The 115,343-nt window shown below is 56.1% G+C and carries 101 protein-coding genes, 4 tRNA genes and 1 pseudogene (2 of these 106 cut by a window edge); 50 read left to right on the forward strand and 56 right to left on the reverse strand.

Translation table 11 applies throughout. The features are described from left to right. A protein-coding gene (locus tag JEM67_RS18505) for a YagU family protein (RefSeq protein WP_199636348.1) crosses the window boundary here: on the reverse strand, positions 1 to 500 show its 5' portion. 64 nt of this gene lie to the left of the window's left edge; the window shows 500 of its 564 coding nt (coding positions 1–500); its start codon is at positions 498 to 500; its stop codon lies beyond the left edge, outside the window. Between the two features lie 404 nt (positions 501 to 904). Between JEM67_RS18505 and katG the strand changes: the two genes are divergently transcribed. Beyond that, positions 905 to 3,103 (forward strand): catalase/peroxidase HPI, encoded by a 2,199-nt coding sequence (gene katG / locus JEM67_RS18510; RefSeq protein WP_199636286.1) that lies wholly within the window; start codon positions 905 to 907, stop codon positions 3,101 to 3,103. 71 nt (positions 3,104 to 3,174) lie between these two features. Here the strand turns inward: katG and JEM67_RS18515 are convergent, their stop codons facing one another. Further along, positions 3,175 to 4,074, reverse strand: a complete 900-nt coding sequence (locus tag JEM67_RS18515) for an AraC family transcriptional regulator (RefSeq protein ID WP_199636285.1) — start codon at positions 4,072 to 4,074, stop codon at positions 3,175 to 3,177. A gap of 197 nt (positions 4,075 to 4,271) precedes the next feature. Here JEM67_RS18515 and JEM67_RS18520 point away from each other — a divergent pair, with 197 nt between their 5' ends. Then, positions 4,272 to 4,865, forward strand: coding sequence for an NAD(P)H-dependent oxidoreductase (locus tag JEM67_RS18520; protein WP_126483967.1), 594 nt, complete (start codon positions 4,272 to 4,274; stop codon positions 4,863 to 4,865). A gap of 91 nt (positions 4,866 to 4,956) precedes the next feature. Here the strand turns inward: JEM67_RS18520 and JEM67_RS18525 are convergent, their stop codons facing one another. After that, complete coding sequence (locus tag JEM67_RS18525; RefSeq protein WP_199636284.1) at positions 4,957 to 5,871, reverse strand: LysR family transcriptional regulator; 915 nt, start codon at positions 5,869 to 5,871, stop codon at positions 4,957 to 4,959. A gap of 155 nt (positions 5,872 to 6,026) precedes the next feature. Here JEM67_RS18525 and JEM67_RS18530 point away from each other — a divergent pair, with 155 nt between their 5' ends. Further along, entirely contained in the window at positions 6,027 to 7,562 is a 1,536-nt protein-coding gene (locus JEM67_RS18530; protein ID WP_233527704.1) for an MFS transporter, read from the forward strand. Positions 7,563 to 7,572: 10 nt separating this feature from the next. Here the strand turns inward: JEM67_RS18530 and JEM67_RS18535 are convergent, their stop codons facing one another. Further along, the gene (locus JEM67_RS18535) at positions 7,573 to 8,760 is read right to left on the reverse strand and encodes a sugar transporter (protein WP_199636282.1); all 1,188 of its coding nucleotides are present in this window, start codon (positions 8,758 to 8,760) and stop codon (positions 7,573 to 7,575) included. 315 nt (positions 8,761 to 9,075) lie between these two features. Here JEM67_RS18535 and JEM67_RS18540 point away from each other — a divergent pair, with 315 nt between their 5' ends. Further along, complete coding sequence (locus tag JEM67_RS18540; protein ID WP_199636281.1) at positions 9,076 to 9,762, forward strand: aspartyl/asparaginyl beta-hydroxylase domain-containing protein; 687 nt, start codon at positions 9,076 to 9,078, stop codon at positions 9,760 to 9,762. A gap of 39 nt (positions 9,763 to 9,801) precedes the next feature. Here the strand turns inward: JEM67_RS18540 and JEM67_RS18545 are convergent, their stop codons facing one another. From JEM67_RS18545 to JEM67_RS18565, 5 genes are all read right to left on the reverse strand, one after another. Continuing rightward, entirely contained in the window at positions 9,802 to 10,518 is a 717-nt protein-coding gene (locus JEM67_RS18545) for an ABC transporter ATP-binding protein (protein WP_197912482.1), read from the reverse strand. Then, positions 10,515 to 11,390 (reverse strand): ABC transporter ATP-binding protein, encoded by an 876-nt coding sequence (locus JEM67_RS18550; RefSeq protein ID WP_006319836.1) that lies wholly within the window; start codon positions 11,388 to 11,390, stop codon positions 10,515 to 10,517. Before JEM67_RS18550 ends, JEM67_RS18545 begins: the two co-directional genes overlap by 4 nt. Beyond that, positions 11,387 to 12,673, reverse strand: a complete 1,287-nt coding sequence (livM, locus tag JEM67_RS18555; RefSeq protein ID WP_199636280.1) for a high-affinity branched-chain amino acid ABC transporter permease LivM — start codon at positions 12,671 to 12,673, stop codon at positions 11,387 to 11,389. The genes JEM67_RS18550 and livM overlap by 4 nt, the downstream gene beginning before the upstream one ends. A 10-nt stretch (positions 12,674 to 12,683) precedes the next feature. Further along, entirely contained in the window at positions 12,684 to 13,598 is a 915-nt protein-coding gene (locus tag JEM67_RS18560) for an ABC transporter permease subunit (RefSeq protein ID WP_004946913.1), read from the reverse strand. A 227-nt stretch (positions 13,599 to 13,825) separates the two neighbouring features. Continuing rightward, on the reverse strand, positions 13,826 to 14,944 hold the full coding sequence (locus JEM67_RS18565; protein ID WP_199636279.1) for a branched-chain amino acid ABC transporter substrate-binding protein: 1,119 nt from the start codon (positions 14,942 to 14,944) through the stop codon (positions 13,826 to 13,828). A gap of 611 nt (positions 14,945 to 15,555) precedes the next feature. Between JEM67_RS18565 and JEM67_RS18570 the strand changes: the two genes are divergently transcribed. After that, positions 15,556 to 15,631 (forward strand) — tRNA-Asn (locus JEM67_RS18570). A 65-nt stretch (positions 15,632 to 15,696) separates the two neighbouring features. Here JEM67_RS18570 and JEM67_RS18575 read toward each other — a convergent pair. From JEM67_RS18575 to JEM67_RS18590, 4 genes and pseudogenes are all read right to left on the reverse strand, one after another. Continuing rightward, positions 15,697 to 15,946, reverse strand: a pseudogene (locus JEM67_RS18575) (zincin-like metallopeptidase domain-containing protein); the annotation flags it as partial. Between the two features lie 235 nt (positions 15,947 to 16,181). Further along, positions 16,182 to 16,493: a hypothetical protein gene (locus JEM67_RS18580; protein ID WP_199636277.1), complete on the reverse strand. Its 312-nt coding sequence runs from the start codon at positions 16,491 to 16,493 to the stop codon at positions 16,182 to 16,184. Positions 16,494 to 16,698: 205 nt separating this feature from the next. Next, entirely contained in the window at positions 16,699 to 17,025 is a 327-nt protein-coding gene (locus JEM67_RS18585) for a hypothetical protein (RefSeq protein ID WP_013813735.1), read from the reverse strand. Positions 17,026 to 17,656: 631 nt separating this feature from the next. After that, positions 17,657 to 18,565 carry a LysR family transcriptional regulator gene (locus tag JEM67_RS18590; protein WP_199636276.1) on the reverse strand — a complete coding sequence of 303 codons (909 nt, stop codon included), beginning with the start codon at positions 18,563 to 18,565 and terminating at the stop codon, positions 17,657 to 17,659. 99 nt (positions 18,566 to 18,664) lie between these two features. Here JEM67_RS18590 and JEM67_RS18595 point away from each other — a divergent pair, with 99 nt between their 5' ends. Next, on the forward strand, positions 18,665 to 19,072 hold the full coding sequence (locus JEM67_RS18595) for a carboxymuconolactone decarboxylase family protein (RefSeq protein WP_199636275.1): 408 nt from the start codon (positions 18,665 to 18,667) through the stop codon (positions 19,070 to 19,072). A 99-nt stretch (positions 19,073 to 19,171) separates the two neighbouring features. On the opposite strand, the gene JEM67_RS18600 is transcribed toward JEM67_RS18595, so the two are convergent. Both JEM67_RS18600 and JEM67_RS18605 read right to left on the reverse strand, forming a co-directional pair. After that, positions 19,172 to 20,362 carry an MFS transporter gene (locus JEM67_RS18600; protein ID WP_199636274.1) on the reverse strand — a complete coding sequence of 397 codons (1,191 nt, stop codon included), beginning with the start codon at positions 20,360 to 20,362 and terminating at the stop codon, positions 19,172 to 19,174. Next, positions 20,359 to 20,640 carry a hypothetical protein gene (locus JEM67_RS18605; RefSeq protein WP_199636273.1) on the reverse strand — a complete coding sequence of 94 codons (282 nt, stop codon included), beginning with the start codon at positions 20,638 to 20,640 and terminating at the stop codon, positions 20,359 to 20,361. The genes JEM67_RS18600 and JEM67_RS18605 overlap by 4 nt, the downstream gene beginning before the upstream one ends. Between JEM67_RS18605 and JEM67_RS18610 the strand changes: the two genes are divergently transcribed. Then, positions 20,608 to 21,510, forward strand: a complete 903-nt coding sequence (locus tag JEM67_RS18610) for a LysR family transcriptional regulator (protein ID WP_199636272.1) — start codon at positions 20,608 to 20,610, stop codon at positions 21,508 to 21,510. The genes JEM67_RS18605 and JEM67_RS18610 overlap by 33 nt on opposite strands. Before the next feature lie 351 nt (positions 21,511 to 21,861). Here the strand turns inward: JEM67_RS18610 and JEM67_RS18615 are convergent, their stop codons facing one another. The 9 genes from JEM67_RS18615 to JEM67_RS18655 all read right to left on the reverse strand — a co-directional run bounded on the left by JEM67_RS18615 (position 21,862) and on the right by JEM67_RS18655 (position 33,366). Next, positions 21,862 to 23,406 carry an HAL/PAL/TAL family ammonia-lyase gene (locus JEM67_RS18615; RefSeq protein ID WP_199636271.1) on the reverse strand — a complete coding sequence of 515 codons (1,545 nt, stop codon included), beginning with the start codon at positions 23,404 to 23,406 and terminating at the stop codon, positions 21,862 to 21,864. After that, positions 23,403 to 24,287, reverse strand: coding sequence for an ABC transporter substrate-binding protein (locus JEM67_RS18620; protein ID WP_199636270.1), 885 nt, complete (start codon positions 24,285 to 24,287; stop codon positions 23,403 to 23,405). The genes JEM67_RS18615 and JEM67_RS18620 overlap by 4 nt, the downstream gene beginning before the upstream one ends. Before the next feature lie 34 nt (positions 24,288 to 24,321). Continuing rightward, entirely contained in the window at positions 24,322 to 25,029 is a 708-nt protein-coding gene (locus JEM67_RS18625; RefSeq protein ID WP_013813742.1) for an ABC transporter permease, read from the reverse strand. Further along, positions 25,026 to 25,676, reverse strand: a complete 651-nt coding sequence (locus tag JEM67_RS18630) for an ABC transporter permease (protein WP_013813743.1) — start codon at positions 25,674 to 25,676, stop codon at positions 25,026 to 25,028. The genes JEM67_RS18625 and JEM67_RS18630 overlap by 4 nt, the downstream gene beginning before the upstream one ends. 4 nt (positions 25,677 to 25,680) lie before the next feature. Further along, on the reverse strand, positions 25,681 to 26,775 hold the full coding sequence (locus tag JEM67_RS18635) for an ABC transporter ATP-binding protein (RefSeq protein WP_199636269.1): 1,095 nt from the start codon (positions 26,773 to 26,775) through the stop codon (positions 25,681 to 25,683). 309 nt (positions 26,776 to 27,084) lie between these two features. Further along, positions 27,085 to 28,323 carry a multidrug effflux MFS transporter gene (locus JEM67_RS18640; RefSeq protein ID WP_199636268.1) on the reverse strand — a complete coding sequence of 413 codons (1,239 nt, stop codon included), beginning with the start codon at positions 28,321 to 28,323 and terminating at the stop codon, positions 27,085 to 27,087. Positions 28,324 to 28,479: 156 nt separating this feature from the next. Next, entirely contained in the window at positions 28,480 to 31,569 is a 3,090-nt protein-coding gene (locus JEM67_RS18645; protein WP_199636267.1) for an efflux RND transporter permease subunit, read from the reverse strand. Further along, entirely contained in the window at positions 31,566 to 32,675 is a 1,110-nt protein-coding gene (locus JEM67_RS18650; protein WP_199636266.1) for an efflux RND transporter periplasmic adaptor subunit, read from the reverse strand. Before JEM67_RS18650 ends, JEM67_RS18645 begins: the two co-directional genes overlap by 4 nt. Positions 32,676 to 32,751: 76 nt before the next feature. Continuing rightward, positions 32,752 to 33,366 (reverse strand): TetR/AcrR family transcriptional regulator, encoded by a 615-nt coding sequence (locus tag JEM67_RS18655; RefSeq protein ID WP_004946948.1) that lies wholly within the window; start codon positions 33,364 to 33,366, stop codon positions 32,752 to 32,754. Positions 33,367 to 33,455: 89 nt separating this feature from the next. Here JEM67_RS18655 and JEM67_RS18660 point away from each other — a divergent pair, with 89 nt between their 5' ends. Both JEM67_RS18660 and JEM67_RS18665 read left to right on the forward strand, forming a co-directional pair. After that, complete coding sequence (locus JEM67_RS18660; protein WP_199636265.1) at positions 33,456 to 34,913, forward strand: efflux transporter outer membrane subunit; 1,458 nt, start codon at positions 33,456 to 33,458, stop codon at positions 34,911 to 34,913. A 106-nt stretch (positions 34,914 to 35,019) separates the two neighbouring features. Further along, positions 35,020 to 35,796 (forward strand): NAD(P)-binding domain-containing protein, encoded by a 777-nt coding sequence (locus JEM67_RS18665; RefSeq protein ID WP_199636264.1) that lies wholly within the window; start codon positions 35,020 to 35,022, stop codon positions 35,794 to 35,796. A 60-nt stretch (positions 35,797 to 35,856) separates the two neighbouring features. On the opposite strand, the gene JEM67_RS18670 is transcribed toward JEM67_RS18665, so the two are convergent. Continuing rightward, the gene (locus tag JEM67_RS18670) at positions 35,857 to 36,237 is read right to left on the reverse strand and encodes a winged helix-turn-helix transcriptional regulator (protein WP_199636263.1); all 381 of its coding nucleotides are present in this window, start codon (positions 36,235 to 36,237) and stop codon (positions 35,857 to 35,859) included. A gap of 109 nt (positions 36,238 to 36,346) precedes the next feature. Here JEM67_RS18670 and JEM67_RS18675 point away from each other — a divergent pair, with 109 nt between their 5' ends. Next, entirely contained in the window at positions 36,347 to 37,093 is a 747-nt protein-coding gene (locus JEM67_RS18675) for an NAD(P)-binding domain-containing protein (RefSeq protein WP_233527703.1), read from the forward strand. Positions 37,094 to 37,270: 177 nt separating this feature from the next. On the opposite strand, the gene JEM67_RS18680 is transcribed toward JEM67_RS18675, so the two are convergent. From JEM67_RS18680 to JEM67_RS18690, 3 genes are all read right to left on the reverse strand, one after another. After that, entirely contained in the window at positions 37,271 to 37,759 is a 489-nt protein-coding gene (locus JEM67_RS18680) for a DUF2269 family protein (RefSeq protein WP_199636261.1), read from the reverse strand. Between the two features lie 115 nt (positions 37,760 to 37,874). After that, the gene (locus JEM67_RS18685; protein ID WP_199636260.1) at positions 37,875 to 38,657 is read right to left on the reverse strand and encodes an AraC family transcriptional regulator; all 783 of its coding nucleotides are present in this window, start codon (positions 38,655 to 38,657) and stop codon (positions 37,875 to 37,877) included. A gap of 16 nt (positions 38,658 to 38,673) precedes the next feature. Beyond that, positions 38,674 to 40,044: an MFS transporter gene (locus JEM67_RS18690; RefSeq protein ID WP_199636259.1), complete on the reverse strand. Its 1,371-nt coding sequence runs from the start codon at positions 40,042 to 40,044 to the stop codon at positions 38,674 to 38,676. Positions 40,045 to 40,397: 353 nt separating this feature from the next. On the opposite strand from JEM67_RS18690, the gene JEM67_RS18695 reads away from it, so the two are divergent. Further along, entirely contained in the window at positions 40,398 to 40,949 is a 552-nt protein-coding gene (locus JEM67_RS18695) for an NADPH-dependent FMN reductase (RefSeq protein WP_199636258.1), read from the forward strand. 50 nt (positions 40,950 to 40,999) lie between these two features. Here JEM67_RS18695 and JEM67_RS18700 read toward each other — a convergent pair whose 3' ends face one another. Further along, positions 41,000 to 41,953 carry a LysR family transcriptional regulator gene (locus JEM67_RS18700; protein WP_199636257.1) on the reverse strand — a complete coding sequence of 318 codons (954 nt, stop codon included), beginning with the start codon at positions 41,951 to 41,953 and terminating at the stop codon, positions 41,000 to 41,002. 138 nt (positions 41,954 to 42,091) lie between these two features. On the opposite strand from JEM67_RS18700, the gene JEM67_RS18705 reads away from it, so the two are divergent. Next, entirely contained in the window at positions 42,092 to 43,261 is a 1,170-nt protein-coding gene (locus JEM67_RS18705; RefSeq protein WP_199636256.1) for a M20 aminoacylase family protein, read from the forward strand. A 38-nt stretch (positions 43,262 to 43,299) separates the two neighbouring features. Continuing rightward, positions 43,300 to 44,088 (forward strand): ABC transporter substrate-binding protein, encoded by a 789-nt coding sequence (locus JEM67_RS18710; protein ID WP_199636255.1) that lies wholly within the window; start codon positions 43,300 to 43,302, stop codon positions 44,086 to 44,088. Positions 44,089 to 44,185: 97 nt separating this feature from the next. Here the strand turns inward: JEM67_RS18710 and tmaR are convergent, their stop codons facing one another. The 3 genes from tmaR to JEM67_RS18725 all read right to left on the reverse strand — a co-directional run bounded on the left by tmaR (position 44,186) and on the right by JEM67_RS18725 (position 46,599). Continuing rightward, the gene (tmaR, locus tag JEM67_RS18715) at positions 44,186 to 44,503 is read right to left on the reverse strand and encodes a PTS system regulator TmaR (protein ID WP_006318052.1); all 318 of its coding nucleotides are present in this window, start codon (positions 44,501 to 44,503) and stop codon (positions 44,186 to 44,188) included. A gap of 161 nt (positions 44,504 to 44,664) precedes the next feature. Then, positions 44,665 to 45,732 carry an FUSC family protein gene (locus JEM67_RS18720; protein WP_004946966.1) on the reverse strand — a complete coding sequence of 356 codons (1,068 nt, stop codon included), beginning with the start codon at positions 45,730 to 45,732 and terminating at the stop codon, positions 44,665 to 44,667. Positions 45,733 to 45,831: 99 nt separating this feature from the next. Further along, on the reverse strand, positions 45,832 to 46,599 hold the full coding sequence (locus JEM67_RS18725; RefSeq protein ID WP_199636254.1) for an N-acetylmuramoyl-L-alanine amidase: 768 nt from the start codon (positions 46,597 to 46,599) through the stop codon (positions 45,832 to 45,834). A 182-nt stretch (positions 46,600 to 46,781) separates the two neighbouring features. Between JEM67_RS18725 and JEM67_RS18730 the strand changes: the two genes are divergently transcribed. After that, the gene (locus tag JEM67_RS18730) at positions 46,782 to 47,528 is read left to right on the forward strand and encodes a S24 family peptidase (protein ID WP_006326620.1); all 747 of its coding nucleotides are present in this window, start codon (positions 46,782 to 46,784) and stop codon (positions 47,526 to 47,528) included. A gap of 58 nt (positions 47,529 to 47,586) precedes the next feature. Here the strand turns inward: JEM67_RS18730 and JEM67_RS18735 are convergent, their stop codons facing one another. Then, positions 47,587 to 48,696 (reverse strand): SDR family oxidoreductase, encoded by a 1,110-nt coding sequence (locus JEM67_RS18735; RefSeq protein WP_006326621.1) that lies wholly within the window; start codon positions 48,694 to 48,696, stop codon positions 47,587 to 47,589. A 258-nt stretch (positions 48,697 to 48,954) separates the two neighbouring features. On the opposite strand from JEM67_RS18735, the gene JEM67_RS18740 reads away from it, so the two are divergent. From JEM67_RS18740 to sbcB, 3 genes are all read left to right on the forward strand, one after another. Then, on the forward strand, positions 48,955 to 49,164 hold the full coding sequence (locus JEM67_RS18740; protein WP_197912466.1) for a hypothetical protein: 210 nt from the start codon (positions 48,955 to 48,957) through the stop codon (positions 49,162 to 49,164). Positions 49,165 to 49,240: 76 nt separating this feature from the next. Beyond that, positions 49,241 to 49,429, forward strand: coding sequence for a DNA polymerase III subunit theta (locus JEM67_RS18745; protein ID WP_013813758.1), 189 nt, complete (start codon positions 49,241 to 49,243; stop codon positions 49,427 to 49,429). 100 nt (positions 49,430 to 49,529) lie between these two features. Beyond that, positions 49,530 to 50,957, forward strand: a complete 1,428-nt coding sequence (gene sbcB / locus JEM67_RS18750) for an exodeoxyribonuclease I (RefSeq protein ID WP_013813759.1) — start codon at positions 49,530 to 49,532, stop codon at positions 50,955 to 50,957. Positions 50,958 to 51,009: 52 nt separating this feature from the next. Here sbcB and JEM67_RS18755 read toward each other — a convergent pair whose 3' ends face one another. Both JEM67_RS18755 and JEM67_RS18760 read right to left on the reverse strand, forming a co-directional pair. After that, positions 51,010 to 52,377: an APC family permease gene (locus tag JEM67_RS18755; protein ID WP_013813761.1), complete on the reverse strand. Its 1,368-nt coding sequence runs from the start codon at positions 52,375 to 52,377 to the stop codon at positions 51,010 to 51,012. Between the two features lie 533 nt (positions 52,378 to 52,910). Beyond that, positions 52,911 to 54,329: a glutamine synthetase family protein gene (locus JEM67_RS18760; RefSeq protein WP_006326689.1), complete on the reverse strand. Its 1,419-nt coding sequence runs from the start codon at positions 54,327 to 54,329 to the stop codon at positions 52,911 to 52,913. Between the two features lie 394 nt (positions 54,330 to 54,723). On the opposite strand from JEM67_RS18760, the gene puuR reads away from it, so the two are divergent. From puuR to JEM67_RS18785, 5 genes are all read left to right on the forward strand, one after another. Beyond that, a complete protein-coding gene (puuR, locus tag JEM67_RS18765; protein ID WP_013813763.1) occupies positions 54,724 to 55,281 on the forward strand; it encodes an HTH-type transcriptional regulator PuuR in 558 nt (185 codons plus the stop codon). Positions 55,282 to 55,301: 20 nt separating this feature from the next. After that, positions 55,302 to 56,582: an NAD(P)/FAD-dependent oxidoreductase gene (locus JEM67_RS18770; protein WP_199636253.1), complete on the forward strand. Its 1,281-nt coding sequence runs from the start codon at positions 55,302 to 55,304 to the stop codon at positions 56,580 to 56,582. A 122-nt stretch (positions 56,583 to 56,704) separates the two neighbouring features. Next, positions 56,705 to 58,216: a sugar ABC transporter ATP-binding protein gene (locus JEM67_RS18775; RefSeq protein ID WP_199636252.1), complete on the forward strand. Its 1,512-nt coding sequence runs from the start codon at positions 56,705 to 56,707 to the stop codon at positions 58,214 to 58,216. Then, positions 58,213 to 59,208 carry an ABC transporter permease gene (locus JEM67_RS18780; RefSeq protein ID WP_004947008.1) on the forward strand — a complete coding sequence of 332 codons (996 nt, stop codon included), beginning with the start codon at positions 58,213 to 58,215 and terminating at the stop codon, positions 59,206 to 59,208. The genes JEM67_RS18775 and JEM67_RS18780 overlap by 4 nt, the downstream gene beginning before the upstream one ends. Positions 59,209 to 59,462: 254 nt before the next feature. After that, the gene (locus JEM67_RS18785) at positions 59,463 to 61,454 is read left to right on the forward strand and encodes a ligand-gated channel protein (protein WP_199636251.1); all 1,992 of its coding nucleotides are present in this window, start codon (positions 59,463 to 59,465) and stop codon (positions 61,452 to 61,454) included. Positions 61,455 to 61,570: 116 nt separating this feature from the next. Here JEM67_RS18785 and JEM67_RS18790 read toward each other — a convergent pair whose 3' ends face one another. Together JEM67_RS18790 and JEM67_RS18795 are read right to left on the reverse strand one after the other, a co-directional pair. Further along, positions 61,571 to 62,359, reverse strand: a complete 789-nt coding sequence (locus JEM67_RS18790) for an ABC transporter ATP-binding protein (RefSeq protein ID WP_199636250.1) — start codon at positions 62,357 to 62,359, stop codon at positions 61,571 to 61,573. After that, positions 62,356 to 63,438 carry a FecCD family ABC transporter permease gene (locus tag JEM67_RS18795; protein ID WP_013813768.1) on the reverse strand — a complete coding sequence of 361 codons (1,083 nt, stop codon included), beginning with the start codon at positions 63,436 to 63,438 and terminating at the stop codon, positions 62,356 to 62,358. Before JEM67_RS18795 ends, JEM67_RS18790 begins: the two co-directional genes overlap by 4 nt. A gap of 358 nt (positions 63,439 to 63,796) precedes the next feature. On the opposite strand from JEM67_RS18795, the gene JEM67_RS18800 reads away from it, so the two are divergent. Next, a complete protein-coding gene (locus JEM67_RS18800) occupies positions 63,797 to 64,894 on the forward strand; it encodes a GGDEF domain-containing protein (RefSeq protein WP_199636249.1) in 1,098 nt (365 codons plus the stop codon). Between the two features lie 92 nt (positions 64,895 to 64,986). Here the strand turns inward: JEM67_RS18800 and JEM67_RS18805 are convergent, their stop codons facing one another. Both JEM67_RS18805 and yieE read right to left on the reverse strand, forming a co-directional pair. Further along, positions 64,987 to 66,465: an amino acid permease gene (locus JEM67_RS18805; RefSeq protein WP_013813770.1), complete on the reverse strand. Its 1,479-nt coding sequence runs from the start codon at positions 66,463 to 66,465 to the stop codon at positions 64,987 to 64,989. Positions 66,466 to 66,681: 216 nt separating this feature from the next. Continuing rightward, complete coding sequence (yieE, locus tag JEM67_RS18810) at positions 66,682 to 67,554, reverse strand: DNA-binding transcriptional regulator YeiE (protein ID WP_013813771.1); 873 nt, start codon at positions 67,552 to 67,554, stop codon at positions 66,682 to 66,684. A 303-nt stretch (positions 67,555 to 67,857) separates the two neighbouring features. Between yieE and JEM67_RS18815 the strand changes: the two genes are divergently transcribed. Next, entirely contained in the window at positions 67,858 to 68,937 is a 1,080-nt protein-coding gene (locus tag JEM67_RS18815) for a YeiH family protein (RefSeq protein ID WP_199636248.1), read from the forward strand. 108 nt (positions 68,938 to 69,045) lie between these two features. Then, entirely contained in the window at positions 69,046 to 69,885 is an 840-nt protein-coding gene (gene nfo / locus JEM67_RS18820; protein WP_199636247.1) for a deoxyribonuclease IV, read from the forward strand. 60 nt (positions 69,886 to 69,945) lie between these two features. Here nfo and fruA read toward each other — a convergent pair whose 3' ends face one another. From fruA to fruB, 3 genes are read right to left on the reverse strand one after another with little or no spacing between them, the layout of a single operon-like run. Continuing rightward, positions 69,946 to 71,634 carry a PTS fructose transporter subunit IIBC gene (gene fruA, locus JEM67_RS18825; protein WP_013813774.1) on the reverse strand — a complete coding sequence of 563 codons (1,689 nt, stop codon included), beginning with the start codon at positions 71,632 to 71,634 and terminating at the stop codon, positions 69,946 to 69,948. An 11-nt stretch (positions 71,635 to 71,645) separates the two neighbouring features. Beyond that, a complete protein-coding gene (gene fruK, locus JEM67_RS18830) occupies positions 71,646 to 72,587 on the reverse strand; it encodes a 1-phosphofructokinase (RefSeq protein WP_013813775.1) in 942 nt (313 codons plus the stop codon). Further along, the gene (gene fruB / locus JEM67_RS18835) at positions 72,584 to 73,717 is read right to left on the reverse strand and encodes a fused PTS fructose transporter subunit IIA/HPr protein (protein WP_199636246.1); all 1,134 of its coding nucleotides are present in this window, start codon (positions 73,715 to 73,717) and stop codon (positions 72,584 to 72,586) included. Before fruB ends, fruK begins: the two co-directional genes overlap by 4 nt. Before the next feature lie 247 nt (positions 73,718 to 73,964). Between fruB and JEM67_RS18840 the strand changes: the two genes are divergently transcribed. The 4 genes from JEM67_RS18840 to JEM67_RS18855 all read left to right on the forward strand — a co-directional run bounded on the left by JEM67_RS18840 (position 73,965) and on the right by JEM67_RS18855 (position 79,662). Continuing rightward, positions 73,965 to 74,405, forward strand: coding sequence for a nucleotide triphosphate diphosphatase NUDT15 (locus JEM67_RS18840; RefSeq protein ID WP_199636245.1), 441 nt, complete (start codon positions 73,965 to 73,967; stop codon positions 74,403 to 74,405). Positions 74,406 to 74,663: 258 nt separating this feature from the next. Beyond that, the gene (locus JEM67_RS18845; protein ID WP_199636244.1) at positions 74,664 to 75,824 is read left to right on the forward strand and encodes a NapC/NirT family cytochrome c; all 1,161 of its coding nucleotides are present in this window, start codon (positions 74,664 to 74,666) and stop codon (positions 75,822 to 75,824) included. A 12-nt stretch (positions 75,825 to 75,836) separates the two neighbouring features. Then, a complete protein-coding gene (gene torA, locus JEM67_RS18850) occupies positions 75,837 to 78,317 on the forward strand; it encodes a trimethylamine-N-oxide reductase TorA (RefSeq protein WP_199636243.1) in 2,481 nt (826 codons plus the stop codon). A gap of 166 nt (positions 78,318 to 78,483) precedes the next feature. Then, complete coding sequence (locus JEM67_RS18855; RefSeq protein ID WP_199636242.1) at positions 78,484 to 79,662, forward strand: sugar efflux transporter; 1,179 nt, start codon at positions 78,484 to 78,486, stop codon at positions 79,660 to 79,662. On the opposite strand, the gene JEM67_RS18860 is transcribed toward JEM67_RS18855, so the two are convergent. Next, a complete protein-coding gene (locus JEM67_RS18860; RefSeq protein WP_006317870.1) occupies positions 79,659 to 79,913 on the reverse strand; it encodes a YkgJ family cysteine cluster protein in 255 nt (84 codons plus the stop codon). The genes JEM67_RS18855 and JEM67_RS18860 overlap by 4 nt on opposite strands. Before the next feature lie 283 nt (positions 79,914 to 80,196). Here JEM67_RS18860 and mtr point away from each other — a divergent pair, with 283 nt between their 5' ends. Beyond that, entirely contained in the window at positions 80,197 to 81,441 is a 1,245-nt protein-coding gene (gene mtr, locus JEM67_RS18865; protein ID WP_199636241.1) for a tryptophan permease, read from the forward strand. A gap of 129 nt (positions 81,442 to 81,570) precedes the next feature. Continuing rightward, positions 81,571 to 82,143, forward strand: coding sequence for an elongation factor P-like protein YeiP (yeiP, locus tag JEM67_RS18870; protein ID WP_013813782.1), 573 nt, complete (start codon positions 81,571 to 81,573; stop codon positions 82,141 to 82,143). 139 nt (positions 82,144 to 82,282) lie between these two features. Here yeiP and uxuA read toward each other — a convergent pair whose 3' ends face one another. Beyond that, positions 82,283 to 83,473 carry a mannonate dehydratase gene (gene uxuA, locus JEM67_RS18875; protein ID WP_199636240.1) on the reverse strand — a complete coding sequence of 397 codons (1,191 nt, stop codon included), beginning with the start codon at positions 83,471 to 83,473 and terminating at the stop codon, positions 82,283 to 82,285. A gap of 341 nt (positions 83,474 to 83,814) precedes the next feature. On the opposite strand from uxuA, the gene JEM67_RS18880 reads away from it, so the two are divergent. Beyond that, positions 83,815 to 85,296, forward strand: a complete 1,482-nt coding sequence (locus JEM67_RS18880) for a mannitol dehydrogenase family protein (RefSeq protein WP_199636239.1) — start codon at positions 83,815 to 83,817, stop codon at positions 85,294 to 85,296. Positions 85,297 to 85,344: 48 nt separating this feature from the next. On the opposite strand, the gene JEM67_RS18885 is transcribed toward JEM67_RS18880, so the two are convergent. Further along, the gene (locus JEM67_RS18885; protein WP_199636238.1) at positions 85,345 to 85,653 is read right to left on the reverse strand and encodes a type 1 fimbrial protein; all 309 of its coding nucleotides are present in this window, start codon (positions 85,651 to 85,653) and stop codon (positions 85,345 to 85,347) included. A gap of 312 nt (positions 85,654 to 85,965) precedes the next feature. Here JEM67_RS18885 and JEM67_RS18890 point away from each other — a divergent pair, with 312 nt between their 5' ends. The 8 genes from JEM67_RS18890 to yejF all read left to right on the forward strand — a co-directional run bounded on the left by JEM67_RS18890 (position 85,966) and on the right by yejF (position 96,147). Continuing rightward, on the forward strand, positions 85,966 to 86,940 hold the full coding sequence (locus JEM67_RS18890) for a CobW family GTP-binding protein (protein WP_199636237.1): 975 nt from the start codon (positions 85,966 to 85,968) through the stop codon (positions 86,938 to 86,940). A 51-nt stretch (positions 86,941 to 86,991) separates the two neighbouring features. Further along, positions 86,992 to 87,702: a phosphatase PAP2 family protein gene (locus tag JEM67_RS18895; protein WP_013813786.1), complete on the forward strand. Its 711-nt coding sequence runs from the start codon at positions 86,992 to 86,994 to the stop codon at positions 87,700 to 87,702. A 407-nt stretch (positions 87,703 to 88,109) separates the two neighbouring features. Then, positions 88,110 to 88,685 carry a bifunctional murein DD-endopeptidase/murein LD-carboxypeptidase gene (gene mepS / locus JEM67_RS18900; RefSeq protein ID WP_013813787.1) on the forward strand — a complete coding sequence of 192 codons (576 nt, stop codon included), beginning with the start codon at positions 88,110 to 88,112 and terminating at the stop codon, positions 88,683 to 88,685. A 256-nt stretch (positions 88,686 to 88,941) separates the two neighbouring features. Further along, positions 88,942 to 90,528: a cyclic di-GMP phosphodiesterase gene (locus JEM67_RS18905; RefSeq protein ID WP_199636236.1), complete on the forward strand. Its 1,587-nt coding sequence runs from the start codon at positions 88,942 to 88,944 to the stop codon at positions 90,526 to 90,528. 89 nt (positions 90,529 to 90,617) lie between these two features. After that, positions 90,618 to 92,426 (forward strand): extracellular solute-binding protein, encoded by a 1,809-nt coding sequence (locus JEM67_RS18910; protein WP_199636235.1) that lies wholly within the window; start codon positions 90,618 to 90,620, stop codon positions 92,424 to 92,426. Between the two features lie 10 nt (positions 92,427 to 92,436). Then, the gene (locus JEM67_RS18915) at positions 92,437 to 93,531 is read left to right on the forward strand and encodes a microcin C ABC transporter permease YejB (protein WP_013813790.1); all 1,095 of its coding nucleotides are present in this window, start codon (positions 92,437 to 92,439) and stop codon (positions 93,529 to 93,531) included. Then, positions 93,528 to 94,553, forward strand: coding sequence for an ABC transporter permease (locus tag JEM67_RS18920; RefSeq protein WP_006326758.1), 1,026 nt, complete (start codon positions 93,528 to 93,530; stop codon positions 94,551 to 94,553). Before JEM67_RS18915 ends, JEM67_RS18920 begins: the two co-directional genes overlap by 4 nt. A gap of 1 nt (position 94,554) precedes the next feature. Beyond that, complete coding sequence (gene yejF / locus JEM67_RS18925) at positions 94,555 to 96,147, forward strand: microcin C ABC transporter ATP-binding protein YejF (protein ID WP_199636234.1); 1,593 nt, start codon at positions 94,555 to 94,557, stop codon at positions 96,145 to 96,147. An 8-nt stretch (positions 96,148 to 96,155) separates the two neighbouring features. Here the strand turns inward: yejF and JEM67_RS18930 are convergent, their stop codons facing one another. The 3 genes from JEM67_RS18930 to rsuA all read right to left on the reverse strand — a co-directional run bounded on the left by JEM67_RS18930 (position 96,156) and on the right by rsuA (position 99,055). Then, the gene (locus JEM67_RS18930) at positions 96,156 to 96,500 is read right to left on the reverse strand and encodes a YejG family protein (RefSeq protein ID WP_004947098.1); all 345 of its coding nucleotides are present in this window, start codon (positions 96,498 to 96,500) and stop codon (positions 96,156 to 96,158) included. Positions 96,501 to 97,114: 614 nt separating this feature from the next. After that, positions 97,115 to 98,311 carry a Bcr/CflA family multidrug efflux MFS transporter gene (locus tag JEM67_RS18935; protein WP_199636233.1) on the reverse strand — a complete coding sequence of 399 codons (1,197 nt, stop codon included), beginning with the start codon at positions 98,309 to 98,311 and terminating at the stop codon, positions 97,115 to 97,117. Between the two features lie 30 nt (positions 98,312 to 98,341). Then, the gene (gene rsuA, locus JEM67_RS18940; RefSeq protein WP_013813793.1) at positions 98,342 to 99,055 is read right to left on the reverse strand and encodes a 16S rRNA pseudouridine(516) synthase RsuA; all 714 of its coding nucleotides are present in this window, start codon (positions 99,053 to 99,055) and stop codon (positions 98,342 to 98,344) included. A 309-nt stretch (positions 99,056 to 99,364) separates the two neighbouring features. Here rsuA and JEM67_RS18945 point away from each other — a divergent pair, with 309 nt between their 5' ends. Next, positions 99,365 to 101,122, forward strand: coding sequence for a DEAD/DEAH box helicase (locus tag JEM67_RS18945; protein ID WP_199636232.1), 1,758 nt, complete (start codon positions 99,365 to 99,367; stop codon positions 101,120 to 101,122). A 161-nt stretch (positions 101,123 to 101,283) separates the two neighbouring features. Then, a complete protein-coding gene (rplY, locus tag JEM67_RS18950) occupies positions 101,284 to 101,568 on the forward strand; it encodes a 50S ribosomal protein L25 (RefSeq protein WP_013813795.1) in 285 nt (94 codons plus the stop codon). Positions 101,569 to 101,653: 85 nt separating this feature from the next. Here the strand turns inward: rplY and yejK are convergent, their stop codons facing one another. Beyond that, positions 101,654 to 102,664, reverse strand: coding sequence for a nucleoid-associated protein YejK (yejK, locus tag JEM67_RS18955; RefSeq protein WP_004947114.1), 1,011 nt, complete (start codon positions 102,662 to 102,664; stop codon positions 101,654 to 101,656). Between the two features lie 177 nt (positions 102,665 to 102,841). On the opposite strand from yejK, the gene JEM67_RS18960 reads away from it, so the two are divergent. The 4 genes from JEM67_RS18960 (at position 102,842) to JEM67_RS18975 (ending at position 105,410) form a co-directional block, all read left to right on the forward strand. Beyond that, the gene (locus tag JEM67_RS18960; protein ID WP_006317912.1) at positions 102,842 to 103,069 is read left to right on the forward strand and encodes a YejL family protein; all 228 of its coding nucleotides are present in this window, start codon (positions 102,842 to 102,844) and stop codon (positions 103,067 to 103,069) included. A gap of 9 nt (positions 103,070 to 103,078) precedes the next feature. Then, positions 103,079 to 104,860, forward strand: coding sequence for an LPS biosynthesis-modulating metalloenzyme YejM (gene yejM, locus JEM67_RS18965; RefSeq protein WP_199636231.1), 1,782 nt, complete (start codon positions 103,079 to 103,081; stop codon positions 104,858 to 104,860). Between the two features lie 78 nt (positions 104,861 to 104,938). Beyond that, positions 104,939 to 105,015 (forward strand) — tRNA-Pro (locus JEM67_RS18970). Positions 105,016 to 105,167: 152 nt separating this feature from the next. After that, the gene (locus JEM67_RS18975; protein WP_006326765.1) at positions 105,168 to 105,410 is read left to right on the forward strand and encodes a DinI family protein; all 243 of its coding nucleotides are present in this window, start codon (positions 105,168 to 105,170) and stop codon (positions 105,408 to 105,410) included. Between the two features lie 104 nt (positions 105,411 to 105,514). Here the strand turns inward: JEM67_RS18975 and JEM67_RS18980 are convergent. The 4 genes from JEM67_RS18980 to JEM67_RS18995 all read right to left on the reverse strand — a co-directional run bounded on the left by JEM67_RS18980 (position 105,515) and on the right by JEM67_RS18995 (position 107,650). Continuing rightward, positions 105,515 to 105,590 (reverse strand) — tRNA-Thr (locus JEM67_RS18980). A 6-nt stretch (positions 105,591 to 105,596) separates the two neighbouring features. Continuing rightward, positions 105,597 to 105,684 (reverse strand) — tRNA-Ser (locus tag JEM67_RS18985). A gap of 156 nt (positions 105,685 to 105,840) precedes the next feature. Beyond that, on the reverse strand, positions 105,841 to 106,170 hold the full coding sequence (osmE, locus tag JEM67_RS18990) for an osmotically-inducible lipoprotein OsmE (RefSeq protein ID WP_006317915.1): 330 nt from the start codon (positions 106,168 to 106,170) through the stop codon (positions 105,841 to 105,843). A gap of 58 nt (positions 106,171 to 106,228) precedes the next feature. Further along, positions 106,229 to 107,650 (reverse strand): PepSY-associated TM helix domain-containing protein, encoded by a 1,422-nt coding sequence (locus JEM67_RS18995; protein WP_199636230.1) that lies wholly within the window; start codon positions 107,648 to 107,650, stop codon positions 106,229 to 106,231. A 168-nt stretch (positions 107,651 to 107,818) separates the two neighbouring features. Here JEM67_RS18995 and JEM67_RS19000 point away from each other — a divergent pair, with 168 nt between their 5' ends. After that, positions 107,819 to 108,259 (forward strand): DUF2946 domain-containing protein, encoded by a 441-nt coding sequence (locus tag JEM67_RS19000; RefSeq protein ID WP_370576163.1) that lies wholly within the window; start codon positions 107,819 to 107,821, stop codon positions 108,257 to 108,259. A gap of 148 nt (positions 108,260 to 108,407) precedes the next feature. On the opposite strand, the gene JEM67_RS19005 is transcribed toward JEM67_RS19000, so the two are convergent. After that, positions 108,408 to 108,875, reverse strand: a complete 468-nt coding sequence (locus tag JEM67_RS19005) for a DUF1348 family protein (RefSeq protein WP_013813854.1) — start codon at positions 108,873 to 108,875, stop codon at positions 108,408 to 108,410. 113 nt (positions 108,876 to 108,988) lie between these two features. On the opposite strand from JEM67_RS19005, the gene JEM67_RS19010 reads away from it, so the two are divergent. Further along, entirely contained in the window at positions 108,989 to 109,567 is a 579-nt protein-coding gene (locus JEM67_RS19010) for a TetR/AcrR family transcriptional regulator (protein WP_199636228.1), read from the forward strand. Here the strand turns inward: JEM67_RS19010 and JEM67_RS19015 are convergent. Together JEM67_RS19015 and JEM67_RS19020 are read right to left on the reverse strand one after the other, a co-directional pair. Then, a complete protein-coding gene (locus tag JEM67_RS19015; RefSeq protein WP_013813856.1) occupies positions 109,561 to 109,977 on the reverse strand; it encodes a VOC family protein in 417 nt (138 codons plus the stop codon). The two genes, JEM67_RS19010 and JEM67_RS19015, sit on opposite strands and share 7 nt — an antisense overlap. A 157-nt stretch (positions 109,978 to 110,134) precedes the next feature. Further along, the gene (locus JEM67_RS19020) at positions 110,135 to 111,253 is read right to left on the reverse strand and encodes a porin OmpC (protein WP_199636227.1); all 1,119 of its coding nucleotides are present in this window, start codon (positions 111,251 to 111,253) and stop codon (positions 110,135 to 110,137) included. An 844-nt stretch (positions 111,254 to 112,097) separates the two neighbouring features. Between JEM67_RS19020 and JEM67_RS19025 the strand changes: the two genes are divergently transcribed. Continuing rightward, positions 112,098 to 113,252, forward strand: a complete 1,155-nt coding sequence (locus JEM67_RS19025; protein ID WP_013813858.1) for an MFS transporter — start codon at positions 112,098 to 112,100, stop codon at positions 113,250 to 113,252. 21 nt (positions 113,253 to 113,273) lie between these two features. Continuing rightward, positions 113,274 to 115,343, forward strand: the 5' portion of a protein-coding gene (gene rcsD / locus JEM67_RS19030) for a phosphotransferase RcsD (RefSeq protein WP_199636226.1). Its footprint extends 633 nt past the window's final position; 2,070 of the gene's 2,703 nt are visible here — the first part of the coding sequence; its start codon is at positions 113,274 to 113,276; its stop codon lies off the right edge, out of view.

The following is a 115,343-nucleotide window of genomic DNA, read 5'->3' on the forward strand; positions in this document are numbered from 1 at the left end:
TCACGCCGAACAAGTTCGATCGCCCAGAACCAGAATGCATGCCCCAGTATTTCTGAAACATACTCTTCGACAGGCAGCATGGATAAAGGCGGCGTTAAGCCAAGCAGCGGGAAACTGATGCCGTGAACGAACACCGTGGCAATTAAGCCGGCGAGCACGCCCTGCCAGAGTTTTACTTTCGGGAAGACTTCGGCAACCACGCAGTAACCGATGGCAAACACCAACGAGAAAATAATGTGCGTCACCATAACCGGATTGATCACATGCTCCGAAAAGGTGTAAACCGTTGCCGTGGGATCTATGCCCAAATAATCTCTCAGGAAAAGATACGGTGGATTAAACTCCGCACGTCCATCCAGAATGGTCCTTGGCGGAAGCGGAACTTCTGCGCCCCACTTAACGAATGCAGACAGCAGCCCGGCGATGATGCCGACAAAAAGCGCGACGCCATAACGGCGTCTTTCCAGCGGCGTTTGCACAAAAAAATCCCTAATTTTCATATCCATCCCCTAAAAATCATTAGTGTTTATCGTTCACCAATCAGGTTATATCCTCACCAAAGTGTGATATTGATCACGATCACTTTTTGTTACCTTTGGTCGTAAATTTTCAAAGGAAGGGAAACGGGTTTAGAAAAATCGGTACCGGGAGCCTGAGCGTTTTTACGCTTTTTGGCCGCCATACACCTTTCTGGCCATGCCTATCAATGCAGAAAAAATCAATCGTCAAAAACTATTGCAGAATTCAAGCATTCCTATTTTATCTCTCGCCAACCACTGTCTAAGCTTACTACTGAGTTTCGTTCTACCCGCCGTTGGCTCAGGTGACGAAACCCAATAACGATCAGATTGACTCAGGGGTTCCCCCCATTAGCGCAACATCCGACACAAGCAGAGAGCGCATCATGACAACTGAAAGCAAATGCCCATTTTCGGGTGGCAGCAACAAGCCCCTTCCCCAGCGTGGTAATTCGAACCAGGACTGGTGGCCAAACCAACTTAGTCTGGAACACCTGCACCAACACTCCTCCCTGTCCGACCCGATGGACAAAGATTTCAACTACGCCGACGCGTTCAACAGCCTGGATCTGGCGGCGGTCAAACAAGATTTGCATGCTCTGATGACCGACTCTCAGGAATGGTGGCCGGCGGACTTCGGTCACTACGGCGGCCTGTTCATCCGCATGGCCTGGCACAGCGCCGGCACCTACCGCATCGGCGACGGCCGCGGCGGCGCAGGTTCCGGCCAGCAGCGTTTTGCCCCGCTCAACAGCTGGCCCGACAACGTGAGCCTAGACAAGGCACGCCGGTTGCTGTGGCCGATCAAACAGAAATACGGCCGTAAAATTTCCTGGGCCGACCTGTTGATCCTGACCGGCAATGTGGCGCTGGAATCGATGGGCTTCAAAACCTTTGGTTATGCGGGTGGCCGCGCCGACGTTTGGGAGCCGGACGACGTGTACTGGGGCGCGGAAAAAATTTGGCTGGAACCGAGCGGCGGCGAGAATAGCCGTTATTCCGGCGACCGTGATCTCGAGAACCCCCTGGCGGCAGTGCAAATGGGCCTGATCTACGTGAACCCGGAAGGCCCGGACGGCAACCCCGATCCGATCGCCGCAGCACGCGACATCCGCGAGACCTTCGCCAGAATGGCGATGAATGACGAAGAAACCGTCGCGCTGATCGCCGGCGGCCATACCTTCGGCAAAACCCACGGTGCAGGCCCCGCTTCGCACGTCGGCGCCGATCCGGAAAGTGCAGGTTTGGAACAGCAGGGCCTCGGCTGGCAAAGCACCTTCGGTACCGGCAAAGGTAAAGATGCAATCACCAGTGGCCTTGAGGTCACCTGGACCACCACCCCGACCCAATGGAACCATGACTTCTTCCGACACCTGTTCGAATACGAGTGGGAGCTGTCGCAGAGCCCGGCCGGTGCGCACCAGTGGGTAGCCAAGGACGTCGGTGAGACCATTCCTGACGCGTTCGATCCGGCGAAGAAACATCGCCCTACCATGCTGACCACCGACCTGTCGCTGCGCTTCGATCCGGCGTACGAACAAATTTCGCGCCGTTTCTTCCAGAACCCGGATGAGTTCGCCGACGCTTTCGCCCGCGCCTGGTTCAAACTGACCCACCGCGATATGGGCCCACGCGCACGTTATCTCGGCCCGGAAGTCCCGGCTGAAGAGCTGATTTGGCAAGATCCGATCCCGGCGGTGAATCATAAGCTGATTGACCAACAGGATATCGCCGATCTCAAAGGCAAAATCCTGGCCTCCGGCCTGCCGATTTCACAGCTGGTCTCCACCGCCTGGGCCTCGGCCTCCACCTTCCGCAGTTCCGACAAACGCGGCGGCGCCAACGGTGCCCGCATCCGCCTGGCGCCGCAGAAAGACTGGGCAGTGAATCAGCCCGCTCAACTGGCGCAAACGCTGGCCACGCTGGAAGGCATTCAGCGCACCTTCAACGATGCGCAGACCGACGGCAAAAAGGTCTCGCTGGCGGATCTGATCGTGTTGGCAGGCTGTGCGGGCGTTGAGCAGGCAGCGAGCAATGCCGGCCACCCGGTTACCGTTCCTTTCACACCGGGGCGCATGGACGCTTCGCAAGAGCAAACCGATGTCGAATCGTTCGCGGCCATGGAGCCGGTGGGCGACGGTTTCCGCAACTACCTGGATACCCGCTACCGCATTTCCCCCGAGGCGTTACTGGTGGACAAGGCGCAGTTGCTTACCCTGAGCGCGCCGGAAATGTCGGTGCTGCTGGGCGGATTGCGGGTGTTGAACGCCAACGTCGGCCAAAGCCGGCACGGCGTGTTGACTCAGCGGCCTGAAACGCTCACCAACGATTTCTTCGTTAACCTGCTGGATATGGGCACAACCTGGAAAAAGGCGGATGAGGACGGCGTGTTTGAAGGCCAGGATCGCCAGACCGGTGCGCTGAAATGGACGGCAACCCGCGCCGATTTGATCTTCGGTTCACATGCGCAACTGCGGGCGTTGGCGGAAGTTTATGGCAGTGCGGATGCCCAGGAGAGCTTTGTTCGGGACTTTGTCGCCGCCTGGAACAAGGTCATGAACCTCGATCGCTTCGATATCGCTTAAACTTCGTTTAAAGATCGTTAAAACGGCCCGCCTGAGATCACTCAGGCGGGCTTTTTGCATTTATATTACGCTCAGCCGGCCTCGCGTATCCGCTTGATATCGCGTAGAGGAGGCGCGCCAAACAGGCGGGTATATTCACGGCTGAACTGCGAGGCGCTCTCATATCCGACCCGCACCGCCGCGCTGCCGGCATCCAGCCCCTCATTCATCATCATCTGCCGTGCCTCCTGCAAACGCAGGCTCTTCAAATATTGCAGAGGGCTCATGCCGGTCAGCGCGCGGAAGTGCTGCCTGAATGTCGATGGGCTCATGCAGGCTTTGGCGGCCAAGGCTTCCATCGACACATCCTGCGCAACGTTGAGTTTGAGCCACGACAACACCCGGGCGATTTGCTGGCTTGGCGATCCCTGCGCGACCAAGTTCCGTAATGTCGGACCATGTTGCCCGCTCAGTAACCGGATCGTGATTTCCTGCAAGATCAGCGGGTAAATCGATGCCATCAACGTCGGCTCACCCAACAGGCTAACCAAGCGACTTACCGCTTCCAGAAGGCCATCGTCCAGTTCAACCACCGATACGGCCCTGCCGCCGGACACTTTCGCCCCAGCGGCGAAATCCAGATCGGCCGCCAGTTGTGAGATAAGCCGGGCATCCAGCGCCAGGCGCACCCCCAGGTAGGGCTCGGCGACGCTGGCCTGGGTAACATAAGACACCACCGGCAGATCAACCGAGGTTATCAGCGACTGTCCAGGCCCATAGTCGAAGATCTCATTGCCAAGCGTGACTCGCTTTCCCCCCTGTACGGTTAGCCCCAACCCCAGCCCGTAGATACAGGGCATCGGCGCCGTGACGGCATTTCTGCGGTAAATCATCAGTGCAGGTATGGCGGTAGGGTAATCGCCATCAGCAGCGGCAATATCTGCCACCAGACTGGCCAGCGTCACGTTGTTCGCTCTGGTATCGGTCAGCATTGGGTTCGCTCTCGCAACTAAAAAGGGTCAGCAAAAAGTCTATCACCTCGTCACCCTCTTATTGCAGATATCAATGCCAATCCGTTGAATCAGGCAAAAATTGAATCGAATCCGGCAAGCGATCCGCACCTTGCTACGGCGATACTGTTCGCCATTGAGACATCGTCTTGGCCCTTCCCCATCACACAGGTTCCATTATGAAAAACGTTCTGATAATCAATACGCACCAGTTATACGAAGGCATCTCGTCAGGCGGCTTAAATACGACCCTGCTCGGCGTGATCCGCGACGAGATGGAAACGCGCGGCCATAAAGTGCAGCAGACCGCCATCGAGCGAGGTTACGATATTGCTGAAGAGGTGAGAAAGCACCTCTGGGCCGACATCATTATTCTGCAATCGCCGGTCTACTGGTTCGGCACGCCCTGGATCTACAAAAAATATGTCGACGAGGTCTTTACCGCCGGGTTGATGCAACAAAGCATGCTGGTTGATGACGGCAGAACCCGCCAGGACCCGGACCGGCAATACGGCAGCGGCGGAAAAATGCAGGGCAAAAAATACATGCTGTCGTTAACCTGGAACGCACCGCAACAGGCATTTGACGATAACAACCAGCAGCTCTTCGCCGGCAAGTCCGTCGATGACATCTTCGTCAGCAATACCGCCAATTATAAATTCTGCGGCGCCGATATCGTTCCCGCCTTCTCGTGTTTCGACGTGATTAAATCACCGGACATCAGCAATGACATAGAACGGCTGAAACAGCACCTGACGAACGTGTTCGGCTAAGCAGCGCCGCATTTCCCGCTTCATCATTTTCGACCGCCGGCGATCTCTGCCGCAATCCCCGCTTAAGGCAACTTAAGCGGGCTTTTTGTTTTCAGGCCCCCTTCCCCCTTGCCGCCTCGCCAGAGGAGAGCAGCCGTTCACCAAGAAAATCGATAAAAACGCGCAGCTTAGGCGCCAGATATTTACTGGACGGCCAGATGATCCGGAACGTCCCCTGATGCTCGGTGCAGCTCTCCAGTACCCTTCGCAACTCGCCGCTTTGTAACGCCTCGTGCACCATAAAATCCGGCAGGCAAGCGATACCCAGCCCGGCCTGGGCTACCTGCACCAGCGCCTCGGTAGTATTGCAGATCATCGTGGCCGGTAACTCAGGCAGGGCTTCGCCCGGCAATAGCCGCAGCGGCCAGGGCTCAAACCGCCCCGTGGTGGGAAATTTATGCTGCAGGCAGGCGTGACCGAGCAAATCCGCGGGTTTCTCCGGCACGCCGCGCCGTTTTAAATAGTCCGGCGACGCCACCAACACCAGTTCGAAAACGCCCAACCGGCGGGATACCAGCCGTGAATCGGCCGGTTCGCCGGTGCGCACCACCGCGTCAAACCCTTCTTCAACGATGTCGACCAGACGGTCGGAAAAATCCACGTCCAGCTCGATATCCGGATACCGATGCATAAAAGCCGTCAGCACCGGCATCATCAGCCCGCTGACCAATGGCAGGCTGATGCGCAGCTTGCCGCGCGGCGCGGCCCGGGTATCCGCCAGTTCAAGCTCGGCGGCGGCTATCTCCGCCAAAATGCGGCGGCAGCGTTCAAGAAACAACGCGCCTTCGGCTGTCAACGTCACGCTGCGGGTGCTGCGGTGAAACAAGCGCACTTCCAACCGTTCCTCCATGCGTGCCACGCTTTTACCCACGGCAGAGGACGATACGCCCAATTGCCGACCGGCATCAGAGAAACTGCGCGTTTCCGCGACCTGAACAAACGCCAGAATACCGCTGAGACTGTCCATGATGCCCCTCTGTTATTTTGGACGTTTTTGTCCGATATCTATGGAAATTTAGCCTATTTTTCTTCAGTTCGGGAGGGATTATGTTGATGGCTATGCAGTGATAACGCTGCGCAGCCCCGTTTATGGGCCTTTCCATTATGTGCAAGATGAAAACTATGACGCAGATAACCTCCACCGCAGACCGCATTGAGATTCGGGTATGGCTGCAATTGCTGGCCGCCTGCCTGACCGGCATTCTTATTCCTTTGAGCTTCACTGGCCCGGCGGTGGTGCTGCCTTCCATCAGCCACTCTCTGGGCGGCACTGCCGTACAACTGAGCTGGGTAGTCAACGGTTATATCCTCACCTATGGCAGTGCGATGATGGCTGCCGGCAGCCTGACCGACATTTATGGGCGCAAGCGCGTCTGGCTGATCGGACTGGGCGCGTTCACCCTTCTGACTCTGATGATCCCTTACTCTCCCTCGGTAGTGGGGATGGATATCCTGCGGCTGGCGCAAGGTCTGGCCGGTGCGGCCGCTTTCGCCGGTGCCATGTCATCGTTGGCGCAGACCTTCCACGGGCCGGTTCGCACCCGGGTATTCAGCCTGCTGGGCACCACGTTCGGCATTGGCCTGGCTTTCGGGCCGCTGGCATCCGGCTGGCTGGTGGTTACGGCAGGCTGGCAATGGGTGTTTATCGCCACCGCGTTGATTGCCGTTGTGGGGTTTATGCTGGTGCTGTTCGCGGCCATCGAGTCCCGTAATCCCCATGCGGCGGGACTGGACTGGCCCGGCGCGATCAGTTTCACTGCTGCGCTGACGTTATTCACCTACGCGATCCTGCTCGCGCCGGAAAACGGCTGGCGCAGCCTGTCTGTAGCCGGTTCATTATTGTTATCCCTGGGGGTGTTTATTGGCTTCGTGCTGATTGAACGGCGGGTGGCGCGGCCAATGCTCGATTTGACCTTGTTCCGCAGCCCCCGCTTTATTGGGGTTCAGGTACTGGCCGCCTCACCGGCATTCTTTTTTGTGGTGCTGATCGTCATGCTGCCGGGGCGCTTTATCGGCATTGACGGGCAGAGCGCATTCGAGGCCGGCAAAACCATGATTGCCCTGGCGGCACCGTTGCTGATAGTGCCCTTTATCGCGGCACTGTTGGCGCGGCGTTTTACCTCTGGCCTGCTCTCCGGCGTCGGGTTGCTGCTGACCGCCGCAGGATTGGCCTGGCTCGGTCATGGGTTAACGGAAAATAGCGGTAACGGCCTAATAGTACCGATGCTGTTGATCGGCACCGGTATCGGCCTGCCCTGGGGATTGATGGATGCGATGGCGGTCAGCGTGGTGGAAAAAGAGCGGGCGGGTATGGCTACCGGCATTTTCAACGCGGTACGTGTCTCAGCCGATGGCATCGCCATCGCGATTGCCGGCGCGGTGCTCGCCTTGCTGATTCAGGGTGGCCTGCTTGACGCACTGTCCGGCGCTGCCGGTACGCACTCCATCATCGAGGCGGCCAACCGCGCGGCGCTGGGCGATCTCGACCACGCCGCCGCATTGCTGCCCGGCCAACGCCGGCTAACGCTGCAGATCTATGATCAGGCGTTCCGCACCCTGCTTTATCTGCTGGCAGCCGGCGCGGCTGGCACCGCATTGCTGGTGTTTATGCTATTGGGCCGTTTACATGCGCATGACGGCGCGGCACAAGAAAGGTAAACGCCAGCCGTCAGGCCCGGTGCTGCAATAAACGCTCGCTGCGATAGAAGCTGAACAAGCACCAGCCCAGAGCAATCAGCGCCAACGGTGCGCCGACAAAGCCGATATTGCCCATGCCCAGGTGCAGGCTGACCTGATTGCCCAACAGCGCACCCGCGCCGATACCGAAATTGTACAACCCGGAGTAGATAGACATCGCGACGTCGGTGGCATCTGGCGCCAGGTTCAACACCTTGGCCTGCATCGACAGGCCAATCGCCATGATTGCCATGCCCCATACCGCAAACAACGGCGTCAGGTGGATCTCATCGCCGGAGGCCGGCAGCAGCAGCAACAGGCTCGCCATCAACAATGCGATGGCACCGATGAAAAAGCCCGACGGGAAACGTTCGCTGAAACGGCTGAATAGCAGGCTGCCGAAAATGCTGGCAGCCCCGAACAGCAACAGCATCAGGGTGGTGAAATTTTCCGACAGCCCGGCCACGGTCTGGATAAAGGGTTCGATATAGCTATAGGCGGTAAAATGCGCCGTCACCACGATAATGGTCAGCATATACAGGCGAACCAGCGCCGGGCGCTTAAACAGGACCGGCACGCTGGCCAGTGAACCGGAATGCTCGCTTTTCAGTACCGGTAGCAGACGCCACAGCAGCGCCAGCGCGAAAGTGGCGCAGACCGCGATGCCGATAAAGGTCATGCGCCACCCCAGCAACTGACCGACGATGCGCCCCAACGGCAAGCCAAGCACCATCGCCAGTGCGGTGCCGCCCGCCAGCATGCTCAACGCGTGCGCTTTCTTGCCCGCCGGCGCCACGCGAATCGCCAGCGAGGCGGTGATCGACCAGAATACCGAGTGAGCCAGCGCGACCCCGGCGCGGGAAATCACCAGCGTGGTGAAGTTCCACGCCACGGCGGTCAACACATGGCTGGCGATAAACAGAACAAACACCCCGATCAGCAGTTTGCGGCGTTCAATCTTGCTGGTCAGCAACATACACACCAGTGAGGCGGCAGCGACGATCCAGGCGTAAATCGTGATGATCAACCCGACCTGCTCGGTTTGCATCGAGAAGCTTTGGGCGATATCGCTCAATAACCCGACCGGAATAAACTCGGTGGTATTGAAGATAAAGGCCGAAATGGCGAGGACAACCACGCGCAACCAGGCGGTCGAGCGCGAGACGTGGGTGTGTTCCATATTTAACGGGGTCCGGACAGAGGCGAGCAGTAGCGATATTTTAACCAACCGCCGGTTAAAATGCGATATGCGTCACATTTTTATTGTGCTGTATTTTTCGACAACATGCTCAGGCCGGCACCTGGTTTGCTGCCGAACAGGAACACCCATTGTCGGTAAATCTGCCGGGCCGCTCCCCCGCTTCACCCTGCCTGTCTCAGCACAGGCCGCTACCACTCCCGCATGGCGAAATGCTGTGCTAATCTGTTGAACTCATACCTTTTTTCTCACAGTATTTGATCGCCCGGCAGTCGCACCTTATTTAACGAGGACACCATGTCATTTATCTATGATTGGGCAGTGCTGCGGTTACGCGGTATTTACGATCGCCGCATCTCCGGCGCGCCGGTGCTCGACAGCGATCGCTTGTTCCCTGACGCACAACGTTTTACCGCAGCCTGGCCGCAGATACGTGATGAGGCGCTGAGCGTTGCCCAGGATCTGCGCAATATCCCGCGTTTTCACGAGATCATGAGCGAGCAGGCGTCAATCTCCGCCAACGACGCGCGCGACTGGCGGATGTTTATCATGCAGGCCTATGGCCAGCCGATAACCCGCAATCTTGAACGCTGCCCGACGCTTGCCGAATTGATCGCCACCTCGCCGGATGTGCTTTCCGCTTCACTGTCTTTCCTGGCGCCCGGCAAACAGGTGCCGGCGCACCGTGGCCCGTTTCGCGGTATTCTGCGCGGTTATCTGGTGCTGTCGATGCCCAAACGCGCCGACGGCGCTCCCGCTGCGGTGCTGAAAGTCGATGGGCGCGAATACCGGTTGAACGAGGGGGAATTTATGCTGTGGGACGATACCTTCGAACACGAAGTGTGGAACGACAGCGAGGAAGTGCGCACCGTGCTGCTGCTGGATATTCGCCGCCGCGATTTGCCCGCCGGCCTGCGTTTGTTGTCCAGCGGCATCATCGCGCTGGTGCGGCTGAACGTACGCTGGATCCAGCGCCAGTTTTGAATCGATGGCCGGGAGCCTCCTGGCCCCCGGCCTGAGGGTTCAAATCCCGCCCAGATAGGCTTTCCTCACCTCCTGATTGCTCAACAACTCCGCACCGCTGCCGGTCAGACGAATTTGGCCGTTGACCATCACATAGCCGCGATCGGACAGTTTCAGCGCATGGTTGGCATTTTGTTCCACCAGAAACAGCGTCATGCCGCCACGGGTCAGCTCGCGCAGAATACTGAAGATCTGTTTGACGATAATCGGCGCCAGGCCCAGGCTCGGCTCGTCCAACAGCAGCAGCTTCGGCCGGCTCATCAGCGCGCGGGCGATGGCCAACATTTGCTGCTCACCGCCGGACATGGTCATCGCACGCTGGTTGCGCCGCTCCTTCAGGCGCGGGAACAGATCGAACATGCGTTGCAAATCTTCATCCACATAACGGTTGCCGACAGTAATAGTGCCCATCAGCAGGTTTTCCTCCACGCTCATATCCGGGAAAATACGCCGCCCCTCGGGGGCCTGGGCGATGCCGCTGCTGGCAACGTAATGGGTGGAGCGCCGGCTGATATCTTCGCCGCAAAACAGGATCTGCCCGCCGCTGATGCGCGGCTGGCCGAAAATTGACATCAGTAGCGTGGATTTCCCCGCGCCGTTGGCACCGATCAGCGCGACCGTTTCCCCTTCGTTCACCTGCAACGACACCTGCTGCAACGCCTGGATCGGGCCATAAAACACGTCTACGTCGCGAAACTCCAACATCGCATTGCTCATCCCGCCAGCTCCTCTTCATCTGCGCCAAGGTAAGCGGCGATCACCGTGTCGTTATGCTGTATTTCTTTCGGCGTGCCTTCGGCGATCACGTCGCCGTGATCGAGCACGATCACCCGATCGGAGATCTCCATCACCATGCCCATATCGTGTTCGATCAACAGCACCGTAATGCCGTGATGCTGGCGCAGAAAACGGATAATGCGGCTCAGCGTCGCCGTCTCCACCGGGTTCAGGCCGGCGGCCGGTTCGTCGAGACAAATCATCTCCGGCGTGGTGCACATGGCGCGGGCGATCTCCAGCCGCCGCTGCTGGCCGTAGGACATCTCCCCCGCCAGCCGGTTGGCGCAATCCGTCAGCTCCACCACCTCCAGCCAGTAGAAGGCGCGGTTCAGCGCGTCGTTTTCCGCCCGGCGATAACCGGGTGTATTGAGCACGCCGGCGATCAAATTGCGGTTGCTCAGCATGTGCTGGGCCACCAGCAGGTTCTCCACCACCGACATCTCGCGGAACAGCCGGATATTCTGGAAGGTGCGCGCCAGCCCGGCGCGATTAACCAGATGGGTGCCGCCGAACATTTTATAGTAGACGCGCGAACCGAGCCGCTTTGGGTTAACCCAGTCGCCGGCGCGGAATTTCTGCCCCAACACCTGGATAACGTCGGTCGGCCGCTTATGAGTATTGAGCAGGATCGCCCCGCCGGTGGCGCGGTAGAAACCGGTCAGGCAGTTGAACACCGTGGTTTTTCCGGCACCGTTAGGGCCAATCAATGCGGTGATGGAACCGCGTTCAACCGACAGATTCACGTCGTTCAGCGCCTTGATGCCGCCAAAATGCATCATCAGATGCTCAACCCGCAGGATAGCGTCGCTCATGGCGCCACCCCCTTCCGCGGCGCAAAGCTGGTGCGGCTGATACGGACCAGCCCGCGCGGCCGCCAGATCATCATCGCCACCATCAGCACACCGAACAGCAGCACCCGGTATTCGGCAAAGCTGCGCAGCAGTTCCGGCGCCACCGTGAGCACAAACGCCGCCAGCACCACGCCGATGGTCGACCCCATGCCGCCCAGCACCACGATCGCCAGGATCAACGCCGACTCAAAGAAGGTGAACGACGTGGGATTGACGAACCCCTGGTAGGTGGCGAAAAACACCCCGGCCAGCCCGGCGGTGGAAGCGCCCATCATAAAGGCCGACAGCTTCACCAGCACGTGGTTCAGACCAAGCGAACGGCAGGCAATTTCATCCTCGCGCAACGCCTCCCAGGCGCGGCCAATCGGCATCCGCGTCAGCCGGTGTTTGATGTACAGCACCAGCAGCACCACCAGGAACAGCACCGCATAGATAAAAATAAACTTCAGGTTGGGGTTGTAGGCAATACCGAGGAATTCGTGGATCGGCACGCCGCCGTCCTTCGCCCGCCGGCCAAATTCCAGGCCGAAAAGCGTCGGGGCCGGCACCGAAACGCCGTTCGGCCCGCCGGTCAGCGACATCCAGTTATTCAGCACCAGCCTGATGATTTCACCGAACCCCAGCGTGACGATCGCCAGATAATCGCCGTGCATGCGCAACACCGGGAACCCCAGCAACGCCCCTGCCAGCGCCGCCATCAGCGCCCCCAGCGGCAGCATCGCCCAGAACCCCAGCCCGAGATACTGGTAGCCCAGCGCCAGCCCGTAGGCGCCGATGGCGTAAAACGCCACGTAGCCCAGATCCAGCAACCCGGCCAGCCCAACCACGATGTTCAGCCCCAGCCCAAGCAACACGTAAATCAGCCCCAGTATCGCCACCGTCAACAGATATTTGGTGGCGACGAACGGGAACAACACCGCAATCACCGCCATCAGCGGGATTATCCAGCGCAGGCTGGTCTTGGCCCCTATCGGCCGGACATACACCCCGTCATTGCCGCCGTCGAACCGCGCCAGTACCTTGCGCCCCGGCGCCGTTTGCAGGAACAGGCTCAGTAGCAGCCGCCCGGCCATCACCGCGGCAATAATCCACACCAGCCGGCGCGGCTCAAAGTTAAAACTGTAGCCGTTCAGTACGATGCCGACGATCGGCCCGAACACGATCAGGGCGATCAATCCGGCCAGCACGGCGTCCAGCAGGCTGCGTTTCACGTTCAGCCCTTGGTGAACCACTGTTTGCGACATAGTTTACCCCTCAAACCTTAGCGACCATTGGCCGTCCGAGCAGGCCCTGAGGGCGGAAAATCAGGATCACCACCAGCAGCCCGAAGGAGAAAACGTCTTTGTAATCCGAGTTCACCATACCGGCGAACTGCGCCTCCGCCACGCCCAACAGCAGGCCGCCCAACATTGCGCCGGGCAACGAGCCGATGCCGCCCAGCACCGCAGCGGTAAAGGCTTTGATGCCGATGATAAAGCCGACGTAGAAATCGAAGGTGCCGTAGTTCATGGTGATCAACACCCCCGCCAGCCCGGCCATCGCGGCGCCAATCACGAACACCAGGGATATCACCCGATCGGTGTTGATGCCGAGAATCGACGCCATCTTGCGGTCTTGCTGAGTGGCGCGGCAGATGCGCCCCAGCCGGGTGTGCTGGATCACGTAGGTAAGAATGGCCATACCCAGCAGGGACGCGACCAGAATAAACACTTTGGTGTAGGTAATCTGGATTACCCCGCCGTCAAAACCGATGCGGAACACGCCATCCAGCAGCGTCGGGATCCCTTGTTGCCGTGGCCCCTGGCTGATTTGCGCGTAGTTTTGCAGGATCAGTGACATGCCGATGGCGGAGATCAATGGCGCCAGGCGGGTGGAATTGCGCAGCGGTTTGTAGGCGATGCGCTCGATCACCCAACCGTACACACCGGTGATCACGATAGTAAACACCAGCGTGCCGAGGATCAGCAGCGGAAACGAGTGCAAACCGAAGAATGACAGCAGCGCCAGCCCGATGGCGCACAGATAGGCGGAGATCATATACACCTCGCCGTGGGCGAAGTTGATCATGCCGATAATGCCGTAAACCATGGTGTAGCCGATGGCGATCAGGCCATAAACCGCACCGAGCGTCAGGCCGTTAATCAGCTGTTGCAGGAAGAAAACATCCATAATTTGCAGTCTCGCCTGGAGGGGCCGCAAACGAAGTCCGACGCGGCCCAAGAAAGTATCGGAACGGATCCGCACAATGCGCGGATCCGTAACCAGTATTTCTCCAATGGATTTCAAGTTGCAGCTAGGCGGCAAACACGTGAGTCCCCAGGAACTTAGACCCACTAAGTGACTGGGGTGAACGTGTGCAGCCAACAACGCTGCCGCTTGAAAGACGCAGGAGAAAATTAGAGTTGGTGGTATTTACCCTTGTCGTCCCACTGATAGACCACGTAGTCCGATACTTTCAGGTCGCCTTTCTTATCCCAGGCCTTTTTGCCCATCACGGTATCCACGTCGTGCGATTTCAGCCATTCGCTGGCCTTGGCGCTGTCTTTGCCGCCGGTCGCGTTGAAGGCGGCGGCAATCGCCTGGATGGAAGCGTAGGAATAGAGGGTGTAACCTTCCGGCTCAAAACCGCTGGCGCGGAACTTGGCGATAACCGCCTTGCCTTCCGGAATTTGGCGCGGATCGTTGCCGAAGGTCATCAGCACGCCGTTGGTGTACTGCGGCCCGCCGGCAGCAGTCACCAGCTCTTCGGTCACTATACAGTCACCGGAGAAGAACTTGGCGGTCACGCCCTGCTCACGCATCTGGCGCACCAGCGGCCCGGCTTCCGGATGGCAGCCGCCGAAGTAGACCACGTCCGGTTTGACCGAAGCGATTTTGGTCACCAGCGCGTTAAAGTCTTTTTCACCGCGCGACAGCCCTTCATACAGCACCTCTTTCACGCCGCGCTTGTTCATCTCCGCCCTGGCGGCATCCGCCAGCCCCTGGCCGTAGGTGTCTTTGTCGTGGATCACCGCAATGCGTTTGGCCTTCAGGGTGTTCAGCATGTAGTTGGTGGCGATAACCCCCTGCTGATCGTCACGGCCGCACATGCGGAACATGTTGGCCATGCCGCGCTCGGTAATTTGCGGGTTGGTGGAGCCAGGGGTGATGGCGATGATGCCGGCCTCGTCATACACCTCAGAGGCAGGCATGGTGGAGGATGAGCAGAAGTGGCCGACCACCGCCGACACCTTGTCCTGATCGACCAGGCGGTTTGCGACCGCCACCGCCTGTTTCGGTTCGCAGGCGTCGTCGCCCTGCACCAGTTTGATTTTTTCCCCTTTGATCCCGCCGGCAGCGTTGATATCCGCCGCCGCCTGCGAAGCACCGCGCCAGTACTGATCGCCATAGGTCGCATTCGGCCCGGAGAACGGCCCGGCAACGCCGATAACGATATCGGCCTGAGCATAAAAAGCAGAACCTAAACAACCGATAAGCAGAGCAGCGAGCGGACTTTTAATGAATTTCGATGACATTGTTGTTTTCCTCAGCACTGTTTTTATACCCTAAATAATTGGAGCTGCATCAAGGCGGCAAGAACATGAGTCCCCAGGAGCTTACTGAAGTAAGTGACTGGGGCAAGCGTTCACAGCCAACACAGATGTGGCTTCAAGTATGACGGGTATGCAGAACGCCCAAAGGCGCGGAGCAATCACTTTATGTGTAGACGGGGAAAATAATTTGCGCGAGAGCGCAGTCGCATTACCCGCATTTAGGTAAGCAAAAATCCAGCCATTGTGACGGCCAATACATATTTTCTGATTATTCATCCTACATATCAGTGGGAGAATGGGGGCGATCGCTGGCATCAGGGGGCTGAACGGGGACCTATGCGCTAACCGCGCAGAGGAATTTTTTTGGCATTCTGGCCAGTCGGGAATACCCTTTCACACACTCGCACCATAAACGTGCAATCGCCGGTGCAAGGACAATGGCAGGAATTTTCTGATGCCCCCCCGCAAATGAGCGGGATGAGTGCTGAAAAACGACGCAACATGCTCATTCTGACAGCAAACGCGCTTTTTCCTCACTTTAGTGCTTTGACAAACCCACGGCACCCCGCTATTATTCGCCCCGTTCACACGATTCCTCTGTAGTTCAGTCGGTAGAACGGCGGACTGTTAATCCGTATGTCACTGGTTCGAGTCCAGTCAGAGGAGCCATATTAGAGAAGCCCGCTTAAGGAAACTTAAGCGGGCTTTTTGCTTTTGAGGTCACTTGATCTATCTCAAACTGGGTTCTTATCCATCAAATAACGATGCGCTTTTGACGCCGCGCTGGCGACGTTGAAAATATAGCCTTTGTCGTTCTTTAAATGCTTTCAGCCAGGAATCAATATCACTTTCATGCTGTCCCTCTCCAACAATGCCCAAATCCGCCACAGGGAACGCGCTTCCCAACTCGGCAATGAACACCTCAAACGCATACCCTTCACGGCCAAACTTGCCTGTAATTTCACGGCTAAATCGGTTTTTACCCACGTGTAAGTCGCACCATTCACTTTTAGAGATCTTCCGACATACTGATTATTAGCCGACAATCTGATCTCAGGCCTGATTTAACACAATGCTCACCACATAATTTCATAATAAAATTCAATAAATTATTATGTGATTGTTAGTCATCAGGGATGTTGACTGAATAACCTTGCAAAGCTGGAGGCGTTCGACGAGCTTGTACCCTCATTGGCCGCTTAATGTGAAAGAACCTTTTTTAGTGCCCCCATCCCTTGCCATAGCTATCAAAGATGAAGGTTGTATCTGTCCTAATATTCCCGCCCGGGAACTGTAGTCGCTTTTGAGTCTGGGTATGAAATTCAAGCCCTTTTGTCTCCTGTTTAATACCGTTTCCTTTACCGGAACTACTCAGCAGCGGAATAGGCTCCGATGCTAAAATGTTATTCACGCCAGTTTGCACATCTAAATCGCATTTATCCCAAGTATTTTTAAGGATCTGAATCCTCACTTCATAGGGCTTGTTGCCCATTCCTATAACCTGATATTTTTTGTCTATATAATAAGCCATCGTTTACTCTCCAACACTTTTCTGATTAAAGTTAATCTGCTCATTCTGTGCAGATAACGACGATTCACTCAGGAATGCCGGACTTGCGGAATTCATAGGTGTAAGTGTTCTGTAAAACATAGCGGAAAAATAATCGATTCTATATCCAGGGACTTATCAGCATTTCGAATCTGATAATTCCCTTTAGTATAGGTTTTTATCTAAATTACTCAATCAACACGATAGCAAACCCAATGATAGTGGTACCAACGGCATCATACGTCGCAATCTGACCGTTTGGAGCGAAGGAAACAAACGGATTTCCCTGACCGGAACTACCGAGCACAGCATGCCCATGTGGCGTTACGGCCAAGGCATCACTTGGGACACCAATTTCATTAAGCGGCGGAGTCGTTCTGGACTGCGCCACCGGATAATCGCCGCTGTTCCAACTAGTGGTATGCCATTTCCCGTCACTTCCCAGCCATTGAACTGAGAAATTAAACACATACCCACCTTTATTATTTACTGTAATTTTCTGTACTTGCCTCATAGCATTCACCTTTATTTTTCATCATTTAATAAAAGTACATTTATTTATGCAGTGGCATGAGTTTATAGCTCGTGCTTCACTGAAGCGTATCAGAGTTATTTTATTTATCAACAAATCCACACTTAAATTATTAATTACCAAGCTCATTAAATAACGTAAAATAATAATAATTTAAAATTAGGACGCGTCTATTAATTGCATGACCTCTGGTAAAACAGTCGGATAAAGGAGGCAATGGAAAAGTGTGGGGCAATAGTTTTTATGCCGCCATAGCTGACGGATATCCGAGTTACGCCAATTTGGCCATCGATAGGTAGATTAAGAGCACGCTATTTATTTGTAATGCACACATTAAAAAAACACTGCAAGTCATGTAACGACATTAACTATCTCTATCGTAACTGCAAGAACTCACTCAGCACCTGACAATTAAATGTCAAATCGCTCTTCATTTTCATTAACAAATGAAAAACGGAGTGTACGAATGGCTATTTTAATGTTTTTAAATTAAAACCATAAAGTTTATATTATTTCATTTTAATATATGTCAATTGTAATTTAAAAACCTCGCTTTATTTGATAGTTAAAATCATGCTCAGTATTATTGGACGTTACTCTTCAGCGATAAGCGCTACCCCTTGTGAAGAACGAGTGTCTCCTTAAAATGCTGCAGCAGAAAATCGACATATAGACGGATTTTCGGCAACTGCTGGCGGTCAGCAAACGTAAGAATATGCACCTGTCTCGCCAAGGGTTGATACTCCGGCAGCAGAGGTATCAGCCTGCCCTGGCGCAAATCCTCGGCCAGCAACACCTCCGGTTGCATTAAAATTCCCAGCCCATTTAACGCTGCGCTGCGCAGGGCCTCGCCATTATTGACCGCCATAACGATATTGACCGGCACTTTGATCAGTTTACCGCCTTGCTGCAGTGACCATTCACTGCCCGCCAGTGGGTGGGCAAACCCCAGGCAGCGGTGCTCGATCAACTCTTCAGGGTGAACAGGCGTACCCGCGCGCTCCAGATAGGCGGGAGAGGCACAGATGACCGATCGATACGCAGCCAGCCGGCGGGCGACCAACGAATTCACATGTTCCAGTTCGCCCACTTTAATCATGACGTCGATCCCCTCCTCCGCCATGTCCATCGTCTTGTCACTCAGCACCAGATCCAACGTCATCTCAGGCCAGGTGGTGAGAAACCGTGCGGTGACCGGGGACAGTGCATGTACCCCAAATGAAACGGGGCAAGCCACCTTCAACCTTCCTCGTGGGCTCTGGTGCAATGCCAACGCGACCGACTCCGTATCCTCAATATCGGCTAAAATGCGCCGACAACTCTGATAATAAGCACTTCCGAAGTCAGTAAGGCTCTGCCTGCGCGTCGTTCGGTTCAGCAGGCGAACGCCGAGATGTTTTTCCAGCGCTTTAATATGCAGCCCGACCATAGTGCCGCTCAGTCGCATTTCTTCGGCAACTGCACTAAAACTGCCGCGTTCCACCACGCGCACAAACACCGACATGCTTTCCAGTTTGTTCACAATTACCAAGTTTTTCTTGTTAAAGATTAAACTATAACGCTGTTTATCAACTCCTGTTAGCGAGTTTTAATTAAACCTCACTCAGACAGGAGAATGAAAATGGTGACGAATCCAGAGTTGCGCGAAAGGGGTTTAGCGTTGTTTACCAAGTTGTATGGTGATGGTGCCGGGGAAGCATTACGCCAAGATATGGCCGATCTATGCCCCGACTTTACAGATATTTCAATAGAATGGGCAATGGGCGGCATCCTTTCACGACCCGGCCTGGACGCCATGACGCGGGAGCTGGTCGTGGTCGCGTCCTGCGTCACCCTGGGCCATACCGTTCCGCAACTGCGCGCGCATACTCAGGCGGCACTGAATGCCGGGGCCAGTCGTGAACAAATTATTGAGGCCATCCTGCAATTGTTGTTTTATGCCGGGGGTGCTGCGGTACGTAATGCGTTGGTTAATGTGCGCGATATTCTGAACGCCCCAGCGCATAGCGGAAAACAAACTCCGACCTGAACAAGGTATGCATGTGGAGCCCCCTCAATCTTTCCCCATCGGCGCCAGCAAGGCGCCCTCTTTAAGCATCAAAAAAAGCCGTTCCCTTTGCTGACGACGTCACCGCACCACGGCTCTTTTGCTTTTTACCCCCAACATTTGAAACAGCATCCAAACTATTCCCAACACTACCACGCACGCCCCTACCCATGCAGTGCTCACCAATCCCGTGATTTCCAAAGCAATCCCTCCCAGAATAGAACCTAAAGCAATACCGCCGTTAAACCCGGCGATATTCAGGCCCGCCGCCACTGCGGGTGCCTGTGGCGCATGCTCATGGGACAAGCCTATCACCCGAGCCTGAAGCGCAGGCACCGCTGCGTAGGTCAAAGCGCCAAGCAAGCCGATAAGTATCGCCATGAGCACAACCGATACGGCTGACGCCCCGATGGCAAGCAATACCACGGCCAGCCCAACCAATATGATCATCACCGCATAATCCGCACCTTTACGATCGGTCAGCCGCCCGCCCCAAACGTTCCCGATTGCCGCCATCACGCCGTATCCGAGCATCAATAAACTGCCGGTGCTTTCATGGACTTGAGTGACGTGCAACAAAATGGGCGAGATATAGGTATAAAGAGCGAACGAACCGGCGTAGGCCAATACGGTAATACCGGCGCCGGCCAGGAGGCGCGGATTAAACATCGCCTTAAGGCCGTCCAGGGCGTTGGCCTGATTTGAAGCATCATTGTGGTCAGTCGGCATGAGTACCAGCAGGCCCAGAAAACCAATAGCACCGCTGACGGCAACAGCCATGAAAATCACCGGCCAATTGAAAAGACTGCCGAGATAAGTCCCCAAAGGCACCCCAAGGGCCAAAGCCAGCGTCAGGCCGCCAAAAACGACAGCGACAGCGGCACCAGCACGATCACGCCCTACCAACTGCGTCGCTACGCTGGAGGCCACGGCGAGAAACACGCCGTGGCCCAACCCTGAAGCGAAGCGAGCGACCAGCATCGGCGTCAGCGAATCCGACAGGCTCACAATGGCATTGCCCAGGGTAAACAACGCCATCGCTACCAGTAACAATCGCTTTCTTGGCCAACGCGTGGCAAGCGCAGTCAAACCCGGCGCGCCAATCACCGCCCCCAAAGCATAGGCCGTCACCGCCGCCCCTACCTGGCTGACGCTGGTATGAAGATCTTCAGAAATATTGGACACCAGACCTATGGTGACGAACTCGGTGAACCCCAAAGCGAAGGCACACAGTGCAAACACGTAAATAACGAAAGGCGTACGTTCACTCATGCTTTATTTCTCCCCCCATCGGCATCCGTTACTTCTGTCGGCCCTTTTCTGTCATGAGGGGTCAATACGAACAAAATGCGTTTTGTCATTTCTTGATTCCTTTGAAATAAATGCGCGTGGCCCCGGCCATCACCTTGAGCAATACAGACCGGGCTAACCTCATCAAAGTCCATCTTGGATGATTTGATTTGCACTTCAAAGTGTCTAAAATCGACAAACACTTTCTCCAAAAAAGGCCAAATCCATTGCGCAATGACGATCTCGCCGTCTTTTTGCATGTGGTCGACCGCCATAGCTTTTCCGCTGCGGCACGAGACCTGCAAATTTCCCCGAAGGCTGTCAGCAAACAGATTGCGAGGCTGGAAGGCGCGCTTGGAACCACCCTGTTTGAAAGGAATACGCGTAACTTACGCATTACGGACGAGGGTCGCGCCATTGCGGAAAGGGCCCGTGTAGCCTTATCCGTGCTTGATGAAGTTAAAGAATTGGCTCGGGGCGGCAGTCAGGAACTGACCGGTAATATACGTCTGACCGCCCCAGCGCCCTTCGGGCGGAAATTTGTCGCGGCGGCGATCACGGACTTCAGCCGTTTGCATCCCAGAGTGGGGTTTGATTTACGCTTGTCTGATCAAATTCAGGATCTGTATAGCGGTGATTTGGATCTGGCGATACGCATGGGGGAATTGGCCGACTCAAGGCTGCTTGCTCGCCGGGTGGCCGATAACCGCCGTATCCTGGTCGCGTCCCCCGCCTATATCAAAGCACATGGCAGCCCTCAAAGCCCCGAAGCGCTGAAAAACCATAATTGCCTGGTGTTTGCCTACCCAGGATTATTGCAAAACACCTGGCGGATACAAAAAAATAGCCTTGAAGAAGCGATCGTTATTGATGGCACGCTAAGCAGCGACAATGGCGACGTGTTACATGAATGGTGCCTTGCCGGGTTGGGCATTTCCCTGCGTGAAACCTGGGACGTTCACGAGGAATTACGCAGCGGCCATCTGCTACGCGTGCTGGCCGACTGGGAGGGCGTAGCATCGAAAATAAGTCTCGTCCGGGCGCGAAGAGAGCCTGTACCGCACAGACTCACCGCCTTCAGTGATTTCTTGCTTGAACGGTGGCGGCTGGCACCCTGGGATGACGCCTGACTGCGCATGTGCCTATCGAGTTGGCTCAAAGCAATCCACAGGATGCAGCAAAACTGTCGCGGACGATGAATGCAGGATACGGCAATAACCGGTTATTGATCATCTCTCGTCCGCATTTTTAATATTCCGATGCCGAACGTGCGCGGCTCTCATGCATAACTCGATAAATATATAGCGATTGCACCTGGCGACATGCCGGAAGCCACCTGTTCGGCTATCGAATATCTTGAATCAGGTGGCACACTCCTCCAGCAAGAACACCAGCATCACGATTCTACCCAGGACTTCTACGCACGCAGGAGAGGTTCAAACACCTTGCCCCTTTCAGTGGCCGTGAATGGGTTGGCGTACTCATGCCGAACCTCCGTGAGCGGGTTCGGGAAAGATAAGCGGTTCAAGCGCCCGGTAAATATCCCCGTGTTTGACCAACAGCCGGATGGCCAGCATATCCGGATACATTTCCTCATCGCGCTGCCTGAACGCCACCTGCTGACGCACCAACGAAAGCACCCTTTCGGTGCCCGTGGACGCCCGCAACGGCCGGTGAAACTCCACCGCCTGCGTGGCGCACAATATTTCTATCGCCACGATATCGATGGCATTTTCGACGGCATCGATGGCATTACGCGCCGCCGTGACGCCCATAGAAATGTGATCTTCCTGTCCGGCGCAGGTGGACACGGTATGCACGCTGGCCGGTGCCGCCAAGGCTCGGTTTTCCCCTGCCAGCGCGGCCGCAGCGTAAGGCGGGATCATCATTCCTGAATGCGCCCCACCGTCCGCCACTAAAAAGGCCGGTAAGCCGCTGAGATGACTGTTGGTCAGCCGATCGGAACGCGCCTGCGAACCGGTACTGAGCTGGGCAATGGCGATCGCCAGCGCATCGAGACACAACGCAACCGGGGCGCCATGCCCGTTGCCGCCCGGCAGCACATTCAGTTCCCCGTCTTCAACCATAAACACCGGATTGTCAGTGACAGAATTGACCTCGGTGGTCAGGGTTTTCTGGCAATAACTCAGCCCATCACGCACCGCGCCATGCATTTGCGGGATGCAGCGCAGGCTCAGGGCATCCTGAACGCGGAAATCGCGGTATCTGTCCAGGATCTCGCTGTCACGCAGCAAGCAGCGTAAAATCCGCGCGGTTTCCTGCTGCCCGTCATGCGGCCTCAGGGCATGCAAGCGGGCGTCATAACCACGAGTATTCCCTTTGAGCACCTCCAGGCTCATGCCTCCGGCGGCGTCCGCCACCGGGATGAGTTCCCGGAAAGCTTCCGCTGCCAGACACCCGAGCGCCGTAATTTCGTAGGTGCCGCTGACCAGCGCATGGCCTTCGCGCGGGCCGGGAATGCGCAGGGCAATACCCGCCCGCTCCAGCGCTTCGCGGGCAGGCAACAGCTCGCCCTGATAGAACGATTTTCCGTAGCCAAACACCGACAGTCCGATGTGCGCCGTGGCAATCAGATACCCGACCGACCCCTTACCGGGCGACCACGGGATCACGCCCTTATTGAGCATATCCGCCATGGTCAGCACCAATGCCGGGCTGACGCCGCTGAAACCCTGTAACAGGGATTTAATCATCACCGCCATCATCGCGCGCACTTCATGCTGTGCCAGTTCTGGCCCCACCCCGCACGCATGACTTTTCAGCATATTCAGTTGCACATCAGAGATTTGTTCCGGCGATAACCGCTGCGTGACCAGATCGCCCACGCCGGTGGTCAACCCATAAATCACTTTATTTTCGGCTATCGCCTGTCTGATTTTCTCGTGCACAATCTCCATGCAGTCTAACGCTGGCGGTGAGAGCAACACCTGTGCGCCGTAAGCAATATCAACGATGTCGCGGATCGACGTTTCAGCCGTGCCTAAGGTGACCGGTGGCGTCCTCATTTATTCAGACCGTGTTGAGTCAGCCATTCTTTCGCCACCGCATCAACGCTTTCGAAATTCGCCAGTTTGCCGTTCATCACGATCAAATCGCTGGTCGTCAGCTGTGCGGATACGGCTTTGAGCGTGGTTTCGACCACTTCGCTGGCTTTGTCTTTCGCAATCAACGGCACGATATTTTGCGCAGGGAACAAGTGTTTGGAATCTTCCAGCGCCACCAGATTTTTGGTTTTAATGGCCGGATCGGTTGAGGTCATATCCGCCACCTGGATCTGATTGTTGGTCAGCGCAGACAGCGTCAGCGGGCCGGCAACATCAAGCACCTTAAAGTTTTTGAAGGTCAATCCGTACACTTCGCTCAACCCTCTCACGCCCTCACGGCGGGTTTTCCATTCTGCCGGGCCGCCCAGCACCAGCGTTTTGGCGACCGGAGCCAGATCGCTGATGTCTTTCAGGTTGTATTTCTTCGCGGTTTTTTCCGTTACTGCCAGTACATCGCGGTCCTGCGCGGCTGAAATATCCAGCATCTTGATTTTTTCCGGCAACGCTTTGGCCAGCGCCGCGGCCACATCTTCGGAAGAGTGAGCCTGTGTTTTTTCGTCGAGATAACTCAGCGTGGCACCGCTGTATTCAGGGATCAGGTTGATGGAACCGTCGAGCAACGCGGGCATGTAAACCTCACGGCTGCCGATATTGAGTTTGGTTTCCACTTTGACGTTTTTAGCGGCCAGCGCCTGCTCGTAAATAGTGGCAATCAGTTGGCTTTCCGGGAAGTCTGCGGAACCGATGATAATGGTTCCACTGGCATCAGCAGAGAGAGCCACAGGAGCATGCACCACGGCGGCAGAAAACAGGGCAACGGCAAGCAGATTTTTCAATTTCATTTTTATCAGACTCCGGAATGAGTGAGTAGATGATTCAGCTATTCGATAAAGGCAGTGTTTTTTTACGGCGGCGTTCACGCTGCCGTATACCTGGTGATACCGTGAAACGAATTAAAAAAGAGAAAAATACATCGACCAGTAACGCCAACATTCCCACCATAAAAGCCCCCGCGACCATCTGCGGATAATCGTTCTGCGCACGGCCATCAATAATAAGACGCCCTAACCCGCCGAGAGAAACATAAGCCGCAATGGTGGCGGTCGAAACGATTTGTAATGCCGAGCTCCGGATGCCGGATAATATCAGCGCCAGCGCACAGGGGATCTCAACGGTCAGCAGTAATTTCCACGGCGAATACCCCATGCCAATGGCTGCGTCAATAATTGCCGGATTAATTGCCCGAATACCGGAATAAACGCCCATCATGATCGGCGGCAATGCCAAGATAATCAGCACTATCAGGCAAGGCACAATAAAGGCCAGATCGGATTCAAATACCGGCCCGAAAAGAATGACCAGTAAGATGATCAACCCGAAGGAAGGCAGCGCACGCATGGCATTCGCGCTGCCGATTAATAACGTCGCGCCTTTGCCGGTATGCCCGACATAACACCCCACAGGAAACGCGATAATCACCGCAACAAACAAGGCTTCGATGCTGTAAACCAGATGCTGGAAAATCAACATCAACAGTCCGTCGTCATTAAGCCAATGGCCAGGGTCGAGCAACCAGTTAATCATTTCGCATTCCTTTTCGGTTGCCAGGCGGTGATTTTATTGCCGGTGCGCAGCACCAGATTATCCAGCAGCAGCGCCAGCACGATGCACAGGAAAATACCGGCGATAATCGGCGTCAGAAAATGCAGTTGGAAACCCTGGGTAAATAACGCCCCCAGTTGCGGCATCCCCACCAGCGCCGAGATGGAAACAATACTGACATTCGACACCACCACCACGCGCATGCCGGCGGCGATCACCGGCACCGCCAGCGGCAGTTCGACACTCAGAAATCGCTGTAGCGGCCGATACCCCATAGCCACAGCGGCCTGATGCGTGTCTTGTGGGACAGAATCCAGCCCGTCGCAAACCGTGCGAATCAACAGCGCGAAGGCATACAGCGTCAACGCCACAACGACATTGACGGCGTCCAGAATTTTGGTGCCGAGCAGCCCCGGTAACAAGACAAACAGGGCCAGTGAGGGAATGGTATAAAGCAGCCCCAACAGATTAAGAATGCCGTCCTTAAACTTCCCGCAGCGGTGAAGTAAACCGCCCACCGGAATGGCCAGTGCCAGCCCGATCAAGACGGGAATGATGGACAGATAAACGTGCCAGCCGAGTAACGTCACTATATTTTCCCGCTGCTGAAACAACCAGTCAAAGCGCATGGCATTACCTCTCGGCGTGGGAGTGAGAAAGCGAAAATACCTGTTCGATATTCGCCGTGCCGATGAAGCGTTGTTGTTCATCGACAACAATACCGCGCTGACAGGGAGAACTTAATACAGAATCCATTAACTGCCGCAGCGTGCCATTTTTTGGCGCAAAGGTGCTGCCAAGATTAATGTCTTCCGCCTCTACCGTGGTTTTGTTTTGCTGCACATCATACCAGCCGACCGGGCAATCATTTTCCACCACCAGCACCCAGGACTCATGCCCTGCCACTAAGCGGGCTTCGCTGACCGACATTCCCGGCGCAATGACTTTCTCTTTAGCCAGCGCAATATCTTCAGGGATCATGTCAAAAGAAAGCTTGCGGTATCCGCGATCGCGGCCGATAAAATCGGCGACGAAAGCATCTTCAGGTTCGTTCAATAATTTGACCGGCGAGGCAATTTGCGCCAGACGCCCTCCGGGACGAAAAACCGCCACCTGATCGCCTAATTTCATCGCTTCGTCAATATCATGGGTAACCATGATGATCGTCTTGCCGATTTCACGCTGTAAACGTAAAAACTCCTCCTGCAACTGTTCACGAACCACCGGATCGACGGCGCTGAAAGGTTCATCCATCAGCATGAATTCAGGGTCGGAAGCCAGTGCGCGGGCAACGCCGACCCGCTGCTGCTGACCGCCGGACAACTGCCACGGATAACGTTCTGCCATCGCCAGCGACAGCCCGACCAGTTCCAGAAGTTCCAATGACTTTTTACGCGCCGCCGTGCGCGTTGCCCCGTTAAGCAGCGCGGTGACGGCGATGTTGTCCTGCACCGTTTTATGCGGAAACAGACCGGCATTCTGGATCACATAGCCAATTTTGCGGCGCAGTTTGACCAGATCCATCCCTGCCGTCGGTTGTCCGTTGAGCAAAATACTCCCCGAAGAAGGCTCGATTAACCGGTTGATCATGCGCAGTGACGTGGTTTTTCCGCAGCCCGAAGGCCCGACCAGCATGGTGATTTTGCCTGTCGGCGCACTGAACGACAGCCTGTCTACGGCCACCGTGCCATCGGGGTAAAATTTGCTGATGCTCTCAAATGAAATCATTACGTTTCCTGCCCCATTACGGACTGTTGTTAACCGTCGCCTGCCTTTCAGCTATTCGCAGACCTGATATGTACTAACCTGTATGTACAAGCTAGCAAGCAGGATGCCAACTTACCAAAGCAGGGTGATACCGGCGGTTTTAGGGGGATGGGCTGTACAGAGAGGAAAAAATGAACAAAAGAGGGCATCTCTTGCCCCAAAAAAAACCACTCGCACCATTAAGGTGCTTGCAGGGGTAGAGAGAAGCACTGCACCCGGATTACCGTTGAGGATCCTTGTCGATGCAGGCTTGCCAAAAATGACGGGTTTTTACGAAGACGATGCCGCTAATTTTCCCCGCAGCAGGAACAATAACAGTGCGATCAGACAGGCCGTTGCCTGTATGCCCCCCAGCGTGGTGACGGCGGGGAACGTCAGCACCGAGCCGAGCCAGGTTGTGATTGCAGCCGCCCCCATCGTAAGAAAACCCAGTAATGCGGATGCCAGGCCGGCCTGTTTCCCGAAGGGCCCCATGGTGATTGCCGTTCCCAATGGATTGGCCAACCCCATTCCCCAGAGGTACAGACTCATGGACAAGGTATACCAGGCCAAGCCTGGCGTTTCCGGCCCAATCAGCAGCAGGCTCCCCCCCAATAATGCGGTGAGAATACCTCCCGAGGTAATGACTTGCGGGCCATAGCGACGCGCCAGGCGCGGTGCCGCCATACCTGCGGCAAAGACCACGAACACGGTGGCGGCAAAATACAGCCCGGCCTGTAGCGACGACAAACCTATCCCGTTCATCAAAATGGCGGGCGCGGCACCGAAAGAGGCAAACAATCCGCTCATCAACAGGCTCATCGACAATGCCGGAAGTATAAATTTCCCCTCCATTAGCAGCCTGCCGTACGCAAATATCACACTCGGCATCGAGTGCGGTGCGCGACGCTCAGCAGGATGAGTTTCCCCCAGCACGTTGACGTAAAATACGGCGACAACGAAGGCGGCAATGCCCACCAGTATGAAGATCGCTCGCCAGCCCAACGCCGTAGTCAGCACGCTCCCCACCAACGGCGAGAAGCCCGGTGCGGCAGCCGCTGCGATCATGGTCAGCGACAACGCGCGCGCCAGCGTTTCGCCTTCAAACAAGTCACGCGCAATGGCGCGGGCTAAAACCGCTGCCGCGCATACGCCCAGCGCCTGGATGATGCGCCCGACGATCAGCGTTTCCAGCGAACCGGCGAGACCGCCTACCACCGTACCCACGATGAATATTGAGAGTCCCCCCAACACCAACTTCTTGCGTCCGTATCGGTCAGCCAGCGGGCCGACGACCAACTGAGCCAGCGCGAAGGTGATGAAAAAGCTGGAGAGCGTCAGGCCAAGCTCACGCGCTGACACCCCAAGCTGCTCGCCGATATCCGGAAACGCGGGAAGGATAATGTTGGTGGACAGTATGCTAATGGCAGAAAGACCGGCCAGTAATGCGACGATTTTACCTGTTAGTTGCGGGCCTTCGGCCGAAGGGATAGCCGCCCTCATTTCAGTGGGCGTGTTTTCTGTACTCATGGTAATCCCTCGCCAGGAGTGGCCGGCGCGTAAACACCCTCAGCCTTCATCATCGGACCCTTTCATTTTGCGGTAAACGTCTACCGACACGTCAGGGCTTTGCGGCCACAACGTGTCGGTAGGTTAATAGGGGGATCGCGCTCCCCCCGTTATGACTTACGCCAATGCCGGCTTGTCGGTTGGCGGCGTGTTGTCCGGGCGTATCTTGAACCAGATGGCATACATCGCCGGCAGGAACACCAGCGTCACGATAGTTCCGCCAAAGGTCCCGCCAATCAGGGTGTAAGCCAGGGTGCCCCAGAACACCGAGTGGGTGAGCGGGATAAACGCCAGAATGGCCGCCATCGCCGTGAGCAACACCGGTCGGGCTCGCTGAATCGTCGCCTCGACCACCGCATGGAACGGATCCAGCCCTTCCTGCACGTTGTGATGGATCTGCCCTATCAGGATCAAGGTATTACGCATCAGGATGCCCGACAGCGCGATCAACCCCACAAGCGCATTGATGCCAAACGGCTGGTTGAAGAGCAGCAGCGTTGGCACCACCCCAATCAGCCCCAGTGGCGCGGTGAGGAAGACCATCACCATCGCCGACATCGAACGCACCTGCAGGATGATGATCAACAGCGTCATGGCAATCATGATAGGAAACAGCGGTGCCATCGCCTGAGTGGCTTTCCCGGATTCTTCAATCGACCCCGCCTGCTCGATGCGGTACCCGGCCGGGAGTTGGTCGATAACCGGCTGCAACGCTTTCGTGATCGCCGCGGACACATCCGGCGGTTGCAGGTTTTCGGCTATGTCGCCCCGCACCGTAACGGTCGGGGTACGATCGCGCCGACGGAGAACGGGATCTTCCATGCGTACATCGACATCCCCTATTTGCGACAGCGGAATGCGCTGACCGGCAGCCCCCACCAACGTAAAGCCGGCAATTTTTTCCGGGTCAAGCCGGATATCCCCCGCGGCACGGCCCATGACCTGCACCGAACGGATATCTTCACGCACGGAGGTGATCGGCACACCCGAGAGCAGGAACTGAAGTTGCTGGGCGACCGCCGTTGAGGTCAACCCCACGGCCTGCAAGCGGTCCTGATCGAGCGTGAAATGCAGCGTCGGCACCGGCGGGCCCCAGTCGGAGTTGACGGTCCTCATCATCGGGCTGGCCTGCATGATCCTCTCGACCTGATCGGCGATCGCGCGCAATAGCTCGGGATTCGGCCCCATCACGCGATAGGCAACGGGGAATGGCGAGTACGGGCCAAATACCAGTTGCGTAACCCGGACACGCGCTTCGGGTGCCAGCCCATCGGCCACCGCCTGGCGAAGACGAAACTTGAGCGCCTCACGCGCTTCCGGGCTGTCCGTCAGTATGACAATCTTCGCGAATGACGAGTCGGGCAACTCCGGCGCCATCGCCAGATAAAAACGCGGTGACCCCTGCCCGATATAGGACGTGACGATTGTTGCCTCTTTCTGCTTTTTCAGCCACGCCTCGATCTTGGCCGTTGCGGCGCTGGTCTGTTCAATGGCAGTGCCATAAGGCATCTGTACTTCCACCAGCACTTCCGGGCGGTCGGAGGTGGGGAAGAACTGTTTTTTCACCAACCCCATGCCGAGAATGGCCAGAGTAAACACGGCAATGACCGTGCCCGCCACGACCCATTTCCGGGCGATGACGCGCGTCAGCAGTCGACGAAAGCGGTTGTAATTGCGGGTGTTGTAGATGGCCGTGTGCCCACCCTCAACCGTTTTGATTTTCGGCAGCATTTTCACGCCCAGGTAAGGCGTAAACACCACCGCCACCACCCAGGAAGCAATCAGGGCGATGCCCACGATCCAGAACATGTTGCTGGTGTACTCGCCGGCGGTGGACTGCGCGAAACCGTTGGGCATAAAGCCGACGGCCGTCACCAGCGTACCGGCCAGCATCGGGGCCGCCGTGTGGCTCCAGGCATAGGCCGAGGCTTTGATACGGTCGTAGCCCTCTTCCATTTTCACCACCATCATTTCGATGGCGATGATGGCATCATCCACCAGCAGCCCCAGAGCCAGGATCAGCGAGCCGAGGGTGATGCGGTCAAAGTTCTTGCCGGTGGCCTCCATCACCACGAAAACGATAGCCAGCGTCAAGGGCACCGCCGCCGCAACCACCACGCCCACGCGCCAGCCCATGCTGACGAAACAGACCACCATCACCACGAGCAACGCGACGAAGAACTTGATCATGAACTCGTCGACGGATGAGCTGATGTTCACCGACTGATCGGTGACTTTCGTCAATGTCATGCCCAACGGCATGCCTTCATTGATTTTTGCCGTCTCCGCATCCAACGCCTTGCCCAGATCCAGGCCGTTCCAGCCCTCACGCATCACGATGCCCAGCAACAGCGCCGGCTCACCCTGATTGCGCACCAGGAAGGTCGCAGGATCTTCGTAGCCACGTTCGACCTTCGCCACGTCCGAGAGTTTTAACGTCCTTCCCTGAACCACAATCGGCGTATCGCGGATCTTCTCCAGCTTGTCGAAGGCACCGTCCAGGCGCAAAAAGACCTGCGGCCCATGGGTTTCAATCGAACCGGCCGGCGTAAGCACGTTCTGGTTGTTGAGCGCGGAGAAAATGTCCTGCGGGGAGATACCCAGCGTGGCCAGCCGGTCATGCGAGAAAGAGACGAAGATACGCTCAGCCTGCTCCCCGACGATATTGACCTTCTTTACCCCTGGGACATGCAATAAACGCTGGCGCAACGATTCGGCATCGCGCACCAGCAGGCGCTGCGGTTCCCCTTTGGCTTTCAATGCAAAGAGCGCAAAGGTCACGTCCGAGAATTCATCGTTGACCATCGGGCCGATCACGCCCGCCGGCAGATTCTTGGCCTCGTCGCCGAGTTTTTTGCGCGCCTGATAGAATTCTTCCTGCACCTGTGAAGGCGGCGTGCTGTCCTGCAGCGACATCATGGTAAAAGCCAGGCCGGGCCGCGTGTAGGTCTCGCTGCGGTCGTACCATTTGAGCTCCTGCATGCGCTTTTCAAGCGGCTCGGCCACCTGATCCTGCATTTCCTGCGCGGTGGCGCCCGGCCAGGCAGAAATGATCGTCATCTGCTTGACCGTAAACGGCGGATCTTCCGCACGCCCCAGCTCGAAGAACGAAAGAATGCCGGCCACGGTAATCAGGATGATAAGGAACAAAGTGATTGAGCGCTCGCGAACGGCGAGCGCCGAAAGGTTGAACCGCCCTTCGCTCATGGCCGGCTCCCGGCGACGCTGGCATCGCTCTGATTACCAAGACGGACGGCTTCGCCTTCGTGCAGCAAATGCGCGCCCAAAGCCACCACCCGTTCACCGGGCTTGAGGCCGCCGGTCACCCTGGCCGCATCGTCGCCCAGGCCAAGTACCTGAACCGGCCGCCACGACACTTTGGCAGGCTGGCCGGAAATGCCCCACACGCCCGGTCCTTTGCCCGGATCATAGAGAGCGGCGATAGGCACCTGCAGCACCTGCCCGGTTAACTTGCCTTCAGCGATGGCGAGGGTAACGGTGGCACCCAGCGGTGCGCTCGCCAGCGCCCCCTCCAGCACATACCTTGCCTCAAAGGTGCGCGTCAGAGGATCGGCCGCATCGGAGAGCAGGCGCAATTTTGCGGGAACCGCCGCCGTATCCTTGCCGTATAACGTCGTCAGGGCCTCGCTCCCGATAGCCGGGCGCAACGTTTCAGGCAAATGTACGATGGCTTCTCGCTGCCCCGCCCGCGCCAACCGTACCACCGGTTGCCCTGCACTGACGACCTGCCCCGGCTCGGCCAGGGTGTCCACCACCACGCCGTCTGCGTCGGCCAGCAAGACGGCATAGCCCGTCGCATTACGCGCCACGTCGGCCTGTGCCTGCGCCGCGCTGAGCTCCGCTTTGGCCGTATCGGCAGTGGCCTTTATCTGATCGTAAGCCGAAGCCGAGATGGCCCCTGAGGCAACCAGACCGCGATAACGCGCTTCGTCATCGGTAGCCTGTCTGGCGCGCGCCCGTGCGGCGGCGACCGCCTGCTGTTGGGCTTGCGCCTGCAGGCCAAGATCGACGGGATCCAGACGCATCAGCGGCTGACCGCGTTTGACGCTTTGGCCGGTATCGACCAGACGTTCAAGTATTTTACCCTGCACCCGAAAACCGAGATCGCTTTGAACGCGGGCGACGACGACGCCGGTGAAGGCGCGGGAGGCATCGACGGCGCTCTTCACGGTAGCCGCCCTCACCAGAGGAGGTTGGCTACGCGGATCGTCGACGCTGGCAGCGTCGCCGCACGCCACCAGGGCGAAAGATAACAGGCAAACAGCAAAGGGGGCGGATTTTAGCCGGAGCATGGGTTCCCTTAATTAATGAACAGGACGGTAACCGCATTCTCCAACCAGTGACCAATAATGTCAATGGTCACAAATTTTAAGGCGCCATGCTGCGCAGTATCAATGCCGACAGAAGTACCGCCGCCACCGGCGCATTCTCCAGGTTATTTTGCAGTTGGACAGGGCAGATGTAGGGCCGCAGCACCAGGGAGATCGCCAGTGTCGCTTCATCCAGCGGCGTTTTGCGCTCGAACTCCCCCGACTGCCTGCCCTCGAGCAGGATGTGCTGGATCACCTGGCACAAACGTTCTTCATACGCCACCACCGAAGGCCAGCGTTCGCGGGCGGCGACGGCAGCGATGTCGTAAAGCTTGCGATCGTGAAAAAACAGGTCGCTGCCTGCTTCCGTCAACGCTTTGAAAAGACGCCTTAATTTTTCCGATGCCGTCGGCGCATCTGCGAGCGCCGAATTGACAATCTCCATGATCATGGCCAGCCGATTGACGCAGATCACCTCACCAATTGCCTGTTTGGAATCGAAAAATTTATAGATGTAGGCCTTGGAAAAACCAATCGCCTTGGCCAAGTCGGACACGGTGGTTTTCTCATACCCAAAGTGCCCGAAGTGCTCTGTGGCGGCTTCCACGATCTGATCGCGAACGCTGTGATCCAATGGCCCTCGCGGGGAAAGTGCATTCATGTGTTTAGTCATTTTTCTAGCTTAGCTCGATGAGCACTGATTGACAACAAGTGACCATTTGGTAATGTAGTCACCATTCTGCTTCGACTCAAGGAATCCCCATGTTTCCCCTCCGTACTCTTGCTCTGGTTGTGAGCGCCGTCTTACTGGCGGGTTGCGCGGTTGGACCGGATTACCAGCGCCCGGACGCTCCACTCTCGGATCGTTATCAGGCCCAATCCGCCGTCCAACAGAGAAACGCCGCCCGGCCAGCCAGTTTTGCGGTCTGGTGGGAAGGCTTTGACGATCCCTTATTGAGTGACCTCGTTTCAAGCGCACTCGCGCAAAATCTCGATCTGGCTCAGGCAAGCGCCCGGATGGCGCAGGCCCGCGCCGGACTTGGCGCGGCGACAGCGGCGTTGCTGCCGGCGGGTAATATCAGCGGACAGGCCACTCGCGCCTATCAGTCGGTCGAGACTCCGCTTGGCCAAGTGCTCAGCTCAACCCCGGATTATAATCGCTATGGCAATAGCTATGAAACCGATCTGAACGCAAGCTGGGAGATTGATGTTTTCGGGGGACTGCGACGCGGTCGCGAGGCCGCGCGGGCTGATTATCAGGCCTCCGAGGCGGGTGTTGCCGCAACCCGCCTTGCCGTCGCGGCCCAAACCGCCGATATCTATATCACCCTGCGCGGCTTGCAAACCCGGTTGGCTATCGCAAACAAGCAAGTCAGTACGCAACAAGAGCTACTGGACAAAGTGCAACTCCTTCACAGCAAGGGGCTGGCCGCTGAGTACCACGTCCGCCAGACCGAAGGATCCCTTGCGCAGGTTCAGGCAACGGTGCCGGTTCTCCAGACCGGGCTCGACGCCGCCATGAACGCGCTGGACGTCATGCTCGGCACCCCGCCCGGCACTCATCGCGCTCAGTTGACTACGCCGGGCGCCATTCCGCAGGCTCCGCAGATCACCTCCACGGGCACCCCCGCCGATCTGCTGCGCCGCCGCCCCGACATTATCGTGGCCGAACGCCATCTTGCCGCGTCCAGTGCGCGCATCGGGGTGGCCGTCAGCGAGTACTATCCGAAGTTTTCACTCAGCGCATTACTCGGCAGCACAACGGCGGTGGCAAGCGGTAACCTGTTCTCCAGCGGCGCCAGCCAATCGGCAGGCGTATTGGGGCTGCGTTGGCGGCTCTTCGATTTCGGTCGTATCAACGCGCAGATCGATCAGGCGAAAGGCCAGGAGGCCGAAGCGCTCGCAGCTTACCGTCTGTCGGTGTTACGCGCCACCGAAGACGTCGAAAACGCCTTCTCCGCACTGATCAATCGTGAAACACAAGCAGCAATACTGACCGGGGGTGAAACGGCCCTGGCCAGCGCCAGGCAATCGTCTTTCGTTGCCTACCGGCAAGGGACAGCCAGCCTGATTGACGTCCTGCACAACGATGAAGCCTTGCTGCAGGCCTCCGACGCCAGGGCACAGGCCCAAACGGAATCGGCGCGCGCGGCGGTCGCTACGTTCAGGGCGCTCGGGGGCGGTTGGCAGCCTCCGCAAGCCGGTGCAATGACGCAATGAATGCTAAGAATCCTCGTCCGCAACAAGTGCGGTAATTGCACTGTCGTGACTTCTCCGCACCGTAAATGCGGCTACAGAACAGAGACTGATCACCGGAGCGTTGTTAATGAAAAGGATGGGGATTCTGGACGTTGACGAACTGACCGAAAAACTGGTCAGGGGAATGTTTCTCGCCGTTCCTGAGGCACAGATATTTCTTGTCTCTGGCAACAATGAACGGGCGCGCAGGCTGGAGAGAGAGCTACCCTGCTGGACTCTGGATAATTACCAGGATGTCGTCGACGAGGTTGACGTTATTATTACCGGCGTGAGCCGACATGCTCTCAATGAAATCGCAAACCAGGTGCAACTGCGCAGCTCGCAAACGCTGGTTTCTCTGGTTCCGGGGATGGGCTCTCAGGGCCTGCGAGATCTGTTCAGGCACGCTGACTGCGTCAGATTGATGCTGACTTTCGCCGCTGAAATCAACAAATCGAGCGTGATCCTGACAGCCGCTGACGAAAAGATCCAGGACCTGTTTTCCCGATTAGGCCAACTGACCGTGCTCCCCAACGAATCGGACTTTGATTTGGCGACGGTAAGCCTTTGCATGAACGGGTGGTTCTACTTCTTCGCCGAGGGCTTGCAATGCTGGCTTGCCGAGAAAGGCATGGCAGCGGAGGTTGCCCGTCGTCTGGTACTCGGCGGGTTGAAAGATTGCGCGGAGTATGCGGGCCATAATGCCTCTATCGCCTTGGGCGATCTGGGTAATGATATGGCCTCTTCTGAGCGCTTAACCCTACAGGGGCTGGAAGTGCTTACCCAAATGCAGGCGCTTAATCCCTGGCGTGCTGCGTCAGAAACGGTTTTATCGGTCGTGCAAAAAACCACGCCGCCCCAATAAAGCGACGCATCCTTGTTAGGGTTGAGGGCAACGAATTCCTCTGTAGACTTCACAATCACATCACATTGCCTGTGATCCTTCATCCATGATCCGCTGCTTCTCCTCAGCCCAGTCGATGAGCGCTTCCATCGCAGGCCCCAGCGCAATACCCGTAGCGCTCAGAACATATTCAACCCTGGGCGGCACTTGCGGATACACCGTCCGTGTGACGATGCCATCGGTTTCCAACTGCCTAAGCTGCTGAATCAGCATCTTTTGATTGACGCCTTCCACCAATCGCTCCAGGTCAGAAAAACGTAGCGGGCCTTTGGCCGCAAACAGTTGGCAGATGATGATGATTTTCCACTTGCCTTCCAGCACCCGCAGGGCCTCGGTGGTCACCGCTGCCCAGGCCAGCCGACGTTGGGGATCCTCACAGTTCCAGACGCGTTCTTTCTTCATACTTACTTTTTTGGGTGTTACTTACTTTTTGGTGTGTTCTTGCAAGATTAACATGTACACCATAAAGTGGCCACACGCTCAATCCCCTAATTCTAGAGAGGCAAAAAACATGGAAATTGGCATCATCGGTACGGGCAATATCGGCGGTACGCTGGCCCGCAAGCTTAAAGCTGCGGGCCATCACGTACGCGTAGCGAACTCCAAAGGCATTCAGGGCGTCCAGAACTTTGCCGATGAAATCGAGGTCACTGCGGCGGATGTCTATGGTGCGGTGAAGGGAGCGGATGCGATCATTGTGTCGATCCCGCTGCCTGCACTGGCATCGCTGCCAAAGGATCTCTTTGATGAGGTACCCGATACGGTGCCGCTGATTGATACCAGCAACTATTATCCCGGCTTGCGCGATCCCCGCATTCCGGAAATCGATAACGGCATGACTGAAAGCCTATGGGTATCGCAACAACTTGGGCACCCGGTGATCAAGGCATTCAACAATATTCTTGCCTATTCGCTTGCGGAGCTCGGAACGTCAAAAGGCTCACCATCGCGTTTGGCGGTTGCCGTCGCGGGCGATGACGTCACGTTAAAACAGATTGTTATGACGTTGGTGAACGACACCGGGTTCGATCCGGTCGATGCGGGTTATCTTGAAACGTCCTGGCGGCAGCAACCGTCAACACCGGCCTACTGCTGCGATTACGGTGTGGAAAAAATGAAGAAAGGTTTGGCCGCAGCCGTAAAGGGTGAAGCGGCGCAAAAGCGCGATCGGCTACCTGAACTGTTCGGAAAACTGGGGGCCAACCCGACTCATGAAGATATCGTGGCCATGAACCGCTCGCTCTATCCGCTTATCTAATGACAAATACGGGGAGCGTAAACCCCACCCACCGGATTAAAGCAGGTGGGGTTTAGACGTTCCTGCACATGTTCGATCACGCCGGTATTTTGCCGACGGCAAAAGGCCTGGAGATCACCACGGTAGCCGCCTATTGGGCGTGACCGCCCAAGCCGGGGCTAAAATATTCGCGATGCTCTAACCCAACCCATGCACCCATGGCGCCAGGTTCAGCACATTGATTTGCAGTTGGCTGTGCAACAACATAATCACCAGAATCAGTGAGGTGCAGATCATCTGGGCAATCACCGCCTTATGCAGCCGAACGGCGTTTTCTGCCCAACCTGGCTCACCGGGCTGTAATTGGGCCAGCACCTCGTTGGTCGGATCGCGCCAGCGCTTTTCCGCCGCAGAATCAACAATGAAAATCACCACGCTGAGGATGAACCAGAGTTGGAACACCCGGTGCCAATCCTGCAGCCAAAACAGGGCGATCCCACTCAGCATCAACGCCCAACCGGCGATATTGTAAAACCGATCGCTGGCAGCCAACCCGCTCAACAACAGCGTTTTATTCTCCGCCTGACAACGCGCCAGCCGCGCAGACAACCAAGGGGCGAAAAGCAACGGGCCGGTTGCCGCCACGGCGGCCAGGGCGTGCACTATTTTGATAACGTCATAGCTCAATGCCAATTCCTCTCTTTATTTCAGCAATGAGCGCTATGTTACGGGAGAAAAACGCTGGCAAGAATGTTCAAAAAACACAGACTATCGAATAAAACGGACAATAAAAGCGACACTGTCACTCCGGATCATTCAACCGATAATCCTGGAGATATTTGCGAATTTTACCTGGGCAAGTGCCCGCCACCCGGCGAAACCAGTGGCCAAACGAATCCCCGGAAGAAAACCCCAGCATCACGGAAAGCCGGTCATTCGATGCCCCGGCGGCCAACCCCTGCCAGGCGACGGCCAGCAGCAGGCGATTGTGCCACTCGGTGTAGCGTAACCCGGTTTCTTTGCGGAACAAACGGGCCAGCGTGCGCTCCGTGGCCCCCACCTGTTTACCCCATTCGGCCAGGCTGTGATGCCGGGCCGGGTTATCAATCAGGCTGTCGGTGACCTTTTTCAAGCGACTGTCTTGCGGTAAAGGCAGGGTGAAATGGCTGTCGGGCTTCTCTTCGATTTCTTCAAACAGCATCTGCAACATGCTATTGCGGCGCGTTTCCGCAAGCGGCATTTTGACATCTGCCAGCCGTTCGCACAGTGCCGAGATCAGAAAGGAAGAGTCAATCAGTCTGATGTGAGAGGTAAAGGAACGGCAAAGCTCAGGCGCGATATACAGGACAGTCAGATCAACACGGTTGTAAGCCTGCCCCCAATGCAGGGTATTTGGCGGTATCCACACCGCCATGCCCGGCTTCATCAGCCAATGCTGATCGGGAGTATGCCCGTATAACACCCCGTGTTTGATCAAGACGAACTGCCCCAGCGGGTGGCTGTGGGGAACATTTTCCTCCTCAGGCACCCGGTTCAGGACGCGTTCAACGATCAGCGCATTATAATCCGATGTTGTTGCTTCCATTCATTCCACACAGTACTTATCTGGCCGAATAGGCTCGGGGCAACAGCAACGAAAAGACCAGCCCCACCAGCATGCTGACCCCGAGAATAATAAAACACACCTGGAACGCGTAGGCGCCGGCAAGATGGAGTTGCACCGTCGCCAGCGTATTCACCCCCAACACTGCCCCCAGATTACGCAAGAACTGCACGGTTGCCGTCCAGGAACCCAGCCGATCGGCCGGCGCCGCGTTCTGCGCAAAAACCAGCGTCGTGGTCGCCGTAAACCCCATCCCCAGGCCGATTAATGCCAGGGCAAAAGCCATCAACGGCATATGATGATGCCCTACCGCAGGCACCATCAGGAACGCCCCGCCAGACAGCATCAACATACCCAAGAGCGCCATGCGCAGATAACCGAGGGTTGCCAGTTTGTTACCGCAAACCGCCGCACCCACGACCCAGCCAAGAGCGGTCAGCATGATTAACAGGCCGCTGGACACCACCGAACCCATCTGCTGGCTGAGCGCCAGCGGCATCAACGTCACCGACGAATACAGCCCGGCGCTTGAAAGCAGCACCAAAATAATAACGGAAAGCAGAGAGCCACGCTGGAAGAATTGTAATGGAATGGGACTGCTTTCCGGCCGCTGACGCACGCGCAATACCAACAGCAACAACGCCACCAGCATCACCGCCCACAGACCACGCACCGCACCTTTAATCACTTCGGGCTGGCTTATCAGCAGTAACAGGCTGCACGCCAGCACAATCAGCAACAGCTGCGCCAGTAAATCGAGGCGAGCCTTGCCGCCAGCCCCTTTACCGACCGCCGGCGTAACGAACAACAGCGACAGCGCCAACAGCCCCACGGGAATATTGAACCAAAAAATGGTGCGCCAACCGAGCGTATTGGCCAGCACGCTGCCAAGCAGCGGCCCCAAAATCGCCGAAAGCCCCCAAACCCCGCTCAACATACCTTGCATTTTGCCGCGCTTTTCCGCGTCAAACAGCATCGCCAGCAGCGAATAAGAGAGCACAATAATGCCTCCGGCCCCGGCGCCCTGCAGCGCCCGCGCCACAATCAGCGCCGGCATGCTGGCGCTGACAGCCGCCAGAACGGAGGCGCCCAGAAACACCAACAGACACACCTTAAACGTGGTCGACACCCCCAGTTTGTCGCTGCAGGCGCCAGCCAACGGCGCGACCAGCGCCACCGGCAACAAAAAGGCCGACATCACCCACGGATAGAGCGCAGGATGCCCCAGTTCCTTGCTGATGGCAGGCAGCACCGTGCTGACAATGGTGCTGTCGACCGCCGCCAGGAAAAGGGCGATGATCACCGCCGCCACGCCCAATCCCTGTTTCTTTTGCGACGCTGTCGGCGTCGCTAATACGTATTCTTTCATAATTTTCCTGCTGATTAAGCGGCGTTAATGAAAAAACTGCCGCACAATCGCCGCCGTTTCGTCATGGCGACAAATGATAGGTAATGGCGTCGAAAACATATCGATATGCTGCTGTTTATACAGAAAGGACACATTTCTCGATTACCTTAAGGTCAGGGGGCATCCGCGAGAAATATTAATGTATGATTATGTATTGAGGAATGTTTCGTTAAGACAAGAAATCGAATGAAACGGACAAGCAGAGTGTTTTTATGTGAATGGGTGTTCATTCTTTAGATCAAGAAATGCTGTTATCTTGACGAGAATTAAATGACAAAAACCAGATTCACGTAAAAATCGGGAGAAGGCGTTTTATGGCTGATACATTTCATATTTTAGGATTATCAGGCAGCCTGCGCGTCGCCTCGTTGAACAGCCTTTTTTTACGCGCGATGGATCGGGTGCGCCCTGAACATGTGACCTTCGAAATCTATTCGCGCCTGGACGCGATCCCCTTATTTAACGCGGATCATGAAGATAAAAGCGCTCCTGATATCACGCACTGGCGCAACGCGCTGGCAAGGGCCGATTTAGTTCTGTTGGTCAGCCCGGAGTATGCTCACGGCGTGACCGGGGTGATGAAGAATGCCCTCGACTGGATCGTTGGCAGCGGTGAATTGACCGACAAACCGCTGGCGTTTCCTAACCTGTCCATCCGGGCAGAACTGGCACAGTCACAACTTGCGGAAACGCTGCAAATTATGGGTTGCCGTCAGATAGAGGCATGCAGCCCGCGCGCAACCCTTGAAGCCCCTTATGTGTTGCCGGATGCCACTGAGCAAACGCTGATTGACCATCCTGATATCGGCCCAAGGCTGAAAGCCTTGTGGCGCAACATTGAACACGCGTTGTCCGTATCGCGCTGACACCGCGTTGTTTCTCATCATAAAAGTAAAATCCAGACAGGTAGGCAAACCTAAATCAGGATCCGCACCCGTTCGAAAATCCGGCGGTCTTCCTGCCGTGCCGAGCGGGTATGCAGACGCAGTTGGCGCACCAGAGAGTCAATCAGAGCATTCGCCGCCGCGCTCAGGATGCTGTTGCGACGGGTGACGATATTCAGCCGCACCGGGTCGCAGCTTTCCCGCAGCGTCAGCGGCATCAGGCGCCCGGTAAGCTGCGGCAGCCCGGCCAGCGGCGCCGGGCACCAGGTGCACATGTCCGCCGACTCCACCATTGCCTGTAGCATGCCAAGGGAATGGGCGTGGATGATGCGATGGGGATCAAGCTGGGCGCCATGGCGGCTGAACAGTTGGCGGACCAAATCGTCATAGTTTTCCGGCGTGTAATTCAGCACCCAATCCTGTTCAAGCAGTTGGTGGATCGAGGTGCTTTGGCTCAACGGATGCCCTTGCCGCACCATCACCGCCGTTTCGTAGTCCAGCAGCGGTTCGCAATGAAACTCCTGCGGCGCCATAGAGGCCGGCAGCGGCGTGATGGCGAAATCCATCGTGCCCTCTCGCAGTTGCGATTGCGCGTTGGCCATCAGGCTTTCAAACAGCTCCAGCCTGACCTTGGGCATCTTTTTGCGAAAGGCCACCACCGCCGGCGGCAACACCGTCAGCATCAGCCAGGGCGTTATCGCCGCTTTTACCTGATCTTCCGCCAACCCGCGCAGACCCGCCATTTCCATGTTGGCCTGTTCCAACTGGTTAAGCACCAGCCGGGCGTGGGCCAACAGCGTTTTGCCGTAAGGGGTAAAACCCAATCCGGCCGGCGTGCGGATCAGCAACGGCAGTTCCTGCTCCTGTTCCAGTTCGCGCAAGGCCCGCGTGACCGCCGCTTGTGAAAGCCCCAGTTGCCGCGCGGCGCCGCGAATGCTGCCGCTGTCGGCGCTGGCGACCAAGGCTTGTAACTGATGCAGTTTCATCGCGCCCCTGACAACCAAAGATTGTCAGCATAACCGAACGGCGGCTCCCCGGCAAAAAGGTTGTTTGCTAGTCTCGAAGACACCCTGCTTTCCGGCTGTCGACCCGCCGAAAATCGGAAATTCACTCTGGAGACGGTGATGCCAAACCCGCTTGTTTTACCTGAAATAGCCGCTGTTAAGCACGAAATGGTCGCCATTCGCCGCCATATCCACGCACATCCCGAATTGGGCTTCAACGAGTTCGCCACCAGCGATCTGGTGGCGAAACTGCTGGCCGAATGGGGTTATCGGATTACACGTCATGTAGGACAAACCGGTGTTGTCGCCACGCTGCAACGCGGCACGGGGAAATCGCTCGGCTTGCGTGCCGACATGGACGCACTGCCGATCGAAGAAGCCACCGGGTTGCCCTATGCCAGCACCCATAACGGCGTGATGCACGCCTGCGGTCATGACGGCCACACCACCATGCTGCTGGCGGCGGCGCGCTATCTGGCACAGCACCCTTCGTTTATCGGCACCCTGCACCTGATTTTCCAGCCAGCGGAAGAAGGCGGCGGCGGCGCCCGAGTGATGATTGAAGACGGACTGTTCGAGCGCTTCCCCTGCGATGCCGTGTTCGCCATGCATAACGTTCCCGGCTTTCCGGTCGGTCAACTGGGTTTTGCCAGCGGCCCCTTCATGTGCTCGGCCGATACGGTCACCATTACCCTGCACGGCCAGGGCGGTCACGGCGCAGTGCCGCAGCACACGGTCGATCCGGTGGTAGTGTGCGCCGCCATAGTGATGAGCCTGCAAACCATCGTCTCGCGCAATATCGATCCGCAAGAGACGGCGATCGTCACGGTTGGCGCGATCAACGCCGGCAAGGCCGCCAACGTGATCCCTGCCAGCGCCCAAATGACGCTAAGCGTGCGCGCACTGGATGCCGGAGTGCGCCAACGGTTGGAAAGCCGCATTACCGCACTGGTCACGGCCCAAGCCGCCAGCTTTGGCGCCACAGCGGACATCGACTACCAGCACGGCTACCCGGTGTTGGTGAATCATGTGGAGGAAACCGAACTGGCGCGCCGCGTGGCGCTGGACTGGGCGGGCGAACCTCAGCTTATCCCGTCACTGCGGCCGTTTACCGCCAGCGAAGATTTTGCTTTTATGCTGGAAAAATGCCCCGGCAGCTATATCTCAATCGGCAACGGGGAAAGTACGCCCGGAAATGCGCTGCATAACGCCGCTTACGATTTTAACGATGAGTGCCTGCCCATTGGCGCCACTTACTGGGTCAAGCTGGTTGAGCGCTTTTTAGCTTAATGTCCTGACTTGACCGCCACAACGCTGAGGAAAATGAAATGAAGACAACAATGAGTCTGGTTTTAGTCTTGCCACTGGCGTTAAGTTTTGCGGCCTTTGGCGGGGAGTTTAGCGGTAAAGTGATTAAGTTGGGCGTAGACCCGACCTATCCACCGCTGGAATATAAAACTCCGCAGGGTGTGCTGACCGGTTTCGGCGTCGATATCGCGCAGGCGATGTGCGATCAGATGCAGGCCAAATGCGTTTGGGTCGAGAGCAGTTGGGACGGGATGATCCCCGGGTTGTTGGCGAAAAAGTTTGACGCCATAGCCTCGTCGATGACCATCACGCCGCAGCGTCAGATGCAAATTGCGTTTTCAAACAAGGTTTCCAACGCCCCGGCGCGTCTGGTGGCCCGTAAAGGCAGCGATCTGCAGCCCACCGCGGCTTCGCTGAAAGGCAAGTCGGTTGGCGTACAGCAGGGTTCCAGCCAGGAAGCCTACGCCACGGCCCTGTGGCGAACGGCCGGCGTCAACGTGGTGTCCTATCAAAGCCAGCAGGAAGCCAATGAAGATCTGATCAATGGCCGTTTGGATGCTTCGCTGCTGGCCAGCGTCAGCGCCAGCGAGTTCTTCCATACTCCGGCGGGGAAAGACTTTGCGTTTGTCGGCGCCGAACTCAATGACAGCAAGTATTTTGGCATCGGCGACGGTATTGGGTTGCGCAAAGAGGATACTGCACTGCGCGACGCATTCAATTCTGCGCTGCAAACAATCATTGCCAACGGCACTTACAAGAAAGTGAATGATAAATATTTTGATTTTGACGTCTACGGCGCAGGCCAATAACGCGCAAAAACGGCGTTGGGCTAGCGGTTCGGCGCAATAACAGAGACGAGCGGGGAAACTAAAAGGGCCAGGCGAATGCCTGACCCGATAAAACCTGTTACTTCACTTCGCCCATAGCCTTCAGCTTTTTGGACAAATCACGGCGCTCTTTAGACAGATCGGCATTTTTGATGATGTAGTCATCAACGCGATCTTCATAGTCGCTACGCATGTTGGCAATGATACCCTGAACGTCTTCAATGCTCATGCCTGGCTTGATGTACTCACTCAGGTTGTCGAGCAGCAGCACACGCTTCTGGTTATCACGGACTTTCTTCTCGTTGTCGATAATTTCGCGCTGCAGCTTATTTTTACGGCGGAACATACGCACAAACTCCAGAACGTCCTGGAAACTCGGCTTATTTGCATTATCCATCTTCATACCCTTGCTTTAGTAATACACAGATTCATTTGCTTACGGCCACAATGACACCAAGATACAGGTTTGTGGCGGTCCGGCACAACTCTCATTGCCTTATCTTACCCACTTTAACCGCCTGACAAAAACCCGAAGCGCCTGCTTCATGATCTGACCCCCTAATCGTGACCGGCAGCGGTACAAACCTTGAGCAAATCGCCCAGTTCTTCCAACTGCTGCGTCAGCTCCATGCTCAGCCAGACATAGCCATAGATCGGTGCTTCACCGTGCTGGACAACGCTGGCCTCCTGCATCAGGGTTTTCAGTTCGGCGGCGATTTCGCTCAGTTGCCCCACCGCCGCCTGCTGTTGTTCCTGGGGGCCGTTGTGCATCATTTCCGCCAACGATTCGAGCGAACGCAGCGTCAACAGTTGCGCGCTGCGCAGCGTTTTGGCATTCAGCATAATAAAATGGGTTTCGCGCGAGGCCCAGTAAGCGTCCGCCAACAGCTCAAGCGTGCACACCAGATTGCGGCTCAGCGTCTGTACCGCTTCAAATACCGTTGTGGGAATGCGGGTTTCTTTGCTGCTGGGGACGATCAGCCCACGTAACCTGACCACCTGGCTCAGCAGATCTTTCAACTGCGGCTCCAGCCGAGGCCGTTCAATCATGTTCGGCGAGAGATAAGCGCCGTAGATTTTGCCTGCGCTCTGCAGACAATCGGCCAACTGCATGCGCCACAGGATATAAGCGCGCTGCGGATAAATACTGCTGAACAACAGCGCCAGCAGCGAACCAAAAATCACGTCGCCGCTGCGCCACAGTGCAGTATGCATATCACCGGCACCGGCACCGCAGACTACCGCCAACGTGATGCCCACCAGCAAGGCCATATAGGGCCGCTTGCCGAGCGTCAAATAGCCGCAGAAAAACATCACTACCCCGCACCACGCCAGCATCAGCGACAGCGAGTAAAGTTCAAGATACAGGGCAATCAGGCCGGAGACGGCACCGAATACCGTGCCGGCAATGCGCTGCAACGCCCGCTGCAACACGTTGCCCCAAAATGAGATCGGCCCCATCACCACCACCAGGGTGATGAGCGGCCAGGTGCCTTCCGGCACCTCGAGCAGGCGGATCAGCAGGAAGGTCAGGACAAACGCCAGCCCAATGCGCAAACCATGGACGACGCGGTAATGCCGATAGGTCAGTCGTTCAAAAGGCGATATTTTTCTGTCGAGGCGCACAATGCATCCCGTTACCGATGACGAGGAAGAAGCTTAGTTTAGCGGAGGAAAGCGGGTGGAGAAAAGGCGGATGAGGCGTCCCCCACCCGCAGGCGAACCTTAAGCGGCATATTTGTCGACCAGCGCTCGCAGAATGGCGGCGGTTTCCACATCCATTACGCCGCCATACTGCTGCGGGCGGAAATGCAGTTGGAAGGCACGTACCAGTTGGCAATAGCCCTCGGCGTCGGTCGCAGCCGAGGTGTCGTAACCGTATTTGGCGAACAGCGCCAACAGTTCTCGCTGCGTGGGAATGCCCTGGCAGTGATACTCACGCTGGTGATGCTGTTTAACCGCGTCGTCATACCAGGCGCCTACGCCGGCCTGATGCAGTTGACGCCACGGGAATTGCGGGCCGGGATCGCTCTTGCGGCCCGGCGCGATATCGGAATGCGCCACCACGTTGATCGGCGTGATATCCGGATAGCGTTGCAGGATATTTTGCGCCAGCTGCGTTACCGCCGCGAGCTGCTGCGGGTTAAACGGCGGGAAAGTAATGTCTTCGCCCTCGCCGTTCGCCAGATTCACGATCTCAATGCCAATCGCCGTATCGTTGAGATTATTGCGGCTACCCCACTTGCTGACTCCGGCATGCCAGGCCCGTTCATCTTCATCTACCAGGTTGAAAATACGCACGCCGCTAAAGCCGGCCGCCTGATAGGTTTGATCTTCCGGATCCGGCACCAGGTAATGGGCACTGACCGATTTTCCGGTCAGTGATTGCACCGAATCGGCAAAATTCTGCGCCGTGTAATGCAACACCAGAAAACGCACGCGGTGGCCAAAACCGACCACCGAACGGTAGCTATTGTAATCAATACTGAACATCGTAGATTCCTTCTTCTCAGTTGGTCTTCATTAGCACCTTATCGTCATGTAGGGGTCGCCCCTACACTGCCTGCGTGAACGCTGTCCACTCTTTTAGATTTAGCTAATTGCTAAATTAAACGCAAACTGTTTTTAGCAAAAACGATATTTACCTTTTTGCTAAAGAATGCAATCATCCGACGATGGAAACCAAAGAAATAAGACGCAATAATTTGCGCGACCTGATGGCCCGCTACGCCCGGCAAGGCGTTAACCAGAATGAGTTTGCGATACTGGTTGAGTCCTCCGCGCCGACGCTAAGCCAAATCACCGGTGAGAAATCCTCCCGCAACCTGGGCGACAACCTCGCCAGGCGGATCGAGGCCAAACTGAACCTGCCGAAGGGCTGGTTTGACGTTTTCCATGAAAAACAGCTGGTGCGCCCTTTCGATAACGTGGCGGCAGAGTCGGATTTTCAACCTGCCCGCCTGAAACCGGTGGTGTGGGAAGATACCGAACAAGACAAGGAAGAGTTTGTGGAAATTCCCCTGCTGGATATCGATTTCTCAGCCGGTGATGGTTGCTATGAAATCGTTGATCGTGAAGAGTTCTCGCTGATCTTCCGCCGCTATTATCTGCACAAGATGGGGGTGGCGGTGAATGCCGCGCGGATCATCCGTATCTCCGGATCCAGCATGGAGCCACGCCTGCAGGACGGCGACGTGGTGGGCATCAACACGGATGACACCCGCATCCGCGAAGGTAAAACCTACGCTATCCGCCACGGCAATCTGCTGCGGGTGAAGGTCTTGATCGAGCAGCCTGACGGCGGCGTGACGATCCGTTCCCTGAACCGGGAAGAATATCAGGATGAGCATCTGAGTTATGCGCAGCGCAAAGACCAATTGGTGGTGCTGGGCCGCGTTTTCTGGTCTTCTTCATCCTGGTAATGGCAAAGATATCCCCGATAAATTTCGTCTGTAGCCAGGCGAGCGATTCGCCCTGACTTTATTTGAAATCCACCACCATTTGCTGCTGGATCGATAAACCGCGAGTGGACTGTACGCAACAGGCAATGTAGTCGGTAAAACGCGGTGGTTTCGGCATACCCAGTTTAAGGATTTTTTCGTTGCTGAAACGAACGTTGAGCATGGCAAATGAGCCATACAGGCGCATCGCCTTCAGCATCAGCCGCTCGTTGCACGGCCCGAAAATATCCTTTAGCTGCTTGCGCATTTTCAGCAACGCTTCGTAACTGACCTGTGCATAACGATCGCCAAGCGGCGGTTTTTCCAGCGCGGCGGCAATGGCGCTATCGATATCCGCGAAACTGACGCTGCACTCTTCCCCTGCGGAGATGTGGTAAACGTCATTATCCAGCGCTTCACTGTTCAGTAGCATTACCATCGCATCGGCGCAGTAATCAACCGGGATCACATCGATATTGTCCTGCAACGAGCACATAAACTTGCGCAGCATCAGCGCCATGCTGAACACCCAAAAAATACTGCTGGAAGGTTGGCAGCCAAGGCGAGTATGCCCCACCACAATGGAAGGACGGGCGATCACCAGCGGCAGTTGCGGGCAGCGTTGACGCATCAACTGTTCAATGGTGGATTTGGACCGGGTATATTCCACCAGATGCTCGGCGGTTTCTTCAAACTCTGCGCTTTCTGCCACCAGTGAACCCGGCTCAGGCGCACAAGACATGGCGGTGCCCACGTGCAGAAAACGTTTCAATCCTTCCACCTGCGCCATTCTCTCGGCAAAGGCCAACGTGCCTTCAACATTAACCTTCCAAATAAGTGGGTTATTGCCAAATGACGCTACTGCCGCACAATTGATAACGTGCGTTACATTGTTAATACGTGTGTCAGACAAAAAATTAGCAGGCTCACTTAAATCGCCCAACAATATATTTTCTATCGTGATTTTAGAAAATAACTCAGCATCAATATTAAATTTCTCCATATTAATACGAATGCGATCTAATCCTTGCTGCGCGCTTTCGGCACGCACTAACAGCAGATAGTTAATTGACTGATTTTCATTCAGTAATTTTTCAAGGACTGCACCACCAAGAAAGCCGGTAGCGCCGGTCAATAGCAGCGTTTTCATAATATGTACCCACATTGGCATTGAATGTCGCTAATTGTATGCGGAGATAATTAAACGAATATTAAATGGAACTCAGTGGCTCTACGTTATCTTTTCTTAATATTATCTTAAGGAATATCCTGAAACACCGTTACGGTATCTTGTAACACATTCAATAAAAAACAACCTGTATTAAACAACGCCGTTTATCGACCATTGATACAAGCTCTGATTTAATTTACCGGTCAATACCTTTCACTTTTATCGTCAGGAGTTTCTATGAGCTATAACCAAAAAGCCTGGTTGAGCATTTTGGTCCTGTGCAGCGTTTTCTGGCTGGCGGTGTTCGGCAGCGTTCTTTCGGTCAATCGGGTCGTCGAACGTGACCATCAACAAAGCCAGGAGGCGCTCACGGCGCAAACCTCACATAGCTATCATGCCACTGCCGCATCTGGCCACAGCCTGCAGGCAGGGTCGCGGGCCTTGTGAGGCTCCCCCCTGAATGGGGTAGGGACAAGTACCGCTAACGATCCTATGATGCCCTTTAGTTCACAGGGAGAAGAATATGGGTCGAAAGCTGGATAGCTTACCGCAGGCAGAACGTGAAAGAATTGAAGCCGATTTACTCGCACTTAGCGTCATTTATAACGAGCGTTATGGCATTGCTTCCAACGCCATCAGCGCTGAAGAACAAGTCCCCGACCACTTACGCCCCTACTTTCATCAGCGCCTGAACTACTACCGCAATGCGTAATCCTTCGCATTTGGGCGATTAACGGTAACGACCGCTTGGCATCGTGCATCCCGCCGTTACAATAGAGGCATATTCCCTACGCCAAGTGAGAGATGCGATTTTGAGCAGTAAGGCACCGGCCACATTCTACATCCACGATTACGAGACCTTCGGCAAAAGCCCATCGATGGACCGCCCGGCGCAGTTTGCCGGCGTGCGTACCGATATGGATTTCAATATCATCGAAGAGCCTCTGGTCATTTACTGCAAACCGGCCGACGATTACCTACCCGATCCTGAAGCGGTGATGATCACCGGTATCACGCCGCAACTGGCGCTGGCCAAAGGCGTTAACGAAGCCGACTTTGCGCGCGAAATCCATCAGGCGTTCAGCGTGCCGGGCACCTGTATTCTGGGTTACAACAATATCCGCTTCGATGACGAAGTCAGCCGTAATATTTTCTATCGCAGCTTCTATGATCCCTACGCCTACAGTTGGCAAAACGGCAACTCCCGCTGGGATTTGCTTGACGTGATGCGTGCCTGCTATGCGCTGCGGCCGGAGGGCATCGTTTGGCCGGAGAACGAAGATGGGTTCCCCAGTTTCCGCCTGGAACATCTGACTCGCGCCAACGGCGTCGAGCACGAGCATGCCCATGACGCCATGTCGGACGTTTACGCCACCATCGCCATGGCCAAGCTCGTGAAGCAGGCGCAACCGCGGCTGTTTGATTTTCTGCTGCAACACCGCAACAAACACAAGCTGAACGCCTTGATCGATATCGCGGAAATGACGCCGCTGGTGCACGTTTCCGGTATGTTCGGCGCAGCGCGCGGCAACACCAGTTGGGTATCGCCGCTGGCCTGGCACCCGGACAACAAGAACGCGGTGATCATGTGCGATTTGGCCGGCGATATGACCCCGCTGCTGACCTTGAGCGCCGACGAACTGCGTGAACGCTTGTATACCCGCCGTGAGGATCTGGCGGCCGACCAATCCCCGGTGCCGATCAAGCTGGTACATATCAATAAATGCCCGGTGCTGGCACCTGCCAAGACGCTGCTGCCGGAAAACGCCGAGCGATTGGGTATCGACCGCCAGGCCTGCCTGCAGAATTTGCAATTGCTGCGCCAGAATCCGCAAGTCCGCGAGAAGGTGGTGGCGCTGTTCGCCGATGCCGAGCCTTTTAAAGCCGTCGACGATGTGGACGCCAGGCTGTACGACGGTTTCTTCAGCGATGCCGACAAGGCGGCGATGAGGATCATCCAGCAAACCAAGCCGCAGAATCTGCCGGCCCTGGATCTGACCTTCAGCGATGGACGCATGAAAGAGCTGCTGTTCCGCTTCCGCGCCCGCAACTACCCGAATACGCTGGATGACGCCGAGCAGCGCCGCTGGTTGCAGCACCGTCAGGAGGCCCTGAGCGCCGAACGGGTGCAGAGCTACGTGCTGCAGCTGGAATCGCTGTATAACCTGCATGAAGGCGATAAAGAAAAGACTGCGCTGCTGAAAGCGCTGTTTGAATACGGCAAAGAGTTGGTGGGCTAATAAAAACAACAAAGGGCGCAATGCGCCCTTTTTAATGATGACCGGTTAAAGTTTATGCCACGTCTTCACTGGCCTGCGGCACCGGCAGACGGAAGCTGCGGGTCACGAAAGCCAGATAAATCAGACCAATCGCCGCCCATACCAGCCCCAGCGTCATTGAGCTGGTTTCCAGATTGAGCCACAGCGCACCTACGGTCAGCGCACCCAACACCGGCAAAATCAGGTAGTTGAAGGTGTCTTTTACGGTACGGTTCAGCTTGTCGCGGATATAGAACTGCGAAATCACCGACAGGTTCACAAAGGTGAACGCCACCAACGCACCGAAGTTAATCAACGCCGTCGCCGTCACCAGGTCAAACGACACCGCAGACAGCGCAATCACGCCGACCAGCAGTACGTTCAGCGCCGGGGTACGCCATTTCGGGTGCACATAACCGAAGAAACGCTCCGGGAATACGCCGTCGCGGCCCATCACATACATCAGGCGCGAAACACCGGCGTGCGACGCCATACCTGAAGCCAGTACGGTTACGCAGGAGAATACCAGGATCACCGACTGGAAGAACTTGCCGGCCACGTACAGCATGATTTCCGGTTGGGACGCGTCAGGATCTTTGAAGCGCGAGATGTCCGGGAAGTACAGCTGCACGAAGTAAGACACCACAATGAAGATGATGCCGCCGATCAATGCCGTCAGGAAGATGGCTTTCGGGATCACTTTCTCTGCGTCTTTGGTTTCCTCAGACAGCGAGCTGATGCCGTCAAACCCGAGGAACGAGAAGCACAGAATGGTCGCACCGGTAATCATCGGCACCACGTGCGCATTCTCAGACCAGAACGGACGGCTGCTGATCAGCGTGCCCGCGCCTTCGCCGTGGGAAATACCGTTCACCACCAGGCAGAGGAACACGATCATGATCGCCACCTGCACGACCACAATGATGGAGTTCAGGTTCGCCACCAGCTTGATGCCGCGCAGGTTGAAAAGGGTCATCAGCGCGACCAGCGCCGCCACGAAAATCCATGAAGGCACGCCCGGGAAAATGGCTTCCAGGTAAATTTTGGCCAGCAGGATGTTGATCATCGGCATGAACAGGTAGTCCAGCAATGACGACCAGCCCACCATAAAGCCGACGTGCGGGCTGATGGCTTTCTGGGCATAGGTATAAGCAGAACCGGCGGACGGGAATTTCCGCACCAGTTTGCCGTAGCTCAATGCGGTAAACAGAACCGCCAGCAGAGCAAAGGCGTACGCAGTGGCGACGTGACCATCGGTCAGGCCGGATACGATGCCGAAGGTATCGAAGATGGTCATTGGCTGCAGGTAAGCCAACCCCATCATCACTACCGGAACTAAAGTCAGGGTTTTACGCAGTTGTGCGCGTTGGGCTGGAGCAGCGCTGATGATGTTATCGGACATGACGCAGCCCCCCCTTACCTTCTGCCTTGCGGAGCGTAGACACGCCAAGACTTAAGGTTGCGGGGAAACTTCGCAACGTGCGACTGAATTCAAAAAGAAGGGGATTGGAAGCTGGATAACGGGTCAAGATGGCCTTGACTGCTCCATAATCGCTGCGACCGCAGCGGAAACCGGCGGGCGCCGGCGCTAAAGTGAAAAATTGCCCCATCTTTCTTATCCTCATGAGTCACGACCATAAAGTTTTGTTTGATCGCGCACGAAACTATTTATCTATCCGGATCGGTGTCCGGCCTCGCTTGGTGTATGAAACGCACAGTTGTTAGAACACAAATGCAAAAAAAATAACCGACGCTTTAAAACGTCGGCTATCTGCATTAGTCATATTTTGCACCAGAAAGCGGCCGGATGACAAGATCCGGAAACCTTCTTACACAAATTCTTTTGGCGATTGTGCTCAAAACCCGCCCCCAAGGCGAATTATTCCGCTATCAATCCGCTTATCACCAGAATATTAACATTCAGTTTACCCAGGCTCAGGCGTTTTTCAACATCCAGTCAATTTCGGTTTCCGTTACCAGCCGCTCAAACTGCATCAGCTCATCCATCTTGCAAGCATGATAAACCTGCGCAAAGCGTTCGCCCAGATACTGCGTCAGCTCATGCTGGTGCTCAAACTCATACAGCGCATCGCTTTGTCGGATCGGGAACGGCAGCCCTTCCTGTTCCAGTCCGTTGCCGGTCACTGGCTCAGGCAGCGGCAGCTCGTTGTCCAGGCCGTACAAGATCCCAGCCAGGATCGCCGCCACCACCAGATAGGGATTGGCATCGGCACCTGCGACACGGTATTCCACCCGGTGATTCTCCGGATCGCTGCAGGGAATGCGCAGCGCGACAGTGCGGTTATTATGCCCCCAGGAAGCCTGGGTAGGCACATACATTCCCGGTTGGAAACGACGGAAGGCGTTAATGTTGGGGGCCAGCAGCGCCATGGAGGCCGGCATCAAGGTGATCATCCCGGCCAGCGCGCGGTGCAACAGCGGCGAGTCTTCGCCATCCGCATCCGTAAACAGATTCTTGCCGTCACCGTCCAGCATGCTGATATGCACGTGCATTCCGCTACCGGCGTACTCCTCATAGGGCTTCGCCATAAAGGTCGCGTGCAGATGATGATTTTCCGCCACCAGCCGCACCAGGCGTTTCAACGACAGTGCATGATCGCAGGCCAGCAGCACATTATCGGTATGGTTCAGGTTCACCTCGAACTGGCCGGGCGACGCCTCCGCCACCGCGCCGTCCGCCGGCAACCCCTGCATCTGCGCCAGAGTGTCGATGTCGTTCAACACCTCAGCGAAATGATTCAGGTTATCCAGCGAGTAGACCTGGCTTTGCATGTTTCGCTCCTGGGTGCCGGGCGAACAAGGGGGTTGCAAATAACCTTCAGAGTCTCGCTGTCGATCAATGAGATAGAACTCCAACTCTACCGCTACCACCGGGAACATGCCGCGCTGGCGCAACGCCTGCCACACTCGATTCAGGACATTACGGGGTTCAACGTCAAAGGGAGTACCATCTTCATCCAGCATGGTCAGCAATACCTGACCGATATTGTCCGGGTCCGCCGCCGACGGGGTCAGCGATCCGGCCACCGGCATACACACACGGTCCGGCTCGCCCAGTTCCTGGCCCAGGCCCGCCTCTTCCACCACGTTGCCCAGAATATCCATAGCGAATACCGAGGCGGGGAAGTAACAGCCTTTTTCCAATTTTTTCAGCCCGGAGACGGGAATACGTTTACCGCGGAAGGAACCATTCAGGTCAGTGAGAAGGATATCGATATACTGCGTTGAGGGATGGCGTTCCAGATAGTGAGCAACCTCACGTTGGAACGCGCTACTTCGCCTCTCTTCATTATGCTGTGCAAAATTTTCAACTGCTGCGATATTGGTTTGCATACATCACCCGCCATTATGCTCTAAGGACGCTTGCGCATCCGTCTGCCGATCGGTTCAACACATGGTCTGATTTCTCTGTAGACTGCGCCCTGTCCGGCGCTCAAAATAACATCCATAATATGAAACATAGCCTTAACACAAATGGTTTGCAAATGTTACAATCCCGTTTGATTATTCGCCACCGGCTGCTAAATTGATAAAATATTGACCGAAAAGGCGTTGACTGCCTTTTAACGAACAGAATTTCGTCCGCCAGAACGGGGGTGACTATGGGCAATATATTTTCCAAATCTACCTTAACTACCGATATCATGCTGTGTCGATATCCCCCAGACAGGCACCCGACCCTGTTATTCATTTCTGCCTGTCGTCCCTATCAGAAGGAAGTACCGCTATGAGCGAAGTCAGCTTGGCGCCGGGTAAGCGCCTGTCACAGATCCGTCTGCAATTGGGTTTGTCGCAGCGCCGAGTCGCCGAACTGTCCGGGTTAACCCACAGCGCAATCAGTACCATCGAACAGGACAAGGTCAGCCCGGCCATCAGTACGCTGCAAAAGCTGCTGAAGGTGTATGGGCTGTCGCTCTCCGCCTTTTTTGCCGAACCGGAAGCCGCCGATGAACCCAAAGTGGTGATCGACGCGGAGGATCTGATCGAAATCGGCAGCCAGGGCGTGTCGATGAAGCTGGTGCACAACGGCAATCCGGCGCGCAATCTGGCAATGATGCTGGAAACCTATCAACCCGGCACCACCACCGGCGAGAAGATCAAGCATCAGGGCGAGGAGATAGGCACTCTGCTGGAAGGTGAGATAATGCTGACCATCAACGGCCAGACCTATTGCCTGACCGCCGGCCAGAGTTATGCCATCAATACCGGCATTCCCCACAGTTTTAGCAATACGTCGGCGCGCGTCTGCCGAATCGTCAGCGCGCATACCCCCACCACCTTCTGACCGATTCTGGCGGAGGAGTCATGACGGAACATGTTGCCAGCTATTATGCCGCCACCGCCAATCCGTTCACGCCCTATCCGGCGCTGAACGAAGATATCCGCTGCGACGTCTGCATCGTTGGCGGCGGTTTTACCGGCCTGTCGTCGGCGTTGCATTTGGTCGAGGCCGGTTTTGATGTGGTGCTGCTGGAGGCTGCGCGTATCGGTTGGGGTGCCAGCGGCCGCAACGGCGGTCAGGTGGTCAACTCTTACAGTCGCGATATCGATGTGATCGAGGCGCGTTACGGCGCCGATACCGCCGCCATACTTGGCGGCATGATGTTCGAAGGCGCGGAGATTATCCGCAACCGCATCGATCAATACGCCATCGCCTGCGACTATCGCCCCGGCGGTATCTTCGCCGCACTGAACCCGAAACAACTGCGTACGCTGGAACACCAACAGGCCAACTGGCGGCGCTATGGCAATGCCCGACTGGAGCTGCTGGACCAGCAGGCAATTAGGCGCGAGATAGCCAGCGAACGCTACGTGGGGGGGCTGTTGGACCACAACGGCGGCCACTTGCACCCGCTCAATCTGGCATTGGGCGAAGCTGACGCGATACGCCGCCACGGTGGGCGGCTGTACGAACAGTCGGCGGCCACACGTATTGATTACCGCCAACCGGCCAAGGTGCACACCGCACAGGGGTCGGTCACCGCCGGTTTTGTGATTATTGCCGGCAACGCTTATCTGGGCGACAAACTGGAGCCGCGCCTCAGCCGGCTGAGCATGCCGTGCGGCTCGCAAATTCTGACTACCGAACCGCTGTCAAAAGACATGGCGCTGTCGTTACTGCCCAATAATTTTTGCGTCGAAGACGGCAATTACCTGCTGGATTATTTTCGCCTGACCGCCGATAACCGGCTGCTGTACGGTGGCGGCGTGGTTTACGGCGCGCGCGATCCGGTCGATATCGACCCCTTGATCCTGCCCAAGCTATTAAAAACCTTTCCGCAATTGAAACAGGTGCGCATCGATTACCGCTGGAGCGGCAATTTCCTGCTGACGCTGTCGCGCATGCCGCAGTTCGGCCGGCTGGAGAATAACGTCTATTACATGCAGGGTGACAGCGGCCATGGCGTCACCAGCACCCATCTGGCAGGCAAGCTGATTGCCGAAGCGCTGCGCGGCGATGCCGAGCGTTTTGACGCTTTCGCCCGGTTGCCGCACCTGCCCTTTTTCGGCGGGCGTCAGTTCCGCGTTCCCTTCACCGCCCTCGGTGCGGCCTACTATGCGCTGCGGGACCGTTTGGGATTTTAGTGCGCCTCTCCAGGAATTTTTTCGTCTCAGTTATGCCATTTAGTTTGTTGCCAAAATCGCAATCTGTGTTACAAAAGAAGACCTTTAGCCATCTAAACACCTAAACGTCTTTTAATCACACTATGCCAACCGCAACGCCCTCACGCCTCGAGATGCGCAATATCTCGATCGCCTTTGCCGGATTCAATGCGCTGCAAAACGTCGACTTCACCCTGCAGGGGGGCTCCACGCATGCGCTGGTCGGTGCCAACGGCGCGGGAAAATCAACGCTGATGGCGATCCTCTCCGGTGCGCATAATCATTACCGCGGCGAGATCTTTATCGACGGCCAAAAAGTCGATATTCACTCACCGCTGCAAGCCCGCCGACACGGCATCCACGTGGTGCAGCAGGAGGTGGACGTAGCGCTGATCCCCACGCTGTCGGTGGCCGAAAACATCATGCTCGACTGGCTGAACGAACCGGGCCATCTGCTCAACTGGGCGCAGATGTACCGCCAGGCTGCGCAACTGCTTCAGCAACTGGATTTATCCCTCAACCTGCGCCAGCGCCTGGCAGGGTGCACGCTGGCGGAAAAACAGCAGGTGTTGCTGGCTCGCGCGCTGTCGCATCGCTGCCGCTTCCTGGTGCTCGATGAACCCACCGCCCCGCTCGATCGCGCCGAAAGCGAGCGCCTGTTCCGCGTGGTGCGTCGCTTGCAATCCGAAGGCATCGGCATTGTGTTTATCTCCCACCGCATTCACGAGCTGAGTGAAATTTGCGATCGGTTGACGGTGCTGCGCGATGGCCGCCATGTCAGCGAAGATGCCATGCAGGGGTTGGTCGGCGAGCAGATTGTCGAGAAAATGCTTGGCCACCGGTTGGACGATATCTTCCCATCACCGCGGCCGCCGCACGGCACGCGCACGCTGTTGCAGGTAGAGAGCCTGCACGATCGCCACAAGCTGCGCGACGTCTCCCTGCGGCTGCATCAGGGGGAGATTTTGGGTATCGCCGGGTTGGCCGGCGCGGGCAAAACCGAACTGTGCAAGGCGCTGTTCGGCGCCTCACCGGCCCGAGTTGAACGCGGTGAGCTGCGCGGCAAGCCCTGGGCACCGCGCGCACCGCATCTGTCCGTTGAACAGGGGCTGGCGCTGGTGCCGGAAGAGCGCCGCAAAGAAGGCATATTTATTGATGAAGCCATCCCGATGAACCTGAGCGTGAGCGCCGACGACAGTTTCTCGCGCTGGAGCCTGTTCAGCCGCCGAGAGGAGCTGCGCTGGGCGCGCGATATCATGCAACGCCTGAACATTCGCGCCTCCGGCCCGCAGCAGAGGCTAAAAAGGCTTTCCGGCGGCAACCAGCAAAAGGTAGCCATCGGCAAATGGCTGCGCGGCGATGCCGACGTGCTGATTTTCGATGAGCCGACCAAGGGTGTGGATATCAAGGCCAAACAGGAATTGTTTACCCTGATCGACGGCCTGGCGCGCGACGGCAAAGGCATTATCTACGCCTCCGGCGAGTTCTCGGAGCTGCTCGGCCTGTGCGATCGCATCTGCGTTCTGTGGGACGGCCGCGTGGTGGCGGAGCTGAACGCCGCCGATATTGATGAAGAAACCCTATTACTGTATTCCACCGGAGGAACCCCTGCGTGAGTAAAGAATTATCCCTGCCCAATGCACAGCCCTGGCGTCATCAGCTGTTTGAGTTTCTCTACAAATGGGGGATGTTGCTCACCGTTGTCGCGCTGATCGCCTTGTTCGGGCTGGCGTCGGACAACTTCCTCGATCCCAACAATATCATCAACATTCTGCGCTCCATCGCCATCGTTACGGTGATCGCCATCGGGGTGTCTATCTCGTTGTCGGTGGGCGGTTTCGATCTTTCCGTCGGCTCCACCGCCTCACTGGCTAACGCGCTGGTGGTCTCGCTGTTCGTTTGGTACGGCTTCGGTACCACCGGCGCGATTGTGCTGACGCTGCTGATTTGTACGCTGGTTGGCCTGTTCAACGCCTTCCTGATTGTGGTGTTGAAGATCCCTGACATGCTGGCGACGCTGGCCAGCCTGTTTGTGATCCAGGGCGTTGCCATGACTTACAGTTACGGCGGGTCGATCACCCAAAATATGCTGTTGCCGAATGGCGATATGGCCGAGGGGCTCATCCCGGATATTTTCTCCGCGCTGGGCCAGGTACCGGTGATTGTGCTGATTATGCTGGCGGTCACGATTGTGGTGCAATTGTTCCTGTCGCTGACCAAACACGGCCGCCGCATGTACGCCATCGGCGGCAACCCGGAGGCGGCGCGCCTTTCGGGGATCCGCACGGTACGTTACAAGGTCGCCGCGTATGTGATCTCCTCGCTGCTGGCCTCGCTTGGCGGCATATTGCTGGCGTCACGTATCGGCTCTTCACAGGTTAACGCCGGAGGCGGTTATCTGATGGATGCCGTCGCCGCCGCCTACATCGGTTTCTCTCTGGCCGGCTCCGGCAAACCCAACGCGCTCGGCACGCTGGTCGGTGCGGTGATCCTCGGCGTCTTACAAAATGGGCTGGTGATGCTTTCAGTCCCCTACTATGCGATGGATATTATCAAAGGGCTGGTACTGGCTCTGGCGCTGGCTATCACCTACATCCAAAAACGCTGACTTTCCCCCGGCGCGCCCTGCCGCGCCGGTTTTCCCTTTAATTCATCCGGTTACCTCTCCCTACCTCTTTTTAAGCATACAAATGATACGAATTATCATTTGCGTTTACATTCAGTTTTAAATCCTTACAATGGCCTGACGAAATACTGCCGAAATGATGTCCCCTGCTACGACAGGGAACCGTTTCTACCTATTCTTCACCCCGTTAAATCGACGCCTTTGTCGATTTACAGCAGACCAGGAAAGGTTGCCTCATGGACAAACCACGCTATAACAAACTCACCGCACTGATTATCGCCTCACTCGCCAGCACCGGCGCACTGGCGGCACAAGAGGATACCCAGGACACCATGGTGGTGACCGCCTCCGGTTTCCAGCAAAAAATCCAGGATTCAGCCGCCTCTATTTCAGTGATCCCACGCCAGCAGATCGAAGACAAAGCCTACCGAGACATCACCGACGCACTGAAAGACGTGCCGGGCGTGGTGGTCACCGGCGGTGCCAGCAGCAGCGATATCAGCATCCGTGGTATGTCCTCCAAATACACCCTGATTCTGGTGGACGGCAAACGCGTGGACACCCGCGGCACCCGCCCGAACAGCGACAACTCTGGTATCGAACAAGGCTGGTTGCCGCCGCTGGAAGCGATTGAACGCATAGAAGTGGTGCGCGGGCCGATGTCTTCGCTGTACGGCTCCGACGCCATGGGCGGCGTAATCAACGTCATCACCCGTAAAACCTCCAGAACCGAGTGGAAAGGCTCGCTGCACGGCGACGCCACCTTCCAGGAACGCAGCGATTCCGGCGATATTTTCCAGACCAACACCTACGCCTCCGGCCCGCTGATTGAAGGCCTGCTCGGCCTGCGGGTCAACGGCCTGCTGTCGCGCCGCGCCGAGGACCAAATCCTTAACGGCTTCAATGAACAGCGTATGCGCAGCGGCACCGCCGTGTTCAGCCTGACGCCGAACGAGCAGAACGATTTTGATGTCGAAATCGGTCGTTCCTTGCAAGACCGCAACAGCACACCGGGCAAATCCATGGCACCCGAGAACTGCCGCAACGGCAAGTGTACGCCAAATAGCGTCAGCGACAGCCTCTACACCCGCACCAACTATGCCGTGACGCACAACGGTTATTACGATTTCGGCAATACCACCAGCTATATTCAGCGCGAAGAGACGAATAATCCGGGCCGTGACATGAAGATGTATAACACCATCTTCAATACCCAGACCCAGTTTGACCTCGGTGCTCATATGCTGAGCCTGGGGGGGCAGTACCGCTACGAAAAACTGAGCGATCAGGGCAATCAGTTGGATGCGGCCGACGGTTTGAACAAATTGACCCGCTGGAGCTGGGCGCTGTTTGCCGAAGACGAATGGGCGCTGACCAATGATTTCAGCCTGACCAGCGGCATCCGCATGGACCAGGATCAAAACTATGGCAACCACTGGACGCCACGCATGTACGGCGTCTGGCACCTGACCGAACAGTGGACGCTGAAAGGCGGCGTATCCGCCGGCTACCGCTCGCCGGATCTGCGTCAATCTTCGGCCAACTGGGGGCAAATTACCGGTGGCGGGCGTAGATCGATCATCATCGGTAATCCGGATCTGCAGCCGGAGAAGAGCCTGAGCGAAGAGATCGGCGTGATGTGGGATAACCAGAAAAACCTGAATGCCGGCGTGACCTTGTTCAACACCGATTTCAAAGACAAGATCACCGAGGTGCGCCGCTGCGACAGCGGGGATGGCGATGCGCAATGCATGATTGGCACCACACCTTATTACTTTATCAGCGATCGCACTAACGTCGATAAAGCCAATATGCGCGGCGTGGAAGCCACTTTCGGCTGGCAGATCAGCAAAGACTGGAAGTGGAACACCAACTACACCTTCACCTCGTCAGAGCAAAAAAGCGGCGAGTTCCAGGGCAAGGCGCTGAATCAGATGCCGAAGCACATGCTCAATACCGTACTGGACTGGCAGGCCACCCATGACGTTAGCCTGTGGTCACGCGTCAACTTCCGCAGCAAGACATCGGAATACCTGAGCCGCACCTCAATGGCCAAGAACACGCCATCCTATACCTTTGTTGACGCCGGCCTCAGCTACCAGGCGAATAAAGACCTGACGGTCACCGGCGGTGTTTACAACATTCTCGACAAAACCGTCGATTACGATAACTACAACACCACGCTGGACGGCCGCCGTTACACCGTCGGCATGACGTACAACTTCTGATGCCAACAGGGGCGCGCGCTGCGCGCTCAAAACGCTAAAACAGAAAGGCCCGGTCTCTGTACGACACCGGGCCTTTCTGTTGTCAAAATAGCTGACTTTCAAAACGCAGTAATCTTTCAGATCGCCGGCTGGGTAACCAAACCGTCGATCAGCACCTGCGGCGTTCCCTGCGAACAGCGCTCAATGCGCCCGCGCACGCCGTAGACTCTCGCCAGGCTCTGCGGCGTGATCACCTCTTCCGGCGTACCGTCGGCAATCAACTCGCCATCCTGCAGCATCAACACGTGGTCACCATGCCGCAGGGCGATATTGATGTCATGCACCACCACCACAGTGATGATATTGCGTTTACGCGTCTCTTTACGCACCAAATCCATCACGTGGAATTGGTAGTTGAGATCAAGTGCGCTCAGCGGTTCGTCCAGCAGCAGCAGCGAAGGTTGGCGGATCAGCGATTGCGCCAACCCCACCAACTGTTTCTGGCCGCCGGAAAGCTGATCGAGATAGCTCAGCGCCAAATGATCGATACCGAGCTGCGCCAGCAGGGCCATGACCTCCGCCTCACTGCCGGCGTTGCTGCGGCCGCCCGAAGCGCGTTGCGCTACGATGATCGACTCCAGCACGTGCAAATGCACCCCCGCAGGTAGCGACTGTGGCAGATACACCACTTTTTCCGCACGACGGGCAAAGGGCATCTGCATCAAATCGACGTCATCCAGCCACAATTGCCCCTGCGCCGGGTTCAGCCCGGCCAGAGAACGCAGCAACGTCGATTTTCCGCTACCGTTCGGCCCCAGCAGCACGGTGATTTGCCCGCGCGGCAACATCGGCACGGCAAGATCGCGGATAACCTGGCGCTTTGGGTAACCGGCGGAAAAATGTTCAATACGCAATCCCTGACTCATACATTCCCCCGATGACGCAGAATAATGCTCAGGAAGAACGGCACGCCCACCAGTGACGTCACTATGCCGACCGGAATGATAATGCCCGGGATCAGGTTTTTCGAGGCGACTGAAGCCATCGACAGCACCAACGCGCCAATCAAGGCGCTGGCCGGCAGATAGAAGCGGTGATCCTCACCGAAAATCATGCGAGCGATGTGCGGTGCCACCAGGCCGATAAAACCGATAGGGCCGACAAACGCCACCGCCAGCGCGGAAAGAATACTGATGCGCAGCAGGGTCGTGAGGCGCAGGCGACGCACGTCGATACCGAAGCTCACCGCCCGATCCTCGCCCAACCGCAGCGCGGTCAACTTCCAGGAGCTCATCATCGACAATGGCAACAGCACGGCGAACACGCCGAGCAGAATACCCAACTTGTCCCATGAAGCGCGCGCCAGGCTGCCCATGGTCCAGAACACCAGCCCCTGCAGCGTGTCTTCGCTGGCGATAAACTGCATCATTGAAACCAGTGCGTTAAAGGTGAACACCAGTGCAATACCGAACAGCACGACGCCGGAGGTGGCAACCCGTGTCCAGCGCGTGATGCCGTCCAGCATCAGTGCGGCAAACAGGGCAAAAACAAACGCGTTGGCGGAAATAAACCACTGGTCCGGGATGCCCGGCACGCCAATACCCAGCACGATAGCCAACGCCGCCCCGAAGGCCGCAGCGGAAGAAACGCCGAGGGTGAACGGACTGGCAAGCGGGTTATTCAGGATAGTCTGCATTTCCGCGCCGGCCAAACCCAGCGCAAACCCCACCACCACCGCCATCAACGCGTAAGGCAGGCGGATATCCCACACGATCACTCGCGTTCCGGCATCTGCCGCCGCAGGGTCAATCAGCGTTTGCCACAGGGAGGACAGAGAGAGCCCGGATGGCCCCATGGTAAAATCCAGCAGCAGCGAACCAACAATCGCCAGTGCCAACACCCCCATCATCAATAAACGGTGGCGAAGAATATGTTGATAACGCCCCATGACGTTGACGTCGGGTTTCCCCTTGGCGTCAGACATAGGTTCGGTGGATACGCTCATTATTTCGGATACCTGTTACGACAATGACCATAGCGGCATGCAAACGGCCGCTTTACCCTGACAAGCAGCCGCTAACAATAAAGCAAACGATAATACTTATCAATCATATCAATAGCTATTACCTGCCATGTTGAGATGTAACACTTTATTTTTAAAGAGTATTCGCCAAGCCGCCGTAACAACCTCATCCTGCTGATGCAGGGTTAATAATTCCGAAAGTTTCATCGCTCCACGCAGCACTGTGACAAATTGCGACAAAACCACCTAGAATCCAAATCCTGACCGGTCAACGACGCGCCAACCGCGCCTGGCCGGATATTTAGGACCTACTGCTTAGGCCCTTATTGAAGAGGCAGCCATGAGAAGTCGACCATCCACGTTACCGCCTAAAAGACCCGCCCTGCTGCACTGGCTGGTACAAGGCCCACAACAGGCTGATGACGCCCAGTTCCAACACCAACTGCGGCTTACGCTTGTCCCTTCTCCCCGAACCCCTTGGCTGAACGCCGCCGGTGTAGTCGTGCTGCTGCTGGCCTACGCCTGGCTGAGCAATATGGCGATCGGCGCCGCGCTGCTGGTGCTGGTGCTTGGGTTGACCGGCATACGCTGGTGGCTGGCTCGCGTCACGCCGCCCGTCTGGCCGAATGCCATGCTGGTGACGGTACTGCTGTGGTCTGGACTGGTGGGCGCCATTGCGCTGCTGGCCATGCTGTCTGGCCGCATGGTGCTAGTCCTGTTCGCCGGCCTGCTGATTACCGCGCTGGCCTTCTGGCTGATGCAGCGCCATGCCGCAGCGCCGCGCTTTGCCCTGCTGGAGGTCATGCTGCTGACGCTGCCTTACCTGCTGGCCGCACCGCTGTCACGCATGCAGAATCTGTTTTTGCTGGCGAATATCATCCCTCTGTGGCTACTGCTGGCTCATGGGTTGATCGCGCTCTACCATCGCCAGTTGGTGCAGTACGTCACGCTGACAGGCGAAAAACGAAAAGCGGCTCATCGCGATCATCTGACCGGTTTTCTCAACCGCGCGGGCGGCGAAGCCGTGATGCAAGACATTTGCCGGCCATCGACAACGGCACACCCGCTTTCGCACCTGTTTATTATTGAATTCACTCCGTTGGCGGCGCTGTATCAAAGCCACGGCGTGCTGATCGGCGATGACGTGCTGCGCACTATCGGCGAGCGCCTGAAAATGCTGGTTCGTCCAAGCGATTTTGTCAGCCGTTATACCGGCGGCCAGTTTCTGATCCTGGTGCACGATTTGCCTTACGGCTCCGAAGGAGAGTTTCTGGCGCGCATCCTGCCGCCGCTGGAAGCGCCGTATGTCTTTGGTGTTTTCGGTGAGGTGACGTTGCAGTTGAACGCCGGGGCGTTGGCGTTAACTCAGGATTATCAAACGGTGGACAGCCTGATGGCGGCGGCGCAGCAAGCGCTGGCGATGAATACGAAGGAATAACGCGGCGAGATTACACCGCGTTTCATACTCGTTGCCTGCCCGGTTGTAGCGCTGTTGGCTGCAACCGGGCATTCACAAGGTGCAGACAGGCGTTACTTCACGTCCATTTTCGGGAATTCCATCTCGCTGTACTTCACCACACGGGTGCCGCGCGTCAGCTTGTAACCGAACCAGATCACCAGGAACAGCGGCAGGCCGATATAGGTGGCGGTCACGCCGTACCAGTCGATCCGGTCTTGCAGGAACGCCTGGTAGTTCTGCCCCAGCGTAATGATCAGGCACAGGACAAAGGCAAAGATCGGGCCCAGCGGGAAGAAACCGGAACGGTACGGCAGATCGTTCAGGTCACGCCCCTGAATCATATAGCCGCGGCGGAACCGGTAGTGGCTGATGGCTATCCCCAACCAGGCGATAAAGCCGGTCATGCCCGAGGTATTCAGCAGCCACAGATAAACCGATTGGTTACCGAACATTGAGCTCAGGAAGCACAGGCCCGCCACCACGGTGGTCGCGTACAGCGCATTGCGCGGCACCCCACCCTTCGACAGTTTGGCGAAAATGCGCGGCGCTTTGCCTTCCGATGCCAGAGTAAACAGCATGCGGGTAGAGGCGTACATCCCGGAGTTACCGGCGGACAACACCGCCGTCAGGATCACCGCGTTCATTACCGCCGCCGCCGACAACAGGCCGGCATGCTGGAATACCAGCGTGAACGGGCTGACGCTGATGTCTTTTACGTCGTTACGCAGCAGGCTTGGGTCGGTATAAGGAATGATCAGGCTGATGATCAGGATCGCGAAGATATAGAACAGCAGGATACGCCAGAATACCTGGCGCACCGCGCGCGGGATGTTTTTGCCCGGGTTTTCCGATTCGCCGGCCGCGATACCGATAAGCTCGGTCCCCTGGAACGAGAAGCCGACGATCATCGCCACGCCAATCATCGCCGAGAAACCACCGGCAAACGGCGCATCGCCGATAGTCCAGTTCTGCCAGCCAGCGTGTTCGCCACCCTTGAGGATGCCGAAGATCATCAGCACGCCAATGCCGATAAAGATAATGACGGTGGTGACTTTGATCAGCGAGAACCAGTATTCCGCTTCACCGAAGCCTTTGACCGAAATGTAGTTCAACAGGAACATCAGGCCGAGGAACAGTGCGCTCCAGATCCAGCCCGGCGCATCCGGGAACCAGTAGGTCATCACCAACTGCGAAGCCACCAGGTCAACGGCGATGGTCACCGCCCAGTTGTACCAGTAGTTCCAGCCCAGCGCGAAACCAAAGCCTTCTTCGACGTATTTGGCACCGTAGGTGGAAAACGAACCGGACACCGGCATAAAGGCCGCCAGTTCGCCCAGGCTGGTCATCAGGAAGTAGACCATCAGACCGATCAACGCATAAGACAGCAGAGCCCCGCCCGGGCCGGCCTGAGAGACAGTAGCGCCGGAGGCGACGAACAGGCCGGTGCCGATTGAGCCACCAATAGCGATCATGGTTAAGTGCCGCGCTTTCAGCTCGCGGCGCAATCCGGGTGCTTGCTGCCCCGATGTTTTTATATCCTGCTGAGCCATTCTTACCCTATCTGCTCGTCAAAAAATGAGGGCGGATTGTAACAAATACCCACCGGCGAACTAGTAACATTGCGCTGATATAAGATAGCTTCATAACTCAGCGCTAATTATTAGCGGCAGCCCATTTTTCCTTACTTACTGTCATTAATGTGACAGAGTGCAGGTTTTTATGCTTCATTTCTCCGTATGGGGGCGTTATTGGCGCAGTTCGCCGCCTCAGGCCGGCAACGTGCAGTAACTGAGGAAACGCTGCAGGGCGTTGGAGATGTGTTTTTGCCGATGGTGAATCAGATACAAAGTGCGCATCAGCGGCGGTAGCGGGATTTTCAGTTCCACCAGCACACCGCTCGCCAGCTGTTCTTCAATCACCCGCCGCGACAGGCAACTGATGCCAATCCCGTGGCGCACCGCGTGTTTGATCGCCTCCGAGTTGCCCAACTCCATCACCAGTTGGAAGTGCGGCAGATGCGCCAGCAACAGGTGATCCAGCACCTCGCGCGTGCCCGACCCGCGCTCACGCAGGATCCAGGGCGCATTGGCCAGCAGCTCCAGCGTCAGCGGCTGCCGGGCGAGCGGGCTTTCCGGCGCGGCAAACACCACCAGTTCATCCTCCAGCCACGGCTGAGTAACCAGCTCAGGCATATGGCAAGGCCCCTCAATCAACCCCAGATCGACGCGAAAATCCGCTACTGCCCCGATCACGTCCTGGCTGTTGCCGACGTTCAGCTCCAGTGGCGTAGCAGGGAAATCATGGCGGTAACGGGCGATCATTTCCGGCAGCATATAGTTGCCGATGGTGCTGCTGGCGGCGATACGCAAAGCGCCGCCGTCATGGCGGAACAGCTGTTCAATCTCCCCCGCCTGCTCCAGCAGCGCCAGCGCCTTCGGGTACAGCAACCGGCCATGTTCATTGATAACCAAACGCTTGCCGACGCGATCGAACAGTTGCACGCTCAACTGCCCTTCCAGGTCAGCCAGCGCGGCACTGACCGCCGATTGTGATAACGCCAGGACTACCGAGGCCTGCGTGGTCGAACCGCTTTTCAGCACTTCGGTAAAAACTTCCAGTTGACGTAAGGTGATATGCATAACCATCTCGGTATTAAAAAGTGGCCTGATCGTAAAACCACTGAAATTAATGCTAAATCTGCGCCGCTGTCCGGCAACGACGCACAGGGTATCTATTCATTAAGATTACCACGTTTGCAGAAATCGGCATGATGACCGCACCTCGCCCACGATTTTCTCTCCCCAATAACTTGCAGATTGCAGCCTGAAAGAGGAAGAGAGTTACCACTTATTCAGATAGGTTATAAATATATAATCAATTTCTCTTTTATACCGTCAAAACGTAGTCTTGTGCTCAAGGAATTCGATTAAAAGGGCTGACTCATGGCGACCGATACCACACCTGCTTTTCCATCACGACACTTTCCCCTGCTCGGTTTACCTCGGCTGGCGCCGGGGTTGTTACTGGCTGGCGCGCTCACCGCGCTGGCCATTTGGGCAGGCGATATCCCGTGGGTCGCCGGTCTGGGGCTGGGTGCGCTGACGCTGGCGATCCTGTTCGGCATTCTGGTGGGCAATACGCTGTATCCCTGGCTGCAACCGAGTTGCCACAGCGGCGTTCAGCTCGCCAAACAGCGCCTGCTGCGGTTGGGCATCATTCTTTACGGTTTCCGCCTGACGTTTCAGCAAATTGCCGACGTCGGCGCTACCGGCATCATCATCGATGCGCTGACACTGAGCACCACCTTCCTGCTGGCCTGCTGGCTGGGTAAAAAAGTGTTCGGCATCGACAGCCAGACGGCGATGTTGATCGGCGCCGGCAGCAGCATCTGCGGCGCAGCGGCGGTGATGGCGACCGAACCGGTGCTGAAGGCCGACTCCAGCAAGGTGGCGGTAGCGGTGAGCACCGTGGTGGTGTTCGGTACGCTGGCGATCTTCGCCTACCCGTGGCTGTTCCAGTTGAATGAACATTATCAGTGGCTGCCGCTGAGCCAGGAAACCTTTGGCATCTATGCCGGTTCAACCATTCATGAAGTGGCGCAGGTCGTAGCCGCCGGGCATGCCGTAGGGCCGGATGCCGAGAACGCCGCAGTGATCGCCAAAATGATCCGCGTGATGATGCTGGCGCCGTTCTTGCTGCTGCTTTCCGGTTATATCAGCCGCAGCCGTGATGCCGAAAGCAAGGCGGACAAATCTGCCATCACCATTCCGTGGTTCGCAGTGCTGTTTATCGCCGTCGCCGGGCTGAATTCGTTCAACCTGATCCCGGCCACCTGGGTGAAACACCTGATTACCGCCGATACCTGGATGCTGGCGATGGCGATGGCGGCGCTGGGGTTGACCACCCATATCAGCGCGGTGCGTGAGGCGGGCGTCAAACCCATTCTGCTGGCCACCCTGCTGTTTATCTGGCTGATTGTCGGCGGCGGCGCGATGAACCTGCTGGTGCAACATTTTTTCTGATGAGCATTGAGTTTTCCCTGGCCCGCGATTTATCGCGGGCCTTTTTGTCGCCATTCAATCCTGCCGCTATCAATGCCATAATGACGCCGATTACACAGGAGAACGAAAATGAAGTTTGTCGGTGCACATGTCAGCGCGTCAGGCGGCGTGGATCAGGCGGTTATCCGCGCGCACGAATTAGAGGCGACCGCGTTCGCCCTGTTCACCAAAAATCAGCGTCAATGGAAGGCCGCACCGCTGCCGGCAGAGGTGATTGATAAATTCAAAAGCGCCTGCGCACAGTACGGTTACGGCCCAGGGCAAATCCTGCCGCACGACAGCTACCTGATCAATCTCGGCCACCCGGTGACCGAAGCGTTGGAAAAATCTCGCGAGGCGTTTCTGGATGAAATGCAGCGCTGCGAACAACTCGGGCTGACGCTGTTGAACTTCCACCCCGGCAGCCATCTGATGCAGATTGATGAAGACAAATGCCTGGCGCGCATTGCTGAATCCATCAACATCGTGCTGGATAAAACCGTCGGCGTGACGGCAGTGATTGAGAACACCGCCGGCCAGGGCAGCAATCTGGGCTTCAGGTTCGAACATCTGGCGGCGATCATTGACGGCGTGGAAGACAAAAGCCGTGTCGGCGTGTGTATCGATACCTGCCATGCCTTTGCCGCCGGTTACGATCTGCGCACCAAGGAAACCTGCGAGCAGACCTTTAAAGCGCTGGGTGACGTGGTGGGCTTCAACTACCTGCGCGGCATGCACCTGAACGACGCCAAGAGCGCGTTCGGCAGCCGCGTCGATCGCCATCACAGCCTGGGTGAAGGCAATATCGGCAAAACGGTCTTCAGTTACATCATGAGCGACTCGCGTTTCGACAATATCCCGCTGATTCTCGAAACCGTGAACCCGGATATCTGGGCGGAAGAAATCGCCTGGCTGAAAGCGCAACAATAAGCCCCAAAAACGCAAAAACCGGAGCATCATGCTCCGGTTTTTTTATTGCCTGCGATAACGTTAAGCTGCCGTAGCCGCAGGAACGTCAGCGCGTTTCAGCAGCGCATAAGAAACGCCCGCCAACAGCGTACCGGCGATGATCGCCACCAGATACAGCAACACCGGTGTGATAGCACCTGGGATCAGCAGCACGAACAGACCACCGTGCGGAGCCATCAGCTTGGCGCCGAAGGCCATCGACAGCGCACCGGTCAGCGCGCCGCCGGCGATGCAGCATGGCAGCACACGCATCGGGTCACGGGCAGCGAACGGAATCGCGCCTTCAGAGATAAAGCACAGGCCCAATACCAACGCCGCTTTACCGCCCTCCTGCTCGGATTTCTCGAACTTACGACGCGCCAGCAGCGTCGCCAATCCCATCGCCAACGGTGGCACCATACCGGCGGCCATAATGGCAGCCATTGGGGCGTATACCGAAGAGCTCAGCAGCGCCACGCCGAAGGCGTAAGCCGCTTTGTTAACCGGGCCACCCATATCGGTACACATCATGGCACCGAGGATCGCACCCAACAGCACCGCGTTGGCGGTACCCAGCGATTGCAGCCAGTGGGTCAGACCTTCCATGATTTTCGCCACCGGCGTACCGACGATGTAAATCATGATCAGACCGACGACCAGGCTGGCGACCAGCGGAATGATCAAAATCGGCTTCAGCGCTTCCATACTCTGCGGCAAACGCAGCTTGGTGCTGATAAATTTGGCGACGTAGCCCGCCAGGAAACCGGCAATGATACCGCCGAGGAAACCGGCACCGGTGCTCACCGCCAGCATGCCGCCGATCAGACCCGGCGTCAGGCCCGGACGGTCAGCGATGGAGAAAGCGATAAAACCGGCCAACACCGGCACCATCAGCGCGAAGGCTGAACCGCCGCCAATCTGCATCAGTGCCGCAGCCAACGTGCCCTTGACTTCAAACGCCTTGATACCGAACACGAACGACAGCGCGATACACAAACCGCCCGCCACCACCATCGGCAGCATATACGACACGCCGGTCAACAGGTGACGATACGGCCCTGCGCTCTCTTTCTTCTTGCCGGCTGTGGCCGAACCGCCGCTTTTCTGCGGCTGGAAAATCTCGGCTTCGGCCTGCGCCTTGTCCAGTTCCTGCGCGGTTTTCTTCAGCGCCAAACCGGTAGAGGTGCGGTACATCGGCTTGCCGGCGAACTTGTCCAGATCCACTTCAATGTCAGCCGCCACGATCACCAGATCCGCCGCCGCCACTTCTTCAGGCGTAATGGCATTACCGGCACCCACGGAGCCACGGGTTTCCACTTTCACCCACCAGCCGCGTTTTTTAGCTTCGCTTTCAATGGCTTCGGCTGCCATAAAGGTATGCGCTACGCCGGTTGGGCAAGCGGTGATCGCCACAATGCGTTTTTGACCCGCCGCTTTTGCCGGCACGGCAACCGCAGCCGGCGCCTGCCAGGCTTTCGCCTCGGCTTTGGCCAGTGCGAGGAAAGCTTCCGGTTCGCGTACCGCCAACTCCACATCGCCCACATAAACCCGTTTGCCGTTCAGCGCGGCGTCGGCAGGCACTGTCTGCCCCGCGACCACCACCAGTTCGGCCTCGGCAGGCGACTCAACCAGCGTCAGGCCGGTTTTCGCCGCAGCAGCGCCGAGCATGCGTTTCGCCAGGTGGCCACGGGCCTGCCCCAACGAATTGTCTATCATCAGCAGCGTTTTCATTACGCCTCCTGCTATTGGTTAAAAGGTTTCAGATCGACGCGCGCCATCATCGCGGCCAACTGTGGACGATCGGTCACGCCAACGTTGCTCTGGCTTACCGCCAGCGCAGCCACGGCGGTGGCCAAACGCAGAGTGTGTTCACTGGATTCGCGCATCAGCAGGCCATAAATCAGGCCGCCAACCATCGAATCACCGGCGCCCACGGTACTGACGACTTCGCAGGCCGGCGGCTTGGCAATCCAGGCGCCGGAAGCGTTAACCCACAACGCGCCTTCGGCGCCGAGAGAAATCACTACGTGGGCAATGCCCTGATCGCGCAGCGCATGCGCGGTCTCAACCACGTCCGCCAACTTCGGCAACGGACGACCGGCCCAGATTTCCAGCTCGCGGCGGTTCGGTTTCACCAGCCATGGCGCCGCTTTCAATCCAGCGACCAGCGCTTCTCGGCTGCTGTCGAAAATGATGCACGGGCACTGTGCTCGCAGGCGGATCATCCAGTCGGTAAAGGCATCGGGATCAACGCCGGCCGGCAGGCTGCCGCTTACCGCAACCATGTCGAACTGACCCAGCCAGCTCAGAGAATCGGTCACGAAACGCTCCCAATCCTGCGATGTCACTTCAAAACCGGAGAAGTTGAAATCCGTCACTTCACCGTCTTTTTCCGTCAGCTTGACGTTGATGCGGGTGCGGCCCGGCACCACCTGAAAGCGGTTGGCGATACCCAGATCGCTGAACAGCAGTTGGAAGCCGTCCTGGTTATCTTTCCCCAGGAAACCACCCACAGTGACATCAATGCCCAGATCTTTCAGAACCTTGGCAACGTTAATGCCTTTACCGGCGGCATGCAGGCCAGCGGTTTTCACCAGGTTCACTTCCCCGCGCTCGATCTCCGGGCAAAAACCCACCAAATCGTAAGCCGGATTCAGGGTTATGGTGGCTACTCTTCTGGTCATGCTGCGCCCTCGCCCAGTCCTTCGTTAATGGCTTCACCGATCGCTTTCAGCGCCGCTTCAGCATCTTCACCCTTGGCGGTAAAGCGCAGGTGATGTCCTTTTTTAACGCCCAACGCCACGACCTTCATCAGGCTGCGTCCGTTGGCCGGTTTGCCACTGCCATCCAGGTTAGTGACGGTAATTTCGCTGTTGAACTGCTTGATCACGTTAACCAGCGCGGTGCCGGGACGGGCATGCAGGCCGTGTTCGTTGCGAATCACGTACTCTGCGCTCAGCATGGTGCTTTCTTCTTCCACCTCGCTGGTCAGCAATGCCAACAGGGTAGCGGCATCGGCGTTCAGCAGGCGTTCGGCCTTGTTCGCCAGCAGCAGGTCACCCAGGTAATTCAGCACCGTCAGCGGTTGCTGGTCGGCCACGGACAGCGTCAGCAACAGCGCGACTTGCTCACCGTTTTCGTCAAACGCCTGCGCCGGACGGCTCAGGGTCGCCGCGCTGGTCAGATTGCCTTCGGTGCTGTCGCTCAGCCAGATGCCCTGCCCAAGATTCAACGGTCGACGGGTAATGACGTCGCTGACGAACTGTGCGTTGACCGCGCCGATTTTCTGCAGACGGCCCGCGTTCAGCGCTTGCAACGTCATTAGGTTATCTGCGGCTACGTCGAGTGCGATCAGCGAAACGTCGAACCGGAATTCAGCCGCCTGTTTTTCGCCCATCAGCAAGCTGCGCAGCTCTTCGGATGAGGTGGTTTTCGCCATCTGTTCGGCCACGCTGTCGTCGCTCAGGACGTGCGTCAGCTGACGCAGCAGCGCCAGGTGTTCATCGGAACGGGCGGCAATGCCGATCACCACATACGCGGTTTGGCCTTCACCCCACTCGATGCCCTGAGGGAACTGGAAGACCTGAACACCGGTATTCAGCACCAGATCTCGGGTATCGGTAGTGCCGTGCGGAATGGCAATGCCGTTGCCCAGATAGGTTGAGGTTTGCAGCTCACGCTGCAGCATGCCGTCTACATAGGCGGCGCTGACGCAGCCAGCCTCGGTTAGCCCGGCGGCCACCTGGCGGATAGCGTCCTGTTTGCTGCCGGCGGTAGCGCCCAGGTGGATGTCTTGCTGTGATAACTGGAACATGATTCTCCTCTCCTGCTGAATTGAATCGTTTCAGCTTTATTGAGAAAAAGGAGCGTTATCGACACGCAGTCATTGCGGCAATAACGCTGAAACGTTTCAATCAGTGTGTAAGTAGCCCAGACTGAAAGCAAGTTTTCTCAATTTTGATGTGATAGATTTTTGACCTTACGCACACTTTGGCCTATGGGTTATCCGCTGCGGCGCAAAAATGACATACTGTGCTGAAACTTTGCTGACGGAGAGAAGCATGACTGTTGTCGCGGGCATAGGCGTCATTATCGTTAATGCGCAGGGAGAGATCTTGCTGGGAAAACGCTGCGGTAAACACGCCCCTTTCTGGTCAATTCCCGGTGGACATCTGGATGCCGGCGAGACGTTTGAACAGTGCGCGCAGCGTGAGATCGCCGAAGAAACCGGGTTGATCATCGCCCCGCCGAGCGTGATCGGCATCAGTAACAATCTGCAGACCTGGCGTGCCGAAGGAAAGCATACGGTGTCGGTGTGCATGGTGACGCAGCATCCTGGCGGCGAGGCGGAACTGAAAGAACCGGATAAATGCTCGGAATGGCGCTGGTGTTTACCTGAGGCGCTGCCGGAGCCCCATTTTGAAGCCAGCCGCAACGCCATCCATCTGTGGTTGACCGGCCAATTCTATTTACCGACAGCCTCATTGTTGCCGACAGAATAACCATTTCCCATTCAGGTTTTTCATACCCTGTCCGTGATGGCGCTTGCAAGGTCATAATCCCCTGTAAAAACGCGTTATATAATACAAAATATAACGCTAAAATATCCCCCAAATGCCCTTTTTTCCACTAAAAATAACCCTATAGTGTTAGATGTTTTTACCGATAAACCTTATACTTAATCCGGTTAATTGGCCTTTGGCCAACACCTTTTTGGGAAAGGTTTTCCTTGGTATTTCATAATTATAAGTGGGTTCAATATGAACAAAAAGCTAACGGGCTGGGCAACAAAGCGCCGGTGGGGATGGCTGTGGCTACTGCTGCTCGGCATCATCCTCGGTGCGGCGCTATTGGCGGGCACCGCCACCGTGTTCCATAAAACCAGCGACACCACCTTCTGCGTTTCCTGCCACACCATGCAACAGCCTCTGGCTGAATATCAGGGCAGCGTTCACTTCCAGAACACCAAAGGCATCCGCGCCGAATGCGCCGACTGCCACGTCCCGCATGAACCGCTCGATTACCTGTGGACCAAAATCCGCGCGGTAAAAGACATTTACGGCGAAATGGTCGGTACCATCGACACGCCGGAAAAATACGAGGCGCACAAGCTGGCGATGGCCCAATCGGTGTGGAAAACGTTGAAAGAAAACGACTCCGCCACCTGCCGCTCATGCCACAGCTTCGACGCCATGGACATCACAGCCCAGCGACCTGAAGCGCGCATTCAGCACCCGGTCGCCATCAAACAGGGCGAAACCTGCATCGACTGCCATAAAGGGGTAGCGCATATCCTGCCGGACATGAGCGGTGAAACTCAGGCCGGCGCCGCAGAACTGGCGAAGGCGGCGGCGGAAACCTCGCCTACCGCCACTACCTTGTACACCATCGCCACCGAGCCGTTCTTCCTGAAGCAGGATGACAGCCACAATGCCGGTAACCTGATGCCTTCCACCGAAGTTCAGGTGGTGAAACAAGACGGCGACAAAGTGCTGGCCAACGTCTCCGGTTGGCAACAAGACGGCGTGAGCGAAGTGTTCTACGCCGCGCAGGGCAAACGCATCCTCAGCGTGCTGTTGGGTGAAGACGCCCGTAAATTATTGAAAACCGGCAATACTCTGACAGACGCCGAAACCGGCCTGGTATGGCATCAGGTTTCACTGCAGATCTGGTTGCCACGCAAGCAACTGATCGACGATCAGCAAAAAATCTGGCGCTACGCGGCGGATATGATGTCGACCAACTGTACCGGCTGTCACGGCCTGACCGCCCTCGATCGCTTCAATGCCAACCAGTGGATCGGCGTGATTAAAGGCATGGCTCCACGCACCTCGCTGACGCAGGAACAGCTGCGCGTTCTGACACAGTACGTGCAGAAACACGCCAGCGACATGACACCTGCCGCACCAGCCAAGCTTTAAGGGAAAAGCGCAATGAGCAAATATCAACAGCACCCGTTAAAAATGAGCCGCCGCCGCTTCCTGACCGGCGCCACCGCGCTGGCCGTCGCACCGCTGCTGGCGGGCCTGTGGCCTAAATCTGCGCTGGCGCAAGCCATCAGCCAGGCATTGCCGCAGTTTGTGGTACTGCGCCAGGCGCAAAAAGGCATTCTGACCGGCGCGCACTGGGGCGCTTTCGAAGCCATAGTGCAAGACAGCAAAATGGTCGGCGTGCAGCCGGTGAAAGACGATCCTTATCCGAACGAGTTGATCACCATGGCGCCCTTCCAGGTGCACGCCGAAAACCGCATTAAATACCCGATGGTGCGTAAAAGCTGGCTGGAAGGTGGCCCCGGCAGCCGCACTGAACTGCGCGGGCGCGACGAATGGGTGCGCGTCAGCTGGGACAAAGCGATTGAACTGGTCTGCAACGAGATCACCCGTTTGCAAAAAGATCACGGCCCGCAGTCCATCTATGCCGGTTCCTATGGCTGGAAGAGCGTCGGCATGCTACATAACAGCCGCACGCTGCTGCAACGCCTGATGAACCTGACCGGCGGTTTCCTCGGCTATGCCGGTGACTACTCTACCGGTGCGGCGCAGGTGATCATGTCGCACGTAGTGGGGTCGATGGAGGTTTACGAACAGCAAACCGCTTGGCCCAACGTGATTGAAAACAGCCAACTGGTGGTGATGTGGGGTTGTAACCCGATGATCACGCTGAAAAACAGCTGGAACGTGCCGGATCACTACGGCCAGACCGGTTTTGAGGCGTTGAAGAAAAAAGGCACCCGCGTCATCAGCATCGATCCGGTGCACAACGACAGTGCCAAATTTGTCGGCGCGCAGTGGATTGCTCCGCGCCCTTATACGGACGGCGCCATGCTGATCGGCATCGCCCATACGTTGCTGACCGAGAAACTGCATAACCCGGACTTCCTGAAAACCTACACCGTCGGTTTTGACAAGTTCCAGGCCTATCTGCTGGGCGAACACGACGGCATGCCGAAAACCGCCGAATGGGCTGCGGACATTTGCGGCGTCGATGCCGAAGTGCTGCGCCAACTTGCGCGCGACATGGCGAAAAATCGCACCATGATTATGGGTGGCTGGGGCATTCAGCGTCAGCATCATGGCGAACAGCAACATTGGCTGTTGGTCACGGTAGCGGCCATGCTCGGCCAGGTTGGCCTGCCGGGCGGCGGCTTCGGTTTCAGCTATCATTATTCCTCCGGCGGCAGCCCAACGGCGAAAGGCGGCATTATTGCCGGTATTTCCGCCGGCAATTCACCGAAGAACTCCCCTTCACCCATTCCGGTGGCGCGCATTGCCGAATGCCTGGCCAACCCCGGCAAGACCATTAACTTCAATGGCGCGCAGGTTACCTACCCTGAGGTGAAAATGGTGTACGTGGCGGGCGGCAACACCTTCCACCAGCATCAGGACACCAATAACCTGGTCAAGGCCTGGCAGCGGCCGGATACCATAGTGGTGAATGAACCTTACTGGACTGCCACCGCCAAGCACGCCGATATCGTGCTGCCGGCCACCACCAGCTATGAGCGCAACGATCTGGAAATGGGCGGCGATTATTCGCAGCTGTACGTGTTCCCGATGCACAAGTGCGTACCGCCACAGCATGAGTCGCGCAGCGATTTCGATATCTTCGCGGCGATGGCCGCCAGGCTGGGGGTTCAGGATGCCTTTACCGAAGGCAAAGATGAAACCCAGTGGCTCAAAGGTATGTACGACGACATGAAAACCCAGGCGCGCGCCGCCCGGGTAGCTCTGCCGCCGTTCGACATGTTCTGGCAGTCCAACAACTATGTGCGTTTCCCGGTGCCCGAGGCCAATACCCAATGGGTCCGCTTCGCCGACTACCGCGAAAATCCCCTGCTTAACCCGCTGGGCACGCCGTCCGGCAAAATAGAGATCTACTCCGACGCCATCGCCAAAATGAAGTATCAGGACTGCCCGGGCATCCCGACCTGGATGCCGCCTCACGAATGGTATCGCGGACCGGAAGCGGTGAAGTACCCGCTGTCGCTGAACACCGCGCACCCGATCAATCGACTCCATTCGCAGCTCGACAACACACCGCTGCGCAAAAAATATGCGGTGGCGGATCGGGAAGCGATTGTGATCCACCCTCAGGATGCCCAACCGCGTGGCATCGCCAATGGTGATTTGGTGCGGGCGTTTAACGATCGCGGTCAGATCCTGGTCGGTGCGGTGGTCAGCGAAGACGTGCGCCCCGGCGTGGTACGCATCAGCGAAGGCGCCTGGTTCGATCCGGCCGATCCTTCCCAACCGGGATCGCTGTGCAAGAACGGCAACGTCAACTGCCTGACCTTCGACGTCGGTTCCTCTAGCCTCGCGCAGGGTAATTGCGGGCAGATGGCGCAGTTGCAGATTGAGAAGTATCAGGGCCCGGTGCTGAAAAACACCGCACACGCCGTGCCTGCCGGCGCGTAAACTGCCAGACAGGGCGGCGGCAACGTCGCCCTTTTTTAAGCTTATGCGGATAATCGCTTTTCACTGTTAAGCAGAATGAAACTGCTTTTTGTTTTTTTGTTTTTTCTTAAAAAAATGGGCGTATCATTCACCCGACCTCCTTATTTCCGACCCTTTGCTGACCTCTATGCCTACATCGACTGCGGTAACTCGACGCTCGCCCGATCTCACTTCGCTGGCCTTTCTCGTCGTGGCTTTTCTCACCGGGATTGCCGGTGCTTTACAAACGCCCACGCTCAGCCTGTTTCTGGCCACGGAAGTGCAGGTGCGCCCGTCGATGGTGGGCCTGTTTTTCACCGGCAGCGCCGTCATCGGCATTCTGGTCAGTCAGTTTCTTGCCCGCCGTTCGGATCAAAAAGGCGACCGCAAGTCGCTGATTTTCCTCTGCTGCATGCTGGGCGCACTGGGCTGCGTGCTGTTCGCCTGGAACCGTAATTATTACCTGCTGCTGATCGTGGGCGTGATGCTGACCAGTTTCGGCTCTACCGCCAACCCGCAGATGTTCGCCCTGGCGCGCGAACACGCCGATCGCACCGGCCGCGAGGCGGTGATGTTCAGCTCAATTTTGCGTGCACAGGTTTCCCTCGCCTGGGTAATAGGCCCGCCTATCGCCTTCGCGCTGGCATTGGGTTTTGGCTTTAAGGTGATGTATCTGGCGGCAGCGGCAGCATTTATCCTGTGCGGCGTACTGGTGTGGAAAATGCTGCCATCGATGCGCAAAACGCAGGTGACAACCCGCGCCACGCTGGAGGCGCCACGCCAGAACCGCCGCGATACGCTGCTGTTGTTTATGGCCTGCACCTTTATGTGGACCGCAAATGGCATGTATTTGATTAATATGCCTCTGTATATGGTGCACGAGCTGCAACTGTCGGAAAAGCTGGCCGGGATACTGATGGGCACGGCGGCCGGGCTGGAGATACCGACCATGCTGATTGCCGGCATGGTGGCCAAACGCTTCGGCAAACGCTTGTTGATGCGCTGTGCAGTGGTAGCGGGTCTGCTGTTTTATTTTGGGCTGCTGTTTATCACCGGCACCTGGCAACTGATCGCCCTGCAACTGCTTAACGCGGCGTTTATCGGCGTGCTGGCGGGGATCGGCATGCTCTATTTCCAGGATTTGATGCCCGGACAGGCGGGTGCAGCCACCACCTTGTTTACCAACACCACGCGCGTGGGCTGGATTATTGCCGGTTCTGTCGCCGGCGTGGTGGCGGAGATCTGGAGCTATCACGCGGTGTTTTATTCCGCGCTGGCGATGGTCGTCGGCGCGGTGCTATGCCTGTGGAAGCTTAAAGATGCTTAAGGTGCAGTATCCGCTTCCAGCTTGATCAGATAGATCAATGCCTGGTCACGATGGTCATGACACATCTCACGGCTGGCCTGCAGGCTGCCGCACACTTTGGGCCGCAGCGGCGAGTGAAACAGGCCGCAGCGCAGTTGCTCACTCAGATGAATGCAGCGGGTATTGGCGGGCTTGCCGTTGGGCATACCTGGGATGGGGCTGGATATTGAAGGCGCGATACAACAGGCGCCGCAGTCGGTACGACAGTCCATCAGCGAGTCTCCCGGTGGGCTGGCGGAATTGAAGCGCGACAATATCAGCACGGCTCATCCGCCGCCAGCATAATCCGGTTTTGCTCGCGAATCTTTACACCCCACCTCCATAGCCAAAAACCAGCCACTCTCATACAGACAAAAAATACGCCATAAATTGTCCAACTAGCACCAATTAATGCATGAAACAAGCGCACTCACGGCTTTACATGCACCAATCACACATGTACCATTGAGCTAGTACAAAAGAACTCACGGCCGACGCGGCCACTCAGGAGCAAAAATGTCCACGGACACCATCCAGAAGCTAGCCCGCCCTTCGGTACTCGGCGGCGCGATGATCATTGCAGGCACCGCCGTCGGCGCCGGCATGTTCTCCATTCCCATCGTCACTTCTGGCGTGTGGTTCAGCGGCTCCGTGGCGCTGTTGATTTATACCTGGGCCTGCATGCTGATTTCCGGTCTGATGATCCTAGAAGCCACACTGCATTACCCAAGCGGCGCCAGCTTCCATACCATCGTCAAAGATCTGCTGGGCAAAGGCTGGAACGCCATTAACGGCATTTCCATTACCTTTGTGCTGTACATCCTCACCTACGCCTACATTTCCGCCGGCGGCTCGATCATCGCCCACACGCTGGAAGGCATCGTCGGTGTCGGCCAAACCACCGCAGGGCTGGTGTTTGCCATCGTGGTGGCATTTATCGTCTGGTTGTCGACCCGCGCCGTCGATCGCCTGAGCACCATTCTGATCGGCGGGATGGTGATCACCTTTGTGATGTCGGTGGGCGATATGTTCACCCACGTACAACCGGCGGTGCTGTTCAACCGCGGCGATGACCAGGCCAGCTACCTGCCTTACGCACTGGCGGCGTTGCCCTATCTGCTGACGTCGTTCGGCTACCACGGCAACGTGCCGGGGTTGGTGAAGTACTACCAAAAAGACAGCCGTGCGGTGGTGCGCAGCCTGGTGTACGGTACGCTGCTGGCGCTGGCTATCTATATCCTGTGGCAGTATGTGATTCAGGGCAACATCGCCCGCGATGCCTTCAAACAGGTGATTGCCGAAGGCGGCAACATCGGCAGCCTGCTCAAACAGATGGGCAACGTCTCCAGCAGCCAGGCCGTTGGCCAATTGCTGAACGCCTTCTCTTATATGGCGCTGGCCAGTTCATTCCTCGGGGTATCGCTGGGCCTGTTCGATTATCTGGCGGACTTCTTTAAATTCAGCGATGACACTACCGGGCGCAGCAAAACCGCGCTGGTGACTTTCGCACCGCCAACGCTGGCCGCCCTGCTGTTCCCGAACGGCTTCTTGTACGCCATCGGCTTCGCTGGACTGGCGGCCACCATCTGGGCGGTGATCGTGCCGGCGATGATGGCGCGCGCCAGCCGCCTCCGCTTCCCGCAGGCGCAGTATCGCGCGCCAGGCGGCCACGGTATGATCCTGTTCATCATTCTGTTTGGGGTGATCAATGCCGCCGCCCATCTGCTGGCGTTGCTCGGCCTGCTGCCGGTATTCCAGTAAATCCGCTCAGGGGATGGCATTCGTCATCCCCTTTCCGTCACTGTTTTTGCGCGATCTGCTTGCCTGAAATCGGCGGCGCGAGTAACTTGTCGCAACTTCCCAAATACTCTTCATTGCAGGTTACTTTATATGGCAAAGGCTAACGAAATTAAGCGCGGCATGGCGATCAATTACAACGGCAAATTGCTGTTGGTGAAAGACATCGATGTGCAAAGCCCAAGCGCACGCGGCGCCAGCACCTTATACAAAATGCGTTTCTCCGACGTCCGCACCGGGCTGAAGGTAGAAGAGCGTTTTAAGGGCGACGATATTCTGGACACCATTTCCCTGTCCCGCCGCAAGGTGAACTTCTCTTATATCGACGGGGAAGAATACGTGTTCATGGATGACGAGGATTTCACCCCGTACATCTTCAAGAAAGACCAGATAGAAGACGAGCTGCTGTTTATTCCTGAAGCCGGCCTGCCGGGCATGCAGGTGCTGACGCTGGACGGCCAGGTGCTGGCGCTGGAACTGCCGCAGACCGTAGATATGGAAATTGTCGACACCGCGCCGGGCATCAAAGGCGCCTCCGCCAGCGCCCGCAACAAGCCGGCCACCATGGCGACCGGCCTGACCATTCAGGTACCGGAATACCTCAGTGCCGGCGATAAAATCCGCATTCATATCGCAGAGCGTCGTTACATGAGCCGCGCCGACTAGTCAATGTTCAGGGGCCAATCATTGGCCCCTGTTTTTTATGACAAAGTGGCATCCCTGCGATAATAACGGGCGCAGCATGCAACTCCCCTATCCAGTAAATCCTTCAGAGCATTGCCCGCAAGTTTGGAAAACCAAAACGTTACGGCAACTCAGGGAAGAAACGGCGCTTAAGCGCCAGTTCAACGCCGCGCAGCTCCGCCAATCCTTTCAGACGACCAATCGCCGAGTAGCCCGGATTGGTTTTTTTCTTCAAATCATCCAGCATCTGGTGCCCGTGATCGGGACGCATCGGGATCGGCCGGCGATCGCCCGCCTGATGGCGTCGCTGCTCCTCGCTGAGGATCGCCTCAATCACCGCAACCATATCCACGTCCCCCTGCAGATGGGCACCCTCATGGAAACTCTTCGGGTTCTCTTCGCGGCAGGTGGCGCGCAGGTGGGTGAAATGGATGCGGTCGCCGAAGGTGTCAATCATCCGTACCAGGTCATTATCCGCACGCACGCCGTAAGACCCGGTGCACATGGTGAAACCGTTATAGAGGCTGTCGACGGTCTGCTTCAGCCACTGCATGTCCTCAATGGTGGACACGATACGCGGCAGGCCGAGGATCGGCCGCGGCGGATCGTCCGGATGCACCGCCAGACGCACGCCAGACTCCTCCGCCACCGGCACAATGGCGCGCAGGAACACCGCCATATTTTCGCGCAGTTGCGCCTTGTCGATCGCATCGTACTCCGCCAGCCGGGCGCGGAACTGATCGAGCGTGTAACCCTCTTCGGCGCCCGGTAGTCCGGCGATGATATTGCCGGTCAATTTGTTTTTCTCCGCTTCGCTCATGGCCGCGAAATGGGCGGCCGCCTGCGCCTGCTCTTCCGGCGTGTAATCCTGCTGTGCGCCGGCGCGCTGCAGAATATGCAGATCAAAGGCGGCGAAGGCGATGTGATCGAAACGCAACGCTTTCGAACCGTCAGGCAGCAGGTACTCCAGATCGGTGCGTGTCCAATCGAGAATCGGCATAAAGTTGTAGCACACGGTATCGATACCGCAGGTCGCCAGATTACGCAGCGACTGCTGGTAATTGGCGATATGCCGCAGGTAATTGCCGCTGTGGGTTTTGATCTCTTCATGCACCGGAATGCTTTCCACCACCGACCATACCAACCCTTTCTCCGCCAACAACGCCTGACGCGCCTTGATCTCATCGATCGGCCAAACTTCGCCATTCGGGATATGGTGCAGTGCGGTGACGACGCCGGTGGCACCGGCCTGACGCACATCGTCAAGAGAGACAGGATCGTTCGGCCCGTACCAACGCCATGTTTGTTCCATTGTTTATCCTTGTAAAAATCGCCGGGGGTTGCCGGTTGGTGATCAAGACTGCTCAAATCCGGTAATCTTGTTATACCAAACGAGATAGATATCATTTATCTTTTACCTTACTCCGTCGAGGCAGGTTGTCAAAACAGAAATCGCACTGGGTTGATCCACTTCACGAATCTGGCTTATTTTGGACAGAGCAATTTTATTAATACGCAGACAGCCTTACACTGGCGGCAGAGAGCCAGTACCACAAAGGCTGAAAGCAGCCTCATTTGTCGCCTGAAAAACTGGTCTGATAGCTTTTAAAAAGTTACCGGCCAGCACCTTTTTACTCAGCTTTGGAGCCTTGAATGAAGACTATCGCCAACTCGCCGCTACCGGATGCGGTCCAGCAACCGCGCTACGATCGCAGCGCATTGCAAAGCCGCATGGTGCATATCGGATTTGGTGCTTTCCACCGCGCCCACCAGGCGTTGCTTACCGACCGGGTGCTGAATCGCCAGGGCGGCGACTGGGGTATTTGCGAAATCAGCCTGTCTGGCGGCGTGCCATTGTTCCAGAACCTGCGCTTGCAAGAGCATCTGTACAGCGTGCTGGAGAAAGGCGCGGCGGGTAATCAGGCTATCGTGATAGGCGCAGTGAATGAAAGCGTGCACCGCAAGCTGGAAGGGATCGAGGCCGTGCTGGAAAAGCTGGCGGAACCTCAGGTGGCGATCGTGTCGATGACCATTACCGAGAAAGGCTACTGCATCGAGCCGGGCAATGGAAAACTGGATCTGCAACACGAAGCGATCCGTGCCGATCTGGCCAATCCAGGCCAACCGGCCACCGTTCCCGGCATTCTGGTGGAGGCGCTGCGTCTGCGCCTTGAACGCGGCCTGCCCGCCTTCACCCTGCTCTCCTGCGATAACATTCCGGAAAACGGCCATGTGCTGCGTAACGCAATAATCGGATTGGCGCAGGAGCGTGACGGCATGCTGGCCGAGTGGATAGCCCGGCAGGTCAGCTTCCCCAGCACCATGGTCGACCGTATTGTTCCGGCCGCCACGCCGGAAACGCTGGCTGACATTGCCGCCGCTCTCGGCGGCGTCCATGATGAGTGCGCCATCGCTTGCGAACCCTTCATTCAATGGGTGGTGGAAGATAATTTTGTCGCCGGTCGCCCGGCCTGGGAACTGGCCGGGGCACAGTTGGTCGACGACGTGCTGCCGTTTGAGCAGATGAAGCTGCGCATGCTGAACGGCAGCCATTCGTTCCTGGCCTATCTCGGTTATCTGGGCGGCTATCAGTACATTAACGACTGCATGGCCGACGAGTCTTATCGCCGCGCCGCACACCACCTGATGCTGGCAGAACAGGCGCCGACCCTCAGCGTCAGCGGCATCGATCTGGCCGCCTACGCCGCGCAGCTGATCGAACGCTACAGCAACCCTGCGCTGCAGCATCGCACCTGGCAAATCGCCATGGACGGCACGCAAAAACTGCCGCAGCGCATGCTGGATTCGGTCCGTTGGCATTTGCAGCACGGCGGCAGTTATGCCGGCCTGGCGTTGGGCGTCGCAGCCTGGATGCGCTATGTCAGCGGTGTGGATGATGCCGGCCAGCCTATCGACATCCGCGATCCGCTACTGCCTGCACTGCAGCAAACGGTGGCCGCTACGCCGGACGATGAACAGCGGGTTAAGGCGCTATTGGGGTTGAAAAGCGTTTTCGGTAAACAGCTGCCGGCCGAGGGGGAATTTGTGGCGGCGGTAACCCGCGCTTACCTGTCGCTGCGCGATCGCGGGGCACGCCAAACGGTGAAAGAGTGGGTTGCGACTCAACTGGCCTAAGGAATGAAAGCCATGCCGGGCAAGCTGTGCCCGGCATGGTCGGGTAACTTAACGATAAACCACGGTCATGACGGCCAATTTTTTCTGTTGATCCACCCACTGCATTTCCGTCGTGCCTAAATTCAGTGGAAGCTCTTTGCGTGAAACATCGAAGTGCGACAGGGTCTGTTGCCCTTGATAGTGTTGCCCATTGCGGTAACATTGCGTATTGGCCGTTGAACCGGCGATATCCACCGAGCAGGGGCTTTCTACGACAGAACCCACAAAATGAATAACCCCGCCAGTGGTTCCAGCATGGCCTGCCGCCGTCCATGAAAACAACATTCCTGCGATCAAAACTAACCGAAAGATGTTCATGGCAACCTCACTTTTGTTAACTCAATTTAAACATAGAGGATTTCTTTAGGAATAATCGCAAGGTAAGGGGGGTTATTTGAGGGATACTCCAGCCATTAACAGTGTAAAAACAAGCTAATAACTGCCTGCACATCTGTCTAATAGCGGGTTTTTGTTAGGAATTTTCCGAGCACCAAACGTGGATTTCACCGGTGAAATAACGCAGCATAACGTATTGAATTTGTGACCTGGCGCAGGTTACGCACTCTCACACAGCCAGGTAGTACGGCTTAGTTATCGCCCCCTGGACTTTATCAACATCAGGAATCATCAATGACCAAAACTAACCTGATCACCGGTTTTCTCGGCAGCGGTAAAACCACCACCATCCGTCATCTGCTGGCCAACAAGCCGGAACACGAGCGCTGGGCGGTGCTGGTGAATGAATTCGGTGAAATTGGCATCGACGGCGCGTTGCTGGCGGACAGCGGCGCAGTGCTGAAGGAGATCCCCGGCGGATGCATGTGCTGCGTAAACGGTCTGCCGATGCAGGTTGGATTGAATATGCTGTTGCAGCAAAACAAGCCCGACCGGTTACTCATCGAGCCGACCGGCCTGGGCCATCCGAAGCAAATACTGTCGTTGCTGACGCAGGACAGCTACGCCGGCTGGATCGATCTGCAGGCCACGCTGTGCCTGCTGGACGCTCGCCAACTCAGCGAGCCACGCTATCGAGAAAATGAAAACTTTCGCGATCAACTGGCAGCAGCCGACATTATTCTGGCCAGTAAAAGCGACACCTATCAACCGCAGGATCTGCTGGCCTTGCAACAGTGGGCGGCGCAAGATCCCCGCCAGCGGCCGCTTTACCCCATAGAACAAGGCCAGGCGAATGTAGATTGGCTCAACCTGCCTCGCACGAATCGCACAGAATTACCGGATGCTCAGCATCATCATAGCCATGCCAAAACTCAGGGCCTGGCCGCATTGCGGCTGCCGGAAACCTCGCGTTGGCGACGGGCGCTCAATCAGGGTCAGGGGTTTACCAGCTGTGGCTGGATTTTTGATGCGGACACAGTATTCGATACCATTGGCATCATGGAGTGGGTGCGGCTGGCGCCGGTCGAACGCGCCAAAGGCGTGGTCCGCATTGCAGAAGGCACGTTGTTGATTAACCGCCAGGGGCAGGATCTCAATATCGAAACGCGCCCTATCGCACCGCTGGACAGCCGCATTGAACTGATCCACAGCGACAATGCGGACTGGAACGCCCTGCAATCCCAATTGTTTAACATTCGTTTAAGTTAGAATCTTTACCGTTAGCATCATTTTATTTTTAGACTTACAACAGGTTATGTCATGACACGCCGCAATTTACCCTTCATCATTTTCTTCAATTTACTGGGCATTGCGCTGTTTCTGTCCTGGTTCCTGCCGGCTAACCACGGTTACTGGTTTACTCTGGACTCAGCGATTTTCTTTTTCTTCAACCGCCATCTGGCGACCGATCCCGGCTTTTTGCACCTGGTGGCCATCACCAATAATCGCGCCTTTGACGTGATTTCACTGATCGCCATGGGGTTGCTGTACCTGTATTTTTATCTCAAACAGGATGCCACCGGCCGCCGTCGTTTATGGGTCACCGGCATTGTCATGTTGCTGACCGCCGTAGTGCTGAACCAGCTTGGGCATCTGCTGCCGGTAAAGCACCCCAGCCCATCGCTCAGCTTCGAGAACATCAACCGAGTCAGTATGCTGACCGGCATCCCCACCAAAGATGCCTCCAGCGACAGCTTCCCCGGCGATCACGGCATGATGCTGATGATTTTTACCTGTTTTATGTTGCGCTATTTTAACCGCCGCGCCTTTGCCGTGGCGCTGCTGATCACCCTAGTTTTCTCACTGCCGCGCGTCATGATCGGCGCCCACTGGTTCACCGATATCGCCGTCGGCTCACTGTCCGTGGTGCTGGTGGGCGTCAGTTGGTGCCTGATGACCCCACTCAGCGACAAGCTGATTAACGGGTTGAACCTCATGCTACCCGGCAAGCACCGCCCCGCCCAGCCATAACAAATCGCTATGACCCGCAGGAGGCCCGCCGCCTCCTGATTATTTCCGCGCCGCCTTTTGTCTATTTCCACATCAGCGCGTTAACGCTTTCGTCACCTGATTTCACGTAAAACCAACACAACGGGCAATCGGCGTTTTTTATATGAAGTTTTACATTATGTTACATCACAAATTCATATAAAAAAGGGCAGGAAAAGGCTCGCAATCCCTGATTCGTTGCGGTAACCTCGGATGCGTTTGTGCCTGGTTTACCTCGTTTCAGCATTAAATCCGTGAAAAATGTGCGTTCCGCCACGTTTTCAGCGGTAAGCGATTGTCGGGGCAGCAGGTGCAGATTAGGCTCATTCCGTTTGGCATTTTCAGGTAGCGACTTTCGTCGTTAAGGACTTCAAGGGAAAACAACAACAATGGTCAAATCTCAACCGTTTCTGAGATATTTTTTGCGGGTAGTACCTGCAATTGCCGCAGCGGTAATGCTCTCCGCATGCAGCTCGACTCACACTTCGAACTTGAATAACGCACAAACTGAGATGCATGCAGTTAATGACAAAAATGGTCTTTTACTGCAAGCCTCTCAGGATGAATTCGAAGCAATGGTCCGTAACGTTGACGTTAAGTCAAAAATCATGGATCAGTATGCAGACTGGAAAGGCGTTCGCTACCGTTTAGGCGGCGAAAGCAAGCGCGGCATTGATTGCTCGGCGTTTGTACAGCGCACCTTCCGTGAACAGTTTGGTATGGATTTACCGCGTTCTACCTATGAACAGGAAGACCTCGGCAAGAAAATCGTGCGTACCAAACTGCGTCCTGGCGATCTGGTGCTGTTCCGCGCCGGCTCTACCGGGCGCCACGTCGGCATTTATTTAGGTAACGATCAATTCGTTCATGCCTCTACCAGCAGCGGCGTGATGATTTCGAATCTGAGCGATAACTACTGGAATAAACGTTATCGTGAAGCCCGCAGAGTGCTGACCAGCAGCTGATGGCGCAAAATACCTGATTGTCCTGAATACCAAACGAGCAATAAAACGCTGCCTCCGGGCAGCGTTTTTTTTATCCCTAACGTTACGCTGATAAAAAACTCACCTATCATCATCAAATACTATTAAGCGTTTGTTAGCAGATTACCCTGCGTAAATAAACGATGAATAATGACTGCACCACCACCATTGGGATATATTAAGCGATCACTTGATAACAAAAACAGAATGATACGCCGTGCTCAGGGGGCAAAGATTTATGGGCTTGAAAAGGGCATTTGCACGCCATGTTTCGCACAGACGACGCAGCCTGGCTAAAAGCAGCATTGTCGCTCTGGTATTTTTTATCCTGTTTACAGGCATCACGCTCCTCCTGATTAATCACCAGCGCACACAATATCAACGCACGGTAGAACAACGTACGCAGAAATTCACCCTCGAAAATCTGGATAGTCTGACGGAAATCATGCTGCAATTGATGCCGTTGACGGAACGCTCCTGCGCGTCCAGCCAGCCGGAAATTACTTATCAAGCGGCGTTTAATTCCGGCGTGCGGAGTTTTCTGTTGGTGAAAAACGGTTTTGCCTATTGCTCCTCGGCTACCGGCAGCATGATGCTGGCACTGAAAAATATTTATCCGGAAATCGATCCGCGCCAGACGCGGGATCTCAAATTGCAGCAAGGCACCCCCCTTGTGCCGGGAAAACCCGCAGTAGCCGTCTGGTTGCGTCATCCCGGAGAGGAAAACACCGGCGTGTTGGCGACCCTGGATATCAACCTGATGCCCTATCTGCTGTTCGCTTCGCGTGACGCACGCACACCCGGCATTGCCATTATTCTGGGTGATCGCACCCTGACCACCTTCAGCCCGAACTTGATGCCAGTGAGCCAGTTGCCGAACGACCAGGCCGATCGCTTAGCCATTCCGGGCACGCCGATGACGATTCTGTTTTATAACGAAACGCTGACGCCCAATGATATCCGCCTGACCCTGCTGGGTAGCCTGGTGCTGTCATTGATGATCGGCGTCCTGTGCTACTACATGCTGCTGCTGCGCCAAAGCCCGGAGCGTGCGTTGATGCGTGGCATCAAGCGCAATGAGTTCTTTATCGAATACCAGCCGGTGTTCCATACCCGCAAAGGGGCCGTCGCCGGACTGGAGGCGCTGATCCGCTGGCAGCATCCGATTGAAGGGCGCATCCCGCCGGACCTGTTTATCCCCTACGCCGAAAGCGAAGGGCTGATTGTGCCGCTGACGCGCCACCTGTTCCGCCTGATTGCCGAAGACGTGCCACGCCTGGCGACGGTGTTGCCAAAAGGCGCCAAACTGGGTCTGAACATCTCCCCTTCCCATCTGAGCGCCCCCTCCTTCCATCAGGACGTGTACGAACTGCTGGCGCAACTGCCCAGCGACTACTTTACGCTGGTATTCGAGATCACCGAACGCGGCATGGTAGAGGAAGCCAATGCGCTGGCGGAGTTTGACTGGCTGCACCAGCAAGGCATCGAGATCGCCATCGACGATTTCGGCACCGGTCACAGCGCGCTGATTTATCTGGAACGCTTTACCATGGACTACCTGAAAATAGACCGTGGTTTCGTCAACACCATTGGTCAGGATACGGTCACCGCTCCGGTGTTGGACGCGGTGATCTCGCTGGCTAAAAAACTGAAAATGCAAACCGTGGCGGAAGGCGTGGAAACCGCCGAACAATTGCACTTCCTGCAGGAACGGGACGTCAACTTTATGCAGGGGTATTATTTCAGCAAGCCGTTAAGCATCGACAACTTCGTGACATTCTGCAATAGCCAGCAGGTCTTTGATTATCAGGCGCAAAAAGCCTGATCTTTACATTACTTCACCCTGCGGCACGGCAGTGAATGTTATGCTGGCCGCAGACTTAACCGACTTATCAGCAGGAGCTTACCGTCAAGATGTCCGTGCGCGTTTTTGCTGCCCTGGTGCTCTCAGCACTGAGTTTTGGCCTGCAGGCCGAAACCCTCAATGAAAGTTACGCTTTCGCCCTTCTCGGTGAGCCGAAATACGCCACCGACTTCAGTCATTACGACTACGTCAATCCGGCCGCACCGAAAGGCGGCGACGTGCGGATGGCGGCGATCGGCACCTACGATAACTTTAACCGTTACGCCTCGCGCGGCGTACCCGGCGAACGCACCGACGCTCTGTATGACTCGCTGTTCACCACCTCGGACGACGAAATAGGCAGTTATTACCCGCTAATTGCCGAGTCCGCCCGCTTCCCGGCCGATATGCACTGGGTGGAGCTGGACATTAACGCCCGCGCCCGCTTCCACGATGGTAGCCCTATCACCGCCGCCGACGTCGCCTTCACCTTTAACAAGTTTATGACCGAAGGCGTACCGCAGTTTCGCATTGCCTACAAAGGCATTACGGTAAAAGCCATCTCCCGCCTGACGGTACGCATCGAATTCCCGCAGCCGGATAAAGACAAGTTGCTCGGGCTGTTTGGCCTGCCGGTGCTGCCGGAGAGTTTCTGGAAAGATCATAAGCTGAACGAGCCGCTGGCCGCGCCACCACTTGGCAGCGGCCCGTATAAGGTCGGCAGTTACCGCCTCGGCCAATACATTACCTATCAACGGGTACGCGATTACTGGGCAGCCAACCTGCCGGTCAATCGCGGCCGCTTCAACTTCGACAGCATCCGCTACGACTACTATCTGGATGACAAAGTGGCACTGGAGGCCTTCAAGGCCGGTGCCTACGACTTCCGCATTGAGGGTTCGCCCAAAAGCTGGGCTACCCAATATCAGGGCGGCAACTTCGCCCGTAACTACATAGTCAAACAGGATGAAACCAACCAATCGGCGCAAAATACCCGCTGGATGGCGTTCAATATGAAACGCCCTCTGTTTGCCGATCGGCGCGTGCGCGAGGCGATCACGCTGGCCTTCGATTTCGACTGGATGAACAAGGCGCTGTATTACAACGCGTATCAACGTACCAACAGCTATTTCCAGAATACCCCCTACGCCGCCAGCGGCTATCCGGATGCCGCCGAACTGGCGCTGCTGGCGCCGCTGAAGGACAAGGTACCGCCGGAGGTGTTCACCAGCATCTACCAGCCGCCCTCCTCTGACGGCAGCGGCAGCGATCGCCAGAACCTGCTGAAAGCCACCCAGTTGCTCAAGCTGGCCGGCTGGGAAGTGAAAAACCAGCAACTGGTGAACAGCAAAACCGGCAAGCCCTTTACCTTTGAGCTGATGCTGCTGAGCGGCAGCAACTTCCAGTACGTCTTGCCGTTCCAGCACAACCTCAAACGGCTGGGCATCGAGATGCAGATCCGTGAAATTGACGTCACTCAATTCACCAAACGCATGCGTGACGGCGATTTCGATATGATGCCGACGGTCTATATGGCGATGCCGTTCCCAAGCTCTTCCCTCCAGACACTCTGGGACTCCGAATACATCCATTCCAGCTGGAATACCCCCGGCGTCACAGACCCGGCGGTCGACAGCCTGGTACGCAACATCCTGCGGCACCAGGGCGACGAAAAAGCCCTGCTGCCGCTGGGTCGCGCGCTGGATCGGGTGCTGACCTGGAATAGGTTCATGCTGCCGATGTGGTATTCCAATCACGATCGCTATGCCTACTGGGACAAGTTCTCCACGCCGGCTGTCCGTCCGGCTTACGTTATTGGCTTCGACAACTGGTGGTTTGACGTCAACAAGGCGGCGCGTTTGCCGACCCAACAACAATAAGGGGTCGGCGATGGCGGCTTATCTGATTCGCAGACTGTTGCTGATTATTCCCACCCTGTGGGCGATCATCACCATTAACTTTTTCATCGTACAGATCGCGCCCGGCGGCCCGGTCGATCAGGCCATTGCCAACATCGAGATGGGCCAGAGCAGCGGTTTTGGCGGCGGTGGCGCAGGTGAAGGCCTGGGGCACGCGCGGATCGGCGTCGGCAGCGCCACGGATAGCCAGTACCGGGGTTCGCGCGGGCTGGATCCGGAAGTGATCGCCGAAATCACCAAACGTTATGGTTTCGACAAACCGCTGCATGAACGCTATTTCACCATGCTGTGGAATTATATGCGTCTCGACTTTGGCGACAGCCTGTTTCGCGGCGCGTCGGTGATGCAACTGGTGGGCCATAGCCTGCCGGTTTCCATCACTCTGGGTCTGTGGAGCACGCTGATTATCTATCTGGTGTCGATCCCGCTCGGTATCCGCAAGGCGGTGCATAACGGCAGCGCTTTCGATATCTGGAGCAGCACGCTGATTATCATCGGCTACGCCATTCCGGCCTTCCTGTTCGCCATTCTGATGATCGTGCTGTTCGCCGGCGGCAGTTACCTGGATTGGTTCCCGTTGCGCGGCCTGGTATCCAGCAACTTCGATAGCCTGTCGTGGTATGGCAAGATTACCGATTATCTGTGGCACATCACCCTGCCGGTGCTGGCGACGGTCATTGGCGGTTTCGCCACCCTGACCATGCTGACCAAGAACTCGTTCCTTGACGAGATCCGCAAACAGTATGTAGTCACCGCGCGCGCCAAGGGGTTAGACGAGAACAAAATCCTTTATCGTCACGTATTTCGCAATGCCATGCTGCTGGTGATCGCCGGCTTCCCGGCGACTTTCGTCAGCATGTTTTTCACCGGTTCATTGCTGATTGAAGTGATGTTCTCGCTCAACGGGCTGGGGCTGCTGGGGTATGATGCCACTCTGCAGCGCGACTATCCGGTGATGTTCGGCACGCTGTATATTTTTACCCTGATTGGCCTGCTGTTGAATATCCTCAGCGATATCACCTATACCCTGGTCGATCCGCGCATTGATTTCGAGGCCCGCCAATGAGCCGCTTAAGCCCGATCAACCAGGCGCGCTGGGCGCGTTTTCGCAGTAATCGCCGCGGTTACTGGTCACTGTGGGTTTTCCTGGTGTTGTTTATCCTCAGCCTGGCCGCCAACCTGATCGCCAACGACCGGCCGCTGCTGGTGCGCTACGAAGGCCGCCTGTACCTGCCGTTCATGATCAATTACAGCGAGACCACCTTTGGCGGTGAGCTGAATACCGCCACCGATTACCAGGATCCTTTCGTCAAGCAGCAGATCGACCGCCACGGCTGGGCGGTTTGGCCACCGATTCGCTTCAGTTACGACACCATCAACTTCGCCACTGAAGTCCCCTTCCCCTCCGCCCCCTCGCGCCATAACCTGCTGGGTACCGACGGTAACGGCAGCGACGTGCTGGCTCGCGTACTGTACGGCTTTCGCATTTCGATGCTGTTCGGGTTGGCGCTGACGCTGTTTTCCAGCGTGATCGGCGTTTGCGTCGGCGCGATGCAAGGCTATTACGGCGGGCGTTTTGACCTGTGGGGACAACGCTTTATCGAGGTGTGGTCGGGCATGCCGACGCTGTTTTTGATCATTTTGCTGTCGAGTATCGTACAACCCAATTTCTGGTGGCTGCTCGGTATCACCATTCTGTTTGGCTGGATGAGTCTGGTAGGCGTGGTGCGCGCCGAGTTCCTGCGCACCCGCAACTATGATTACATCCGCGCCGCACGCGCTATGGGGGTGCCGGATCGGGTCATTATGTACCGACATATGCTACCCAATGCGATGGTGGCGATGCTGACCTTCTTGCCGTTTATCCTCTGTGGTTCCATCACTACCCTGACCTCTCTCGATTTCCTGGGCTTCGGCCTGCCGATCGGCTCTCCGTCGCTCGGTGAACTGTTGCTGCAGGGCAAGAACAACCTGCAAGCACCGTGGCTCGGCATTACTGCGTTCCTGGTGTTGGCGGTGTTGCTGTCTTTACTCATTTTTATCGGCGAAGCCATACGCGACGCCTTTGACCCCAGCAAGGCACATTGATATGGCTAGCACTCCACTGCTTTCAATTCAGGATCTCAGCGTCGCTTTCCGTCAGGGAGAGCAGTTGAATCAGGTGGTCAACGGCTTGTCGTTGCAGATAGAAAAAGCGGAAACGTTGGCCTTGGTGGGTGAGTCCGGCTCAGGCAAAAGTGTGACCGCGCTGTCGGTGCTGCGGCTGCTGCCTTCGCCGCCGGTGGTCTATACCGGTGGGGATATCCAGTTCAATGGCAGCTCGTTGCTGCATGCGCCGGAAGCCGAACTTCGCAAAGTGCGCGGCAACCAGATTTCGATGATTTTTCAGGAGCCTATGGTGTCGCTCAACCCATTGCACACCATCGAGAAACAGTTGGCGGAAGTGTTGGCGTTGCACCGCGGCATGCGGCGCGACGTGGCGCGCGGGGAGATTATTCAATGCCTGGATCGCGTCGGTATTCGCAACGCCAAAGGCCGGTTGAAAGACTATCCGCATCAGCTCTCCGGCGGCGAACGGCAGCGGGTCATGATCGCCATGGCGGTGTTGACCAAGCCAAAACTGCTGATTGCCGACGAACCGACCACTGCGCTTGATGTGACCATTCAGGCGCAAATCCTGGTGCTGTTGAAGGAGCTGAAGCAAGAAATGGGCATGGGGCTGCTGTTTATCACTCATAACCTGAATATCGTTCGCCGCCTGGCGGACAATGTGGCGGTGATGCGTAACGGTCAGTGCGTTGAGCAGAACAGCCGGACGGGCCTGTTCAGCCAGCCGCAACACCCCTATACCCAGCAACTGTTGGCAGCGGAAAATGTCGGTGATCCCCTGCCGTTGCCGACGGATGCCGCCCCGCTGCTGAAAGTGAAAAACTTGCAGGTCAGCTTCCCGATCAAGCGCGGTTTGTTACGCCGCACGGTTGACCATCATTACGCGTTGAAGGGACTGAGTTTTGAGCTGAAGGCCGGGGAAAGCGTTGGGTTGGTGGGGGAGTCGGGGTCGGGTAAAAGCACCACCGGGCTGGCGCTGCTGCGTCTGTTGAGCGCCAGCGGCGCTATCTGGTTTAACGGCCAACCGCTGCACCAGTTCAGCCTGAAACAGATGCTGCCGTACCGCAGTCAGATACAGATCGTGTTTCAGGATCCCTACTCCGCACTGAACCCGCGACTGAGCGTGTTGCAAATTATCGCCGAGGGGCTGGAGGTACATCAGAAATTGAGCGCCGAACAGCGTGAACAGAAGGTGATGGAAGCCTTGCAAGAGGTGGGGCTGGATCCCGCCCTGCGCCACCGCTACCCTACCGAGTTTTCCGGTGGCCAACGCCAGCGCATTGCTATCGCACGGGCGCTGATTCTGCAGCCGCAGTTGCTGATTCTGGATGAGCCGACCTCATCGCTGGATAAATCGGTACAGGCGCAAATCCTGACGCTACTGAAGTCTCTGCAACAGCGCCACCGGCTGGCGTATCTGTTCATCAGCCATGATTTGCAGGTGGTGCGCTCACTGTGCCATCAGGTGATCGTACTGCGCCAAGGGGAAGTGGTTGAACAGGGCGATTGCCAGACGATCTTCAACTCGCCTGCCGCCGCTTATACGCAGCAGCTGTTACAGCTGGCCGATTAGCGGCGGGGTCAGAAAGGGTATTGCGCGCTCAGTGGCTCGGCGATGGCGGCGCCAACGTTTTTTAACCGGCATAAGGTGGCGCTTTCATCGCTGCGGTGCACAAACAGGCAAGCTTCCCCTTCCCACTCCACGATGGCGCAATCGACCTGAATCTCCTGCAAAGACAGCTTAAGCTGTTGCATAACCTGCCAGGCGTCCGCCCCTTCATGGCTGAGCAGTTTCAAGCCAATCAGGTTGTTATCTTCGTCTATCCCGCTAAGCGGAATCGGTTCAACCTTGATGCCGGTAAAACCTGATAGCCAACGATAACTTTGCGGCAAGCGATGCACTACCGAAAGTTGGATACTATCCACATGAAATCCCTAGTTTGAAAAGTGAAACAGTTTTACCTGACAGGGGTAACTAAGTTATAGCCGTTGAGAACCGACTCTGCTGAGCACATATGTTATTTAAATGTAAAATATGTCACAACTCATTAACCACTCCCTGCGCTTGCTGATATCGTGCTGTTTTGGTACGCCGCGCGGTGTCATTTCACGGCATTTTGCGACTCAGCTCGCATTTTTGCGTTATATGTAACCCTTTCCCGCCACGATCTCAACTCTTTTTTCTTGCAATGCGGTTACTTTTCACTCTTCATAATTTTACATTGCAGAAACATTTAACTTCTCCCTTCAAGGTGAAAAATCGATGTAATCCATTGACTTTAAATAGACAAAAAACAAATCAGACACCACATCCCGGCAAAGATACCGTGCGGAACGTCTGTAATTATCTTTGCCTACCCTGAGCTTTTTTTAACAAAAAGCACACAGATTGCACGCCGAACATTTAATTAGCGTACTTATATTTAGCAACAAAATTTGCATTGCCAACGGAATTGATGAGAGGGCGCTGAAAAGAATGGAAATAACCCAGGCTCAGCACTAAGCTGGCCTGGGTTATTCAGAGATAACTCGCGAAGGGATCAGGCAACGTTGTTGCGTGGACGGCTGGCATACAAATAGAACAGCACCGCTACGATACTGCACAGCGCCATGGAAGAGACCATCGGCCAAGCGCTCTTGCCTGGCGCCATCGACAGTACCGCCCCGACCAGAGCGCCGATGCTGAAACGCAGCGTACCGGCCAACGAGGACGCCGTACCCGCCATATGCGGGAAATCATCCAGGATCACCGCCATGGCGTTGGACGAAATCATGGCGATACAGCCCAGATAGACCGCCACACCGAGCACCAACGCCCAGAAGCCCAGGCCAATGGTGCTTACCGCCAGCAGCCACAGCCCCATCGCCAACTGAACCAACAAGCCCAGCCGGAACATTTTGATCGCCCCCCGCCGCCGTACGTTGCGGCTGTTGACCAGCGTTGTCAGGAACAGAAACACGATATTCAGCGCAAAGTAATAACCAAAATGCTGCGGCGAAACGTTATTCAATTCGATGTACACGAACGGCCCGGCGCTGAGGAACGAGAACATGCCGGCGAACGAGAAGGCGCTGGCCAACATATAACTCAGCACGCGCTTGTGGCGGAACAACGAAGCGAAATTGCCCAACGTGGTGCGCAGATGGAATTTCTGCCGCCGCTCTTTCGGCAGCGTCTCTTTAATAAAGAACGCCACCAGCAGCGAACCGATCAGCGCCGCAGCGCCCATGGTCCAGAAAATCGCATGCCAGCTGAACCACAGCAGCAGCGCACCGCCGATCATCGGCGCCAGCAAGGGCGCAATGGTCATCACCAGGATGACAAACGACATCATGCGCGAAAACTCGTCCTTGGTGAACATATCGCGCATCAGGGCGTTAATCACCACGCTGGCCGCCGCCGCCGACAGGCCGTGCAGGAAACGCAGGTTGATCAATTGCTCGATCGACTGCGCCATGGCACAAGCGCCGCCGGCAATGGCGAAGATCAGCGTCCCCCAGAGGATCACCGGCTTGCGCCCTATGCTGTCCGACATCGGCCCATAGAACAGCTGCCCCAGGGCAAAACCGAGCATATAGGCGCTGAGCGTCATCTGCACGCTGCCCGACTCGACGCCGAACTGCTTGGCTATCACCGGCATACTGGGCAGATACATGTCGATAGCCAGCGGCATCAGCATGGAAAGCAGGCCCAGAATAAAAATCAAACCGAGGTGAGATGACCGGTTCTGTTGCACGTTCGACGACTCCTTAATCAGCTGCAGCCGTTAGTCCTGTAAATGTGGCGCGCCCACGCTGGCGATTTCTTCTTCAGTCAACGGGCGATATTCGCCCGGAGCCAAATCTTCATCCATCACGATGGCGCCAATCCGCTCGCGGTGAAGTTCAATAACCCGGTTGCCGACCGCCGCGAACATACGTTTCACCTGGTGGTAACGCCCTTCGCTGATGGTCAGACGCACCAGAGTGTCTTCAATTTTTTCCAGCTGCGCCGGACGGGTCAGATCTTTCTCATTATGCAACTGCACGCCTTCGGCAAACTGCTGCGCGGTATCTTCCGCCAGCGGATGCTCCAGCGTGACCAGATAGGTTTTCTCACAATGATGTTTCGGTGAGGTGATGCGGTGCGACCACTGCCCGTCGTCAGTCATCAGCACCAGGCCGGTGGTGTCGATATCCAACCGACCGGCGGCATGCAGTTTATAAGCGACCGGCTCATCGAGGAAATACAGCACCGTTGGGTGATCGGGATCGTCCGTAGAGCAAACGTAACCCTGAGGCTTGTTGAGCATAAAATAGCGTGGGCCGCTCAGCTGTTGCAGCGGGTTGCCGTCAAACGCCACCTCCTGCTCCGGGGTCAGTTTGACAGCCCCGCTCTTCACCACTTCACCGTCCACGGTGACGCGCTTTGCCCGAAGTTCACGCGCTACCAGCGCGCGGCTAACACCTAACTGCTGAGATAAAAACTTGTCCAGTCGCATTGAATCTGCTTTGCCTGTCGTTGTTATGATCGCATTGATCGTATTGCTAAAATATGACGCCCGCCGTTGCACCAGGTGCAACAGGGCAGGTTCGGAGAGGGGGAAACAGCGATTACTGTCACAGGAGTATAGCGGCGGAAACGGCCCCCTGACAGAGGTAATTTCCACGCTTCTCGCACCGCATGCGCTCAGAAGGCATAATAATAGAAATTTTTTAGCCGCCAGAGGAGTAAAATGTCACTGTTTCTGTGGGTTCAGATGTTGCAAAACATGTTCCCGGCGGCCCATTTCAACCAACGGCGTTAATTCATGGCCTTTACTCTACGCCCCTACCAACTGGAAGCGGTCGAAGCCACCATCAAACATTTCCGCCGGCATTCGCAACCGGCGCTGATTGTGCTGCCGACCGGTGCAGGCAAAAGCCTGGTGATCGCCGAACTGGCGAAGCGCGCACGCGGCCGGGTATTGGTGCTGGCCCACGTGAAAGAGCTGGTAGCGCAAAATCACGCCAAATACTGCGCCTATGGCCTGGAGGCGGATATCTTTGCCGCCGGACTGCAGCAAAAAGACAGCGCCGGCAAAGTGGTGTTCGGCAGCGTACAGTCCGTGGCGCGTAATCTGCCGTTGTTCGACGGTGCGTTTTCCCTGCTGATTATCGACGAGTGCCACCGCATCAGCGACGACGATGACAGCCAGTACCAGCAAATTATTCAGCACCTGCAAAAATCCAATCCGCAACTGCGGCTGTTGGGGCTGACCGCCACGCCTTACCGGCTGGGTCAAGGCTGGATTTATCAGTATCACTACCACGGTTTTACCCGCGGCGATGCCGGCAGCCTGTTTCGCGACTGCATTTATGAACTGCCGCTGCGCTACATGATCAAGAACGGCTATCTGGTGCCGCCGGAACGGCTCGACATGCCGATTGTACAGTACGATTTCAGCCGCCTGGAGGCCAGAAGCAACGGCCTGTTCAGTGAGATAGACCTCAACCGCGAGCTGAAACAGCAAAATCGCATCACGCCGCATATCATCAGCCAGATCGTCGAATATGCCGAAACGCGCAAAGGGGTGATGATTTTCGCCTCCACCGTTGAGCATGCTCGTGAGATCCACGGCCTGCTGCCGGCCGGTGAGGCCGCGCTGGTCAGCGCCGAAACACCGGCCGCCGAGCGGGATGCGTTGATTGAGGCGTTCAAACAACAGCGGCTGCGCTATCTGGTCAACGTAGCGGTGTTGACCACCGGCTTTGACGCACCGCATGTCGATCTGATCGCCATTCTGCGCCCCACCGAATCCGTCAGCCTTTATCAGCAAATCGTCGGCCGCGGGCTGCGGCTGGCTCCCGGCAAAGAGGATTGCCTGATCCTCGACTACGCCGGCAATCCGCATGACCTGTTTACGCCGGAGGTGGGCGTCAGCAAACCGCACAGCGACAGCCAGCCGGTACAAGTATTTTGCCCCGGCTGCGGCTTCGCCAACCTGTTCTGGGGAAAATGCACCGAGAATGGCGACATCATCGAGCATTACGGCCGCCGCTGCCAGGGCTGGCTGGAAGACGATGACGGCCATCGCGAACAGTGCGACTACCGCTTTCGTTTCAAGAGTTGCCCACACTGTGGCGCAGAAAACGACATTGCTGCGCGCCGCTGCCACCAGTGCCAGGAAGTGCTGGTCGATCCCGATGACATGCTGAAAGAGGCGCTGAAACTGAAGGACGCATTGGTTCTGCGCTGCGGCGGTATGGAGCTGCAAAGCGGGCGCGATGAAAAAGGCGAATGGCTGAAGGCCACCTATTACGATGAAGACGGTACCAGCACCAGCGAGCGCTTCCGCCTGCAAACGCCGGCGCAGCGCAAAGCCTTCGAGATGCTGTTTCTGCGCCCGCATCAACGCGCGCCGGGGGTGCCTTTCAGTTGGCAAACCGCCGCCGACGTGCTGTCCCAGCAGGCACTGTTGCGTCATCCGGATTTTGTCGTGGCGCGCAAACGTGGGCAATTCTGGCAGGTGCGAGAAAAAGTGTTCGATTATCAAGGCCGCTTCCGCCGGGCCAACGAGCTGTATTGATGCCCGCATCGCGCAGATTCGGGAGGTTTCCATTGCCCTGCCGACCGCTTTCCGTTAAAATGCCGCCCGCTTTAGCTGGGTTCGCCCGGTGCTAAAGTGGTTTATCGAACCTGTTACTGGGTCGCCTTAACAGGGTAAATTTTCTTTTAAGAGAAAAAACAATGTTCACTATCAATGTAGAAGTACGTAAAGACCAGGGTAAGGGTGCGAGCCGCCGCCTGCGTGCAGCTAACAAATTCCCAGCTATCGTTTACGGTGGCGAAGAAGCTGCAGTTTCCATCGAATTAGACCATGATTCTGTAAAGAACATGGAAGCTAAACCAGAATTCTACAGCGAAGCAGTAACTCTGGTTATCGACGGTAAAGAAACCAAAGTTAAGGTTCAGGCTGTACAGCGTCACCCGTTCAAGCCAAAACTGACCCACATCGACTTCGTTCGCGCGTAATCGCAACGTATTCGAGCTTTTCGGGACGCCGAAGTAGAAAACGCCGCAATTGCGGCGTTTTTTATTGCCTGCGATTCGGCAAAAGTTACTTGTTGCCGCCGTTTAACCGGCGTTGCAGCTGATCGCGCAGGTTCGGCGGCGTGCCCTTAATCGTCAGCGTATCCGTTGCCGCATCCCAGAACACTCGCTCACCCAACAGCATGGCGTCAAAGTTCATGCTGATGCCGCCGCCGCTGCCGGCGAACTTGGTCAACTGGCGCAGAGTGCCGCGATCGGCCGGGAAGCTGTCTTCCAGTTGGTAGCCCTGTTCGCTGGAGAATTGCAGAAAATCTTTCTCGCCCACCGGCGCGATCTCTTTCGACAGTTCCTGCAGCTCGATTTCCTCACCGGCCTGCAACTGTTCGTTGCAATAGCTGTAAACCTGCTGGCGCACCGACTGGCGCTCATTTTTATCCAACTGAGCGTCGGCGCAGTAATCGTCAACCGCCTGCAACAAGCCCCGGTTTTGCGCTTTGGTGTCCAGCCCCTCGGCCGCCGCCAGGAAATCCATAAAGAAATCGGACACCTTGCGCCCCACTCTGCCCTTCAGGAAGGTCAAGTAGCGGGTAGATTCCGGGTTGGTTTCCCATTCGGTCAGATCGATGCGCGCCACGATATCGGCGTGGTTGATATCCAGATAATGGGTGGTATTGATATCCAGCTCTTCGTTAACGCGCGAACTGTTGCGGCTGTTGAGCACCGCGATCAACAAATACTCTGTCGACAGGTAGCGATACTGGCCGAACAGCACCACGCCACCTTCGGCAAACGGATACTTACCCAGCTCATCGCGCAGGCGGCCCGTTGCCGCGCGGCTGAAGGCCAGAAAATCCTTATCGTCCTTGCGGCAGGTGCGCAGCGCATCAGCCAGCTCACTGCCTTCATTGAACAGGCCATAAGCCTTGCTCTTGGCACTGTAGACACGATGCAGTTCCTCCATCATTTCTTCCACCGCCGCATTGGTGGGAAGAAGAGAGTCGCGCAGCACTACGTCCAGCGTTTGTTCGTCGCGTTTTACCAACTGGTGCAGAGCGATCTGGTCGATATCCAGACTCATGATAAATCCTCCTGTTCTTTGAGCGCGTATTCAAGCACCGAAGGCTTCGCCCTGCAACTGTAAAGCGGGATCGGCAAACGATCGTTACCTTAACGGCTACCACGCTATAAAAGAGCGGAAAATCACGGCTCTATACGGTAAGATATGGGACTTTGTCAGGCTTTGAGCGCAATTTTTATGCCACAATCATCCCGTTACAGTGACGAACACGTTGAACAACTGCTCTCTGAGCTGGTCAATGTTCTGGAAAAACACCATACTCCCACCGATCTTTCTCTGATGGTGCTGGGCAATATGGTAACTAATCTGATCAACACCAGCGTTGCTCCCGCGCAGCGGAAGACGTTGGCAAGATCGTTTGCAGAAGCTCTGCAAGCTTCTATTCGTGAAGACAAAGCGCATTAATAATTACTTATGGTGACAAACCGTCAGCGTTATCGTGAAAAAGTCTCCCAGATGATTAGCTGGGGGCACTGGTTCGCCTTATTCAATATTCTGCTCGCCCTCGGGCTGGGCAGCCGCTACCTGTTTGTCACCGACTGGCCCTCCTCCCTGTTGGGCCGGGTTTATGCCTTGGTCAGCTTGCTGGGGCATTTCAGCTTTATCGTTTTCGCCGGCTACCTGTTGGTGATATTCCCGCTGACCTTTGTGGTGATGTCGCAGCGGCTGCTGCGGTTTATTTCCGCCGCACTGGCCACTACCGGGCTAACGCTGCTGCTGGTAGACAGCGAAGTGTTCACGCATTTCCATCTTCACCTTAATCCGGTGGTGTGGGAACTGGTGGTCAACCCGGATCAAAGCGAGCTGGCGCGCGACTGGCAACTGATGTTCATCTGCGTGCCCGTTATCTTCCTGGTGGAGATGCTGTTTGGCACCTGGAGCTGGCAAAAGCTTCGCAGCCTGAACCGCCAACACTTTGGCAAGCCGTTGGCCGTGCTGTTCATCAGCGCCTTTTTTGCCTCGCACCTGATTTATATCTGGGCCGACGCCAATTTCTATCGCCCGATCACCATGCAGCGGGCCAACCTACCGCTTTCCTACCCCATGACCGCGCGTAAATTCCTTGAGAAACACGGCCTGCTCGATCCACAAGAGTACGAGCGCCGTTTGGTGCAGCAGGGTAATCCGGAGGCCGTAGCGGTGGAATATCCACTCAACGATCTCAGCTACAACGACAAAGGCAGCGGCTATAACCTGTTGCTGATCGTCGTAGATGGCGTTCGCGCCCAGGATATGACAAAGGATATGCCTGCCCTCACCCGCTTCGCGCAGGAAAACGTTCGCTTCAGCGATCACTACAGTTCAGGCAATCATGCGGATACCGGCCTGTTTGGTCTGTTCTACGGTATTTCGCCGACCTATCTGGACAGCATTCTTGCCGCGCGCAAACCTTCTGCCCTGGTGAACGCACTTAACACCCAGGGTTATCAGTTTGGCCTGTTCTCGTCTGACGGCTTTAACGCCAGCCTATATCGTCAGGCGCTGTTGACCGATTTCTCGCTGCCGACGCCAACCAGGCAAAACGATGCAGTCACCACACAACAATGGCAGCGTTGGCTGGCCGATCAGAACAACAATGCGCCGTGGTTCTCCTACATCAACTTCCGTGGCGCTGAACCGGCAGCCAATGAAAAAACGCCGGCCCCGGCCGACTTTATTCAACGTTACCGCACCGGTGCGCAGGATGTGGATACGCAGATTGCTGAGGTGCTCAGCACGCTGAAAGCACGTGGCGTTCTGGATAAAACGGTCGTGGTGATTACCGCAGAACACGGCGTTGAATTTAATGACAGCGGCAAAGGCTACTGGGGTGCCGGCAGCAGTTATAACCAACAGCAGCTGCAAGTGCCGCTGGTTATCCACTGGCCGGGTACGCCGGCTCAGACCATCAATAAGCTGACCGGCCATAACGATGTGATGCGCACGCTGATGCAGCGTTTACTGCACGTTAAAACGGCCCCTAACGATTACTCGCAAGGTGAAGATCTTTTCACCGCACAGCGCAAGAATAACTGGGTCGCCACCGGGGATAACAACCTGTTGATCATCACTACGCCAACGCAAACCCTGGTGCTGGACGGCAATGGTACTTATCGCGCGTACGATAAGAACGACAAAGAAATAAAAGACGAGAAACCGCAGCTTACCCTGCTGTTGCAGGTGCTGACTGACGTTAAACGGTTCATCGCCAACTAACTGCTTAAAATACAAGCAGTCAGGTACTGCAACTCTTGCAATGGCGTTGGTAAAGGGTAGTATAATTTGCCATAGCGTCGGCATGTAGCGCAGCTTGGTAGCGCACCGTCATGGGGTGTCGGGGGTCGGAGGTTCGAATCCTCTCATGCCGACCAAACATCCTTAGAGAAACCAACCCATTGCGGTTGGTTTTTTTATGCCTGCACCACACGCCTTTTATACTGTATAAAATCCTATACTCCCCTCTTGCCAACACCCAAACACCGGGTCAGAATGCTGTATATTAAATCAGTAAATCAGGTAAACCATGTTTGTAGAATTGGTGTTTGATAAGCGCAACGTTGCCGGGCTGCCTAACGCAGCCGAAATTATTCGGACAGAGCTTGAGAAAAGAGTTCACGACTTGTTCCCGGATGCCGAGGTACGTGTAAAACCGATGCAGGCCAACGGTCTGAATTCGGACGCCAGCAAAAGCGATCGCGAGAAGCTGAACCGTATGCTGGAAGAGATGTTTGAAGAGTCTGAGCAGTGGCTGGTAAACGAGATATGATAGCGCCTGTACGCCACAGTTGCTGAGCCAACTCTCTTAGCAATAGTGCTTATGAACATTTAGACAAAGAAAAAGCCCCAGCATTTCTGCTGGGGCTTCTTTTATGGTGCCGGCTACCGGAATCGAACTGGTGACCTACTGATTACAAGTCAGTTGCTCTACCAACTGAGCTAAGCCGGCTTAATTTGGCGGAAGGACAGAGATTCGAACTCTGGGAGCTGTTACACTCGACGGTTTTCAAGACCGTTGCCTTAAACCACTCGGCCATCCTTCCAATGGGCGCAAATATTAGCGATACCGTTATGAAATGTCTACTGTTTCATGAAAAAAAATGCAGCAAAAAGCGCATTTGCTTAAACTTCATGCGACTGGCGGTTAAAAAATGAAAAACCCCGCCAAAGCGAGGTTTTATTGTTCAGCGCAATGAGGCTTATTTAGGCTGAGAGTCGTAGTCCGAACAGGTCTGATACCCCTTGTTCATCACATGACCGGTGTCGCTGTAACTGACAAAATAGGTTTGCACTTTACCGTCGCGCGGCGCCACCGCATAAGTGTCGCAAGTCCCCTGCGCATTAACCAGTGTTGCAGAGGTAGACGGTGGGCCGGCAATTGCCCGCACCTGCTGTTTAGTCATCCCTACTTTTACATCGCTTACCACAGGTTCCTTCACGTAACTGGCGGCCCTGTCATAAGCGGTACAGCCAGCAAGAATGGAAAATGTCGCTGCGGTGCAAACGGCTAAAACCAGCTTATTAGTCATGGTTTGTCCTCTTGACGTACGTTTATTGTTCTCTAAGTGTAGAAGAGGAAAGGCTTTTCTACAAACTTCGCTTTGTCGATAGGTGCGGTTCACGTCGCCACGCCATCAGAAACCGCAGTAGATCGCACAGTAAAAAGGCCAACAGGCTAACACCCATCACCGGCAGGCAAACGCCCAGTAGCAACGTGAGACTGACGATCAGCAACAGCGGCCCTTTGGGTGTTTTGCGCAGCAACATAAAGGGTGAGTGCCGCGGTTTACGCACTGCCCGGGTGGGCCGGCCGCGCCACCACATCAAATACCCCATCACCACCATTGCCACCAGCCCGGCAGCGAAAACCACCAACACCAGCTCATTTGCCAGACCGAACAAGATGCCCATATGCAGATCGATACCCCAGCGCGTCAATTTGGCTGCCAGCGGGTACTGTTCGAACCTGACCCGATCAACGATCGCCATCGTCGCGGGATCGATTGCCACGGCATCAACCTGCGTCGGCCAACTGCGATCTATCTCCATCACCGCCCAAGCCTGACCCGCCGCTGCCGGCTGCCTGATTTCAATCCTGGTGGCATCAATGCCTGCTGCACGTGCGACAGCCAGCGCTCTATCATACATGGCACGGTCCTGAGGCGGCTCAGCCATTGTCATGTGCATCTTGTGGCCACGGTGTTCGGCATGCTCATCAGCAGGCAGTGCGCTCTGCCCACCCACTGCCGTAGACAACGAGGGGGTCGCCCAGCCCAATTGCTGTCGCAACACACTGATATTCTCTCCGGCCCACTGCGACCAGGTCAGCCCGGTGGCGGAAAAGAACAACAGGCCGATGAGCAACAGCACGCCGCTTTTCTCATGCAACCAACGTAAACCTTTACGCCCCTGCCTCGTCTGCTTACGCTTACGAGCGCCCCAGAGGATCAATCCCCCGAGCGCCGCAATCCACAGCCAGGAAGCTGCCAGCTCGCTATAATTGCGACCAAAATCCCCCAACAGCAAACTGCGATGAAATTGATCCAACCAGGTGCGCAGCGGCAATATGCCGCTGGTGCCATAAACCGTCATTGCGCCATGCGTTTGCGCGGTCACCGGATCGACAAACACCGCCAACCGTTCCGAGTCCTTTAATCCCGCAACGTTAAACAACACTCGAGTATTCTCGCCTTCGCCAGGTGACGGTCTTACCGCCGAAAGTGAAGCCTGCTGCGGTGCGACCGCCTGAGCGGCGGTTATCTGCCGTTCTAACGGCAGTGTCGACCCGGAGCTGTCGTTAAATAGCTGTTGGGCATACAGGCGGGATTCAATTTGCGGCGTCAATGCGTAAAATATCCCACTCACTGCGGAAATAAGTAAAAAGGGCCCCACAAACAGACCAATATAGAAATGAATCCGCATCATCAACGGAATAAACCAACTGCGGGTGGTTACCTGCCGATTAATATTCTGCGCAGCCTCAGGCGACGCAGAAGTGCGTTCAGACATGATGGATTACCCGTGGTTAAATAGAATAATTGCGGAATTTACCCGAATTATTCTCATTTAACAAACAGATTTCTTCTCTGTTTAGCTTAATTCTTATTAATGTTACAATGCGAGCACAATTACCGTCATCATCACTCACTTACCCTCTGGCTCTGGAATACCTCCCTGGTGAAACTGTCCACTCAACATATGCGCTTTCTGGCCTGGCTGGGTTTATTCGCTATGTTGATGGTTTTTATCGCGCCGTCCATCTCCTCGCATCTCTCAAAAAATAATATCAATAACAAAGAGATGACTATGGATATGCCGACTGGCGGGGAACATGTCGAGCATATGGCGATGATGAGTCATCAGCCACAAGAAAGCCCGCCCGCGGGCCACGACATGGCGGATATGGCCTCCGGCGCCTGTTTTGACCTCTGCGGCTATTGCAGCCTGTTACATCACAACCCGCCGCTGATGGCCCAGATACCTGCGGCACCGCCTCTGCCGACTCAATGCGCACCCCGTCTTATTCACGCTATTTACCTCGTTATTACTCTGGCCACCTTTCCATTTTATCGAACACGCGCTCCACCGTTACTTCCACATTCAGTACAATCATTTTAATTTATATGCCTTATTTATTTAGGCAGGCTTTATTACGTCTGAAATAAAGCCACATAAAACATAATTAACTTTTATTTTCCATATTGAAATGCCTTCACTTATTTCTGAGCGCCAGGCAGAACTGCGGCCCTATTATCAGTAAACGCAATCAGAAGCCAAAGTCACTCAGGGCCGGAATATCATCCGGCCGGCGGCCAAGCGGCCAATGGAATTGACGTTCCTGCTCACGGATCGGCATATCGTTGATACAGGCATGCCGGTTAATCATCTGGCCGTCCGGATTAAACTCCCAGTTCTCGTTGCCAAAGCTGCGGTACCAGTTGCCGGAATCATCGCGCCATTCATAAGTAAACCGCACTGCGATACGCGCACCATCGAACGCCCACAGTTCCTTAATCAACCGGTACTCCAGCTCTTTAGCCCACTTGCGCTGCAAGAACTTGCAGACCGCCTCCCGGCCATCAACGAACTCCGCTCGATTGCGCCAATGGGTATCTACAGAATAAACCTGCGATACACGCTCAGGATCGCGGCTGTTCCAGGCATCCTCCGCCAAACGGACTTTCTCGATGGCGGATTCACGGGTAAATGGCGGTAACGGGGGTTTAATGCTCATTGTTCACCTCTGGGCTTAGGGTTAAGTAGACAGATTTGTCTACTTAATTAAGCTAGCGCATGTAGACAGAGTTGTCTACAATCAATCCGGTAAATAACTTATGAGGTGCTCTGATGTCTGTTACAACCAGCATTCTGCCTGCACGCCAGCGTATCCTGCTGACGGCACACGATCTGTTTTACCGTGAAGGAGTACGCGCGACCGGTATCGATCGCATCATCAGCGAATCTGGCGTAACAAAAGTGACGTTTTATCGGCACTTCCCCAGCAAGAACGATCTGATCACAGCGTTTTTGGCCCATCGCCATGAGCAGTGGCTAGCCTGGTTTAACCAATCTCTGGAACGGCATGTGGCAGAGCAAGGAGATGTGCTGCCTGCTTTAACGTCCTGCCTTGCGGAATGGTTCAACGACCCGCACTATCGCGGTTGCGCTTTTATCAATACGGCGGTGGAATTAGCGGATATGCTGCCGGAAAGTCTGAATATCGCACGGCAGCACAAGGGGCAGATGGCTGACGCAATTGCACGCCACCTGCCTGCCGGCCCGCAGCAAGCACAGCGAGCGGCAATGCTGGCGATGCTGATAGACGGGGCGATCGTCAAAGTACAAATTGAGCAGCAGCCACAACAAGCATTGCTGCTGATGAGTGGAGTGCTTGAGGCGTTGGCACTAGCCTGGCTCGATCAATAATTGGCCCAGATCCCCGGCGTCACCAGCTCCAGCAGGTGACCGTCGGGATCGCGGAAATAAATACTCTCCCCGCCGTGTTCCCAGGTCATCCGCCCTTCTATCTCTATACCATGAGCCGTCAGATGCTGCTCCCAATGCGGTAACTGCTCTTTCGCCACCGCCAGCCCGATATGTAATGGCCCATTGCCGTCATGCGGAGGAATGTACCCCTCGGGATAACGTGCGCCTTTAAGCGAGTCGCCTTCAATAAACAGCAGCAATACGCTTTGTTCGCCCACGTTGTAGGCACGAAAACGCTCGTTGGCCAGCATCGCCGGCAGCTTTAACACCTGTTGGTAAAAAGTGTCGGCGCGTTCGATATCGCGCACATACAGGACCGTTTCAATAACCCGATCTATGCTGAGCTCCATACTAACCTCCTGAGGTGTCTATCTATATAGGTCTAGTTTAGTGACACAAGGGGGTGTTGAAATAGCAATCCGTGCCGGGTAAATATCCATTTGTGCCTAGTCGCAGGCAAAAAAAACGCGACCTGAAGGCCGCGTGGTCACTTTCACACTTTGTTGCTTAGAACTGGTAAACCAGACCCAAGGCAACCACGTTGTCGGTGTTGATACCGGCGGCTTTGGTGAAATTGTTGTCATCCAGAAGGTTGATTTTGTAGTCAACGTAGGTGGACATGTTTTTGTTGAAGTAGTAAGTCGCACCCACGTCAACATACTTCATCAAATCCTGATCGCCGTAACCTCGGTCGATGTCCTTGCCTCGCGACTGGAGGTAAGCCACGGACGGACGCAGACCAAAGTCAAACTGGTACTGAGCAACAACTTCAACGTTTTGCGCTTTGTTGGCATAGCCGTAAACAGTGCTGCCACTGCTGCCGAAACGGGTAGCGTTGTAAGACTGGGTGTACATCGCCGCCAGGTAAACGTTGTTGGCGTCATATTTCAGACCGCCGCTGTAAGCTTCGGCTTTATCGCCACGGCCGAGAATGTTGCTGTAGTTGCCGTTCATACCATTTTGGTCGTTCGTACGATCAGAAGAGAAGTAAGCGGCTGCAGCGCTGATGCCATAGCCCAGATCGTAGGACGCAGACATGCCATAACCGTCACCGTTCTGTGCCAGCACGTCGCGGCCGTTATTGGATTCGGTCGCGCTGTCATTTTTACCCTGGTATTGCAGGGCAAAGTTCAAGCCATCGACCAGGCCGAAGAAGCCGGTATTACGGTAGGTCAGCACGCCGTTGGTGCGCTGGAACATGAAGTTATCCGCACCGTAGGTGTCACCGCCGAACTCCGGCAGAACGTCGGTCCATGCGCCGATGTCATACAGTACGCCGTAGTTACGGCCGTAATCCAGCGAGCCGTAGTCGCCAAATTTCAGACCGGCGAAACCGACACGGGTAAAGTTATTGTTATCTTCACTTTCCGCACGATTGAGGTTCGCCTGATATTCCCACTCGCCATAGCCGGTCAGTTGATCGCTGATTTGGGTTTCGCCGCGCAGACCAAAACGCATATAAGACTGGTCGCCGTCGGAATTCTTGTTGTCGGAGAAATAGTGAAGACCATCGATTTTACCGAACAAATCCAGTTTATTTCCGTCTTTGTTGTAAATTTCCGCCGCGCCTGCAGTACTTGCAACCAGCAGGGCGGGTACTATCAGAGAGAGTACTCGAAGTTTCATCGTTATTATCCTCATTAATTATGTCGAGCTATGGCCACTGCCCTTCTGAGCATTATTAGCACGACTGTGCATTACCATTCTGGTAACAGGGATTATATTAATCCAGAAAGAAAATGATACCAAGTACCCAATAGTGTTTCATTATAATTAACAAATGATTCAAGATGTAAATCTGCGCGAACTTACACAAAACATTACAGACAGAACAAATACAGCACATAATGATAAAAAATACATTAATTAAATTAAAATCATGTGGTTATACAAAAATATAAGAAAAAAAAGATAGCCATACAAAAGTCATCGACAATAAGCACATTGTGCCAAAAGCAGTTCAACCAACTGGCGCTATAATTGCGCCGCTATCATCATTATTTTCATTATTACCTTCATTATCTATACGATAATTTTTTGTCCATTTCGACCGGCTTCTGGCCGGTTTTTTTATTTCTTCACACACCGATAAGAATCCCCTTTCAATCGCATTTTTTGCCAAGAAATAATAACACATCGATATCATTACCCTAATTAACTGCAGCACAAATCGCTAACATTTCTATTTGACTACAGTTTAATCGCATTATTTAAAAAGTATTCGATTGCTTAAATGGCGTTTTTTTTCAGCACGACATACGCTCAGCCCATCAGGCTGCCAGACAGCAAAAAATGCCCTGCAACAAGCAGACGGTCGATGATATTTCAACCCGATGAAACGCTATAGCTGCCCTCCCCCTGGCCGATGCCCCCGACAGCAGCGCGAATCCTTTCGACCCGGATCGCGGATTGTGATAAAAACAGTCCATTACTTTCAACCTGCACTTCCATAACAGATTCTGATGCCCACATGACTTCTACCCTGTGCAATGAACAGCAAAAACCCGGTGTCCCGGCACAAATTGCCACGCGGCTGGCCTTTTTTGTCGCGGGTTTCGGCATGGCCGCCTGGGCGCCGCTAGTGCCCTTTGCCAAAGCACGTATCGGTATTGATGATGGGTCGCTGGGTTTGCTGCTGCTGTGCATCGGCGCCGGTTCCATGCTGGCCATGCCGCTGACCGGTTATCTGACCGGTAGGTTGGGTTGCCGACCGGTGATCCTGCTCGCCGGTCTGGCATTGTGCATTGATTTACCCTTGCTGACGCTGATGGACAGCACCGGCGGCATGGCGCTGGCCTTGTTGCTGTTTGGCGCAGCTATCGGCATGATCGACGTAGCGATGAATGTGCAAGCCGTGGTGGTCGAGCGCGCCAGCGGCAAGGCGATGATGTCCGGCTTTCATGGTTTCTTCAGCGTCGGCGGCATAGCCGGTGCCGGCGGTGTCAGCGTGGTGCTGTGGCTCGGGCTGTCGCCCTTGTTGGCAACGCTGATTATCGTACTGACCATTGCCGCCCTGCTGGCACTCGCCAGTCGCAATCTACTGCGCGAGAGCGGTGGCGAAGAAGGTGGGCCGCTGTTCGTGATGCCGCGCGGCTGGGTGATGTTTATCGGTATCCTGTGCTTTATCATGTTCCTGGCGGAAGGTTCAATGCTCGACTGGAGCGCCCTGTTCCTCACCACCCTGCGCGGCGTCGCGAGCAGTCAGGCCGGTTTAGGCTACGCGCTGTTTTCCATCACCATGACCATCGGCAGGCTGAATGGCGATCGCATGGTGAATTCCCTGGGCAGGTATAAGGTGCTGTTGCTCGGCAGCCTCTGCGCGGCCATTGGCCTGAGCCTGGCGATCGTCTTCAACAACGCGATGATTTCTCTGGTTGGCTTTATGCTGGTTGGATTGGGCGCTTCCAACGTGGTGCCGATCCTGTTCAGCGCGGCGGGCAACCAACATGATATGCCGGCAAACCTGGCCATCGCCTCAGTGACCACCGTAGGCTATGCAGGCATTCTTGCCGGGCCGGCGCTGATCGGCTTCATCGCCCAGTTCTTCAACCTGACGGTGGCTTTTGCCTGCGTCGCCGTATTACTCCTGGCGGTCACCGCCAGCGCCAGAGCCGTAACCCGTTGATTCAGGAATGTGCAGTCAACTATGCAAAACAAACAACTGACGATTAGCTCAAGCACTATTACCCGCAGCTTCCTGTTATTTACCGTCCTGCTGACGATGGCCATCGGCCTGTATGGCTACAACTATACCAACGCCTGGCTGGCGGAAAAAAAGTACGCGCTGAATAGCATCGCCAACGGCCTGCAAAAACGCATAGACAACTATCGCTATATCACCTACCAGATCTACGATAAGTTCGGCACGGCCTCTTCTTTAAGTACCGATCCCAGCTTGCAGGAAACCCGGCTACGCCCGGACGTCTATTATGTAGAGAAACCGCACAAAAAAACCGATGCGGTGATTTTTGGCAGCCACGACGACAGCACGCTGGCCATGATCGCCAGAATTTCGGATTACCTGGATACCCGTTGGGGCGCCACATCTGAAAACTATGCCATGTATTATCTTAATGGCCAGGATAACAGCCTGAGCCTGATCACCACTCAACCGCTGAAAGAGCTGGCCTCACGCTTCAGAGAAAGCTACCTGACGTCGTCGGCGGAGGATCGTCGGGCAGAAATGCTGCAACAGGCCAACATGCTCGACGAACGGGAAAGTTTCTCCAGCTTGCGCAAGCAGCGCTTCCAAAACGCCTACTCATTTTCAATACGCACCACCTTTAATCAGCCGGGGCACCTGGCTACGGTCATTGCTTTCGATCTGCCGATTAACGACATCATTCCGATTAATATGGCGCGTTCCAACTTTATGCTGCAGCCCGATGATACCGATTTGGATGACAGTACTCTTCCGGTGGAAACAACCACCAACGCCAGCGTATCGTTCAGCGCCAGTTGGGTGGAGTTCAGCGCTCCGCTGCCGAATGCGCCGCTGAAAGTGGTTTACCGCGTCTCTGCCCTGAACCTGGCGATTGATCTGCTGCGTAACAACCTGTGGTTGGTCGCCATCAATCTGCTGTTGCTGGTACTGTCGATGATCGGCATTTACTCTATTCGTCGTCAGTACATCCGGCCGGGCGAAAGCATGGCGGTTGAACTCGAGGCCGAACGCGCGCTGAATCAGGAAATCATTGCCAGCCTGCCTTCCGGCCTGCTGGTGTACAGCTTCGCCAGCAATACGGTGATCGCCAGCAATAAAATTGCCCAACATCTGCTGCCCCACCTCAGCCTGCAAAAAATCGCCCATATGGCCGAACAACATCACGGCGTCATTCAGGCAACGGTCAACAATGAGGTGTACGAAATTCGCATCTTCCGCAGTCAGCTATCACCGGAAACCTACCTGTTCCTGCTCAACGATCAGGACAAGGAAGTGATGGTGAATAAAAGGCTGCAGCAGGCCCGACGCGAATATGATAAAAATGTGCAGGCGCGTAAACTGATGCTGCATAACCTGGGTATCGAACTGAACCAACCGGTGCGCCAAATGCACGATCTGGCCGATCGCCTGCGCACCCAGCCGGATGAGGAACAGCAACAGACGCTGCTGAACCAATTGGTCGAGGAATCGGCATCGGTGTTGGGGTTGATCGAGAACATCACCTTGCTTACCCGCCTGGAAACCCAGGACTGGCAGCCTTCACGCCAGCCTTTCAACCCTGCCGCTCTGATAGATGAGCTGCTGCTGGAAGCCTTGCCGGCCATCAATCAAAAAGGTCTGTCGTTGTTCAACCATGTCAATCTTGACGTCGAACAGCACTATATCGGTGACGCCAACGCGCTGCGCAAAGTGATCTCACTGCTGGTCCATTACGCCATCATCACTACCGCTTGCGGCAAGATTTCGCTGGTGATCGACCATGAGCCGGAACACCAGGATCGTCTGGTATTCCATATCAATGACACAGGTTCGGGCATTTCCAACGAAGAAATCAGCAACCTGAACTATCCGTTCCTCAGCCAAACGTTGGTGGATCGCTTTAATCATGGATCTGGCCTCACCTTCTTCCTGTGCAACCAGCTGTGCAAAAAGCTCAACGGGCAGTTGGACATCCGCAGCAAGGTAGACATCGGTACTCGCTATACCATCCGCGTGCCGATGGAAATGGAGAAAAAGGACACCGAAGCGCAGGAGAAACTGCTCGACGGCGTG

The organism is Serratia sp. PAMC26656 (assembly GCF_016469055.2).
Classification (GTDB): Bacteria; Pseudomonadota; Gammaproteobacteria; order Enterobacterales; family Enterobacteriaceae; genus Serratia; species Serratia plymuthica.

Coding starts and splice junctions, on each gene's coding strand:
- JEM67_RS18755 (WP_013813761.1), bottom strand. CDS start 52,377: ATGTCCGATAACATCATCAGCGCTGCTCCAGCCCAACGCGCACAACTG.
- JEM67_RS18725 (WP_199636254.1), bottom strand. CDS start 46,599: ATGTTCAGTATTGATTACAATAGCTACCGTTCGGTGGTCGGTTTTGGC.
- JEM67_RS18665 (WP_199636264.1), top strand. CDS start 35,020: ATGAAAAGGATGGGGATTCTGGACGTTGACGAACTGACCGAAAAACTG.
- JEM67_RS18730 (WP_006326620.1), top strand. CDS start 46,782: ATGGAAACCAAAGAAATAAGACGCAATAATTTGCGCGACCTGATGGCC.
- JEM67_RS18890 (WP_199636237.1), top strand. CDS start 85,966: ATGACCAAAACTAACCTGATCACCGGTTTTCTCGGCAGCGGTAAAACC.
- JEM67_RS18785 (WP_199636251.1), top strand. CDS start 59,463: ATGGACAAACCACGCTATAACAAACTCACCGCACTGATTATCGCCTCA.
- JEM67_RS18905 (WP_199636236.1), top strand. CDS start 88,942: ATGGGCTTGAAAAGGGCATTTGCACGCCATGTTTCGCACAGACGACGC.
- JEM67_RS18655 (WP_004946948.1), bottom strand. CDS start 33,366: ATGACTAAACACATGAATGCACTTTCCCCGCGAGGGCCATTGGATCAC.
- fruB (WP_199636246.1), bottom strand. CDS start 73,717: ATGTTCCAGTTATCACAGCAAGACATCCACCTGGGCGCTACCGCCGGC.
- JEM67_RS18595 (WP_199636275.1), top strand. CDS start 18,665: ATGGTGACGAATCCAGAGTTGCGCGAAAGGGGTTTAGCGTTGTTTACC.
- osmE (WP_006317915.1), bottom strand. CDS start 106,170: ATGACTAATAAGCTGGTTTTAGCCGTTTGCACCGCAGCGACATTTTCC.
- JEM67_RS18885 (WP_199636238.1), bottom strand. CDS start 85,653: ATGAACATCTTTCGGTTAGTTTTGATCGCAGGAATGTTGTTTTCATGG.
- JEM67_RS18710 (WP_199636255.1), top strand. CDS start 43,300: ATGAAGACAACAATGAGTCTGGTTTTAGTCTTGCCACTGGCGTTAAGT.
- JEM67_RS18515 (WP_199636285.1), bottom strand. CDS start 4,074: ATGCTGACCGATACCAGAGCGAACAACGTGACGCTGGCCAGTCTGGTG.
- katG (WP_199636286.1), top strand. CDS start 905: ATGACAACTGAAAGCAAATGCCCATTTTCGGGTGGCAGCAACAAGCCC.
- yejF (WP_199636234.1), top strand. CDS start 94,555: ATGGCTAGCACTCCACTGCTTTCAATTCAGGATCTCAGCGTCGCTTTC.
- JEM67_RS18650 (WP_199636266.1), bottom strand. CDS start 32,675: ATGCTCCGGCTAAAATCCGCCCCCTTTGCTGTTTGCCTGTTATCTTTC.
- JEM67_RS18540 (WP_199636281.1), top strand. CDS start 9,076: ATGTCATTTATCTATGATTGGGCAGTGCTGCGGTTACGCGGTATTTAC.
- JEM67_RS18910 (WP_199636235.1), top strand. CDS start 90,618: ATGTCCGTGCGCGTTTTTGCTGCCCTGGTGCTCTCAGCACTGAGTTTT.
- mepS (WP_013813787.1), top strand. CDS start 88,110: ATGGTCAAATCTCAACCGTTTCTGAGATATTTTTTGCGGGTAGTACCT.
- JEM67_RS18995 (WP_199636230.1), bottom strand. CDS start 107,650: ATGTCTGAACGCACTTCTGCGTCGCCTGAGGCTGCGCAGAATATTAAT.
- JEM67_RS18860 (WP_006317870.1), bottom strand. CDS start 79,913: ATGGACTGTCGTACCGACTGCGGCGCCTGTTGTATCGCGCCTTCAATA.
- uxuA (WP_199636240.1), bottom strand. CDS start 83,473: ATGGAACAAACATGGCGTTGGTACGGGCCGAACGATCCTGTCTCTCTT.
- JEM67_RS18705 (WP_199636256.1), top strand. CDS start 42,092: ATGCCAAACCCGCTTGTTTTACCTGAAATAGCCGCTGTTAAGCACGAA.
- JEM67_RS19005 (WP_013813854.1), bottom strand. CDS start 108,875: ATGAGCATTAAACCCCCGTTACCGCCATTTACCCGTGAATCCGCCATC.
- JEM67_RS18975 (WP_006326765.1), top strand. CDS start 105,168: ATGTTTGTAGAATTGGTGTTTGATAAGCGCAACGTTGCCGGGCTGCCT.
- JEM67_RS18945 (WP_199636232.1), top strand. CDS start 99,365: ATGGCCTTTACTCTACGCCCCTACCAACTGGAAGCGGTCGAAGCCACC.
- JEM67_RS18630 (WP_013813743.1), bottom strand. CDS start 25,676: ATGCGCTTTGACTGGTTGTTTCAGCAGCGGGAAAATATAGTGACGTTA.
- JEM67_RS18960 (WP_006317912.1), top strand. CDS start 102,842: ATGCCACAATCATCCCGTTACAGTGACGAACACGTTGAACAACTGCTC.
- JEM67_RS18700 (WP_199636257.1), bottom strand. CDS start 41,953: ATGAAACTGCATCAGTTACAAGCCTTGGTCGCCAGCGCCGACAGCGGC.
- JEM67_RS18895 (WP_013813786.1), top strand. CDS start 86,992: ATGACACGCCGCAATTTACCCTTCATCATTTTCTTCAATTTACTGGGC.
- JEM67_RS18600 (WP_199636274.1), bottom strand. CDS start 20,362: ATGAGTGAACGTACGCCTTTCGTTATTTACGTGTTTGCACTGTGTGCC.
- mtr (WP_199636241.1), top strand. CDS start 80,197: ATGTCCACGGACACCATCCAGAAGCTAGCCCGCCCTTCGGTACTCGGC.
- JEM67_RS18915 (WP_013813790.1), top strand. CDS start 92,437: ATGGCGGCTTATCTGATTCGCAGACTGTTGCTGATTATTCCCACCCTG.
- JEM67_RS18735 (WP_006326621.1), bottom strand. CDS start 48,696: ATGAAAACGCTGCTATTGACCGGCGCTACCGGCTTTCTTGGTGGTGCA.
- JEM67_RS18920 (WP_006326758.1), top strand. CDS start 93,528: ATGAGCCGCTTAAGCCCGATCAACCAGGCGCGCTGGGCGCGTTTTCGC.
- puuR (WP_013813763.1), top strand. CDS start 54,724: ATGAGCGAAGTCAGCTTGGCGCCGGGTAAGCGCCTGTCACAGATCCGT.
- JEM67_RS18790 (WP_199636250.1), bottom strand. CDS start 62,359: ATGAGTCAGGGATTGCGTATTGAACATTTTTCCGCCGGTTACCCAAAG.
- JEM67_RS18580 (WP_199636277.1), bottom strand. CDS start 16,493: ATGGCTTATTATATAGACAAAAAATATCAGGTTATAGGAATGGGCAAC.
- JEM67_RS18550 (WP_006319836.1), bottom strand. CDS start 11,390: ATGAGCGACGCTATCCTGCGGGTTGAGCATCTGATGATGCATTTTGGC.
- JEM67_RS18520 (WP_126483967.1), top strand. CDS start 4,272: ATGAAAAACGTTCTGATAATCAATACGCACCAGTTATACGAAGGCATC.
- JEM67_RS18625 (WP_013813742.1), bottom strand. CDS start 25,029: ATGATTAACTGGTTGCTCGACCCTGGCCATTGGCTTAATGACGACGGA.
- JEM67_RS19010 (WP_199636228.1), top strand. CDS start 108,989: ATGTCTGTTACAACCAGCATTCTGCCTGCACGCCAGCGTATCCTGCTG.
- JEM67_RS18740 (WP_197912466.1), top strand. CDS start 48,955: ATGAGCTATAACCAAAAAGCCTGGTTGAGCATTTTGGTCCTGTGCAGC.
- JEM67_RS18805 (WP_013813770.1), bottom strand. CDS start 66,465: ATGGCTCAGCAGGATATAAAAACATCGGGGCAGCAAGCACCCGGATTG.
- rplY (WP_013813795.1), top strand. CDS start 101,284: ATGTTCACTATCAATGTAGAAGTACGTAAAGACCAGGGTAAGGGTGCG.
- rsuA (WP_013813793.1), bottom strand. CDS start 99,055: ATGCGACTGGACAAGTTTTTATCTCAGCAGTTAGGTGTTAGCCGCGCG.
- JEM67_RS19025 (WP_013813858.1), top strand. CDS start 112,098: ATGACTTCTACCCTGTGCAATGAACAGCAAAAACCCGGTGTCCCGGCA.
- JEM67_RS18745 (WP_013813758.1), top strand. CDS start 49,241: ATGGGTCGAAAGCTGGATAGCTTACCGCAGGCAGAACGTGAAAGAATT.
- JEM67_RS18585 (WP_013813735.1), bottom strand. CDS start 17,025: ATGAGGCAAGTACAGAAAATTACAGTAAATAATAAAGGTGGGTATGTG.
- yeiP (WP_013813782.1), top strand. CDS start 81,571: ATGGCAAAGGCTAACGAAATTAAGCGCGGCATGGCGATCAATTACAAC.
- JEM67_RS18670 (WP_199636263.1), bottom strand. CDS start 36,237: ATGAAGAAAGAACGCGTCTGGAACTGTGAGGATCCCCAACGTCGGCTG.
- JEM67_RS18615 (WP_199636271.1), bottom strand. CDS start 23,406: ATGAGGACGCCACCGGTCACCTTAGGCACGGCTGAAACGTCGATCCGC.
- JEM67_RS18845 (WP_199636244.1), top strand. CDS start 74,664: ATGAACAAAAAGCTAACGGGCTGGGCAACAAAGCGCCGGTGGGGATGG.
- JEM67_RS18560 (WP_004946913.1), bottom strand. CDS start 13,598: ATGGATGTTTTCTTCCTGCAACAGCTGATTAACGGCCTGACGCTCGGT.
- JEM67_RS18855 (WP_199636242.1), top strand. CDS start 78,484: ATGCCTACATCGACTGCGGTAACTCGACGCTCGCCCGATCTCACTTCG.
- yieE (WP_013813771.1), bottom strand. CDS start 67,554: ATGCATATCACCTTACGTCAACTGGAAGTTTTTACCGAAGTGCTGAAA.
- JEM67_RS18675 (WP_233527703.1), top strand. CDS start 36,347: ATGGAAATTGGCATCATCGGTACGGGCAATATCGGCGGTACGCTGGCC.
- JEM67_RS18795 (WP_013813768.1), bottom strand. CDS start 63,438: ATGAGCGTATCCACCGAACCTATGTCTGACGCCAAGGGGAAACCCGAC.
- JEM67_RS19015 (WP_013813856.1), bottom strand. CDS start 109,977: ATGGAGCTCAGCATAGATCGGGTTATTGAAACGGTCCTGTATGTGCGC.
- JEM67_RS18775 (WP_199636252.1), top strand. CDS start 56,705: ATGCCAACCGCAACGCCCTCACGCCTCGAGATGCGCAATATCTCGATC.
- livM (WP_199636280.1), bottom strand. CDS start 12,673: ATGTCGCAAACAGTGGTTCACCAAGGGCTGAACGTGAAACGCAGCCTG.
- JEM67_RS18690 (WP_199636259.1), bottom strand. CDS start 40,044: ATGAAAGAATACGTATTAGCGACGCCGACAGCGTCGCAAAAGAAACAG.
- JEM67_RS18535 (WP_199636282.1), bottom strand. CDS start 8,760: ATGGAACACACCCACGTCTCGCGCTCGACCGCCTGGTTGCGCGTGGTT.
- JEM67_RS18815 (WP_199636248.1), top strand. CDS start 67,858: ATGGCGACCGATACCACACCTGCTTTTCCATCACGACACTTTCCCCTG.
- JEM67_RS18800 (WP_199636249.1), top strand. CDS start 63,797: ATGAGAAGTCGACCATCCACGTTACCGCCTAAAAGACCCGCCCTGCTG.
- JEM67_RS18840 (WP_199636245.1), top strand. CDS start 73,965: ATGACTGTTGTCGCGGGCATAGGCGTCATTATCGTTAATGCGCAGGGA.
- fruA (WP_013813774.1), bottom strand. CDS start 71,634: ATGAAAACGCTGCTGATGATAGACAATTCGTTGGGGCAGGCCCGTGGC.
- JEM67_RS18695 (WP_199636258.1), top strand. CDS start 40,398: ATGGCTGATACATTTCATATTTTAGGATTATCAGGCAGCCTGCGCGTC.
- JEM67_RS18620 (WP_199636270.1), bottom strand. CDS start 24,287: ATGAAATTGAAAAATCTGCTTGCCGTTGCCCTGTTTTCTGCCGCCGTG.
- JEM67_RS18545 (WP_197912482.1), bottom strand. CDS start 10,518: ATGAGCAATGCGATGTTGGAGTTTCGCGACGTAGACGTGTTTTATGGC.
- yejM (WP_199636231.1), top strand. CDS start 103,079: ATGGTGACAAACCGTCAGCGTTATCGTGAAAAAGTCTCCCAGATGATT.
- JEM67_RS18565 (WP_199636279.1), bottom strand. CDS start 14,944: ATGTCATCGAAATTCATTAAAAGTCCGCTCGCTGCTCTGCTTATCGGT.
- JEM67_RS18880 (WP_199636239.1), top strand. CDS start 83,815: ATGAAGACTATCGCCAACTCGCCGCTACCGGATGCGGTCCAGCAACCG.
- JEM67_RS18525 (WP_199636284.1), bottom strand. CDS start 5,871: ATGGACAGTCTCAGCGGTATTCTGGCGTTTGTTCAGGTCGCGGAAACG.
- JEM67_RS18685 (WP_199636260.1), bottom strand. CDS start 38,657: ATGGAAGCAACAACATCGGATTATAATGCGCTGATCGTTGAACGCGTC.
- JEM67_RS18645 (WP_199636267.1), bottom strand. CDS start 31,569: ATGAGCGAAGGGCGGTTCAACCTTTCGGCGCTCGCCGTTCGCGAGCGC.
- JEM67_RS18770 (WP_199636253.1), top strand. CDS start 55,302: ATGACGGAACATGTTGCCAGCTATTATGCCGCCACCGCCAATCCGTTC.
- fruK (WP_013813775.1), bottom strand. CDS start 72,587: ATGACCAGAAGAGTAGCCACCATAACCCTGAATCCGGCTTACGATTTG.
- JEM67_RS18635 (WP_199636269.1), bottom strand. CDS start 26,775: ATGATTTCATTTGAGAGCATCAGCAAATTTTACCCCGATGGCACGGTG.
- JEM67_RS18605 (WP_199636273.1), bottom strand. CDS start 20,640: ATGCAAAAAGACGGCGAGATCGTCATTGCGCAATGGATTTGGCCTTTT.
- nfo (WP_199636247.1), top strand. CDS start 69,046: ATGAAGTTTGTCGGTGCACATGTCAGCGCGTCAGGCGGCGTGGATCAG.
- tmaR (WP_006318052.1), bottom strand. CDS start 44,503: ATGGATAATGCAAATAAGCCGAGTTTCCAGGACGTTCTGGAGTTTGTG.
- JEM67_RS19020 (WP_199636227.1), bottom strand. CDS start 111,253: ATGAAACTTCGAGTACTCTCTCTGATAGTACCCGCCCTGCTGGTTGCA.
- JEM67_RS18760 (WP_006326689.1), bottom strand. CDS start 54,329: ATGCAAACCAATATCGCAGCAGTTGAAAATTTTGCACAGCATAATGAA.
- yejK (WP_004947114.1), bottom strand. CDS start 102,664: ATGAGTCTGGATATCGACCAGATCGCTCTGCACCAGTTGGTAAAACGC.
- JEM67_RS18640 (WP_199636268.1), bottom strand. CDS start 28,323: ATGAGTACAGAAAACACGCCCACTGAAATGAGGGCGGCTATCCCTTCG.
- JEM67_RS18530 (WP_233527704.1), top strand. CDS start 6,027: ATGACGCAGATAACCTCCACCGCAGACCGCATTGAGATTCGGGTATGG.
- JEM67_RS18660 (WP_199636265.1), top strand. CDS start 33,456: ATGTTTCCCCTCCGTACTCTTGCTCTGGTTGTGAGCGCCGTCTTACTG.
- torA (WP_199636243.1), top strand. CDS start 75,837: ATGAGCAAATATCAACAGCACCCGTTAAAAATGAGCCGCCGCCGCTTC.